This is a genomic window from Desulfosudis oleivorans Hxd3 (genome assembly GCF_000018405.1).
Taxonomy (GTDB): Bacteria; Desulfobacterota; Desulfobacteria; order Desulfobacterales; family Desulfosudaceae; genus Desulfosudis; species Desulfosudis oleivorans.
The window spans coordinates 2,413,141-2,528,483 of the sequence record NC_009943.1 but is presented as its reverse complement, the minus strand read 5'-3'; the positions used below and the strand labels follow the sequence as shown (position 1 = coordinate 2,528,483).

The window sequence follows — 115,343 nt, the reverse complement described above, 5'->3', positions numbered from 1 at the left end:
GTGCAAAAAACTCAAGATGGGCCACCTGTTGAACCTTGACTGCACGCCTTAAAGCGGTTTGCGTGTTGCAAAACAGGAGCAAAACCATTATAAAAATTGAAACATGCATCAACAGCCTGACGGTGGGAGGATAAAACACGCCGGCAGGATAAGGTAAAAGGAGAACAACAATGCCCAAACTGATGGAAGCGGGCCTTTCGGCCAAAGGCAAAACCTTTGCCCTGATTGCCAGCCGGTTTAATGATTTTATTACCGACCGGCTGGTCTCCGGGGCCGTGGACGCGCTGGTGCGCAACGGGGCGGCGGACAAGGACATTCACCTGGTCAAGGTGCCCGGCGCTTTTGAGATTCCCCTGCTGGCAAAGAAGATGGCGGAAAAAGGGGAGTACGACGCCATTGTCTGCCTGGGCGCGGTGATCCGGGGGTCGACACCCCATTTCGACTATGTGTGCGCCGAAGTATCCAAGGGCATCGCCCAGGTGAGCCTGGAGTTTTCCGTGCCGGTGATCTTCGGCATTGTCACCACCGACACCATCGAACAGGCCATTGAACGGGCCGGCACCAAGGCGGGCAACAAGGGATGGAACGCGGCCGTGTCGGCTGTTGAGATGGCCAACCTGATGGAAGTGGTGACGCGGGCGTAAGTTCTTATGGCAAGCAGGCGACGATCACGGGAACTTGCGTTGCAGTTTCTCTTTTCCTACGACTTGAACGCGGCCGGGGCCGGGGATTTTGACGCGTGGATGGAGGATTTCTGCGCGCGCTTCAACCTTTCGGAAAAGAATTTTCCCCATTTTTTTACCCTGGCCCAGGGCGTCAAGAACCGGTGGGAAAAGCTCAATGACCTGCTGGCCGAGAGTTCCGAGCACTGGAAGCTCAGCCGCATGTCCGGTGTGGACCGCAATGTCATGCGGATCGCCATTTTCGAGATGCTTTACTGTGACGACGTGCCGCCCCGTGTGGCCATCAACGAGGCCATAGAGATCGGCAAGAAATATGGCACCGATGAGTCCGGGGCCTTTATCAACGGTGTGCTGGATCGCATCAACAAGGAGCTGGGAGGATCGGAAGCGGACCTTCCCGAGAATATGAATACAACGAACAGCAAGGAGTAGCGTATGACTTCCCGGAAAATTTTTCTGACAGAAGATGAGATGCCGCGCCAGTGGTACAACATTCTGGCGGACATCAAGATGAATCCGCCGCTGGGACCCGACGGCAATCCCGTGGGACCCGATTCCCTGGCCCCTGTGTTCCCCATGAACCTTATCGAGCAGGAGGTCAGCACCGAGCGGTGGATCACCATTCCTGACGAGGTACTGGACATTCTGACGACGTGGCGGCCGTCCCCCCTGGTGCGGGCCCGCAATCTTGAAAAGGCGCTGGGAACGCCGGCCAAGATTTACTACAAGAACGAAAGCGTCAGCCCTGCCGGAAGCCATAAGCCCAACACCGCTGTCGCCCAAGCCTACTACAACAAGGAGTTCGGCATCAAGAAGCTCACCACCGAAACCGGGGCCGGCCAGTGGGGCAGCGCCCTCTCCTATGCCTGTTCCCAGTTCGGCCTGGAGTGCAAGATATTCATGGTACGGATCAGCTTCGACCAGAAGCCCTACCGCAAAAGCATGATGGGCGCCTGGGGTGGTAACTGTATTCCCAGCCCCAGCGACCAGACCCGTGCGGGCCGCGACGCCCTGGCCAAAGATCCCAACACCCCGGGCAGCCTGGGCATTGCCATCAGCGAAGCCATCGAATGTGCCGTCACCGACGAATCGGGAGAGACCCGTTATGCCCTGGGCAGCGTGCTCAACCACGTGATGCTGCACCAGACCATCATCGGGCTGGAAGCCAGGAAACAGTTTGAAAAAGTCGGCGACTATCCGGATGTCATCATCGGATGCGCCGGCGGCGGCAGCAACTTTGCCGGCATCGCTTTTCCCTTTGTCTACGACAAGATTCACGGCAAAGATATTGAGATTTACCCGGTGGAGCCCATGGGCTGCCCCACCATGACCAAGGCCCCCTTTGTTTACGACCACGGCGATACCGCCAAGTACACCCCCCTGCTGGCCATGCACAGCCTGGGTCATGCCTTTGTTCCGCCGCCTTTTCACGCGGGCGGGCTCCGTTACCACGGCATGGCGCCCACGGTCAGCCAGCTGGTCTGCGAAGGCATTGTTACCCCCCGGGCGGTTTCCCAGTTGAGCACCTTTGAGGCGGGCGTGCTGTTTGCCCGTTCCGAAGGTATCATTCCCGCGCCCGAGAGCAATCACGCCATCGCCTGTGTCATTGAAGAGGCCAACAAGGCAAAGGAAGAGGGCAAGGAAAAGGTGATCCTGTTCAACCTGAGCGGTCATGGCCTTCTGGACCTGGCCGGATACGACCGGTTCTTTGCCGGCGAGCTGTCCAACATTCTCATGAACGATGATGATCTGAAGGCGTCGGAAGCGGTGTTTGCCGATTATCCCAAGCCTGCGATCCTCAAGCACGATTAGACCGTGTCATTTCCCGGAAATCGGCCGGGGAATGATGTGCTGAATTTGCGGCCCGGCACGGCAAAGCGCGTGCCGGGCCTTTTTATTGCAACCGTGTTGCCGGTATCAATTCAACGGCGGTTGAAGGACGGAGAACGGAATCATGACGGAAGAGTGGCGGCGCCGGTGCCCCCGGTTGGGCCATGAAGTTCTTTTTTCTTACTGCCTGGGCTGCGGCATGAACGGCGAGCCGTGCCTGAAAACCGCTGACTGCTGGTGGGAACAGTTTGACGTGGTGGCCTACCTGAAAGCGCATTTTTCTCAAGAGACCGTGGCCCGTCTGCTCAATCCGCAACCCCAGCCCAAAATCACCGGCATTCTGGAGCTTATTGAACAGGCAAAACGCAACGCGGGAAAGTCATAACCCGTTGCCGGCAGCGACAAGACCAAGGAGGTGAATGTGATTCTTGAAAAACTGGAAGTGGGCATGATCATGGCCAACTGTTTTATCGTGGGATGTGACCAGACAAAACAGGCCGTGGTGATTGATCCCGGTGACGAGGCTGACCGGATTCTTTATCACCTGGCGGAAAACAAGCTCTCCGTAAAATATATCATCAACACCCACGGCCATTTTGATCACGTGGGCGCCAACAAGGAGTTAAAAAAAGCCACCGGCGCGGAACTGCTGATCCATGCCGCGGACGCGCCCATGCTCTCCGGCCTGTCCCAGATGGCGTCGGCTTTTGGTATTGCCGCGGAAAATTCACCACCGCCGGACCGCACCGTGAAAGAGGGGGATGTGATCTCCTTTGGCACCATTGAGATGAAGGTGCTTCACACGCCGGGTCACTCGCCGGGCGGCATTTCCCTGGTGACGGACAAGAAGGCCTTTGTGGGCGACACCCTGTTTGCCGGCTCCATCGGCCGGACCGACTTTCCAGGCGGTGATTTTGACACCCTGATTTCCGCCATTCAGACCAAGCTGTTTCCTCTGGGTGATGATGTGACGGTCTACTGCGGACACGGCCCGGAAACCACCATCGGTATGGAGCGGCGGACCAATCCCTTCTGCATGATGCGATAGCGCCTTTATTAAGCGCGGCGCAGCAATCCTGAACATTCAAGGTGTCATTGCGAGCCGCAGGCGAAGCAATCTTGTTCATATGCGAAGGAGATTGCTTCGTCGCTTTCGCTCCTCGCAATGACGTAGGTGACCGGTGGCACGGGCCAAGGCCGACAGGCCTTGCCCGTGGGTGTTTGTGTAAGACAGGCCTTGCCCGTGAAGACAACACAGGCCGGGTTTGCAAAAACCAGCCAAAGGGTCATGGCCCGGTCTGGATCGTGATCGCGGTTTCAAAAAATTCAGCAGCCGTTTTTTTCTCCCCGGCCGGCGCGGCGGATAGCTGAATGCCCCGGGTACGGGCCGCCACGGCATCCGGTTTTTCTTCCAGCAGGTAGACCGGCCCCCGGGTCTGTTGCGCCACCTCGCCCAGTGGCTGAGTGGCGGCGTAAACCGTTATTTTTTCAGTTCCAAAGGGAGGTACCACGGTCATGGTATACCGGTCGTTACCGGCCGGCAGCTGATAGACAGTGTCGCCCTGAAAATAGTTTTCCGTGCGATAGGGGTTGGGCAGAATCTGGGTCAGGGTGCCGGAGCAGTCTTCATAAACCACTCGGGCGAAAAAAGGCTTGTTGCCTTTCAGGAAAAGGGTCACCTGTTCGTCGGCCCTGTAATCCTTTTTGGGGCTGGTCAGGCTCACGGTCAGGGGCGCGGCCGGATCATCGGCCCACGGCCCGGCCGGCCGGACACCCTTCAGGTTCGGCGCCACCTCGGCCCGGATCACCACATGGAAGCTGTCGCCCATCTGAGGGTCTTTAATCCAGTCGCTTTCCAGTTTTTCCAGAACCGTCACCACGGCCTCGGCATAGGCCTTGACCAGGTCGGTTTTCAGGGCGAAGTTTTCCACTTCCGAGGCGCTCTGCACATGGGTGGCCGCCTTTTCCGCCGCGTCCCGTTTGGCCAGGGCCAAGGCCTCGCTTTCTGTCTGGTTGCGGCTCTTGTCATTGCCCAGGGCCGCCACACCGCTGCCGGTGGTGATGATGGAGTTGCCGGCCATGCCCGCCTGTGGCGCAAGCAGCACAAGTGTTGCCAGCAGGAAAATCCATATAAAAGCTGCCATAAACTGTTTTTGCGTGTGCGGCTGTTTTTCCATACCTGTTCTCCCTGAATGGTCCGGCCCTCTGTTTTGAATAATGAGGCGATTATGGCACACCCGGTGTGTGGATTCAAGCAAAGGAACGGTAACAGAGAGACGATGCCGGGCAATGACGGGCGCGAAAGCGACCACCAGGCCTTACCCGTGGAGAAAAGGCCGGCCGGGTTGGCAAAACCGGGCCGGTTTTTGTGCCACTCAAAGCCCTTGTTTTTGCCGATTCACCTCTTGACACCTTTGATATCAATGGTTAATAGTATTCGAAAACACAATGCGGCGGCTGTTTCCTGCCGGATTTCATGGAGCATTGATGATGATACAGGTAAACCAGCTGACACGGTATTACGGCGATCTGTGCGCGGTCAACGGCATTAGCCTGAAGATTGAAAAAGGCGAGATCGTGGGCCTGCTGGGGCCCAACGGGGCGGGCAAAACCACCACGCTGCGCATGCTCACCGGGTTTCTGCGGCCCACGTCGGGCGACATCACGGTCAACGGCCTTTCCATCCATAATGATATGCCGGCCATCAAGCGTCTCATGGGCTACCTGCCTGAGGCGGCCCCGGTTTACGACGACATGCTGGTGTATGATTACCTGGTCTACGTGGCCGATGTCCGGGGCATTCGCAGGGAGGAGCAGAGTGACCGCATTTCCCGGGTCGCGGGAATGTGCGGTCTCCAACCGGTGATGCACCAGCCGGTGGCCGAGCTCTCCAAGGGGTTCCGCCAGCGGGTGGGCCTGGCCCACGCCATGATCCACGATCCCGAGATCCTGGTGCTGGATGAACCCACTTCGGGCCTGGATCCCAACCAGATCGTGGAGATTCGCGACATCATCCGGCAGGCCGGAAAGGAAAAGACCATCATTTTTTCCACTCATATTCTAAGCGAGGCCGAAGCCACCTGCGACCGCATCGTGATTATCGACAAGGGGAGAATCGTGGCCGACCAGGCCACCGGGGAGTTGATCGCCGAAGCCGGCGGAGACCGGGCGCTTTTTCTCTCCCTGGCCGGGGCTGACCCGGAGACGGCAAAAGTCGGGCTGGCCGGCGTCAAAGGCGTTCAGGACGTTCAGGTCCAGCCGTCCGACCCGTCCGACCCGTCCGGGGTGGTGCGGCTGAAGCTGGTCTGCGCGCCCGACCCGGACCCGCGCCGGGTTATTTACGCCCATATCCGGCAGACCGATTGGGACCTGCTGGAGTTTTACGGCGAGACCCAGGGCCTTGAACACATTTTCCGGAAACTCACCACGGAGGCATGACATGGCAGAGGTGTGGCACATCTTCAGGCGCGAGTTTAAGGCCTATTTTGTTTCACCGGTGGCCTATATCGTGATCACGGTTTTCCTGCTGGTGACCGGGTGGTTTTTCTTTTCGCCCTTTTTTCTCCAGGGCCAGGCCACGCTGCGGGCCTTTTTCGGCATGCTGCCTTATGTCCTCTCTTTTGTGGTGCCCGCGGTCACCATGAAACTGTTTGCCGAAGAGCTCCATTCCGGCTCCTATGAGCTGCTCATGACCCTGCCGGTGAACCTGGGCCAGGTGCTGGCCGCCAAGCTGGCCGCGGCATCGGCCTTTGTGGCGATCATGCTGGCGCCCACGGTGATGTATGCCGTGTCGGTTTCCCTGGTGGGGGACCTGGACTGGGGGGCAGCGGCCGGCGGTTATATCGGGGCACTCCTGCTGGGCGCGGCCTATGCGGCGGTGGGGCTGTTTGCCTCGGCCCTGACAAAAAGCCAGATCGTGGCCTTTATCATTGCCGCGGCGGTCTGCTTTGTGCTGACCCTGCTGGACGCCATGCTTTTTTTCCTGCCCGACAGCGTGATGGGCGTGGCCGGTTATCTTTCCGCCGGGGCCCATTTTGACAACATCGCCAAGGGCGTGGTCGACAGCCGGGACATTCTTTATTTTTTAAGCGTGGCCTTTGTGTCGCTCTATGGCGCCTATCTTGTGCTGTGTGAAAAACAATAGGGGACTTTGCGGATGGAAAAAGCCAGACGGACGCAACGATACATAAAGTTCGGTCTTTACCTTGCGGTGGTAGTGCTGCTCAACATTGCCGGGGCCTCTTTCTTTTTTCGGGCCGACCTGACCGCGGACAACAAGTACTCCCTGTCAGACGCCTCGAAACAGGCCCTGGCCCGGGTCTCCGGCCCCCTGACCATCAAGGTCTTTTTCACGAAAAACCTGCCGCCGCCCCACAATGCCACGGAACGGTACCTGCACGACCTTCTGGGGTCCTACGCCCTTTACGCGGACCGGCATCTTTCCTACCAGTTTCATGATGTCACGCCCAAAGAGGGCCAGACCGGTGAACCGGTGGCGGAAAACCAGGCCCTGGCCAATGACTACGGCATTTACCCGGTGCAGGTGCGAAACGTGGAGGCCGACGAGGTCAAGTTCCAGAAGGCCTACATGGGAATGGTGATCATCTACGGCGACATGGTGGAAAAGATCGACCCGGTCTCCACCATCGACGGCCTGGAATACCGGATCACCACGGCCATCTCCAGGCTCACCCGCAAGGTGAGCGCTTTTGCCGACCTGGACGCGCCGGTAAACGCCACCCTGTATCTCTCATCCTCGCTGTACGCGGTGGCGCCCTACCTGGAGATCAACAACCTGCGGGAACTGCCCGGCACCATGAAGGAGATCACAGACCGCTTAAATGCCCGGCTGTTTGACGCCATCGCGTTTGAAACCGTTGACCTGTCCACTGAAACCGGCCGGGCCGACGGGATCGACGACCTGGACCTGATTCACCTGAAATGGCCCGAGATTCCCCAGCGCGCCGGGAAATCGATTCCCGAGGGGGAGGGGGCCATCGGCCTGGTACTGACCCAAAAACAGCGGCGGCTTTCCCTGCCGCTGCTCAACGTGGTGGAGCTGCCCATCTTCGGCACCCGGTATTCCATGCCCGATGCCGAAGAGACCGAGGATCTGCTGGACCGGTCCATTGAGTCCCTGGTGGGCATCAATGACGATATCGGGTTTCTGGCCGGTCACGGCACCCTTCAGGGGGTATCCCCGGACATGGCCAACCCCTTTCAGCCGGACAGCAGCACCTCATCGGCCAACTTTCGGGCCCAGGTTTCGGAAAACTACACCATCCGTTCTCTGGATCTTGCAACTGAAGGACTGGATGACGCCGCCTTTGCCTGCCTGGTGATCGCCGGACCCACCGAGCCTTTTTCCGACTATGAGCTGTTCCAGATCGACCAGTACCTGATGCGGGGACACAGCCTGGCGGTTTTTCTGGATCCCTTTAAGGAGGTCTATCCCCAGGGAAGGCCCTCTCCCTATGCCCAGCCGGCCTATGTGCCCCTGGAGACCGGGCTTGAACAACTTCTGGCCCATTACGGCGTGACCCTGGAACCCTCCGTGGTGATGGACGAATCCTGCTTTAAACAGCCCGTGGATCCGCGCATGGGCGGGGGCGAGCAGCCCATCTATTTCGCGCCGCTGATCAAAAATGAATACATCAACCATGAGCCCGGCTTCATGAAAAACATTCGGGGGCTGGTGGCCATGCAGAACGCGCCCCTGGTTCTGCAGGAAGAAAAACTGGAGCAAAACGGCATCGCGGCCACGCCCCTGTTCTCCTCCAGCGACCAGTCGTGGGAGCAGAAGGGCCGGATCAACTTAAACCCCATGTTTCTGAGGCCTCCGGGACCGGATGCCGAAAGAGAGAGCTTTCTGCTGGCCTGCCTGTTGAAAGGGGAGTTCCCCAGCTATTTTGCCGGAAAACCGGTGCCCGTAAAGCCGTCGGAGGATGAGCCGGAAGCAGAAGACGACACGGCCGCGCCGGCAGGCAAAGGGCCGGCTGTGGAGGCCATTGGCACGGTCATTGAAAAGGGGCGGCCCGGAAAAATTTTTGTGATGGGGTCTTCGCATCCGCTGCGGGACTACATGGTGGACCGGGAGGGCAGGGTGCCCAACGCCGTGTTTCTGGCCAACGTGATAGATGCCCTGAACGAGCGGGAAGCCGTGGCCCTGCTGCGAAGCAAGCAGCAGACTTACAACCCGTTAAACGACGTGTCCGCCACCATACGCACGGCCATCAAGGGGTTTAACATCATCGGGCTGCCCGTGCTGGTGGTGATTGCCGGCCTGGTGGTGCTGCTGGCCCGGTCGATCCGCAAAAAACGGATCGCCCGGCGGTTTGCGGCATAGCCACTTGCGGCAACACGGTAATTGCTGTTGCTGCCCGACGGATTGAACAATCCAGGCGGGCCTGTGCGGACGACATTGGCATAAAGGTGAGGCAGGATGAAAATCAAAACCGAATATCTGGTGCTGGTGGCCCTGATTGCGGGGCTCTCCCTGTTTCTCTGGTTTAGAAACAGCGATCGGGTGCTCTATGAGCTGCCCGACACCGGGGGCCTGAAAAAGGAGCAGATCGCGCGCATCGAAGTGCGGGCACCTGAACAGGCCCCCCTTGTTCTTGAAAAAAAGGGGAATGTCTGGTTCTTGCCCTCCGGGGCGCCTGCAAAACCGGCGGATACGGTCCGCATGGTGGAAGCCGTCTCTGATCTTGCCCTTACCACCCTGGTGTCGGAGCGGGACGATCTTGTCCGTTACGACCTGTCAGCGGACAAGGCCGTGACGGTGACCGCTTCGGCCCCGGACGGAAAACCGCTTCGCACCATTGCCGTGGGCAAAACCGCGCCTTCCCACAACCACACCTTTGTGCGAATTGATGAGGACCCCCGTATCTATCATGCCAGGGGCCGGCTTTCCGGTATTTTTGATAAAACCGCCGACGCACTGACCGACAGGCGGGTGCTGGATGTCGACAGGGCAACCCTTACCCGGATCACGGTGGAACAGGCGGGTGAAAGCCGGACCCTGGTAAAAAGCGCGGCCGAAGATACCCTGTGGATCACGGACGAAGGAGAGACGGTGGACCCGAGTGCCGTGTCGGGTTTTTTGGACGCGATTTTACGCCTGGAGTGCATCACATACCGGGAGACGGCCGGGCCGGAAAACCCGGGAGAACCGGTTCTTACCGTCACGCTGATGGATGAAAACGCCCATACACTGTCGGTGTTCCCGCCCAAAGCGGCCGACGGCAGCAATTATCCGGCCCGTTCCTCCAGAACCGACCTGGGTTTTCTTCTTTCCGCGGACACTGTTGAAAATCTTTTTAAAACCGTGTCCGGCCTGGCGCCCGGTGCCGAAGACACACCGGACGCAAAGGAGTAACCTGCTGTGGAAAAAGGGATTCTGCTGTTTAAAATGATCGTGGTGCTGGTCCTCTCCATTTCCCTGGGCAACTGGTTTCTGAAAAAAGCCAGGCAGGTCCGTGCCCAGGGCCGGCCCCTTTACCAGGCCTACCTGACTGCGCCGGGAATCATTATCCTGCTGGCAATCCTGGTGCCCGTGGTCCTGATGATGCTCGGTTATATTTAGCCCGAATATGGCAAGAACTATGCCGTGGCCGTGCCGGAAGCCGTTGACACACCGGCCCCTTCAAAGGAGGCCATCTGGGTCATGATCTTGCAGGCCGCTGCCACCGCATCCATGGCCATGACAGCGCCCGTGCCTTCGCCCAGCCGCATTTGAAGATCCAGCACCGGCTCAAGCCCGATAAAAGACAGGGCCGCCTTTTGCGCCGGTTCCACGGACCGGTGCCCCGCGATCAGAAACCCCTTGATCGACGGACAGATAACAAAGGCCGCCAGCCCGGCGGCCGTTGAAATCACGCCGTCCAGCACCACGGCGGTCTGTTTTGACGCCGCGGCCAGAATGGCCCCGGCCATGCCCGCAATTTCAAACCCGCCCAGGGTGCGCAGCACTTCAAAACCGTTTTTCGAATCCGGGCAATGAAGTTTCAGGGCCTGTTCAATCACGGCGGTCTTTCGTTTCAAACCGTCGTCGTCCACGCCGGTGCCCCGGCCTGTGGCCTCGGCCGGAGAGATGCCGGTAAGGGCGCAGATGATGGCCGTTGCCGGGGTGGTGTTGCCGATGCCCATTTCGCCCATACCCACAATGTCGATGGGCTTTCGGGCGTGGGCCTCCAGAAAAACAGCCATGCCGTTTTCCAGGGCCGTTTTTAATGCGTCGGCGCTCATAGCCACCTGCCGGGCCAGGTTTTCCGTGCCCGGCGCCACTTTCTTTTTGACCAGGTCCGGGTGGTCTTCAAACGCCCCTGCCACACCCATGTCCACCACCTTCATGTCAATGCCGTAGTGACGGCACAGCACATTGATGGCGGCCCCGCCGGCCAGAAAGTTTAGTACCATCTGGACCGTGACCTCTGAAGGAAAGGCGGACACCCCTTCCGCCGTGACCCCGTGGTCCCCGGCAAACACAAAAAGGTTTTTCTGTCCAATGGCCGGGTCCAGCCTGTTCTGGACCAGGCACATTTGAACGGCCAGGGTTTCCAGCCGGCCCAGGGAGCCGGCGGGTTTTGTCTTGTTGTCGATTTTTCGGCCGGCGTCGGCCAGCAGGGTTGTGTCCACCGAGGCAACAGCGTCAATGGTGGCGCGGCAGAGGGTGGCGGGAGCCAGAGCAGAAAGAATAAAAGGCGTGTCAGCGGATGGTGTTTTTTTTGGCATGGATACCTCCTGAATAAAATTTCAGAAGGATTTTGCCCAGCAAAAATCCGGTTTGGCAGCAGGCAGGCTTTCCGGCTGGCGGATCATTCGCGGGCCGCGCCTTCCCCCGATTTTTGTCGGAGTGGCATTGTGCGGCCGTTGTCCCCGGTCACGGCAACGGCTGGCATGCGATGGAGTTTCACCATCTTTCCTTTTACCCCGGCCCGAAAAAACAGGCCCGGCACCTTGCTGTCTTTAAAACGGGTATAGGCGGCCGGGAAAATGTTGTCAAGCAAAAACCCTATGTTTTTTGCTGTGGAAATTTATTCTGTACCTGCGCGCACATGTTGTAGAAAATTTACTCAACGTTATCCACCATACGGCAGGTCTTTTTGGGTAATCATAATATGTGAATGCAGTTCCTCATGCGTTTCGTTATTTTCTTTTTTGTGCTACGAAGCGGCCGGTTGTACGCCGATAGCATGGCGTAAAGCCGGCGGCAGGGGATCAACGCAAAAGTGAGCCGTTATCAGATAAGGCCTCGTTTGCGGGCCATGCCGACCATCTGGTCCATCATGGTGACCGGCGGCACCACCCGTTCCGGTTCCGGTTTGGCAACCAGGGTGATGGCTTGGGTGGGGCAGGTAGTCACGCACAGGCCGCAGCCGATGCACCGGTTCAGATCAACTTCAGCTACGTCATCCGCATTGAGGCGAATGGCGCCCATCTGGCACCGGTCCAGGCAGGCTTCGCATCCGGTGCATTCATCGGTATCAACTTGAGCGTAATGGTTGGCAAAGACAATCTCAGCCGGCCGGGGATGCTTTTTTAAGGCCACCAGGACCCCGCAGCAGTCTCCGCAGCAGTTGCACATGCCGGCCGGGTTCTGGGCCGTGGCCGGCTGGGTGACAAGACCCTCCTCCCGGCATTTGTCCAGAATGGCGATGGCCTCTTCCAGAGAGACCTCCCGGCCCATGTTCCGGTCCAGGTAATACTGGCCCATGGAACCGAACATGAAACAGGCTTCCAGCTGTTTGCCGCACCCTTTTTCCATAACCTGGGTACGCTTGCGGCAGATGCAGTCAGTAACGATAATTTTCGGCTTGTCCGCCAGAATTTTGACGGCGTCTTCATAGCTGGCCACGTTGTGGGCGACGTCAAGCGACTTTTGCACGGGAATGGGCCGCAGAAAATAGTCGGCCCCTTTCTGCATGGCCGCGTCAAAGGCCTCGTCAAAGTATATCTGGACCATCTCGGACAGCTCGCGGTCCAGAGTTTTGACCTGAAATTCAAACAGGCCGTGAACAAAGGGAATGGCCGCGTATCGGGAGCCGTTCTCTTTTTTCAGCCGGAACAGCAGCCCCCGCTCAGCCATGTCATCCAGCCGTGCGGCCAGCTCGTCCACGGGCCGGCCCAGCCGGGCGGCAACGGCCTCCGGGGTTTCCAGCTGGTGGGTCATGCCGGTAAACAGGCGGGCGTCGTCTTCGGAAAACAGGTATTTAAGGATCCTGATCTCAATACCGGAGTCTGTTGCCGGAAAACCCATGGAATAGGTTTCCAGCTGGCGTTGAAGGGCGCGGTAGATGTCGTCTGTCATGGTGTCTTCCTTTTCTATGCTCTCAAGCGTGGGGGCGGAACATAAACCCGTCTCATGCCCTCCTGAAGGGAGATGGCCCCTTCGGGGCAGAAACGGGCGCAGATGCCGCAGCCGATGCAGTATTTTTCCTCGCGAACCGCCGTGCCCTCACTGCCCAGCACAATGGCATCCACCGGGCAGCGTTCCACGCAGATGCCGCAGCCGGTGCACGTGTCCTCGTCAATGACGGACAGGTAGTTGGTGGAGTTGATCATGGGTGTGGCGCCGTTGCGCCAGAGGGTAAAGGTGTCGCAGCAGTCCTTGCAGCAGTTGCAGATGCTGTTTTCTTCCTTGCTGATATTCGAGCCGTTGTGAAAGGCTTTGTGGACCAGGCCGGCCTCTTCCGCCTGCTTCATGATGGCCAGGGCCTCCTCTTTTGACACCAGCCGGGCAAACCCCTGGGCCACGGTGTGGCGGGCGGACTTGCCGAAGGTAAAGCAGACCTCGGCGGGTGCATGAATTTCGCAGTCATGGCCCAGCACCTTGTTGTAGTTCCGGCAGAAACAGTGGCCCACGGCGATATCGTCAAACTTGTTGATGATTTCTTCAACGGTCTGGGCCGGCAGCACGGTGTCTTCGGCCCCAATGGCCCTGTTGATCTGAATGGTGTTGCCGGTTTCCGTGGTAAAAGTGGGAACGGTCCGGTCCACCGGGGGCTGCTGCTCAAAGATCGGCAGCAGGTTGTCGTAACCGCGCTGCATGTTATCCCGCAACTCCTGCAGCAGGGTGTGATAAAGCTTTGCGATCTTTTCAAGCGGCTCCCGCTCTTTTCCCTCGGGCAATTTGTTCATGAAGGTATATTCAAAGGCCCCCACCAGGATCAGGGGCAACAACCGGTAAACCATGACGCCCCGGCTGTTGGGCTGGTTGAACAGAATGCCTTTTTTGGCCAGCGAATCGGTTCTGGCTGTTATCTCCTCTTCCGAAAGACCGGTCTTCTCTTTGAGCTGGTCTATGGAGAGGGATTTGGCACCGTCAAAGGCGGCATTGATAAAGTCGGCATCCGCTTCATCCAGATAGAACCTGACGATCTCTAAAAGCGTATCGGTCACCGCAAAGGGAATCATGCCCGCGCTTGAGATCAGTCCCGCTGCCTTTTTGAATTTCTGTTCAACTGCTTCTTTGTCGCTCATTCATGACCTCCATGGAAAAGATAAGATGGTTTTCGTTTGGGCAGTGTTTTCAGTCGCAGGGCTTATTAAAAGCCAAACAGGCCGGTATGTCAATCCACATTAAGGGTTGTTTGTCGTACGCCGTAGTGACGAGTAATGCAGCGCAACGCAGAAATTGGGCTTTTTACGAAGTCGTTAATGAATGATTTTCAGGCGGTCCGGCACCGGGGTCACGCGGGGGAATTTGCCCAGGGGGTTTTCATCCACCAGCAGCACACAGCCGTAAGCCTCTTCCAATACCTGGTAGGTCAGGATTTCGCCGGGCGCGCCTTTGCCCACCACGCGGCCCTCTTTTAACAGCAGCAGGGTGTCGCCGTACATGGCGGCCAGGTTGATGTCGTGGGAGACCATGACAATGGTGACCCCTTTTTCATTTTTCAGCCGCTCCATCAGGTCCATGATCCGGGTCTGGTGGGCCAGGTCCAGGGAGGCGGTGGGCTCGTCCAGCATAATAAGGCGGGGCTCCTGGCACACGGCCTTGGCGATAAAGGCCCGCTGTCTTTCCCCGCCGCTGAGCTGGTCCAGCTTGCGGGAGGAAAGGTGCTCAATGCCGGTAAAGACCATGGCCTGGCGGGCGATTTCCGTATCCGCGGCGTCGGGAATGCCCAGAACGCCCTGGTAGGGCGAACGGCCGGCCAGTACGAATTCTTCCACGGTCAGGGGAAAGTCGATGCGGGTCTCCTGGGGCACAAAGGCCATGGTTTGGGCCAGGCTCCGGAAGGTGTAGTTTCCGGCCGGTCTGCCCAGAATGTCGAACCGCCTGGCGTCGGCGGCCAGAAGCCGGGCCATGGCCTTTAAAAGGGTGGTCTTGCCGCTGCCGTTGGGACCGATGATGACAAAAAAGGAGCCGGGATCAACGGAAAAGGATATCTCCTGAAGCACGGGCTGATCCGTGTAGCCGCAGAAGAGATGGTCGATGGCGATGGCGTGGATCATTTTTTGTCCGGCCGTTTCAAAAGATAGATAAACAGTGGCGCCCCGAGAATGGCGGTGATCACGCCCACCGGCATTTCGCCGTGGGCCGGCAGGGTCCGGGCCAGCATGTCGCACAGCACCATATAGGCGCCGCCGCCCAGCAGGCAGGCCGGCACCAGAAGACGGTGGTCTGCGCCGATCAGGCGCCGGAAGAAATGGGGCACCACCAGCCCCACAAATCCCAGCAGGCCGCACTGGCTTACCGTGGCGCTGACCATGAACGAGGTCACCACCAGCAGCACGGCCCCGGCCACGCGAATGTTGACCCCCATGGTCTGGGCCATCTCCCGGCCCAGCAGGATCAGGTTCAGAATGTTGGCATACCTGAACACAACGATAAAGCAGGGGATCACCAGCGCGGCCAGAATGGCCACCTGCTTCAGTCCCACCATGGAAAGGTCGCCCATGAGCCAGAACATGATGTTGTGAATTCTTGCGTCCTGGGTGATGGCGATCAGGAACATGATGATGGCGGAGCAGAAGGCGTTGATCATGACGCCGGAGAGCAGCAGGGACTCGTTTTTGAGAATGGTTCTGCCGGTGGCCATGAACAGGATCAGCAGCAGACAGGCCCCGCTGCCGATAAAGGCCGCGATGCTTACACCGGGAAACGGGGACAGCCCCAGCAGGATTCCGATAATCGCGCCCACGGCGGCCCCGCCGGAAATTCCCAGGATGTAAGGCTCAGCCAGGGGGTTGCGCAGCAGGGCCTGAAACACTAGGCCCCCGGCGGAAAGCGAGGCTCCCACCAGGGCCGCCAGCAGGACCCGGGGCAGGCGGATGCGCCAGATAATGGTGGTGAGCACCGGGTCGGCGGTATCCATGCGGATCAGGCTTTTGCAAATAGCGCCAATTTCCCATCCCGACGATCCCCTTGCAATGCCCAGAATGCCGACGCCCACCAGCAGACCGAACAGCAGCAGGGAGAGCAGGCAGATGCGGGAAATCAGAGAGGCCCCGGTGTTGTTCATGGTGTATCCTCTGAAGGGGTGCCGGAGAAAAGTTCCGGGTGAATCAGCCGGGCCAGGGTTTCCAGGCCCTCCACGATGCGGGGGGTGGGCCGGTCCACCAGGTTGGAGTCGATCAGGTGAATCCGGTTGCTTTTTATTGCGGGCAGGGTGTCCCATTTGCGCCACTGGGCCATGGCTCTGTCAAACTCGCCGTCCCGGGTCATGGAGGTGATGATCACCACGTCCGGGGCAAGGCCCACCAGTTCCTCCTCGGAGAATCGGGGATAGGGCGTTTGACCGGCGGCCAGGTTTTTTCCTCCGGCCCGGGTGATCAGCTCATTGATAAACGTGTCTGTGCCGGCTGATACAATGGGGGAGATGCCGATCTGGAAAAAGACCGCCGGCCGGTGCGGGATTGACGCCACCAGCCGGTCGATGCGGTTGATGCGGGCGCGCATGCTGTCGGCCAGTTGCCCGGCCTTTTTCGTTGCATTGAGCAGCGTGCCCATCTCCTCGACCGTCTGGATCACCGTGTTCAGGTCAAAGGGGTTGACGGCATAGACCGGAATGCCCAGCTCGGTGAGCCGGTCGGCCACCTGCTTGGGATTGCCGTCCTTGATGGCGATGCAGAGGTCCGGCGACAGGGCCACGATGCGTTCCAGGTCCAGGTGCACATAAGAACCCACCCTGGGCAGTTGCAGGGCTTCCGGCGGATAATCGCTGTACTGGGTGACGCCTTTTAAAACATCCTGGCGTTCCAAGGCGAATATGATTTCCGTGATGCTGGGTGCCAGGGACACCACGCGGCTCGGACTGTCCGGCACCTCAAGGGTGCGGCCGGTCGGGTCGGTCACTGTTTTCGCGTAGGCCACAGGCAGACACAAAAACGTTATAAGGGCTGTTACCACCGCCATGCGGCGGAACTGCATTGAGAAAAACTGTTTCATATCGCGTAAGATAAACCCTTATGAATGCACAGGCCGTTTTTTGTACAATGGTACTGTGGTCTTATCAGAAAAGAGCGGGAGGGGCAATCTTGTACATCCCGTCAAAATCAAAATCGGAATCGGGATCGAGCCAATCGATACCGATAGCGATACCGATCCCGATTTCGATTATATTAATGAACCGGGATATTTCCTTGAATAAAGCCTAAGAGTCTGGTATTTCTGAGCTTTAAAAAAGACCCCGTGGTTGATCAGGAAAGCTGGGCTGGCTGAATGGCATTTGATATAACCCGCAGAAAATCAAGACAGATTCACATCGGTTCCGTTGCCGTGGGCGGCGAGGCCCCGGTATCGGTCCAGTCCATGACCACCACCGACACAGCGGACGTGGAAGCCACGGTGGCCCAGATCGCAAGGCTTGAAGCGGCAGGGTGCGAGATTGTGCGGGTGGCGGTGCCCAACCCGGAGGCGGCAAAGGCCATCGGGCGGATTAAAAATGAGATCGCTATTCCTCTGATCGCCGACATTCATTTCAACTGGCGCCTGGCCGTGGCCGCCATGGAGGCCGGGGCCGACGGCCTGCGCATCAATCCCGGCAACATCGGGGGCCGGGAGAAAACCCTTAACGTCATCGACTGCGCCCGGCATCACAAGGTGGCCATTCGCATCGGCGTCAACTCCGGGTCTGTGGAAAAAGACCTGCTGAAAAAACACAGCGGGCCGACGCCCCGGGCCATGGTGGAAAGCGCCCTGCGCAACATCGCCATTTTCGAAGCGGCAAATTTTTTTGATATCAAGCTCTCCCTCAAAGCCTCGGATGTGGCCCGCACCGTGGAGAGCTACCGTCTGATCGCCGCCGCCTGCGATTACCCGCTTCATGTGGGGGTCACTGAAGCCGGGGGGCTGTTTCCCGGGCTGGTCAAGTCTTCTCTGGGCATCGGCATGCTGCTGGCCGAAGGCATCGGCGACACCATTCGCGTGTCGCTCACCCGGGATCCGGTGGAGGAAATCCGGGCCGGGTTTGAAATTCTCAAGGCTGTGAACAGGCGGCACGTGGGTCCGGACATTATATCGTGCCCCACCTGCGGCCGGTGCGGCATTGATCTTTTTGCCATCGTGGAACAGGTGGAACGCCATGCCCTGGCCATGCGGGCCCCGGTAAAAATCGCGGTGATGGGGTGCGTGGTCAATGGCCCGGGAGAAGCGGCCGAGGCGGATGTGGGCATTGCCGGCGGCAGGGGAGAGGGCGTGCTGTTTAAAAAAGGGAAAATTGTTAAGACCATTCCCGAAGCCAACCTGGTGAAAAATCTGCTGGCGGAAATGGATAAGCTTGAGACGAATTGGGGTAAAAAAGGAGCTGGAAAAAAATAATGGGAAAACAGGAACAGGCGGCGATTTCGCCCACCCGTGCGGAAAATTATTCGGAGTGGTATCAGCAGGTGGTCAAGGCGGCGGACCTGGCGGAAACATCGCCGGTGCGCGGGTGCATGGTGATCAAGCCCTGGGGCTATGCCATATGGGAAAACATCCGGCAGGCACTTGACGGCATGTTCAAGGCCGCGGGCGTGAAAAACGCCTACTTTCCCCTGTTTATTCCGCTGGAGTTTCTGGAGCGGGAAGCCGAGCACGTGGAGGGGTTTGCCAAGGAGTGCGCCGTGGTGACCCATCACCGGCTGGAGGCCAAAGACGGCCGCCTGGTGCCCGCCGGTGAGCTGACTGAGCCCCTGGTGGTGCGGCCCACATCAGAGACCATCATCGGCGAGTCCTTTTCCCGGTGGGTGAAAAGTTACCGGGACCTTCCCGTGCTGATCAACCAGTGGGCCAACGTGGTGCGGTGGGAGATGCGCACCCGCATTTTTCTGCGCACCAGCGAGTTCCTGTGGCAGGAGGGCCATACGGTTCACGCCGACGCCGCCGAAGCCATGGAACTGGCCCGCCACATGCTCAACCTGTATGAAAAACTGGCCACCGACTACCTGGCCATTCCGGTAATCAAAGGCAACAAGAGCGATTCCGAGCGGTTTCCCGGCGCCGTGGAAACCTTCTGCATTGAAGCCATGATGCAGGACAGAAAGGCCCTTCAGGCCGGCACCTCCCATTTTCTGGGCCAGAATTTTGCCCGGGCCTCAAAAATACTTTTTCAGTCCGAGCAGGGCAAAGAAGAGCTGGCCTGGACCACCTCCTGGGGGGTCTCCACCCGGCTGATCGGCGGGCTGATCATGTGTCATGCCGATGACGACGGCATGATCATGCCGCCGGCCATCGCCCCGGCCCACGTGGTGCTGCTGCCGATTTTCAAAAAGGATTCAGACAGGGAAACGGTGATGGCTTATACCGATACCCTGGCCGCACGGCTTCGTGAAAAACAGTACATGGGCCGGCCCGTGGGCGTGGAGATCGACACCCGGGACATCGGCGGGGCCCGAGGCTGGGAGTGGATCAAAAAGGGCATTCCGTTGCGCGTGGAGATCGGCCCCAAGGACATTGAAAAACAGTCGGTGTTCGTGGGCCGCAGGGACATGGGTCACCGGGAAAAGATGTCGGTTCCCACCGACCGTTTTGTTGAAGACATTGCCGATACCCTGGCCGCGGTGCAGCACACCCTTTACCAGCGGGCCCTTGAGTTCCGCGCGGCCCACACCGTGACCATTGATGACAAAAAAGCCTTTTACGATTTTTTCACTCCGCAAAACACGGACATGCCGGAGATTCACGGCGGGTTTGCCCTGTCCCCCTGGTGCAGGGACCCGGCCTGTGAGGCGGCTATCAAAGACGATCTGTCGGTTACCATCCGGTGCCTTCCCCATGATGAAGCGTTACGGGGTGCGGATGCCGGTTCCTGTGTCTGCTGCGGGAAAACGGCCAAAGGCCGGGCCGTGTTTGCAAAGGCGTATTGATTTGGACCCTTTGTTTCGGTTGTTTCGATACCGATAGCGATAGCGATTTGGAAAAGAGGTAGGAGCGACTTCCTGTCCCATGATACGCATCAACGACATTTTAGAGACCCTGCAGGATCACAATCCCGACGCGCCAACCGATATCGTGGAGCGGGCCTATATCTATTCGGCAAAGGTCCATGAAGGACAGATGCGGCTTTCCGGCGAGCCCTATCTTTCCCATCCCCTGGAGGTGGCCGGCATCCTGGCTTCCATGCGGCTGGACAGCGTTTGCGTGGCCGCCGGACTGCTGCACGATGTGCTGGAAGATACCCACGCCACGGAAAAGGACATTCAGGAAATGTTCGGCGACGAGGTGCTCCATATCGTTCAGGGGCTGACCAAGATCAGCACGCTGCCCTACAGCAGCGACCAGGACCGCCAGGCTGAAAGCATCCGCAAGATGATCCTGGCCATGGCCGACGATCTTCGCGTTATCCTGATCAAGCTGGTGGACCGGCTGCACAACATGCGGACCCTGAAATATCACAAGGATGCCAAGCAGAAAAAAATTGCCCGGGAAACCCTTGATATCTACGCGCCCATCGCCCTGCGCCTCGGGATTTACTGGATCAAGAACGAGTTGGAGGACATGGCTTTCCGAGTGCTCTATCCCGAAGAGAACGCGTTTCTGGCCAGCCGGATCCGTACCGATGACGTGGAACGGGAAAAATATATCGAGACCGTCCGGGACTACATCAAGGAAAAGCTGGCGGAAAATGGCCTTCAGGGAGAAGTGGTGGGCCGGCACAAGCACTTTTACAGCATCTTTCAGAAGATGAAAAAGCAGAACCTGGACCTGAATGAGGTCTACGACATCATCGCCTTCCGTATCATTCTGGATACCATGCCCCAGTGTTACGAGGCCCTGGGCATTATTCACTCCATGTGGAAACCCCTGGCCAAGAAGTTCAAGGACTATATCGCGGTTCCCAAACCCAACCTTTATCAGTCCTTGCATACAACGGTGTTTGGCCCCTTTGGCGAACGGGTTGAGATTCAGATTCGCACAAAAGAGATGGACCGGGTGGCCAAGTCCGGTGTGGCGGCCCATTGGGGGTACAAGGAGGGAAAGGATTCCACCGGCCGGGACGGCAAAACCTATGCGTGGATTCAGAATTTGGTGGAGACTCAGGAAGACGCGGAGACGTCCGGCGAATTTCTGGAAAATGTCCGGCTGGACCTTTTTTCCGACGAAGTTCACGTTTTTACGCCTGAAGGGGCCGTTCGTTCCCTGGCCCGGGGGGCCACGCCCGTTGACTTTGCCTACTTGATTCACACCGAGGTGGGCCATCAATGCACGGGCGCCAAGGTCAACGGCCGAATGGTGCCCCTCTCCCACGTGCTGAGCACCGGCGACATCGTGGAGATCATTACCTCTGCCAAGGGCCGGCCCAGCGCGGACTGGCTTAATTTTGTCAAAACCAGCAAGGCCCGTTCCCGGATTCGCCAGTGGATCAAAAACGAGGAAAAAGAGCGCAGCCTGCAACTGGGCAGGGAGATGTGCGAAAAGATGTTTCGCAAGTTCCGCCTCAACTTCAACGAAGTCCTTCGGTCCGAGGAGATGGAACAACTGCCGGCGGCTTTTGGGTTTAAAACCGTGGACAACCTGCTGGAGCATGTGGGCTACGGCAAGATCACGCCCCGGCAGGTGCTGCAGAAATACATGGCCCGGGGGGAGGAAGCCCTTCCCGGGGACAGCGCGTCGTTTTTCGATAAAATTATCAGCAAGGTGAGAAAGAAGCGACCGGCGGACGGCGTTATCGTTAACGGCATGGATGATGTGCTGGTCAAGTTTGCCAGGTGCTGCCAGCCCGTTCCCGGCGATTCCATCATCGGGTTTATCACCCGGGGTACCGGCGTGGCCGTCCATCGGGCCAATTGCGTGAACGTTCTCAAGGAGTCGCCCGAGCGCCGGATTGACGTGCAGTGGGCCGCTGACACGACAACCGCCTACCCGGTGGAGATTGCCATCCGTTCCCACGACCGGATCGGCCTGCTGGCCGAGATCGCGTCGGTGATCAGTAAAAACGGGGCCAATATCACCAGCGCCCATACCGAAACCAAGGACAGGGGGCTGGTGGAAACCCATTTTTCACTGCTGGTAAAAGGGGCGGCGCAGCTGGACAGCCTGATTGCCGCCATTAAAAAGCTCAAGGCCGTGTCTGATGTGAAGCGGCTGGGTATGTGAATGTGATCTTCAGGAGAAGAATAAAAAAACCGGCAGGCCCAGAGGGGAGGGGGAGGGGGAGGGGAGGGCCTGCCGGAAGCTAAAGACAAAAACAATTAAGCGGCTTTTACCACGAAGCCGGATTTAATGCAGTTGGTGCATACGTACAGGGTCTGGGGTTTGCCGTCACGCACGGCCCGGACCCGCTGCAGGTTGGGGTTGAAACGCCGCTTGGTTACATTGTGGGCATGACTCACATTGGCGCCCACCATGGGTTTTTTGCCACAGATTTCACACTGCCTGGCCATTGATTCATATCCTTTCGAAAAAACAGACTTTATATTCAACAAAAAAATAATATTACACTGCGATTTGATAAAAGTAAAGGCTTTTTTTAATCGTTTTTCGATTCTTCTTTTTCCATTTCGGCCAGCCCTTCTTCGCACAAAGGAATGTGGCGCCGGGCCGTTTCAATGTCACCAACGTCCGGGTATTTTTCAATAATTTGCTTAAAGCGGTAGAGGGCCGACCGGTAGCGTTTGGTTTTGAAATAGAATTTTGCCACGTACAGCTCATGGGCCGCCAGGCTTTCCCGGCATTGGTGAATGTAGTCCGTTGCCTGGGAGGCGTATTCACTGTCCGGGTATGCCCGCACCAGCCGGCTGAAGGCATCAATGGCCCGGTGGGCCGGGGTCTGGTCCCGGTCGATGGTGTCCAGCCGGTTGAAATGACACAGGCCGGTACGGAAAATAACAAACGGAACCGATTCGTGGCGCGGGTGAAGGCGTTCAAAGTTTTCATAGGCCGATACCGCGCTTTCATACTCTTCCATGTTGAAGTAGGCATCGGCAACCTTCAGGTCCGCCAGGGTGGTCAGCTTGCTGAAGGGATACCAGTCTCTCAGGTTCTCAAAGGCCTCAATCGATTTTTTATAGCGGCCCTTGTCAAAGTACCGCGTGCCTTCATCGGCCAGTTCCTGGGCGCTCTTTTCCTGGACCGGTTTGTGCGCGCATCCGGCCATGGCGCAGATCATCAGAAGGGCAGAGAGGATTACAGCCAGTTGTTTCATGTAAAATCGCCTTCGGTGGTTGTCGGTTGAGGTTGCAACATAAGACATGGCAGCCGGCATGTCAACAGGAATCCGGGGCGACACCATGATCATGAGCCATTGCCGGCCTTCTGTTTTTCTGCATCCAGGGAGGGTGGGGACGCCTTTTCTTCTACCAGCAGGGAGAGAATGCGGTTGGCCTCCATGCGCTTGATGGTGATAACAAAATTGTCGATGGTGATGATCTCGCCTTCCTCTGGTATCCTGCCGATTCGATACAGCAGGTAGCCGGAAAACGTGTCGTATTCCCCGGATTCCGGAATATGCATGGGAAGTTTTGCGTTGGTCTCTTCAATGTGGGTTTTGCCCAGTACCAGCCATGTCTGTTTTTTTACCTTGACAATATGGGGCTCATACCGGTCGGTCTCATCAATAATGTCGCCCACCAGCTCTTCTAACACATCCTCCAGGGTGATCAGCCCCAGGACCTCGCCGTGCTCGTTGATCACGATGGCCATGTGGTGCTTGCGCAGCTTGAACTGTTTGAGCAGGCTGTTGAGTTTTTTGGACTCCGGAATAAAATAGGGCTTGCTCATCAGGGAGCGGATGTTGGGCGGGCCCTTGGCCTGCACATAGTGCCGAAAAACATCTTTTACATTGAGAATGCCGATGATGTTGCCGATGTGGTGCTCATAAACCGGAATGCGGGTATAGCCTGTTTTTAATATGGCGCCCAGGGGCAGTTTTTTGTTCACGTCCACGGCAAACATGTCGGTGGTGGGGGTCATGCTTTCCGACGCGCTGGTGTCGTCCAGCTTGAAGATGTTGTGAATAAACTCCTTTTCCTCGTTGTCGATCTCCCCTTCCTCTTCGGTGACCTCGATAATGGCTTTGAGCTCCTCCTCGGTCATTACCGGGATCGGTTTCATTTTGCCGGTGAGCCTGGGAATGAAGTTTAAAAAAAGAATGATCGGCATAAACAGGACCGACAGCCAGTAAAGGGGATAGATGGTGATCCGGGCGATGGTGATATTGTTGGTGGTGGCGATGGACTTGGGCAGGATTTCACCGAAAATCAGAATAAAAAAGGTCATCACGCCGGTGGCGATGCCCACGGCATTGTTGGAAAAGACGTCAATGGCCAGGGCCGTGGCCAGGGCCGATGCCCCGATGTTGACCAGGTTGTTGCCGATGAGAATGGTGGACAGCAGCCGGTGGGGGTTGTCCTTCATCTTTTTGATCAACAGGTCGAACCGGTTTTTCTTTTTGGCCAGAAACCGGATGCGGGAACGGCTGATGGAAAACAGGGCGGTTTCCGAAGATGAAAAAAATCCGGACAGAAACAGCAGCAGAACCAGCACAATGATCCGCGAAAGCATCGTGTCAAGCTCCTGTATGAAAAATGGGGAGTAGTAATGGAGGATGGCAACTGATGTCAGTCAGGGGAAGGCCGCGTAAGGGGACATCGGCTGCTGTTTCCGGGTTGATGTGCTTCATTCGATTGCTATTAAACTTTCCTGTCAATCTGAAGTGTTATGAAACAGAATAATGGCGATAGCCCGGATTGTCAACTATTACAGGGAACCCTGTCCGGCGCATGACTGAAGACAGGCTCGGTTCGGATGGATGCGACCCTGAAGGCATGGATGGTCCTCCCTTGCCGGGGGTGACCGTCAGCCCGTGTTTTTTAGCCCGGACAGTCCACCCTTCGGGCGAGTCGCCTTGACCGCATCTCATGTGTTGCTCCGGCATTCGCGGATACGGTAGGGGCGAACCTTGTGTTCGCCTCTTGATGGGCAACTCCCTGTGGTTGCCCCTACATTATTGTTCCGCGCCTCGCATCTTTCGGCCAAATCAACTCATGAAATATCCGGGTCAGGCTACCGGGTTTTGACCTTCAGCAGGTTGATGCCGGAGGCGGTCAGCCGGTCTCCCCATCCCACCAGTTTGCCGTTGATAAATACAACCGGGGTGCACTCCTCTTTGGCGGACAGCACCGTGGTCTTCTTTTCTTCGGTGCGATAGTACAGTATGGAGACCATTTTGCCGTCAGCGGCCTCGTAAAGCTCACTTAACACAGGGACCCCCATGACGGCGGTGACGTCGTCCTGGGCCATGCCCGGCTTGAGGGTGATCAGGTTCGAGTTGGTCTTCACAAGAGCGGGGGTGCACGAACAGAGCAGAATGGCAATGGCTATGAGAATCAGGATTTTTTTCATCATTTTTATCCCCTCCTGCCGGGAACCGGGTTCCCGAGACTATGTGGTTTGATGTTTGTCATCCCATGCGGTAAAACTCAGGTAAAGGTTTTACGGCAGGGTGTTTCTGGTTATTTTCTATAACAAGGCCGCTATTGTGTGTCAACGACAAACTGGCCGGGAATAAAAGCAATTGAGGGCGGTTTGCCCGGACGCGCGAGGGTTTTCCGGTTCCCGATAAAAGTGCTTTCCGCTACAACACCGGACGGTTTTGTCAAAACAGACGGGAAAAGCGAATATGGTGTCCAGTCTGAAGATTCTCCACCTGATCAGCCAGCGGCCCGATGCCACGGGCAGCGGTGTCTATGTCCAGGCCATGCTGCGTCACGCCGCACAAAAAGGGCATTGCAACCACCTGGTGGCCGGCATTCAGGCGAATAATATACCCCAGGCCCCGGTTGTCAATCAATGTGAATGCGCTTTTGTCTGTTTCGAAGGGCCGGACACACCCCTCCCCATTGTGGGCATGAGCGATGTGATGCCTTATAAAAGCCGGCGGTTTTGCGACCTGTCCGATAACGCGGTGGATGAATATGAAACCTGCTTTGCCGAAAAACTGCGCCATGCCGTCAAACGTTTCGCTCCGGACCTGATCCACAGCCATCACCTGTGGCTGGTTACCTCCCTTGCCAGACGCATGTTTCCCGGCCTGCCCATGGTCACCACCTGTCACGGCACCGATCTGCGCCAGTTTCAGAACTGTCCTCACCTGCAGGCGCGAGTTCTGGAGGGATGCGCCGGGCTGGACGCGGTCATGGCGCTGAGCCGGGCGCAAAAGACTGAGATTGCCTCCCTGTACGGGCTGTCCGAAGAAAAGATTCACGTGGTGGGCGCCGGGTATGACGAGGCCCTGTTTTATCTTCAGGCCAAGCCCGTCCCGCATCCGGTGCAGGTGGTATATGCGGGCAAACTGTGCAACGCCAAGGGCACGCCCTGGCTGTTGAAAGCATTATCCGCCATCCATACCGTGCCGTGGCAGCTTCACCTGGTGGGCGGCGGTGCCGGCGAGGAGGCCGATCAGTGCTGGAAAATGGCCGGCGACCTGGGAGACCGGGTGTGCGTTTACGGTGCCGTGGACCAGTCCACGCTTGCGGCTTTGATGCGACAAAGCCATATTTTTGTGCTGCCCTCATTTTTTGAAGGCCTGCCCCTTGTGCTGCTGGAGGCCCTGGCCTGCGGATGCCGTGTTGTTGCCACCGACCTGCCCGGCGTGGCCGAGGTGCTGGACGGCATGGATGCCGATTATATCTCCCGGGTCCATCCGCCGGGATTGCACACGGTAGACAAACCCTTTACCCAGGATCTGGACCGGTTTGTCAAAGACCTCGCAAACGTTCTTACCACACAGATGGCCGCAGCGGTCCAACAGCCCGATATTGATCTTTCCCTTATTCAGGACCGGCTTTCCGGTTTTACCTGGGGCCGGGTTTTTGAACGGGTGGAACGGGTCTACAGGTCGGTTTGTCGTCTATCATAATCGTGACCTTCCCTTAACCCCTCAAACGACGATATCTCCGGGTGTTCTCCCCATGAAGGCTTGACACGGGCCGAATTGGGCCGATATAGTGGCCTCATGGCTTTATTACAAAGGTGTTGCAACCAGGACTTGTTTAACCACCGATATGCCGGGACATGGATGCTTCCCTGCCCATACCCGGGATACCTGCCTGTGCCCGAATATGCCGGTAACGATCCTCCTCGCGGTTATTTTTTTCGCTGAAGTCTCAGGCTGTCGTTCCCCCTCGTATTAGCTGAACGAAAAAATTTTTCCGGCGGCCGAATGCCGGCCCGGCCGGGTTTTACAGTTCTACTTCAAATAAAGGAGTCTGTCATGAGGTCCATAGTCGCATGGATTGTCTTTTTCATTCTGGTGGTTGCCGGTCCGGTTGCCGCCGACGATAATGCTGAAACACAAAAAACCTTCAGCGGCACCGGAGAGGTAGGTGTTTTGATGACTACGGGCAACTCGGAAACCGAGTCGGTCAATGCCCGGCTGGGTCTGAAATATGAAACCGGCCACCTGCTGGCTGAAGGAGCCGCGGCCGCTCTCTACCGGTCCGAGGAAACAGATGTCGGCGGACAGACAGTGGACAAAACCTCGGCGGAAAAATACACCTGTTCGGCCAAGCTTGGCTATAAATTCAACGCCGCCAACTATGTTTTTGTTCATGCCGCCTATGAAGACGACCGGTTCAGCGGGTATGACTACCAGAGTACCTACAGCGCCGGTTACGGCAGAAAGGTGATTGCCTCCGACGCCGTGCGGTTGGATATTGAGGCAGGCCCCGGTTACCGGTACGACAAACGGGAGGATGGAGAGACCGAAGAAGACGCGATTTTTCGCGGATATGCCGTGTTTGGTTACAATTTTTCAGACGGCGTGTCGTTTCAGCAGGAGGTCACCGTGGTTACCGGGTCCGACAACACCAACACCCGCGCGGTGTCGGCCCTGAAGTCCCGGATTGTGGGCGCCCTTTCAATGAAGGTCTCCTACACGGTGGACCACGATTCCGATGTGCCGCCGGGAACCGATAAAACCGATACCGAGACCGCCCTTACTCTGGTGTATGATTTTTAACCCGAAAATTCCATGAAACATCCGGGTGAAGAGTAAGCGTAAGAACAGGAACAAAAAAACGGATCCATTCAGGCCGGGCAGGTGGTGGTTACCATCTGCCCGGCCTGAATGGTTTTGATCAGATCATGTCGCCGAAAACGGTATTTTATTGTAAAACCGGGCATTTTTTAAACTCACCAAACATATTATTCAAACGGTTACGTATCATCATATTGTTGCGTTTAAAAAACGCATAAAAAACCTTGACATAAATATTAATTTACGGAACAGTGATTAGTCGTAATCCTTCGCAAGCCGATTTGGCCAAAAGATGTAAGGTACGGGAAAAAATATTGCAGGAAGCAACTCCCCGTTGTTAAACGTTATTCTGGCAGCCACAGGGGGGCTCTTCAGTGTCCCGCGAGCATTCCGCAACCAGAGCTGATATGGCCGAATCAACTTGTAAAATGTTCGGGTTGGTGGGGAGAAAACAAAATCATTGTCGCTTGGATTTAATTACATATTCATATATTTACACAGAGGGTGGCTCCGATGGGAAAACATAAAATACTATTCAAAGTTCATCTCGCCTGTATACTGGCCATGATTATTCACGCTGTTTTTGCTCCAAGTGTTTTTGCTGACTACACGGTATGCAAGGGGCCGGATTGCTGTCTGATTCCCGGCGATCCTGACGGTGTTGAGAATGATCTATATTATAAGATTCAAGGCGGGTTAAAGCAGTATCAGAGACTTGTCCCTTCCGGGCTTGGCGGTGTCGGTGCGACCGATTGCGGGTGGCCCGGGCAAAAGACATTTGCGGAGATTTTCAACAGCACGTTGGCAACTACTCAAGCCCAGGGCGATTGCGAGGAGTGTCTTACGCTGCCCTCGAAAGATGGCCATGGCTGGGGTCGCATCAAGGGTTCTACGGTTTACGGGTACAGTGAAAATTATTCATGCTTTCAATGGCCTGATGTCGATAACACGTGGCCAGGTACCCGCTCTGAGGTTTTCGGATATAATCTTATCAGCAAAAAAGTCGTATGCATCGACGCCTTAAGCGACATCGACGGAGACGGCGTGGGCGACTGTACCGACAACTGTCCATCGGTGCCCAATCCCGACCAGAGGGATTGCGATGACGACGGTAAGGGCGACCTCTGCGATTGCGATCTGCAGGCCAAGGCCACAAAGACACGCATCGCTCCAGAAGAGTATACGATTATTAAGGATCCGGGTTGCGCCAGCCAGGGGGACATCAGATGGGAGGTTGTCCCAGAAAAGGATGTGGTTGTAAATATTTCACCCGCCTCTGATGTGCCGGGTGCTCTGGTGGTCGACTCTGCCGCATCGATTACCGTATATGCGGTTTCGGGTGCCGGTCATGTTCTTGTCAAGGCCACATCAAATATAGTACCGGGCTGTACGGACACCATCAACATTACCGTGGGTTGTGATGATTCCTGCGGCAGTGGCGGCAGTTGTTCTTCAGGAGGCTCTTTTGGTGCTGAAAACGGGAGCATCAAGGCAAAGCTCAGCCTTGGCAGGGAAAAAGACGGAACTTCTGCAGGCGAGATCCTGTTACAGGCCGATACGGTATCGGCCGATTTGGTCACGCCCGACGCCCTTGATGTGTATTTAAACGGTGATTCCTGGAAAGCTTTGAATCCCGACGGCACTCTCGGGCAGGTTGTTTCACGGGAGGTTTGTGTCGACATTAATGTTATTGATGAGTATGAATATGAAGCCAGTATCTACCGGGTAGATCCCTATTCCAGTCGATGGCTGAACGCATTCACAATTAAAGGATTTTATCCTTATGATACCAATATTCAGCCCATTGCCGTCCTGATTGTTGAAAATCCGGACAAAGAGACCGCCGAGAACCGTCTGACAATGACCTACTGGAAAGACGGATCCCAGACCGTCTACGCCTATGAATGGGACGAGGTCGCTTCCACCTGGACCCTTTCAAATGGCGACGGCGCCACAGTGGCCCAGGTGATTGCCAAGTCCAAGGTAACGGATACCAACGGCAACCGGATTGAAACCGAGACCATTAAAAACGGCTCAGGCACGGCCTCTTCGGTTATCCGCACCACATATAAAGACATCACGTGTGGCGGCCATGCCCGGCCCCTTGAAATCGAAAAAGTGGTGGACCCGGACAACGCGGCCCTGACCACTGTCACCGACTATTATGAGGAAGGGGAGGCCGGCTGCACCACCGGCAACTGCGGGTGGATAGAAAGCAGAACCTATGCGGACGGCTCCTGGGTAAAATATGAGTATGACGGCCGGTCCCGCAAAATCAAAGAGGCGCGCTCCTGGCTGGACCAGCCCATCACTGCGGCAGAAATGGCCGTGCGGGTGATCACCTATGATTACACTCCCATCAGCGGGTCAGGCGATACCAATGACGTGGAGTACGAGCTGCGCCCCCGCACTGTCACAGAAACCACCGAAGGGCATGTGGTGTCTAAAGACTATTATGTCTATCAGAAAGACGACACAAACAACGTGGTCACCGAAATTCACGAAATTGCGGCCACGCCCGCGGCAGCCTACGGCAACACGGCCAACCGCCGTACCGTTACCGTCACTTATCTTCCCTGGGGAGGTGCTGGCGCTGGCGAAATCAAGGGGCAGATCCACCCGGACAACACAAAAGAGACCTATACCTATGAGTCCGGCATCTACACGCCCGCCGATCCAGGCCTGGGCACATTTATCACCGGCAGCGGCACCGATGTGCGCGTTACCGTTACCCACGGCACAGCTGCCGCGCCCAACGGCATTGCCAACAAAACCACCCGGGAGATCATTATCAGGGACGAAACCGGCAGGGAACTGGCCCGGCAGACCCTTGTTTATACCGGCACCGGATATGAGCCGGTCTCCTGGTCGGTCATGGCCTATGACGACGATCATCATCTTACCGATACCTGGTACTCGAACGGCACCCACACCGCAGCCACATGGGGATGCTGCAACAAGGAAAACGAAATCGATATCTATGGCATGGTCACCGACTATACCGGTTATGACCCGCTCGGCCGGCTCACCCAGGCCGTAAAGAACAACATCACCACCACCTGGACCTACGACGGCAGCGGCCGGCGCCTGACAGAAACCGTCACCGGCGGGGGCCTGACCCTTTCCAGCCAGAACATTTACGACCTGGCCGGCCGATTAATTACGTCCACGGACACTGCGGGCCTGACCACCGACTATGACTATCAGAACAGCGGTCGCACCACCACTGTCACCCGGCCGGGCGGGGCCACCGAGATCACCGACACTTACCTTGATGGCCGGATCAGAAGCATCACCGGCACCGGCGTTGTTTCTCAATACTATACCTATGGCGTCAATGCCGATGGTTCCCAATGGACCCGTGTCGATATCGGCAGCCCTGCGTCCGACCGTTACGAGATCACCACCTATGACATGGCCGGTAACATGATCCGCACGGAAAAACCCGGCTACACCGGCACGCAGGCAACTGAAAACACCTATGACGTTACCGGCCGCCTGATTGCCACATCCGCTCCGGGCCTGGCCGATACGCTTTATGAATATGACGAGTTGGGCAACATGGTCCGCTCCGGCCTGGATGTCAATGATAACGGCGTGCTGGATGACGGATCGTCAGACCGCATTCAGGAAAGTGTCACTCAATACTCCAACGACGGCACCGACTGGTGGCAGGAAACCACCGGCAAAATTTTTGCCGTCACCGGCAGCAGCACCCCCACCACCACGGGCATTCAAAAAACCAGGCTCACCGGCCTGGGCGCAAACGGCCTTGTCAATGAGACCGTTTCTACTGACATTAACGGCAACCAGACCGTTGCCCGGACCGTTATCGACCCTGCCACCCAAACTGTAACGCAGACAGTGGACTACCCGGATGCATCCTTTAACGAAGTTACTGTCACGACAAACGGACTGCTGCAATCCCGGCAGAGCAAAACCGGTGTGACCACCACCTTTTCCTGCGATGGACTGGGCCGCCGGACCGGGGCCACCGATTCCCGCACCGGCACCACTGTTACCCATTACAACAGCCTGGGCCAGGTGGATTATGTGGAAGATGCCGCAGGCAACCGGACTACATTCATTTATGATGCAGCCGGCCGCCGTGAAACAGAGACCAATGTCCGGGGCAAAACCATCCGCTACGCCTACAACAGCCTCGGACAACTGACGTATAAATGGGGCAGCGCGGCCGAACCGGTAAAGTTTGTGTATGACGCTTACGGCCAGATGATCCAGATGCACATGTTCCGCAACGGCTCTGGTTGGGACGGGACAGAGTGGCCATCAGGTTCCACCGGAGATCCAGATATCACCACCTGGACCTATCAGCCGTCCACCGGCCTGCTCACTGCCAAGACCGATGATGAGGCCAAATCCACGGCCTACACCTACACCGCCGCCAACCGGCTGGCTACCCGCACCTGGGCACGGGATAACGGCACCCTTGTCACCACCTACACCTATGATCTGAATACCGGGGAACTCACTGGCATTGATTATTCTGGCACCACGCCGGATGTGGCCTATGCCTACACACGGGCCGGGCAGATGTATACCGTGGACGATGTTGTGGGCACGCGCACCTTTGCCTATAACAGTGCCCTGCAACCCGTCACAGAAACCATCGACGGCGCTTCCGGCGGGCTGTACAGCAAAACCATCACCCGCACATACGAGACCTCCGGCGTGGTGGGCCGGCCCACCGGGTTGAGCCTTACAGGCTACAGCGTGGCCTATGGGTATGAGCCTTCCACCGGCCGGTTTGCAGGCGTCACCTGGAACACCGGGGCCGGAGAAAAGACGGCCACCTATGCGTATGTGGCCGACTCTGATTTTGTCGACACCCTGACCATGGAGAATCTGGTCACGGATTTTGTCTATGAGCCGAACCGGGACCTCAAAACCCAGGTCAGGCACACGTTTGGTGGGGCCGATATTGCCCAATATGATTATACCTACACCGCCCTTGGCCAGCGCAAGACCATGGACCTGACCCCGGACCTGCCGGATACCCTGGTCGAGGCTACCACCACCTATACGCCCGATAATTTAAACCAGTACGATGCCATTGAAACTGGCGGCGTAACAGATAACCCGGTCTATGATGATGACGGCAACCTTACCCACCAGCAGGGCATGGTTTATACCTGGAACGCGGAAAACCGCCTCATCTCCGTGGAACCCGAGACCCCGACCGAAGGAAATACCAAACTGGCCTTTGTGTACGACTACATGGGCCGAAGGGTGAAAAAGGCCGTCTATACATTCAGCGCCGGCAGCTACCAGCTGTCAGCTGCCAGCTTATTTGTCTATGACGGGTGGAACCTGATCCAGGAGCTGGATGGAACCGGTGCGGTGCAAAAGTCCTATGTGTGGGGCCTTGACCTCTCCCAGAGCCTGCAAGGAGCCGGTGGCGTGGGCGGCCTGCTGGCCATGACCGACGGGGTGAATACTTACCTCTACTGCCATGATGCCAACGGCAACGTGGGCCGCATGGTGAGCGCGGCAGATGGAACGGTTGCGGCAGCTTATGAATATGCCCCGTTTGGCGGGCTGATTCATAAAAGCGGGGTTATGGCGGATGAGAATGTGTTTCGGTTCTCGACGAAGTATTGGGATGGGGAGAGTGGGCTCTATGAATACGGCTTGAGGTACTACGATCCTGAAACCGGACGGTGGATCAGCAGAGACCCGGTCGGAGAAAGTGGTGGGCTGAATCTTTATTCTTTTGTAATGAATGACCCTACTAATTTCTTTGATCTGCTTGGACTTGTTCAGGTTGGAGGGTCTGAAGGCTATAGCTCTGATTCTATGTATATCGACATAACATGGTACAAGCCGAAATCATTGTATTTATTATTTAAATGTAAAGGATGCCCTGATGTGAATGAGGCTCCTGTAGCCGGCAGAACAGTTGATATTGACTATGATAAATCCAATTTTAAAGTAGAGACAATCATAAAGTATGTATTGAAAATCGTATCAGGTGGCGAAGATGCTGATTTATTTTGGACCTACAATAGAGAAAAACGTTATTATTCTTCGCTTCCCGGCGAAGCCAAGAAAGATATCGAAATAGGAAGACCCTGTTGGGTTAAAATCTCCTGTGAGGTGAATTGTGAATGTTCATGCGGTGGCGATGCCTGCCATTCATGGAAAACCCGATGGGGAGATAAATGGATTTCTGGAAGAGTTACTACTTCTATGAATTGGGGATTAGGACCGAAAGTCTGTGAAGTTTCTGATTTTAGGCTTGATGCAAAGAAGAGGCAGTGTAGGCAGGAAGCGAAGGGGAAATGTAAATCGTGTTTATAGGAAAGATTAGATGAATGACTGAAAAGAAAGCATTAAAACTCGGTCTGTCTTTTGGAATTATTATTGGAGTGATCGCTTTAGTTTTCGTATTGAAATTTTGTATAAGTATAGAAAAGACAGTTTCTTATGAAGAGTATCCTTCTTTACTTGAGGCAATAGAATCAAATGCATCGACAGAGGAAATTCTGAAAATTTTGAAAAAAAATCCAGAGGCAATTAACCGTCTTCAGCAACAAGATGGAGAATCTTTTGTCTTTGATGATCCCATTGGTACTGCTGCATTATTGAATCGCAAAGATATTATTCTTCTTTTAATAGAACATGGAGGTGACCCGTTAAAGGCTACTGACTATATTATGAATCAGTATGGGAGCAGTAATAAAGAAGCAATAGGCTTAATAAGGGAATGCATAAAAGAAAGTTCTTCAGAGGATAAGGAAAGGGAAGTGCCGTAGTGCCGGGGTCGCGGGTGGCACCGGCAGCTTGCCTAGCGGGTGTTGTGCGGGTGGCACCGGCAGCTCGTCTGCCGGTGTGCGAAGCACTGGAGGGGATAAGAAGTAAGGGTTTATCCGGAACAGCCGGACATGTTTGTCATTCCGGGCTTGACCCGGAGTCCAGTGCGGCCGGTCGGGAAGGCAGGAAGGGCGATTGAGAATGGCAGAAAAATCATTGTCCCTGTCGAAATCGCTATCGCTATCGAAATCGGTATCGATACGTTTTTGTTCTGACGGCAATTCGATCCCGATCCCGATCCCGATTTCGATTTGGATTATAAGGCGGAGTCTGTAAACGTCATGCGGATGGATGCGGCATATAACACCATTGCCGGATTTGTGCGGGGGATGCCCTTTCTATCTTCTGCGGACGGCCGCCTGATTGCCACATCCGCTCCGGGCCTGGCCGATACGCTTTATGAATATGACGAATTGGGCAACATGGTCCGCTCCGGTCTGGATGTCAATGCCAACGGCGTTCTGGATGACGGGTCGTCAGACCGTATTCAGGAAAGCACCACCCAGTACACCAGTGACGGCGCCGACTGGTGGCAGGAAACCACCGGCAAAATTTTTGCCGTCACCGGCAGCAGTACCCCCACCACCACGGGCATTCAAAAAACCCGGCTCACCGGCCTGGGCACAAACGGCCTTGTCAATGAGACCGTTTCTACTGACATTAACGGCAACCAGACGACAGCCCGGACCGTTATCGACCCTGCCACCAAAACTGTAACGCAGACCGTGGACTACCCGGATGCATCCTTTAACGAAATTACTGTCACGACAAACGGGTTGTTGCAATCCCGGCAGAGCAAAACCGGGGTGACCACCACCTTCTCGTATGACGGCCTGGGCCGACGTACAGGGGCCACCGATTCCCGCACCGGCACCACTGTTACCCATTACAACAGCCTGGGCCAGGTGGATTATGTGGAAGATGCCGCAGGCAGTCGGACTACTTTTACCTATGATGCAGCCGGCCGCCGGACAACAGAGACCAATGCTCTTGGCAAAACCATCCGCTACGCCTACAACAGCCTCGGGCAACTGGCGTATAAATGGGGCAGCGCGGTCGAGCCGGTAAAGTTTGTGTATGACGCTTACGGCCAGATGACCCAGATGCACATGTACCGCAACGGCTCTGGCTGGGACGGGGCAGAGTGGCCATCAGGTTCCACCGGAGATCCAGATATCACCACCTGGACCTATCAGCCGTCCACCGGCCTGCTCACCGCCAAGACCGATGATGAGGCCAAATCCACGGCCTACACCTATACTGCTGCCAACCGGCTGGCTACCCGCACCTGGGCACGGGATAACGGCACCCTTGTCACCACCTACACCTATGATCTGAATACCGGGGAACTCACGGGTATTGATTATTCTGACACCACCCCGGATGTGGCCTATGCCTACACCCGGGCCGGGCAGGTGTATACCGTGGACGATGTTGTGGGCACGCGCACCTTTGCCTATAATAGTGCCCTGCAACCTGTCACAGAAACCATCGACGGCGCTTCCGGCGGGCTGTACAGCAAAACCATCACCCGCACATACGAGACCTCCGGCGTGGTGGGCCGGCCCACCGGGTTGAGCCTTACAGGCTACAGCGTGGCCTATGGGTATGAGCCTTCCACCGGCCGGTTTGCAGGCGTCACCTGGAACACCGGGGCCGGAGAAAAGACGGCCACCTATGCGTATGTGGCCGACTCTGATTTTGTCGACACCCTGACCATGGAGAATCTGGTCACGGATTTTGTCTATGAGCCGAACCGGGACCTCAAAACCCAGGTCAGGCACACGTTTGGTGGGGCCGATATTGCCCAATATGATTATACCTACACCGCCCTTGGCCAGCGCAAGACCATGGACCTGACCCCGGACCTGCCGGATACCCTGGTCGAGGCTACCACCACCTATACGCCCGATAATTTAAACCAGTACGATGCCATTGAAACTGGCGGCGTAACAGATAACCCGGTCTATGATGATGACGGCAACCTTACCCACCAGCAGGGCATGGTTTATGCCTGGAACGGGGAAAATCGCCTCATCTCCGTGGAACCCGAGACCCCGACCGAAGGAAATACCAAACTGGCCTTTGTGTACGACTACATGGGCCGAAGGGTGAAGAAGTCTGTCTATACATTCAGCGCCGGCAGCTACCAGCTGTCAGCTGCCAGCTTATTTGTCTATGACGGGTGGAACCTGATCCAGGAGCTGGATGGAACCGGTGCGGTGCAAAAGTCCTATGTGTGGGGCCTTGACCTCTCCCAGAGCCTGCAAGGAGCCGGTGGCGTGGGCGGCCTGCTGGCCATGACCGACGGGGTGAATACTTACCTCTACTGCCATGATGCCAACGGCAACGTGGGCCGCATGGTGAGCGCGGCAGATGGAACGGTTGCGGCAGCTTATGAATATGCCCCGTTTGGCGGGCTGATTCATAAGAGCGGGGCCATGGCGGATGAAAATGTGTTTCGGTTCTCGACGAAGTATTTTGATGGGGAGAGTGGGCTGTATTATTACGGATACCGGTATTATGAGCCGGAGATGGGGAGGTGGATGTCGAGGGATCCGTTGGGGGAAGAGGGCGGATATAATTTGTATGGGTTTGTGGGGAATGATGCTGTTAATGATTATGATCCCTATGGGCTTCGTAGCATAAATTCATACAAAGAAGAGTTTATGAGTATGTTACTACTAGACATGAAACGTAAGTATTATAATACATATATCGGTCCTGGTTTTTCCGATTCCTTAAAAAGTAGGGCGATCCTCTTTTGTGCTGCTGGCATTGATTTTGATGATACGATATGGGGATTTGCAAAAATGGGAGTTAAAGCCGTAGTTAATGCTATTAGCTCTACTACTAAACCATTTGTAGAATACACCCTTAAAAAAGCAAGAGGTATATTGCAAAAACAGACCGCGAATAAAGCGAGGGGTTTTATCTATAATACTGTAATAATAAAGAAATATACGAAAAGTGAATCTGATTGCAAATGCAATATGACTGTAAAATACTATTCAGATTGGGATGTATTTACTGTGAATATAAAAGGGAAGGTTGGAAAAACTGTTTACGAGTATGGGGAAACTGAATGTGATTGTTCAGAAGAATTTGACTATAATTTTGATGGGATAACTACATGGGAAGAGGGATTTTTTAATACAGAATATATTAACAATGTTAATATATCAATAGGAGCGAAATAATAATGATATTTATACGAAGAGGGATTTGTTATTTAAGCTGTTTTATAATATTAGGTCATGGTCTGAATGGATGCAATAGCTCTTCTCAAAATAAGTTTGATCAAGTTCAAGAGCTATATGAAAAACCACAACTAGTTAAATCGAATAAAAATAACTTTTTATTTTCTGAGAACTTTATAATAATGAATGACTTAAAAGTATTATTACCTGTTGGTTATTCCCTATATAAGCCAGTAAGTAGGAATAATGATTGTAATAATTCAATATCAAATATTTGGTATACTGAAATAATTAGCCCAGAGAAAAAAATTATAATTTGTGAGTATAATAAGGATATCGTTAAGAATTATAAAAGTCATTTAGCCCAACGTTTAAATTTTGGCGGTACATCTGAGTTTGAGGAATTTCATCTTAAATTCGGGAGTGACTTTGAGTTGTTTAATACTATATTTAATCTTACTCCTAGAGATTTACAAAATAGTAACAGTAAAGATAAATTAAAAGTTTATGAGATATTTTTGCAAGAGAAGGAAGCGTATATAATACCTTATAATATTAATGAATTATTAACAACATATATTAGAAGTTTTGTTTTCACTTTAAGGAGAATGAACGGACCTTTTACACAGGCTTTTATTTTTGATTTAAATGGTACATTTAAAGGTAAGCTCACTGTTAAAGGAGAAAATGCAGAAAATTATGAATACCATTATTGGGAAGAAACATTATACAAACTTTTAATGGGAATACAGGTTAAAAGTTGAGGGTGCGCCGCGGGTGGCACCGGCAGCTCGTCTGCCGGTGTGCGAAGCACTGGAGGGGATAAGAAGTAAGGGTTTATCCGGAACAGCCGGACATGTTTGTCATTCCGGGCTTGACCCGGAGTCCAGTGCGGCCGGTCGGGAAGGCAGGAAGGGCGATTGAGAATGGCAGAAAAATCATTGTCCCTGTCGAAATCGCTATCGCTATCGAAATCGGTATCGATACGTTTTTGTTCTGACGGCAATTCGATCCCGATCCCGATCCCGATTTCGATTTGGATTATAAGGCGGAGTCTGTAAACGTCATGCGGATGGATGCGGCATATAACACCATTGCCGGATTTGTGCGGGGGATGCCCTTTCTATCTTCTGCGGACGGCCGCCTGATCGCCACATCCGCTCCGGGCCTGGCCGATACGCTTTATGAATATGACGAGTTGGGCAACATGGTCCGCTCCGGTCTGGATGTTAATGATAACGGCGTGCTGGATGACGGATCGTCAGACCGCATTCAGGAAAGTGTCACTCAATACTCCAACGACGGCACCGACTGGTGGCAGGAAACCACCGGCAAAATTTTTGCCGTCACCGGCAGCAGCACCCCCACCACCACGGGCATTCAAAAAACCAGGCTCACCGGCCTGGGCGCAAACGGCCTTGTCAATGAGACCGTTTCTACTGACATTAACGGCAACCAGACCGTTGCCCGGACCGTTATCGACCCTGCCACCCAAACTGTAACGCAGACAGTGGACTACCCGGATGCATCCTTTAACGAAGTTACTGTCACGACAAACGGACTGCTGCAATCCCGGCAGAGCAAAACCGGTGTGACCACCACCTTTTCCTGCGATGGACTGGGCCGCCGGACCGGGGCCACCGATTCCCGCACCGGCACCACTGTTACCCATTACAACAGCCTGGGCCAGGTGGATTATGTGGAAGATGCCGCAGGCAACCGGACTACATTCATTTATGATGCAGCCGGCCGCCGTGAAACAGAGACCAATGTCCGGGGCAAAACCATCCGCTACGCCTACAACAGCCTCGGACAACTGACGTATAAATGGGGCAGCGCGGCCGAACCGGTAAAGTTTGTGTATGACGCTTACGGCCAGATGATCCAGATGCACATGTTCCGCAACGGCTCTGGTTGGGACGGGACAGAGTGGCCATCAGGTTCCACCGGAGATCCAGATATCACCACCTGGACCTATCAGCCGTCCACCGGCCTGCTCACTGCCAAGACCGATGATGAGGCCAAATCCACGGCCTACACCTACACCGCCGCCAACCGGCTGGCTACCCGCACCTGGGCACGGGATAACGGCACCCTTGTCACCACCTACACCTATGATCTGAATACCGGGGAACTCACGGGCATTGATTATTCTGACACCACCCCGGACGTGGCCTATGCCTACACCCGGGCCGGGCAGGTGTATACCGTGGACGATGTTGTGGGCACGCGCACCTTTGCCTATAATAGTGCCCTGCAACCCGTCACAGAAACCATAGACGGCGCTTCCGGCGGGCTTTACAGCAAAACCATTACCCGCACCTACGAGACCTCCGGCGTGGTTGGCCGGCCCACCGGGTTGAGCCTTACAGGCTACAGCGTGGCCTATGGGTATGAACCTTCCACGGGCCGGTTTAGCGGCGTTGCCTGGAACACCGGGGCCGGAGAAAAGACGGCCACCTATGCGTATGTTGCAGACTCTGACCTTGTCGACACCCTGACAATGGAGAATCTGGTCACGGATTTTGCCCATGAGCCGAACCGGGACCTCAAAACCCAGGTTAAGCATACCCACAACGGCACAGGAGTGGTGCAGTATGATTATACTCACGACAGCCTTGGCCGGCGCAAGACCATGGACCTGACCCCGGACCTGCCGGATACCCTGGTCGAGGCAAATACCACCTACACGCCAAATAATTTAAACCAGTATGATGCCATTGAAAAAGGCGGCGTCACCGACAACCCGGTCTATGACGATGACGGCAACCTTACCCACCAGCAGGGCATGGTTTATGCCTGGAACGGAGAAAACCGCCTCATCTCCGTGACGCCCGCCACTCCGGTGGACGGAGATAAAAAAGTGGAGTTTGTCTACGACTACATGGGCCGAAGAGTGAAAAAGACTGTCTATACATTCAGCGCCGGCAGCTACCAGCTGTCAGCTGCCAGCTTATTTGTCTATGACGGGTGGAACCTGATCCAGGAGCTGGATGGCGCCGGAGCTGTGACAAAGTCCTATGTGTGGGGACTTGACCTTTCTCAGAGCGTGCAGGGTGCAGGAGGGGTAGGGGGCCTGCTGGCCATGACCGACGGGGTGAATACATATCTGTATTGCTTTGATGCCAACGGCAATGTGGGGCGCATGGTCAATGCCGCGGACGGCACCGTGGCAGCGGCTTATGAATACTCGCCGTTTGGCGGGCTGATTCATAAAAGCGGGGTTATGGCGGATGAGAATGTGTTTCGGTTCAGCACAAAATATTGGGATGGGGAGAGTGGGCTGTATTACTACGGATACCGGTATTATGAGCCGGAGATGGGGAGGTGGGTGAGTAGGGATCCGTTGGAGGAGGAGGGCGGATTTAATTTGTATGGGTTTGTGGGGAATGATCCTATTAATATAATCGATCCCAAAGGACTGGTGGGCATAGGTGGTGGTGCCTATTATGGGGTTGGTGCAGAGGCATCTTATAGCAGTACAACGTGTTGCCAGAGGAATATATTATTCAAAGTTAAAGTGCTAACTATCTGTGGAGGAGGAGGGATTGGCCTTAAAGGAACACCTCCTGTTGGCGTTACGGGTGGTGGTATTTCATCTAGATCTGGATGTCCGCGAACTCGATACTATTTCAAACATGAAAATACTCTTATTGCACGTTCGGTAAATGTCCAAGGTGATAGTAAAGGACCATCTGCTGGGATCGATGTTGGTGTTTATGGTGTATCCACCACTTGGGTTTTTTGTTCGGATACGGTTGTATCCAAAAAGAAAATAGGATGTTGTAATGATTGAAAACTGATTTTATTTACTTATAGTGTTTTGATAGGAGACCTATGAAAAGAAAAATTAAAATTATTTTTGCCTGTTGGGGAACAGTCGTTGGTATCGCAATAGTTAGTAGCATGCTTCTAATATTATTTGGAATGGAAGAAAAAATTGAAGTATTCTTTTATTTGCATTTTTCTGTTGGTGCTGTAATTGTATTTATTCTTTTTTGGCCTTTCTACTCGAAAAGAATGAAGTGATTACGGGCGTCGGTTCGGCGCCTGGGTCGGACCACGGTAACAAATTGAAATATCAATAATTTTTCAACAAAAAGCGGGGTAAAAACAGGCTTAAAAGGGCCTTTTCGGGGGTAAAAAGGCGGTTGTAAGATTCAGCAAAGCACTTTTTAAAATAAGGAATAAATTTTTCTATGTACTTTTCTTTGGCGCAAAGAGAAGTACCAAAAGAATCATTGCCCGGCAGCTTGGATTTTGGTTGCGCTGCAACGGGCAGGGGCAACCGTGGTTGTCCGGTTGAATGAAGCACCGGTATGTGAATCTTGCTCTTGCTCGTAATCGTCTTTTTGTTCCGATCAAGAGCACGAGTAAGAGCAAGAGTAAGAAACCGCAGGGAGGGAGCCTGTAAGCGGCATGCAGATGAATGCGGCATATAGCGACATTGTCGGTAATTTGGCCTTCGGCCAGATGACCCAGATGCACATGTTCCGCAACGGCTCTGGCTGGGATGGGACAGAGTGGCCATCAGGTTCCACCGGCGATCCAGATATCACCACATGGACCTATCAGCCGTCCACCGGCCTGCTCACTGCCAAGACCGATGATGAGGCCAAATCCACGGCCTACACCTACACCGCTGCCAACCGGCTGGCTACCCGCACCTGGGCACGGGATAACAGCACCCTTGTCACCACCTATGCCTATGATCTGAATACCGGGGAACTCACTGGCATTGATTATTCTGGCACCACGCCGGATGTGGCCTATGCCTACACCCGGGCCGGGCAGATGTATACCGTGGACGATGTTGTGGGCACGCGCACCTTTGCCTATAACAGTGCCCTGCAACCCGTCACAGAAACCATCGACGGCGCTTCCGGCGGGCTGTACAGCAAAACCATCACCCGCACATACGAGACCTCCGGCGTGGTGGGCCGGCCCACCGGGTTGAGCCTTACAGGCTACAGCGTGGCCTATGGGTATGAGCCTTCCACCGGCCGGTTTGCAGGCGTCACCTGGAACACCGGGGCCGGAGAAAAGACGGCCACCTATGCGTATGTGGCCGACTCTGATTTTGTCGACACCCTGACCATGGAGAATCTGGTCACGGATTTTGTCTATGAGCCGAACCGGGACCTCAAAACCCAGGTCAGGCACACGTTTGGTGGGGCCGATATTGCCCAATATGATTATACCTACACCGCCCTTGGCCAGCGCAAGACCATGGACCTGACCCCGGACCTGCCGGATACCCTGGTCGAGGCTACCACCACCTATACGCCCGATAATTTAAACCAGTACGATGCCATTGAAACTGGCGGCGTAACAGATAACCCGGTCTATGATGATGACGGCAACCTTACCCACCAGCAGGGCATGGTTTATACCTGGAACGCGGAAAACCGCCTCATCTCCGTGGAACCCAAAACCCCGGCGGAAGGGGATAAAAAAGTTGAGTTTGCCTACGACTACATGGGCCGAAGGGTGAAGAAGTTCGTCTATACATTCAGCGCCGGCAGCTACCAGCTGTCAGCTGCCAGCTTATTTGTCTATGACGGGTGGAACCTGATCCAGGAACTGGACGGCGCCGGAGCTGTGACAAAGTCCTATGTGTGGGGACTTGACCTCTCCCAATCCCTGCAAGAGGCTGGCGGCGTGGGCGGCCTGCTTTCCATGACCGACGGGGTGAATACTTACCTCTACTGCCATGATGCCAACGGCAATGTGGGGCGCATGGTCAATGCAGCGGACGGCACCGTGGCAGCGGCTTATGAATACTCGCCGTTTGGCGGGCTGATTCATAAGAGCGGGACTATGGCGGAGGAGAATGTGTTCCGGTTTAGCACAAAATATTATGATACCGAGACCGGGCTGTATTACTACGGATACCGGTATTATGAGCCGGAGATGGGGAGGTGGGTGAGTAGGGATCCGATTCAGGAAAATGGTGGCCATAATCTTTATGCCTTTGTCTGGAATAACAGTATAGATTTTATTGATTTGTTGGGCAGACAAGGACGTTATAGTGGACCAGACGGTTATTTGAATCAGTATTCCAGAGATTTAAGTGTAAACGGAGGAATTCCCAAAGGTATCGATAAGCCCAGTTCCATTTTTTATGGATTATCAGTAGAAATACCATCAATATCGTCGTCTGTAAAAATGTCATATGTAATTGCAAAAGGACCGACGCCTGCTGCCCTTTTTTGGTGGAAATTGACTGCAAACTGTTCAGGTGAAACTTTCTGTTGTAAAAACCAAAAAACTGGGAACACTGAACAATGGGGAAAAGTATCTGTATCCTTGGATCTTTCTGTTGGTGTCGAAGCAAGTATGCCAACTTCAGGTTTTAAAGCAGATGGTGGGATAAAGATATCTGGAATGTCCACTTGCCCTGCAGAAGGCGTAGGTGCTAAAGCAACTGTTGTAGGGTATTTTATTGGTGGCGCAGGTATTTATTGGTCGAGCAGTCAGTTACAACTTACTTTTCCAATTTATCCAGAATTTAAAGAGCCTCAATTTGATTGGAGTTTGAGTACCAACGCAGGGAATAATATCGAATTAATTCTTAAAGCGGGGGTAAAGGGAAGCCTGGAAGTCTATGGGCCTGTTGGTAATATGTATAAAGTTATTTAATGAAACAGTATTGAAAGACACAATTAAGATGAAGAAAACATTAATAATTGCAGTTTTAATCGGACTAATTCTATTTTTGTCGTGTCTCAACAAAAATAGGCATAACAATAATCATAATTATGCTTTGTTCATAGGAACAAACCCAAATAATTTTGAGGATGATTCTTCAGCAGCTGCATCAGGAAAAAACATTAAAGGTGGTTTAATGCTATATATAAATAAAAATCCGATTCATTATTATACAGGGTACGGGGAGGTAATCTCTATTAATGAATGGATAAAACCAAAGAATAATAGTTATTCTATAAAAGGTTTTTCCTCAGAAAATATATATCTTAAAATTGCAAAAATTAATCATAATAATCAAAAAATCAGTGTTATAGATAAAAAGTATATAGGCTCTGGTGATATTGAAGAAACAGGATTTTTTTCATCTGACATTAACTATCTACTACCCTTTTTTATGGCAACAATTAATGATAATGAAAAAACAAAGAACGATATAAAAGAAATACTTTTTAATTTAAAAATGATTCTTGAGACAAAAAAATCACGCGAATTATATGATCTATTGTTAGCAGGCCCTGATTTATGGCAGCCTATGGCATATAATAATAATTGGTTCGAATTAAAAAATAATTATATAAAACGAATTCATACTCAATATTATTTGCAGGGAAAACAAAAAATCGAATTTGATATAAATAATTTAAAAATGATTTTAGGAGAAAATGTTGTTTATGTATATTCTGGAAGCTATAAAAATGAAATATTCAAAAGTCATTATTTATTCAAGGTTAAAGGCGAGAAAGAGGTTATATATACACCGGTTATAAAATTTGTGAGATACAAAAGTAAGTGGATTGTATGGGAAGGAACCTGATTGAAATATTCGCGGGTGGTACTGGCAACTCTTCTACTAGTGTGCGAAACAAAAAGAGAATATAGAAAAACAAAGTAATATTTTTTTAATTCTATGTACTTTTCTTTGACGCAAAGAAAAGTACCAAAAGAAACATTGCCCGGCAGCTTGGATTTTGGTTGCACTGCAACGGGCAGGGGCAACCGTGGTTGTCCGGTTGAATGAAGCGCCGGTATGTGAATCGTGCTCTTGCTCGTACGTGTGCTCGTAATCGTCTTTTTGTTTCGATCAAGAGCACGAGTAAGAGCAAGATTAAGAAACCGCAGGGAGGGAGCCTGTCGAGCGGCAGTGATGAAGGGGGATTGCCTCGTTGTCACGCTGCCGCGTGACGCCTCGCAATGACGAAGGGTGCGGCAGGGCGTGACGAGTAAGAGTAAGGCAGGGAATTGGTCAGTACGTGTTTTTAAAAATAAAGGGGTTGGACAGAACATAATTTACAGCGCAGGCTCCTTCCGAAAATTATCGCTATTTCTGAAAGGAGACTGTACGGGGGAATCCGGTGCGAAATACGACATCCAGAACAATCGGCGTGGTTTTCTTTCTGCTGGTCCTGTTGCTGGGGACCACATTCTCTTTTGCGGGCGTAACCTATTATACTTATGACGACCGGGGACGGGTGGTAAAAGCAGAGTATGACGAGGGGTTTGCCGTCTATTATGCCTATGACGCCGCCGGCAACCGCCTGTTGATGGAAAATTTTTTCGACGCCGACCTGGACGGTCTGTCCGACTCCCTGGAGAGTGCCGGCTGCACCGATCCCAATGACGCGGACACCGATGATGACGGCATTGTCGATGGTATTGAAGACGCCAACCGAAACGGCGTGGTGGACCCCGGAGAAACCGATCCCTGCAACCCGGACACCGACGGCGACGGCATACAGGACGGCTCTGAACAGGGCTACACCCTGGATGACATTCATCCGGACACTGACACCAATGTATTTCAACCCGATCTGGATTCTTCCACTACCACCGATCCGCTGAACAGCGACACGGACAATGACAGGATTTCGGACGGAAACGAGGACGCCAACCACAACGGCAGAATCGATGCCGGCGAATTGGACCCCAACAACCCGTGCACCACCGTTTCTTCTGACGACTCGCTTCAGGACAAAATCAATGCCGCATCGGACGGCGATGAGCTGGTTGTGGCCGATGGCACTTATGGGAGTGTCAGCTTCAACGGTAAAAAAATCGTGGTCCGGTCGTTGAACGGCCCTGAAAACTGCTTCATCGACGGGCAGGAGACCACCCGGGCCGTTGTGTTCAACTCCGGCGAGGATGAGCAGACCATTCTTTCAGGCTTTACCATTACCGGCGGTCTGGCAGCTGGAGAGGGGGGCGGTATCCTGTGCGACGGGGCGTCACCGATTATTTACAACTGTATCATTCAGGATTGCCAGGCGACTAACGGCGGCGGCATGGCCGCGATCAACGGGGCCGCACCAACGGTGATCGAGTGCCGGATCGAAAGCAACACGGCGTCGGGTTATGGCGGCGGCATCTACTGCGCCGACGCGTCGGGCCCGGGCATGGCCTTGGATGGATGTACCCTGATGGACAACTTCGCGGCAAAGGGTGGCGGCGTATACCATACCGCGGCCGCGGCCGGTACGCTGCTTCTGTCCAACTGTGTGATCGCCAAAAACAGCAGCACGTATGCCGTGGCCGACACCGCCTATGCGGGATCCGGCGTGCATGACGACGTTGCCGCGGCCCTGACCACAATTATCAACTGCACCATTGCCGACAACACCGGCGCCAGGGGAACGGCATACGATTACGCGGCGTATCTGAACGGCGGCACCGATATTCTCAGGAACACCATCCTGTGGAGCGGTGTTTCAACGACGCATCACCTGTACGGCCCTGCGGCGGCCAATGTTTCCTATTGTCTTATCCAGGGTGGCGGATATGCCGCCAGCCCGGCGGTATTGAACACGGATCCGCTGTTTGTGAACGCGGCCGAAGACGATTACCATCTGCAGGAGACATCTCCGTGCATCGACGCGGGCACGGCCACAAGCGCGCCTCTTTTTGATATAGACGGTGATGACCGGCCCATGGGCTGGTACGACATGGGCGCGGATGAAAGCCCCGTGACAAGGGGCACGGTGATTCAGCAGCTTATCGATCAGGCGGCGCCGGGAAGCACGGTGGTTGTCCCCGATGGGACCTATGTTCTGAACGGGGCCGGCAACATCGAACTGAGGGGCAAAAACATCACGTTGCGGTCCGAAAGCAACGATCCGTCGCGGTGCATTATTGACCTGGGCGAGTTGACCGGCGGGTTCTACATTCACCAGGGTGAGGGCCATGATACGGTAATTTCCGGCTTTACCATTCAAAACGGGGCCACCGGCGGCAGCGGCGGCGGGATCCTGTGCGACGGCGCCTCGCCGACCATCACGAACTGTGTTATCAGGGACTGCGACGCAGTCTACGGCGGGGCCATTGCGACAATCAACGGTGCGGCACCGGTGGTCACCGATTGTGACCTTCTTGACAACACCGCGACCGGCACCGGCAGCGGCGGCGGCATTCACTGCATCAACGCCTCAGGAACGGGAATGAGGGTCGAGACATGCGTCATCAGGGGCAACAGCGGCTATTACGGCGGTGGCGTTACCCATGCGGGAACCAGTAAGCTCTCTTTGATCAACTGTCTGATCGCGGAAAACGTCAGTCGGTACAGCGCCGGCAACACCACGCGCATCGGCTCCGGCGTGTATGACCCCAACGAGGATGCTTTAACCTCCCTTCTCAACTGCACGGTCACGGCCAATCACGGCAGCAGGACCGGGTCTTACGCCAAATATGATTATGGCGTATGTTGTAAGAATGATTCTGCTGGAATTGATACCATCAAGAACAGCATTATCTGTGGCAACACCACAACACAGGTGTATGCTCTTCCCTATACCATGGCCAGTTACAGCCTGATTCAGATGCAGGACGGTTACAAAGGTTTTGGCAATATAAATGCCGACCCGGTGTTTGTGGATGCGGCCAACGGTGATTATCACCTGGACGATACATCGCCATGCATCGACGCAGCCATGGCCACCGGCGCGCCATTGACCGACCTGGACGGTGAGGCCCGGCCCGTTGGTCTTTATGATATCGGCGCCTATGAGTCCGGCGTGGACCGGGATTCCATTCAGCGGGCCATTGCCGAGGCCATAGACGGTGATGTCGTCATTATCCCGGACGACACGTATACGCTGGGCGGCAACATGAACATCGACCTGATGGGCAAGGCCATCACTCTGCGGTCCGCAAGCAACGATCCGGCTCAGTGTATTCTTGACCTGGGAGGCCTGGGCAACGGTTTTTATATTTTCCAGGGCGAAGGCAGCGGTACGGTGATTTCCGGCTTTACCATCAGAAACGGATATACCAGTGGCAACGGCGGTGGAATCCTTTGTAACGGTGCTTCGCCGATCATTGAAAACTGTATTATCGAAAATTGTACCGCAGGCGCTAACGGCGGCGGTATTGCAGCGGTGAATGGTGCCCACCCCATGATTGTCAATTGTACAATAGTTGATAATAAGGCAAAAGAGAGTGTCGATTACGGGGGCGGAGGTATCTACTGTTCCGGCGCTGTAGACCCGGGCATGAAGGTTGACGGATGCACCCTTTTGTACAACAGGGCCTATGACGGCGGCGGCGTGTTTCATACCGGCACCAGCAAACTGTTTTTAACCAACTGCGTGATCGCACGAAATAGAAGCACTCATAGTGCCGCCAGCTACCGATCCGGTTCCGGCGTACATGACCGGCTGGGCAGTAGGAATGCCAAGACCAGCATTATCAACTGCACCATCAGCCATAATACCGGAAGCAGGGGACCGACATCCACGAGAGATTATGGTGTTCATCTTTATTCCAGCGGAGCTGTTGTCAAAAACAGCATCATCTGGGGGAACAGCACCGACCAGTTGTATAACCCCGAGGCCAATGATGTTTCGTACTGCCTGATCGAGGGCGGCTACAGCACCAGCACCGGCATTCTGGATGCGGACCCGTTGTTTGTGGACGGCCCCGGGGATAATTATCATCTGCAGGCCACATCGCCGTGTATCGATTCGGGTACAGCCACCGACGCGCCTTCTTTTGACATTGACGGCGATGTAAGGCCCCTGGGCCTGGGATTTGATATCGGCGCGGATGAGGTTGTTCCAACCTGCACGGTTTACGAGGATGCGGAAGACGTGGAGACCTCAGGCTGGGAGATTTATGATAACGACCCGACCGGCGCCACGGTCGCCAACGTGGATGAAGGCGAGACCCGGGCTATTGGTCTTTCCGGCGACGGCACGGCCAACGGGTATCGCCTGCGCCTGGCTGACGGCAGTAAATGGAACAACACAGGGCAGTTTCTTGCCCGGTGGCGCATGAACTACAACGAATGGTTCACCGTCTATTTTGACTGCGACACCACCGAAGGCCACCGCTATCTGGCCTACAGCCCGGCCAATCAGGACAACCTTGGTACCGGAGAATACGTGCACCACGGCCTGGGCTCGTCTGCCCGCGGCGGTACATGGCAGACCTTTAGCCGTAACCTGGCCGCTGACCTTAAGGATGCCCAGCCGGGCAACACCCTGCTGGCGGTCAATGGCTTTTTGATCCGGGGCAGTGGCAGGGTAGACGACATCACCCTGTGGCTGGACACGGATGAAGACCACTTGAGCGACTGGGAAGAAACAACCGCCTGCGGCACCGACCCGGCGGCCCCCGATTCTGACGGTGACGGCCTCATGGATGGTGAGGAAGTCTATTTCTGGATGACCGACCCCACCAACAGTGATTCTGACGGAGACGGCAATGATGACGGGGTAGAGGTGCTTTTGGGCTTTGATCCGGCAAATCCAGATTCCAATCCTGCTTTCACGGTTTACGAAGATGCGGAAGACGGGGAGACCTCAGGATGGGGTGTTTACGATAACGACCCAACCGGCGCCACGGTCGCCAACGTGGATGAAGGCGAGACCCGGGCCATTGATCTTTCCGGCGACGGCACGGCCAACGGGTATCGTCTGCGCCTGGCCGACGGCAGTAAATGGAACAACACAGGACAATTCCTTGCCCGGTGGCGAATAAACTACAACGAGTGGTTCACTGTCTATTTTGACTGCGACACCACCGATGGCCACCGCTATCTGACTTACAACCCGGCCAACCAGGACAACCTGGGCGACGGAGAATACGTGCACCACGGCCTGGGCTCGTCTGCCCGCGGCGGCACATGGCAGACCTTTAGCCGCAACCTGGCCGCTGACCTTAAGGACGCCCAGCCGGGCAGCACCTTGCTGGCGGTCAACGGCTTTTTGATCCGGGGCAGCGGCAGGGTAGACGACATCACCCTGTGGCTGGACACGGATGAAGATCACTTAAGCGACTGGGAAGAAACAACCGCCTGCGGCACCGACCCGGCGGCTCCCGATTCTGACGGTGACGGCCTCATGGATGGTGAGGAAGTGTATGACTGGATGACAGACCCCGCCAACAGCGATTCTGACGGAGACGGCACTGATGACGGGGTAGAGGTGCTTTTGGGCTTTGATCCGGCAAATCCAGATTCCAATCCTGTTTTCACGGTTTATGAAGATGCGGAAGACGGGGAGACCTCAGGCTGGGGTGTTTACGATAACGACCCAACCGGCGCCACGGTCGCCAACGTGGATGAAGGCGAGACCCGGGCTATTGATCTTTTCGGAGACGGCACGGCCAACGGGTATCGCCTGCGCCTGGCCGACGGCAGTAAATGGAACAACCAGACCCAGTTCGTGGCCCAGTGGAACATGTGCTACAGTGAATGGTTTACTGTCTATTTTGACTGCGAAACCGACTGGGGCCATCGTTATATTTATTACAATCCTTCCAGTAACGATCTGCTGGGAATCGGAGAATATGTCCACTTCGGCCTGGGTCCGGAGGCAAACACCGGCAACTGGTATACTTTTACGCGAAGCCTGGCTGCCGATCTGCATAAGGCCCAGCCCGGCAACACTCTGCTGGAAGTCAACGGCTTCCTGATCCGGGGCAGCGGCAGGGTAGATAATATCAGGCTGCTGGCAGAGGTGCCGGACCGGATCGTTTACGAAGACGCCGAAGACGGTGCAACTCCTGGCTGGGCCGTTTATGACAACGATCCCGCCGGCGCCGCTATCCTGAATGTTGACGACAACGGTGATCGGGTCATTCAGTTTGCCGGAGACGGCACAGCCAACGGGTATCGTCTGCGAACGCTGGGTGGTGGTACCAAATGGCAAAACACCACCCATTTTATCGCCCGGTGGGACATGAACTACAATGAATGGTTTACCGTCTATTTTGACTGTGAAACCACCGGCGGGCACCGGTATCTTACCTACAACCCGGCCAGCAATGATAACCTGGGCACCGGAGAATATGTGTACCACGGCCTGGGATCGTCTGCCTGTGACGGCACATGGCAAACCTTTATGCGGGACCTGGAGGCGGATCTTAATGAGGCCCAGCCGGATAACAGCCTGCTGGAGGTCAATGGCTTCCTGATCCGGGGCAGCGGGATGGTGGATGATATTTCATTGAACCGGTAACCTGCGAACCGGAGGCGCATAAAAGCCCGGCCCGCCCTGGTAAGTGGGCGGGCCGGGCTTTTAACCATGGCCATGGGATTGCGTTAATCCTGTTTACGGAGTTTCTTCTTGAAAACCAGACACACCGTCATCCTGCTGGCGCTGATTTTGCTGTCAGTCATTGCCCTTTTTTTTCTTACCACCGGCAGAAACGAAACACCTCCATCGGTCTCTTATTCTCAAACAGAACCCGGACCCATGCAGCTCCAAAACATCCCCAATTCTGAGTTCCGGCCGGCCCGGACACCTGTGCCGGTGACAGAAGACGAAGGGCCGGAAGAGATCGTCATCTGTAACCCGGGAGACACACAAATCTGTCAGTGCAGAGACGGGCAACCCGGCAAACAGACCTGTAACGCAACCGGCACTGTCTGGTCCGCCTGTCGATGCGACCCCTCGGCCGAACCCGCAGAAAAATTCCCCGGCGCCGGTTTGGACTGCACCCCCGGCGACATCCGTCCCTGTTACTGCAATAGCGGCTTCCCCGGCACCCGGATGTGCATGCCCGATGGGACCACCTGGACAGACTGTGAATGCCAAAACCTGGAAGACGGGCCCCTCAAAGACCAGGGCCCTATGGAAGATTGACAGGCCGGGCAGGTGGTGGTTACCATCTGCCCGGCCGGAACTGTTTTGATCAGATCATGCCGTCGGCGACAGGATGGCGCTTGAGATAGGCCAGGCGGTTTAATCCGTTGATGTAGGCCTTGACGCTGGCAATGATGATATCCGGGTCCGCGCCCCGGCCCAGGGCCACCAGGCCCTGCTCCTTCAGGCGCACGGTCACCTCGCCCTGGGCGTCGGTGCCGCCGGTAAGGGCGCTGATGGTAAACCGCAGCATCTCGGATTCGGTTTTGGTGAGCTTGGCAATGGCCCGGTATGCCGCGTCAATGGGACCGTTGCCCGAGCTTTCGCCCTTCACCGATTTTCCATTGATAACCATTTTCACGCTGGCCACGGGCGACACCGTGGTGCCGCTGGTCACGTGCAGGTATTCCAGCTGGAACAGGTCGGCGGTGTCCATGATGTTTTCAGAGACCAGGATTTCCAGGTCCTCTTCCACGATGTTTTTCTTTCGGTCGGCCAGTTCCTTGAATTTGACAAAAACCGTGTCGATCTCCGGGGGGGAAAGGTTGTAACCGATCTCTTTCAGGCGGTCGTACAGGGCCTTTCTGCCCGAGTGCTTGCCCAGCACCAGAGTACTGCTGCTCACGCCTACGTCTTCGGGCCGCATGATCTCGTAGGTCATGGGGTTTTTCAGCATGCCGTCCTGGTGAATGCCCGCCTCGTGGGCAAAGGCGTTGGCCCCCACGATGGCCTTGTTGGGCTGGACGATCATGCCGGTGAGCATGCTCACCAGCTTGCTGGTGGGGTAGATCTTGGCGGTGTCGATGGTGGAGATCAGCGGAAAAGAGCTGGCCCGGGTGCGGATGGCCATCACTACCTCCTCCATGGAGGTGTTGCCGGCCCTTTCGCCGATGCCGTTGATGGTCACCTCGGCCTGCCGGGCGCCCGCGGCCAGGGCCGCCAGGGTGTTGGCCGTGGCCAGCCCCAGATCGTTGTGGCAATGGACACTGATAACGGCCTTGTGAATATTGGGGGTGTGCTGCCTCACGTATTTGACCAGGTCGGCGAACTCGCTGGGAATGGCGTATCCAACGGTATCGGGAATATTGATGGTGGTGGCGCCGGCGGAGATGGCGGCTTCAAACAGCTTGCACAGAAAGACCCTGTCGCTGCGGGAGGCGTCTTCGGCGGAAAACTCCACGTCATCGGTAAAGGTCCTGGCATAACGGACCCCGGCAATGGCGTGCTCCACAACGGTGTCCCTGGGCATGCGCAGCTTGTGCTCCATGTGAATGTCCGAGCTGGCGATAAACACGTGAATCCGGGGGTGCCTGGCACCGGAGACCGCGGCCCATGCCTTGTCGATATCATCCTTGTTGGTGCGGGCAAGACCGGCCACCGCACTTCGTGACAGCTTCTGGGCCACCTGGGAGACCGCTTCCATGTCCCCCTTGGAGGCGGCCGGAAACCCCGCCTCAATCACGTCCACCCCCAGCTCTTCCAGCCGGGAGGCAATGCGCAGCTTTTCCGCCACGTTCATGCTGGCGCCGGGCGACTGTTCGCCGTCTCTCAAGGTCGTGTCGAATATGATCAGTTTTTCCGTCATGGCGATCTCTAGTCCTGTTTTTTCTTTTTCTTGTTCAGTTCCTTGGAAAGTTTGTACTGGCAGCTGTCGGCAAGGGCCTCCCAGCTGGCCTCGATGATGTCTTCCGACACGCCGATGGTGCCCCACACCTCGTCTTCGTCCCTGGAGTCGATCAGCACCCGGACCTTGGCCGATGTGCCGTCCCGTCCGTCCAGGACCCGCACCTTGAAGTCCACCAGCTGCATGGCGTCCAGGCCCAAAGAATCGGGATAGAACTCGGCGATGGCCATTCGCAGGGCCGTGTCCAGGGCGCTCACCGGGCCGTCTCCCTCTGCGGCGGTGGTGGTCTCCAACTCTCCCACCCCCAGCCGTATGGTCGCGTGGGCCGTGCAGGGCCGGTCTTTCTCTTTTTCCACTGTCACCCGGAAGGAGAGCAGATCAAAAAGGGGGGTATACAGGCCGGAAATCTTTTCCATCACGATCTTGAAGGAGCCGTCCGCCGCGTCGAACTGGAATCCTTCTAACTCCAGCATCTTGACTTCGGACAGGATGCGGTCCACGTCAAAATGTTCGGTGTCGGTATTGATGCCCAGTTCCCTGGCCTTGTAGGTGACGTTGCTTCGGCCCGACAGGTCGGATATCAGGACCCGCCGCTTGTTGCCCACCAGTTCCGGGTCCATGTGCTCGTAGGCCCGGGGGTTTTTCATGATGGCGCTGACATGAAGGCCGCCCTTGTGGGAGAAGGCGCTTTTGCCCACAAAGGGCCGGCTGTTGACCGGTGTCATGTTGGCGGTTTCGCTGACAAACCGGGACACCTTCCGCAGTTTTTTAAGATTTTCCGGTGTGATGCAGTCATATTCCATTTTTGCGGCAAGAATCGGGATAATGGAGGTGAGGTCGGCGTTGCCGCACCGCTCCCCATAGCCGTTGATGGTGCCCTGGACGATTCGTGCCCCGGCCCGTATTGCGGCAATGCTGTTGGCCACGGCCAGGTTACTGTCATTATGAGTGTGAATGCCGACTTGCACGGTGGAGCCGCCGTCCGGACCGGGAAACCGGTCCGCCAGTGTGGTGCATACCTCGGCGGTGATGGCCTCCACGTCGTGGGGCAGGGCGCCGCCGTTGGTGTCGCACAGGATCACGGCGTCGGCCCCTGCCTGGGCCGCGGTCAGAATCGCTTTGAAGGTGTACTCCCTGTTGTGGGTACAGCCGTCGAAAAAGTGCTCGGCGTCAAAGAACACCTCACGGCCGTGGGACTTGACGTAGGCCACCGAGTCGTGAATCATCTCCAGGTTGCTTTCAAGTGTGTTGCTCATCACTTCGGTGATATGCAGATCCCATGTCTTTCCCACCAGGGCCACGGCAGGCGCCCCGCATTCCAGCAGCAGCCGAATGTTATCGTCTTTTTCCACGGCCAGGCCGGCCCGCCGGGTGGATCCAAAGGCGGTGAGCCGGGCGTTTTTGAAGTCGATCTTCGCGGCCTTTTCAAAAAACTGGACATCCCTGGGATTGGATCCCGGCCATCCGCCCTCGATGTAATGAACACCAAGGTCGTCCAGTTGACGGGCGACGCGGATCTTTTCATCCACCGTAAAGTTGATGGTGTCGCCCTGCATACCGTCCCGCAGGGTTGTGTCGTATATGCGTACCTGTTCCATGACTCATTCCCACCTTCCATGGTACGTCGATGCCGAATGCCGCTACCCGACGAACGGGCGGCACGCAGCGTCGATCACGGGGACATCACCCGCCAAAAGAGGCCAATAGCCGATTTTAGCGGGTCTGTCCCCGTTATCGTCCATTTTTTTGCGACAGACCGGACGGGTGGCTGTTTGCGGGAAATTATTTTTTCTTTTTCCGGTTTTCCGGACGCAGGGCCCGCACCGCGGCCCCGGCCTGCCACATTTCCGAGTTTTTGATGGTGTCCAGTTCCTTGCGCAGCTTTTCCAAATAGTTGGGCGCGCTGTTGACCTTGAGCACCCGCCGGGTCTCGGCGCCGTTTTTCACGCGCCGGTAAAGCGAATCAAATACCGGGGCCACCGCGTCGCGGAACTTGGGTGCCCAGTCCAGGGCGCCGCGCTGGGCCGTGGTGCTGCAGTTGGCAAACATCCAGTCCATGCCGTTTTCCGCCACCAGCCGGATCAGGCTCTGGGTCAGTTCTTCCACGGTCTCGTTGAATGCTTCGCTGGGGGAGTGGCCGTGTTTGCGCAGCACGTTGTATTGGGCCTCCATGGTGCCGGCCAGGCAGCCCATGAGCACGCCGCGCTCGCCGGTCAGGTCGCTGAACACCTCTTTTTCAAACGTGGTGGGGAAAAGGTAGCCCGATCCGATGGCAATGCCCAGGGCGATGGTGCGCTCCTCGGCCCGGCCGGTGGCGTCCTGGAACACGGCATAGCTGGAGTTGATGCCGCTGCCGTCCTTGAAGTTCCGCCGCACATTGGTGCCCGATCCCTTGGGCGCCACCAGGATGACATCCACGTTTTTGGGCGGAACAATGCCGGTCTGGTCCTTGTAGACAATGCCGAAACCGTGGGAGAAATAGAGGGCGTCGCCTTTTTTCAGGCACTTTTTCACCTTGGGCCACACCGCCACCTGGCCGGCGTCGGACAGCAGCATCTTGATGATGGTGCCTTTTTTCGCCGCCTCTTCAATGGGAAAGAGGGTCTTGCCCGGCACAAACCCGTCGGCTATGGCTTTTTCCCAGTAGGCGTCGCCTTCCAGCTGGCCGATGATCACCTCAAATCCGTTGTCCTTCAGGTTCAGGGCCTGGGCCGGGCCCTGGACCCCGTATCCCAGGACGGTGATCACTTCGTTTTTCAGCACCTCCCGTGCCTTTTTCAGGGTAAACTCCTCGGAGGTGACCACGTTTTCCTCTACTCCGCCAAAATTGATTGTCGGCATTTTACCTCTCCTTTACGATTGTTGAGTTGATGTATATGCTATTTACCTTTGCTGTTGGCGTCCCGCTGCAGGGCGATGGGGCCGGTGCGGGCGATCTCCTTGATGCCCAGGGGTTTTAACAGCATCAGAAAGGCCGCAAGCTTCTCCTCGCTGCCGGTGGCCTCGATCATGTAGTTCTCGGCCCCCACATCCACCACCTTGCCCCGGAAGATGTCCACGATGCGCAGGATCTCGGCCCGGTTTTCCGGCTTGGCCCGCACCTGGATCAGGATCAGCTCCCGCTGCACGTACTGGGTGCCGGTGAGATCAATCACCTTGATCACGTTGATCAGCTTGTTGAGCTGCTTCTGAATCTGCTCCACAATGGCCTCGTCGCCGATGGTGACCATGGTCAGCCGGGAGATCCCCGGATCGGTAGTGGTCGCCACGCAGAGGCTTTCGATGTTGTAGCCCCGGCCGCTGAACAGGCCGGCAATGCGCGACAGCACGCCGGGCTGGTTGTCCACGAGAATGGAAAGAATGTGTTTGGTTCCGTTCATGAGCGTGTCCTTTGGTTATACAAGGATCATGTTGGTAATGGGAGAGCCGGCCGGCACCATGGGATAGACGTTTTCTTCTTTTTCCACCACAAAGTCCATGATCACCGGTTTGGGCGTTGCCAGGGCCTTTTTAATCACCTTCGCCACCTCGCTGGGTTTGGTGGCCCGTAGGCCCACCGCACCGTAGGCCTCGGCCAGCTTGACAAAGTCCGGGGCCGCGGCCATGTCGGTCCAGGCATAGCGCCGGTCGTAGAACAGCTCCTGCCACTGGCGCACCATGCCGAGGAATCCGTTGTTGAGAATGGCGATTTTCACCGGCAGGTTGTGGCTCACCGCTGTCATCATCTCCTGAATGTTCATCTGAATGCTGCCGTCGCCGGCAATATCAATGACCACTTTGTCCGGGGCCGCCACCTGGGCGCCCACGGCCGCGGGCAGGCCGAACCCCATCACGCCCAGTCCGCCGGAGGTGATGAACTGGCCGGGCCAGGTATAATGGTAATACTGGGCCGCCCACATCTGGTTCTGGCCCACCTCGGTGGTGATGATGGCCTGGCCCTTTGTCAGTTCATAAAGCTGTTCCACCACGTACTGGGGTTTGATCACATCCGTCTGGGTGTAGGCCAGGGGCTTGGTTTTTTTCCAGTCCGCAATCTGTTTGGCCCAGGCGGTCCGCTCTTTTTTGACCTTGTCGCTCAGCAGGTCTTTGTCCTCATCAGCCATTTTATTGAGCCGGGCCATGGCCGCTTTGCAGTCGCCCACGATGGGAATGGCCACCCTCACGTTTTTCTGAATGGAGGTGGGGTCGATGTCGATATGCACAATGGTGGCGTTGGCCGCAAACTCGCTGGTCTTGCCGGTAACCCGGTCATCAAACCGCACCCCCACCGCGATGAGAAGGTCGCATGAGGAAAGGGACAGGTTGGCCCGGTAGGTGCCGTGCATGCCCGGCATGCCCAGCCACAGGTCGTCGGTGGCCGGAAAGGCGCCCAGACCCATCAGCGTCGAGGTGACCGGAATGCGGGCTTTTTTTGCAAACCGGGTCAGTTCTTTGGCCGCGCCGGAAAAGATGATGCCCCCGCCGGAAAAGATCACCGGCTTTTTGGCGGTTTTCACCAGGTCGATCACCTTTTTCAGCTGTTTGACGTTGGGCTCGTAGGTCGGGTTGTAAGACTTGAGCGCCATCGGCTTCGGCGGCTCATAGGTGGTCTTTGCGTTGATCACGTCCTTGGGCATGTCGATCAGCACCGGTCCCGGCCGGCCGGAACGGGCGATGTAAAAGGCCTCCCGAATGACCCCGGCCAGGTCTTTGACATCCTTGACCAGGTAGTTGTGCTTGGTGCAGGGCCGGGAGATGCCCACGATATCCACCTCCTGAAAGGCGTCGTTGCCGATCAGGGGCGTTGGCACCTGGCCGGTGAAAATCACCACCGGAATGGAGTCGCAGTAGGCAGAAGCAATGCCGGTGATGGTGTTGGTGGCACCGGGGCCGGAGGTGACCAGGCAGACCCCGGTTTTGCCGGAGACCCGGGCATAGGCGTCGGCCGCGTGAACGGCCCCCTGTTCCTGGCGGACCAGGATATGTGCAAAATCGGTGTTGAGCAGCTCGTTATAAACATCCAGCACCGCGCCGCCGGGATAGCCGAAGATGGTCTCCACCTTCTCTTCCTTGAGCACCTTCATCATGATCTGCGCGCCTGTGAATTGCATACCAGGTCTTCCTTTCTATTTTTTAAAGATGGCGCCGGTATTGGCCGACGACACCTGGTCGGCGTATCGCGCCATGTAGCCCCGCGTAATTTTGGGAGCGGGCCGGTTCCATCCGGATAGCCGGTTCTGAATCTCGCCGGCGTCCAGTTTCAGACCGATCTTCTTTTTGGGAATGTCGATGGTGATCGTGTCCCCTTCCTTTACAACGGCAATGGGACCGCCCTCCATGGCCTCGGGCGACACATGACCGATGGCCGCGCCCCGGCTGCCGCCGGAAAACCGGCCGTCGGTGATCAGGGCCACGGTGCTGTCCAGTCCCATGCCGGCCAGGGCCGACGTGGGGGTGAGCATCTCCCGCATGCCCGGACCGCCCTTGGGGCCCTCGTAGCGGATGACCAGCACGTCTCCCTTCTTGATTCTGCCGTCCATGATGGCGGTGGTGGCATCTTCCTCGGAATCAAACACCCGGGCAGGGCCTTCGTGGACCAGCATCTTATCGACAACCGCAGACTGCTTGACCACGCATCCATCCGGCGCAAGGTTGCCGAAAAGGACGGCCAGGCCGCCCTGGGCATGGTGGGGGGTTTCCAGGGTGCGGATCACCTGGCCGTCCGCGTCCCTGGCCGACGCGATATTTTCGCCGACGGTTCTGCCGGTGACGGTCAGGCAGTCAGGATCAATCAGCCCGCTTTTCCGGGCAAGCTCTTTTAAAACAGCCTGAATGCCACCGGCCATGTTCAGGTCTTCGATATGGTTGGGCCCCGCCGGGCTCAGGGAGCAGAGGTGGGGGGCGATGCCGCTGATCTCATTGATCAGGTCCAGGCTGATGGAGACCCCGGCTTCGTGGGCAATGGCCGGCAGGTGCAACACGGTGTTGGTGGAACATCCCAGGGCCATGTCCACGGCCAGTGCGTTGCGGAACGCTTTGGCCGTCATGATTTTGTCCGGGGTGACGCCGTTTTTAAGAAGGTCGAGAATCCGCATGCCGGCCTGCTTGGCCATGCGCACCCGTTCGGACATCACCGCCGGCACCGTGCCGTTGCCCGGCAGGCCCATGCCGATGGCCTCGGTCAGGCAGTTCATGGAGTTGGCCGTGAACATGCCGGAACACGATCCGCAGGTGGGACAGGCCGCGTCTTCGATGATGGCAAGTTCTTCAGGGGCCATTCTGCCGGATTTGACGGCGCCCACGGCTTCGAACACGGTGATCAGGTCCACTTTTTTTTCGGGCTTGCCGGGATACCGGCCCGCCAGCATGGGGCCGCCGCTGATGAAGATGGTGGGCAGGTTGAGCCGGGCCGCGGCCATGAGCATGCCCGGAACGATCTTGTCGCAGTTGGGAATCATCACCAGTGCGTCAAAGGCGTGGGCCGTGGCCATGATCTCCACGGAGTCGGCGATCAGCTCCCGGCTGCCCAGAGAGTATTTCATGCCGATATGGTTCATGGCAATGCCGTCGCACACGCCGATGGTGGAAAACTCCACCGGCGTGCCCCCGGCCATGTAAACCCCGTCCTTGACGGCCCGGGCGATTTTGTTCAAGTCCGCGTGGCCGGGTACGATCTCGTTGGCCGAATTGACGATGCCGATAATGGGCCGTCCGATTTCCTCATCCGTATAGCCGATGGACTTGAGCAGAGAGCGATGGGGCGCCCGTGCCAGTCCCTCTTTCATTGAATCGCTTTTCATAAAGCATCTCCTTTTTCGGGTAAAAAAAAACCGTTATCAGAGGGCTGATAACGGTTTTTTTAAGGTGTATCGTGTTGCTAAGCCATTATCAGCCTATTTGCCCGCCCGGAGCAGAATAGCGCCTACCAGGAGGCTAATGAGTCCAATGTTTACACCGAAGACTGCGCTGATAATGGTTTGCTGTTTCATCTAAATTAGACCTTCTTTCATATGAATGAACCTATTATCATCAACATTTTTCGGATGTCAAGGCTATTTTTGCGGTTTTGCAATTAAATTTGCTATAAAATCGGCATCCTTGTTTCAGTAGAGTTCATACCGTACCAGGCGCCCGTCCAGGCCACCGGCCCGCAGGGGCAGTTTCCATGCGGTCTTGAGCCCCAGGTTCTTGATGTAGTCCCTGTCACCGAAGTATATCCAGGCGGTGGACCCCCGGCATTTCTGTTTGAGAAAGTCCCCAAGGCATTTATAAAAAAACCGCAGGTCCCGGTCTCTGCCCATGCGAATGCCATAAGGCGGATTGGTTATAATGAGCCGGTTTTCCAGTTCCGGAATATCGAGAAACGCCTGCTGGGTAATGGAAACCCGTCCTCCGTAATGGAGTCCCATGAGGTTGGTTTTCGCGGCAGTGACCGCGGCCGGGTTGACGTCGCTGCCCGCGATCAGGCCCTCGGGAATCTCCGTGATTTCTGCATCCGCTTCCTTCCGGACCTGCTGCCAGAGCACCGGGTCAAAGTCGGGCAGTATCTGGAAGCCAAAGGCACCGCGCAGAATGCCGGCCGGAATGTTGCAGGCCGCCATCAGGGCTTCACACAGGAGCGTGCCGGACCCGCACATGGGGTCGTAAAGGGGGGTCTTTTTGTCCCACCTGGAAAAATGGAGAATGGCGGCGGCCACGGTCTCCTGCATGGGCGCGGAGACACTGAGCTCGCGGTAGCCCCGCTTGTGAAGCGCCTCTCCCGAGGTGTCCAGTGAGATGATGGCCCGGTTGTCCAGAATCGTGACATCCACGCGAACATCCGGATTGCGGGTGTCCACATCAGGTCGCTGCCGGCCGGTGTTTTCAGTAAAATAGTCGGCAATGGCATCCTTGAGGCGAAGGGTTGTATAGCGGGCGTCGGTGATATCGCTGTTCACAACGTCCGCGGTAATGGCAAAGGTCCGGCCCTTTATAAAGAAATCTTTCCATGGCAGGGCTTTGCCGGCGCTGTAAAGATCGTCGGTGTGCCGGCAGGGGAAAACCGCCAGAGGGGCAAGGCATCGGGAGAGCAGGCGGGAGGTGTAGTTGATTTTATACAGGGTGGCCCTGTCCGCTGAAAAGCGGATGCCCCGCGGGGTCGGTTCAATATCAGCGGCGCTCAGGTCGGCCAGTTCCTGAATGCCCGCCGCCTTGAAGGACTCCTCCACCCGGGCCACATACCAGTTCTCCTGCTGATAAACATAGGCCGACGGCTGGTGACCGGGGGCCTGTTTTCTGAGTCGTGTCTTCATTTTATATCTTTGTTTTGTTTCTCGTCATTATTGTCCCAAAACAGTTTTAATCATGGCGGGACATATCCCCGGTTGTTTATCGAAATCGCTATCGGTATCGGTATCGAAATCGAATTGTCTTTACAGCGGCGCTATCAAAGATTATTTCCCTTATCCTGTTTATCCGTGTACTTTTCTTGGCGGCAAGAAAAGTACCAAAAGAACCGGCCCGTGCAGCTTGGCCTTCGGCTTCCCTCGCACAAACGCTTTTTTCGGCGCGGGCAGGAACTCGCCCGCTTCGCGGTGCTCAAACAGCTTGCCCGCTTTTTCCGAAAAAAGCATTTGCGCTCGGCTGCGCTGCAATGGGCGGGGCCTGCCATTGATGCCCCGACGTGGTGTATAAAAGATTTGCTTCTCCAGAGATAACTTAGTTTTCAGCCTTATCCCCGCAATTTTTAAATTCAGATGGTTATAAAGCGTAAAAGTCCTTTTGGGAACTATTTTGGACACCATGCCCTTGTCTTAGCGCCGCCACCGGCCCGGAATTCACCTTTTTCAGGCGCCGCACACGCGGACTGTGCCGGCCGGTTCTCTTTTCGCACACCTTGCGCGCTAAATCCACCTTTTTCACTGTTTCAGCGCACTTTGAGAAGGATTAACGGAAAACCGGCGCTTTTTCCAGCCGTCGCTCGAACGATACCGCGGGCCGGAAACAGGGCCGGTGAAAAAGTGTTGCCATTCAGGCCAAATAGTGCAATTATTCGCAAATTATGCATATGTATCATTGTTTCTTTATCATTTTAAATAGTTACTGAGGCAGCGCATCATGTTAAAAAGTGGAAGCATTCGGGCCGCGGTGGTAGGGGCCACGGGATATGCCGGGGCCGAGCTGGTGCGACTGCTGGCCGGGCATTCGGATGTCACGATCACCGCCATTACGTCCCGCCAGTATGCCGGCGTCCCTTTTAACCAGGTCTATCCGGCGGTGGGAACAGCCGTTTCTCTGGTGTGCGAGACGTTTGCGCCGGAACCCATCTGTGAGCGGGCCGATATCGTTTTTACCGCGCTTCCCCACAAACTGCCCATGAGCATTGTGCCGGAACTGCTGGATCGGGGCGTGCGGGTGGTGGACCTGTCCGCCGACTTCCGGTTTTCCGATGTGGCGGCCTATGAACGCCATTACCAGGCCCACACCGCGAAGGAACTCTGCAAAAAGAGCGTTTACGGGCTCTGCGAGGTCTATGGGGAAAAGATAAAAAAGGCCGATCTGGTGGGCAATCCGGGCTGTTATCCCACCAGCGTTCTGCTGCCGCTGATTCCGCTGGCCAGGGCCGGGCTGGTCGATACGAAGATGATCATCGTGGATGCCAAGTCCGGTGTCAGCGGCGCGGGCCGGTCCCCGTCATTGGGGGTCCACTTCTGCGAGGTGAACGAATCCTTCAAGGCCTATAAAGTGGCGGCTCACCGCCACGCACCGGAGATGGAGGAGATTCTGGGCGAAGCGGCCGGGACACCGGTCTGCCTGACCTTTGTGCCCCACCTGGTGCCCATGACGCGCGGTATGCTGTCCACCATTTACGTGAACCCGGAACAGGCGGTGTCCGAGCAGGATGTTCGTCAGTGCCTGGCCGATTATTACAAGGGACGGCCTTTTGTCCGCCTGTGCGGGGAGGGGGCCTTTCCGGAAACCCGTTTCGTGCGGGGCACCAATTTCTGCGACATCGGCGTTCGCCTGGATACCCATGCCAACCGCCTGATCCTGGTCTCCGCCATCGACAACCTGGTCAAGGGGGCCGCCGGCCAGGCGGTTCAGAACATGAACCTCATGTTTGGTGTTGACGAGGGCCGGGGGCTTGATATGATACCGTTTCCGGTGTGACGCCGGTCAACGCGCCGGGTGTGTTCAGATTTCGATTTGACGGTTGGAGCGTGTGATATAAATAAACGATGGATGAAAGGAGTGTAGTCATGTCTGCAAAACTGATTAAGGGAACCGAGATTCGGGAAGAGATTTTAAAGGAGATTGAGGCCGAGGTAAAGGAGATCAAGGAAAAACACGGCAAGGTGCCGGGGCTGGTGACCATCCTGGTGGGTGAGAGCCCGGCGTCCATTTCCTACGTAACCCTGAAGATCCAGACGGCCCACCGGGTGGGGTTCAAGGAGGTCCAGGACTCCCAGCCCGTGGATATTTCCGAAGCCGACCTGCTGGCCCTGATCGACAAGTACAACAAGGATGATTCCATTCACGGTATTCTGGTGCAGCTGCCCCTGCCCAAACATATTGATGAGAAGAAGGTGCTCAACGCCATTGATCCGGACAAGGACGTGGACGGCTTCCATCCGGTGAACGTGGGCCGGCTGATGATCGGCGGCAGCGAAGTCAAGTTCCCGCCCTGCACCCCGGCCGGTATTCAGGAGATGATCGTCCGGGCCGGCGTGGAGACCAGCGGCGCGGAAGTGGTGGTGGTGGGCCGCTCCAACATCGTGGGCAAGCCCATTGCGAACATGATGCTGCAGAAGGGCCCCGGCGCAAACGCCACGGTGACCGTGGTCCACACCCGGACCAAGAACATGGATGAACACTGCAAGCGGGCCGATATTCTGATCGTTGCCGCCGGTGTGCCGGGCCTGGTCAAACCGGAGTGGATCAAGCCGGGTGCCTGCGTTATTGATGTGGGCGTAAACCGGGTGGGAGAAAAACCCAGCGCCAAGGACCCGAACAAAATGGTTGCCATTCTGTCGGGGGATGTGGATTTTGACGCGGCCAAGGAGATTGCCGGTTCCATCACACCGGTTCCCGGTGGCGTGGGCCCCATGACCATTACCATGCTCATGCTCAACACCTTGAAGTCCCTCAAGTTCAAGCTGGGCCTGATCTAATATCCACCGACCGGCGCAAAGGAACCGCAAATCCTTTGCGCCGGTTATTTTTTCGGTTGACAAGAACCGGATAAGAAGGTAAAAGACGGTTTTATCTTTGCTGAGCGGGAATAACTCAGTGGTAGAGTGCGACCTTGCCAAGGTCGAAGTCGCGGGTTCAAATCCCGTTTCCCGCTCCATTTTTTTTGGCGGCATAGCCAAGTGGTAAGGCATCGGTCTGCAAAACCGACACTCTCCGGTTCAAATCCGGATGCCGCCTCCATCAACTTCCTTCGCTTCGCGCCGTCACCGTCAAAGGCAGGAGCGGGCTTCTCACATTTTCCGATGATAAACGAATCCTGGATTTCCATAGTACTGGGCGCCTGCGTGGATGCCGGCCGGGCCATCCTGAAGGTCTACGACTCAGACTTTGCCGTGACGCACAAGGCCGATGATTCGCCCCTGACCCTGGCGGACCAGGAGGCCCACCGTATCATCGCCGATCGTCTGCGAAAAACCCGTGTGCCGGTGTTAAGCGAGGAAGGCCGGAGCATCCCTTTTGCCGAGCGTTCGTGTTGGGAACAGATGTGGCTGGTGGATCCGCTGGACGGCACCAAGGAGTTTGTCAAACGCAACGGCGAATTCACGGTGAACATCGCGCTGGTGGAAGCGGGCCGCCCGGTGTTCGGCGCCATCTTCGTCCCTGTCCGGCAGGTGCTGTACGTGGGAGGGCAGGGTGCCGGTTCCTTCCGGCTGGACGATGCCGGTGCCATTGCAGCCGCCGGTTCCGGCGAGCTGGAGCAGTGGCAGGACCTGGCGGATTGCGGCAAAAAGCTTCCCTTTCATGCCGGGCCCGCCTCTCCTTTGACCGTGGTGGGCAGCCGGTCCCATCTGACGCCGGAGGTTGAGTCCTTTGTGGAAAAGTTGAAGACTTCCCACGGTGAGGTGCTCTTTGTGCCGGCGGGCAGCTCATTGAAGCTGTGCCTGGTGGCTGAAGGCCGGGCCCATCTCTATCCCCGCCTCGGTCCCACCATGGAGTGGGACATCGCCGCCGGTCATGCGATTGCCGAAAATGCGGGGGCCCGTGTTTATTGCCACGACACCGGCGGCCCCATGGTATACAACAAGGAAAACCTGTTAAACCCATGGTTTATAGTGGAAGGCGCCGGGTTCCGGTCCGGCGAAAAAGGCAAATGATCATTCCCGTTGTTCTTGCCGGCGGCTCAGGCACCCGCCTGTGGCCCCTTTCAAGGGAACTTTATCCCAAACAGCTCATGGCCCTTGTGGGGGACCGGACCATGCTGCAAAGCACCCTGGAACGTCTGTCCGGCGTGAATGACATGGGAGCGCCCATCGTCATCTGCAACGGGAATCACCGGTTCATGGTGGCCGAGCAGCTTCGTCTTTCCGGCATCACGCCCCGGTCCATCATGCTGGAACCGGTGGGCCGGAACACGGCCCCGGCCATTGCCGTTGCCGCCCTCACGGCCGTGGCCGATCATTCCAACCCAATCCTGCTGGTGTTGCCGGCCGACCACTTTATCGTGGGCATTCCCCGGTTTCACGACGCCCTGAATGCCGGGCAGCGCCACGCGGACGAGGGGGCGCTGGTCACTTTCGGCGTGGCGCCCACAACACCGGAAACCGGTTATGGCTACATTAAAAAAGGCGACCCGGTCTCCGCCGGTCAAGACCATTCTCCTGAGACTGAGGGTGCGGCCCGTATTGAGGCGTTTGTTGAAAAACCGGATGCCGAAACGGCCCGGGCCTATCTTCGATCCGGCCGGTACTTCTGGAACAGCGGCATGTTCATGTTCCGGGCCGCGGACATTCTTGACGAGATGCGGCAGCAGGTGCCGGAGATTGTCGCTGCCTGTGAGCAGGCACTCTCCTCGGGATGCCGGGACCTTGATTTTTTCAGGCTCGATGCTGATGCCTTTGCCCGTTGCCCCTCTGATTCCATTGACTACGCGGTGATGGAAAAAACCGATCGGGGGGTCATGGTGCCCCTGGATGCCGGTTGGAACGACCTGGGATCCTGGGAGGCTCTGTGGCATACGGGCGAAAAGGACAAAAGCGCCAATGTGATATCCGGGGATGTGGTGGTCCATGATGTTTCCGACTCTTATCTTCGGTCCACATCACGGCTTTTGGCCGCCGTAGGGCTTTCCGGCCACGTGGTGGTGGAAACCCCGGACGCGGTGCTGATCTGTCCCCGGAACCGGACCCAGGACCTGAAGCTTATCGTCGACACGTTGAAGGCCGGGAGCCGGGCCGAGGCCATGGTCCACAAGACCGATTATCGGCCCTGGGGAACCTGCGAAACCCTTGTGGTGGGCGAGCGTTTTCACGTGAACCGGCTCACTGTAAAACCCGGCCAGCAGCTTGCTCTTCAGCGGCACACTCTCCGGGCGGAGCACTGGGTGATCCTCTCCGGCACCGCCCGCGTGACCAAAGGGAGGGATGCTTTCACCGTGACCGCTGATCAGTCGGTCTATATTCCCGAAGGCGTGGCCCATCGGCTTGAAAACGCTGGGGACGGGCCCCTGGAAGTGATCGAGGTGCAGACCGGAACCGCCATCCAGGATACCGACATCGAGCGGCTGGAAGATGTGTACGGCAGAAAGTGATCAGAGACCACATATATTATATGGAACTGGCGCTGGTGGAGGCCGGAAAAGCCCGGGACATGGATGAGGTGCCGGTGGGGGCGGTGCTGGTTTCTCCTGACGGGAAAGTGCTTTCGGCGGACCACAACCGGCCCATTGCTGAATGCGATCCGTCGGCTCATGCCGAAATGCTGGTCATCCGCCGGGCCGCCCGGCAGGCGGCAAATTACAGATTGCCAAACACCACCCTCTATGTTACGGTTGAGCCCTGTGTCATGTGCATGGGTGCTGTTATTCACGCGCGAATCGGAACCGTGGTGTTTGGGGTTCATGACCCGAAATGGGGCGCGGCCGGGTCGCTGTATGACTTTACGAAACATTCAGCACTGAACCACAGCCCCGCCGTTGTTGCGGGGGTGTGCGAAGATGCCTGCCGGTCTATCCTGCAGGCTTTTTTTGAGCAAAGACGCGCTAAACATTGATACTGAAGCTAAGTTGAAGGAGTTGAACGTGGCCAATATCGTTGTGGTGGGAACCCAGTGGGGAGATGAGGGAAAGGGCAAGATCGTTGACCTGCTGGCGGCGTTTGCCGATCTGGTGGTGCGGTTTCAGGGCGGTAATAATGCCGGCCACACCCTGGTGGTCAACGGGGAATCATTTATCAGCCACCTGGTGCCCTCGGGCATTTTGCAGGGCAAGATGTGTCTGATCGGCAACGGCGTGGTGGTGGACCCGGCCGTGCTCACTGAGGAGATGGCGGCCCTTCGCAGCCGGGGGGTGGCCGTGATCCCGGAAAAATTCAAAGTCAGCGCCAGTGCCCATATTATCATGCCTTACCACAAAACCATCGATCTGGTCCGGGAAGAGGCCAAGGGACATGAGAAGATCGGCACCACCGGCCGCGGCATCGGCCCCTGTTACGAAGACAAGGTGGGCAGAAACGGGCTTCGGTTTGTGGATATGCTGGACCTGCCGGCCTTCAGGGAGAAGATGGCCCGGCAGGTCAAGGAAAAAAATCTTTACCTTGAAAGAATGTTCGGCGCCGCCCCCCTGGACGTGGACGGGGCCGTTGCCGAGTACGTGGGATACGCCGAGACCCTGGCACCTTATATCGCCGATGTGTCACGGATTCTTGCCGACGCCTCGGACGAGGGTCGACAGGTGCTCTTTGAAGGGGCCCAGGGCACCTACCTGGATATCGATCACGGCACCTATCCCTATGTCACCTCTTCCAACACGGTGGCCGGTAACGCCTGCTGCGGTTCCGGCATCGGCCCCCGGGACCTTTCCGGCGTGCTGGGCATTGTCAAGGCTTACACCACCCGAGTGGGGGAAGGCCCTTTTCCCACCGAGCTGTTTGACGATGTCGGTGACTTCATGCAGCGTACCGGCAGCGAGTTCGGCGCCACCACCGGCCGAAAGCGCCGTTGCGGCTGGCTGGACGCCGTTATGCTCAAAAGCGCGGCCCGGCTGAACGGCCTGACCGGCCTGGCCATCACCAAGCTGGATGTGCTGACCGGTCTTGACACCCTGGAAATATGCACCGCCTACCGATATCAGGGCAAAACCCTTTCCGATTTTCCCGCAGATGTAAAAACCCTTTCCCAGTGCGAACCGGTCTACGAAGCAGTGCAAGGGTGGCAGGAAGATATCTCCGGCGTCCGGTCCGCAGCCGATCTGCCCGATGCGGCCCGGCGTTATCTGGACCGTATCACGGAACTGGTAGGCGTGCGGGTGGATATTGTTTCCGTGGGTGCGGGCCGTGACCAGACCGTGGTTATCAATAACCCTTTTGCTTGATGTTGCCGCCGCTTCCGGCAATGGACCGGATGAGCCGGACCGGCATGGCGCATGCCGTTGTGGCTCACGGAAAAGGGGGCCGGTTCCAGACAATTTTCATTGACAATCCGTTCAAGGTTATTTAAAACTTCAGGCACAAACGACAAGTCGGGACGTGGCTCAGTCTGGTAGAGCACAGCGTTCGGGACGCTGGGGCCGCTGGTTCAAATCCAGCCGTCCCGACCAATTCAATCAAGTCGTTGTGGCCAGCCAGCCGAATGGATGGTTGCGTCTGGTGGGGGAACAAAATCGGGGGATATGCGGGCCTTTGCCCGGAACGACACCATGGGTACCGGGTGTCGACGACATCGGTGCCCCTGTTCCCTGATCACTTATCAGTGGAGGACTATTGCATGAACCAGACCGAGGACGCCTATCCCATTGAATATGAATTTATGTTCGAAGACGGCAGCAGCAAGAGTTTTACCATTCGTCTGGACCCCGAAACCATCTCCATCCTACATCCCCGGCCCGAGGCGCCTCCCCCCTGGACCCGGCTCGAAAATGAACAGTGCCCCATCTGCCCGTTAGATTCACAGGAGCACCCCTATTGTCCCATTGCGGTAAACATCGCTGAACTGGTGGACGCCTTCAAAGAGTCCTTCTCCTATGATAACTGTGTGGTGTGCTGTAACACCCCGGAACGCTCCTGCAGCAAGGAGACATCCGTGCAGGAAGGGCTTTTTTCCCTTCTTGGCATTATTATGGCCACCAGTGACTGTCCCGTCATGGGGCTCTTCAAGCCCATGGCCCGTTTCCACCTGCCTTTTGCCACCATTCAGGAGTCCATGGTGCGTACTACCGCATTCTATCTGCTGCGCCAGTATTTCGCATACAAGCGCGGCACCCCCCCCGACCTGGAGATGAAAGAGCTGGATGCCCATTACGGGCGGGTCCAGAAGGTCAACCGCGGCATTCTCGACCGCATCGGCAGCGTGTCGGCAAAAGATGCCGACAGAAACGCCATCATTATTCTTAACTCCCTGGCACAGCTCTTTAACGTGGAATTTGAGGACAACCTGACCTCGGTGGAGTACCTCTTTACACAGGACGCAATGGACCGGGGCTGATCCCCCGTCTGGCAGCAGCCGGCATGCCCGTTCACCCCGGTGGAACTTGTGCCGCATGCGGACCGGCTGTCGTTCAAGCCAACCGGTTTTACCGTTGATACCCGGATTCTCCTCCCTTTTTTACGTTCATGACAGCAGTTTGTTTTACCCCTGTGATTGCCCGCGATTTAAAAAAGGGTGGCGTTGTTTTTTCCCTCGTTGTAAAATACCTGTTTACTGATAGGCAAAAGACCGCAGAACCAAATGATTGGCCGATTATGTGCGCATTTTAACCGGAGAACCACGGAGGTGGGCAATTGCACATAAGAAAACGGAGCATGATAATTTGCGCCGCTGTTATCGCAGTGGCGGTTGTTGTGTCGGCGCAAACGATTACTGTTGAAGCCGCCGGCGTCGCCCAGCGAAACCTGATTCAGGTGGCGCTTGGCCAGCAGTACCCCATTACAAAAATTGCCGCCGTCAAATCGGGCAAGCACAGCAGTGCCTATTATGTCGGCGCTATGTTTCGTGTGGCCGGTGTCGGTGATGTTCAAGGGGTCTGGCTGGTGGGGGGGGCCAAAGAACAGCCGGGAACACTTCTCTCCATCAATGAGCCGGCCCATCAGTATTCCGGCATGCGGTTGGCCAAAGAGACAAAAGCGGCCGCCTCCATGGAGGACCCGGAAGCAAAAGCCCTGCTGATCGCCCTGGACCGATAGAGAGGGTTCAGGACAAAAACTTTCACTACCAGGTGGCCGGAAAAACAAGCCTGACGTGACAGGTGCCGGATTATGCAGTGGAGAGCTGCTCCGGTGTAAGTTCTTTGTCCGCGTATGCCTGGTAAACTTTTTGTTTGATAAACATCCTGACGATATCCCCGTCGATGTGGCCGGCCGCCGCCATCTCCTGAAGAATTTTCAATGCCTGTGAAATGTGCATGGGCCGTTTGTAGGGCCGGTCCGGCGCGGTCAGGGCCTCGAAGACATCCGCAATGGCGATGATCCTGGCCTGCAGGGGAATCTGGTCACCGGTAAGTCCCAGAGGATATCCGGAACCGTCCAGCTTTTCGTGATGGGCCCCGGCATATTCGGGAACGTGGGAAAAACGGTCCGGAAAGGGGAGTTCCCTGGTGATGTTGATGGTCATCTCCGCATGCTGCTCCACCAGCCGCCGTTCCTCGTCCAGCAGGTTGCCCTTGAGAATGCTCAGGCAGGCAGCCTCGTTCTCAGACAACCAGGGGTAGGCGTTGCCGCCGATATGGTAGGTGCGGGCCGCAATCTCTCGGACCTGCTTTACCGCACGTTCATCCACCATGCCTTTGTTCGTGTTTACGGCCTTTAAAAGTTCCAGGCTTTCCAGTATCTCCGCTTTCCGGGCCTGGAGTTCGCGGTCCATGGCCTCCATTTTTTTAAGGGCCGCCGGACTGTTGTCGGTTTTGAGGAGGTCGATCTTGACACGCAGGTGGCGGTTTTCCATCAGCTGAAGGATCAGCAGAAACCGTGTTTCGATCAGGTGAATCCGATCAAAGACGCCTTCGAGTTTGTTGGTCTTGCTGACAATATGCTCCGGCGTGGTGATTTTGCCCACGTCATGCATCCACGCGGCAATGCGCAGTTCTTCCATTTCGTCATCGGTGAAGCGCATCTCTCCAAAAGGACCGGTGTTGGTGCCGTGAATCGCTTCGGCAACATCCATGGTCAGGCTTACCACCCGGTTGATGTGCCCCCCGGTAAAAGGGGATTTGGCATCAATGGCCGTGGCAATGCTTTTGATAAATGCGTAGAAAAGAGCTTTGAGATCTTCGATCAACTGGGTGTTGGTCAGCGCGATGGCCGCCTGGGAGGCCAGGGAAGCGACCAGCCCCACGATGTCCGCATGGAACTTCATGATTTCCCCGGTCTGGGGGTCCTTGGCGTTTAACAGCTGCAACACGCCGATAATCTTGTCCTCGTGGTTTTTTAACGGCATGACCAGCATGGATTTGCAGCGGTAGCCGGTGGCGGCGTCATACCGCTTGGTGCCGGAAAAATCGAACGCCCCGGCTTCATACACATCTTCGATGTTGACGCTTTCCCCGGTCAGGGCCACATAGGAGGAAACATTGGCATGGTTGGGGTTGCCCTGTTCGTCGGCCAGGGGAACGTTGGGCATTTCATCGGAAAGGTCGCCGCCTGCGCCGCCCTTTCGAATGTTCATGGAGTCGTTTTGAAGAATGGCAAACCGGAGGGACCGGCTTTTCTGCTCCACGATGTACAGGGTGCCGGCATCGGCGCTGGAAAGTTTCCGGGCCTCGTCCACGATCATCTCGAGCAGGGTGTTGAGATTTTTCTGGCCGGACAGGGCCAGGCCGATCTGGGCCAGTTTCTGAATGTGTTCAATCTGCCCTTCGGCATAAAGTTTCACTTCACGGACGACACTCTCCAGCAGGTGGCCGAGCTTTTTGTCTGCGGACAGTCGACTGACGTCAAGGTCTTCCGTTGAATTTTTTTGGGTCATGGCGCTTTCCGAAGTTAGGGTTGATTTACGGTAAAGGCGACAAAACCGGTGATAAACAACGATACGGTTGATTAATCACGGTAAATACCCTATTATCACGAACATGCTGCTTCGGCAACATCAAAGCCGAGACAAACCGTAATTTAATTTCATGCGAGGAAAAACATGGACCTCCAGGATCAGACCATCAAGGCGCTTTTGGACAGGGGGGTTGCCATTCCTGCACCGCACAGCATTGAAATCGACCCGGAGATTGACATTGAAAACATTTCTGCCTCCGGAGTGGTGATTCATGCCGGGTGTAAGATATTCGGCCGGTCGACTTTTATCGGGAAGAATGCGGTAATCGGGTACCAGGGGCCCGTGACCATTGACAGCTGCCAGGTGGGGCCCGGGGTTCGTCTTGAATCGGGTTTTTTCAGTAAGGCCGTTTTTCTCAATCACGCAAAAGCCGGGGCCAACAGTCATTTCCGGGAGGGGACCATTCTCGAGGAGCATGCCGTTACCGGGCACGGTGTGGGGCTCAAGCAGACTATCCTGTTCCCTTTTGTCGCCCTGGGCAGCCTGATCAATTTTTGCGACTGTCTCATGGCCGGCGGCACCGGCCCGAAGGACCACAGCGAGGTGGGCAGCGGATTTATTCATTTTAACTATTCCCCCAATCAGGACAAGGCCACACCGTCGCTCTTCGGTGACGTTCCCCGGGGCGTGATGCTGCGGGAAAAGCCCGTATTCCTGGGAGGGCAGGGCGGGGCCGTGGGGCCGCTGAGCGTGACCTTCGGCAATGTCACGGCCGCCGGCACCATCTGCCGGAAGGATGAAACCGGTACCGGCAAGCTGATCGTAGAGCAGGCGCTCAAAGGCGGCAGCATGCCCTACACGTCCGGGGTGTATCTGAACATCCGGCGGATTGTGGCCAACAATATCAATTACATCGCCAATCTCATCGCCTTGATGCGCTGGTATGAGTATGTGCGGGTCATGTTCACCGATCCGGTGAATTTCCCCGAGGCCCTGGTGAGTGGCGCCATGGAAAAACTGGAAGCCGGGGTGACGGAGCGAATCCGGCAGTTTGAAAGACTGTGTGACAACATGCCCCGGTCCATTGCCATTTACAAGAACAAGAAGGGGGACAGTGCCCTGGCATCTCTTGTGTACCAGAAAGAGGAGTTCTACGAGAAAAAAGATGTCCTGGTGGAACTGCTGCACTACCTGTTGAAGAACGAGGGAGGAGATGAGAGTATTCGGGACGATTTTCTAAGGAGCATGGAACCGGTGCTCTACGATCACGACAGGGAATACATCAAGGTGATGCAGGCCATAGACTATCATGATGCCGCCAACGGCACTGTATGGCTGCGGTCTGTGGTGGACAACGTGGTGGACCGGGCCGGAGACGTGCTGCCCTCTTTTGAGCTCATGGGCAGGTCCGGGGAGCCGGAAGCGTGACGGCGCGGCTTTTTGGCACCGACGGCATTCGAGGCGCTGCCAACTCCTGGCCCATGACACCGGAAACAGCCATGGCCGTGGGCAGGGCCGTGGCCCGGTTCATGACGGCAGACGGTCAATCCCCCCCCCGGATTCTGGTGGGTAAAGACACCCGGCTTTCCGGCGACATGCTGGAAAGCGCCCTGTGCGCTGGTATCTGCGCTTCAGGCGTGGACGCAATCCGCGTGGATGTGCTTCCCACCCCGGCGGTGGCCTACCTTACCGCCATGCTGAAAGCCGGCGCCGGCATCATGGTGTCGGCCTCTCACAACCCCTGGACCGACAACGGCATCAAGATTTTTTCCCACAAAGGGCATAAGCTTTCCCCGGTTCAGGAGGCCGAGCTGGAGGCGTTGATTCTCTCCCCGGAGCCGATGGCGGCCGCCAATCCACCGGTGCCCGGCCGGGTCTTTCATCTCATGGATGCCGAAGAACCTTATGTCGAATGCCTGAGCAACATCACCGCGGTCGGCTCCCTCTCCCTGGTATTAGACTGCGCCAATGGCGCCGCTGCTCGTGTGGCCCCCCGTCTTTTTCCCGATGCCCGCCTGTTGTCTGCTGATCCCGACGGGCGGAACATTAACGAAAACTGCGGTTCCGAGCACACAGAAGCGCTTCGGGCCGAGGTGGTGAAATACCGTGCCGATGCCGGATTTGCCTTTGACGGTGACGCCGACCGGCTGATCGCCGTGGATGAAACCGGGGCGCCGGTCACCGGGGACCGGATTATCGCCATCTGCGCCGGTTTCATGAAATCCGAGAACCTGCTGAAAAACAATACCGTGGTCAGCACCGTCATGAGCAACATCGGCCTGAACCGCGCGCTTCGGGATATGGGGATTTATCACGTGGTCACCGATGTGGGGGACCGCCATGTGACGGCGGCCATGCTGGAAAAGGGCGCCTCCCTGGGTGGCGAGGACTCGGGCCACATCGTTTTTTCTGATTACCAGACAACAGGTGACGGCCTGCTCACGGCCCTGATGCTCTGCCGGATCATGAACCATACCGGCAAGCCCCTGTCGGAGCTGGCCGCGTGCATGGATGTTTTTCCCCAGGTGCTGATCAACGTGAAAGTGGCCCGTAAACCGGACCTCGCCTCGGTGCCTGAGGTATGGCAGGTCGTCAGGGATGTTGAGGCCCGTCTTGGCCGGGAGGGGCGGGTACTGGTCCGTTATTCCGGCACCCAGCCCATGTGCCGGGTCATGGTGGAAGGCCCTTCGGAAGACGAAACCCGGCAATGCGCCGGGCAGATTGCCAAAGCAGTTGTGCAGGCCCTGGGATAAGGGAGGAACCTCTGGTTTTCTGTTGACACGCTTTTTTTGCTGGGATAAGTTGTCGTAACAATGCAGGCTGAAGCCCGCGATCAAATTGCAGCCATAAAACAATTTTCTAACCATTCGCCACGAAGGCATGTGTATCTGAAGATACACGGTTCGTGGCTTTTTTGTTTTCAAAGGAGCGTATCATGAGAAAAAGCGTTACTGCCGTCTGCCTGTCCCTGTTCCTGGTCTCTTTGATCTCAACCCGCGCCGGGGCCCATTTCGGTATGGTGATCCCGTCCGACTCCATGGTGATGCAGGCGGACTCAAGAACCGTCAATCTTGCACTTTCGTTTTCCCACCCCTTTGAGATGATCGGCATGCCTCTGGACAAACCGGCAACGTTTTTCGTGGTGGCCGGCGGCAAGCAGACGGACCTGAAGGAGACCCTCAAAGAGATGAACGTCATGGACCATGCCGCGTGGCAGACTTCCTACGCGGTCAAGTTCCCGGGCCTTTACACCTTCTGCATGGAGCCTGTGCCATACTGGGAGCCCGCTGAAGACTGTTTTATCATCCATTACACCAAAACGGTGGTGGCCGCCTTCGGAGATGATGAGGGGTGGGACGAACCGGTGGGCCTGAAAACAGAGATTGTGCCCCTCTCAAAACCCTTTGGTCTCTATGCAGGCAATGTGTTTCAGGGTATTGTGCAATTGGACGGCAAGCCGGTTCCCTATGCCGAGGTGGAGGTGGAGTATTACAACCGGGATAAAAAGGCCCATGCGCCATCCGACTACATGATTACCCAGACCATCAAGGCCGATGGCGCCGGTATTTTTACCTATGCTGCACCGGCTGCCGGTTGGTGGGGGTTTGCCGCGTTGAACAGCGCCGATTATCAGATGGAACACAAAGGCGAGAAAAAGGATGTGGAGCTGGGCGCGGTACTCTGGGTGGAATTTTCTTCCTGGCAGTAAGCCTGATTTAAAGGAAAGCGGTCGTGCATATTTCTGAAGGTATTTTATCGTGGCCGGTGCTGGCCGGGTGCGGGGCCGTGGCCCTGGCCGGCACTGCCGTGGGAATCCGGAAACTGGACCCTGAAAAGATTCCCCGCACCGGCATGCTGTCGGCGGCCTTTTTCGTGGCATCGCTGATCCATGTGCCGCTGGGGCCTTCCAGTGTTCACCTGATATTAAATGGCATGGTCGGTCTGATCCTGGGGTGGAGTGCCTTTCCCGCCATCTTTGTCGCCATTCTGCTGCAGGCGGTGCTGTTTCAGTACGGGGGCATCACCACGCTGGGGGTCAACACGATGATCATGGCGGTTCCGGCGCTGTTGAGCTATTATCTTTTCCGTCCCTTTGCCGGAAGAGGAGATTCTCTGGTGTTTGCCGGCGCCTTTTTGTGCGGCATGGTTGCGGTGCTGACCGGCGGGTTTCTGGCCGCGGTGGTGCTGATCTGGTCCGAGGAGCGGTTCCTTGAAGTGGCCCTGCTGATTGTTACCGCTCATCTGCCGGTTATGGTGGCGGAAGGCCTGATCACAGGGTTTGCGGTTCTTTTTTTGAAAAAGGTCAAGCCGGACCTGCTTGAATAAAAACAATTCATATCGGAGTCGTTATGAAAAGCGTGATCGGTTTTACGGTTGGAAGGCATGCCGTTTTCGGCATCGTGGCCGGCCTGGTCCTTTGCCTGCTGGGGATGGGGCCGGACCGGGCCCACGCCCATCGTGTGATGGTATTTGCCTGGATCGACGGCAACACCGTCCTGACCCAGAGCAAGTTCCCGGGTGACAGGCCGGTTTCCGTCGGCGACATTATCGTGTCGGACGCCGACGGGAAGCAGTTATTGAAGGGGACAACAGATGAACAGGGTCTGTTTTCCTTCGGCCTGGAGCAGATTCCCGCTCCGGGTCCGGTTACGATTTCACTTGTCGCGGGAATGGGACATCAGGCATCATGGACCCTGACAGAACCAGAAGTAGCACGGGCCATGGGCGCCGAAAAGCCGGAGCCGGATGATTCCCTACCGGTGAAGGAGAAAGCCGACGCCGAATCTGCCGGCACCGTTTCGCCGGCGGCCGCGGCAACCGGTACCCCGGAATCGGTGGTGTCTTCTTCTTCCTGCCTGACCGAAGCCCAGGTGGAGGGGATTGTTGAAAGGTCTCTTGAGCGGAAGCTGTCACCGGCAATGAACATGCTGGTGACCATTCAGGAGTCCATGGCCGTGGGCGTGGACGACGTGGTGGCCGGCATCGGGTATATCCTCGGCCTGGCGGGCATTGCCGCCTATGCCTACAGCCGGGGCAGAAAAGGATAAGAAACGGATGATCAGCGAACCCTTTGCCGCCGGCACCTCCTTTTTCCACCGCATGGAGCCCCGAATCCGCATTGTGTGCGCCCTGGTCTATTCTGTTGCCGTGGCGGTGTGTGTCTCTTTTCCTCCCGTTGTTTTCGCTCTGCTGTTTTCGGCCCTCATGACGGGGGCGGCCCGGCTTAACCCCGGCCTGCTGATTCGACGCGTCGCGGTGGTGAATATTTTTATCCTTTTTTTCTGGCTGGTACTGCCCTTTACCCATGACGGTGATCCGCTTTTTCATGTGGCCGGCCTGGCCGTCACCCGCCAGGGGGTGGCGTTTGCCGCCCTGCTGACCCTCAAATCCAATGCCATCATTCTTGGCATGGTGGCCCTGGTTGCCACCATGTCCTTTGTCACCATGGGCCATGCCCTGGGCCGGCTGGGGCTGCCGGACAAACTGGTGAACCTGCTGCTGATGACCTACCGCTATATATTTGTTATTGAAACGGAGTACGGGCGGATCATTCGGGCCGTTAAAATAAGGGGTTTTATGCCGCGCACCTCCCTGCATGCTTACAAGACCTACGCATATATTGTGGGAATGCTCTTTGTTAAAGCATCGGAAAGGGCCGAGCGGGTGTACGGGGCCATGCAATGCCGGGGGTTTAAGGGGAAATTCTATACACTCAGCCGCCTGCCGTTTTCCCGGGGAAGCTGGGTGTTTGCCGGAGTGATGGGGGGAATAATCGTCTGTATTGCGCTTCTGGAGATCTACGGAAATGGATGAGCATGAGCCACTGATTGAATTTTCAGGTGTCTGTTTTGCCTACCCTGACGGCCACCCGGTTCTCAAGGAGGTGGACTTCACCTTTTCAGCCCGGGACCGCATCGGTTTGCTGGCGCCCAACGGCAGTGGAAAGACCACCCTTTTTCACCTGATCATGGGCCTGATCAAACCCCAGGCCGGCACCATTCGGATTTTCGGCAAACCGGTTCAAAAGGAGCGGGATTTTGTGGCGGTCCGCCGCAGAATCGGGCTGCTGTTTCAGGATTCGGACGATCAGCTCTTCTGCCCCACCGTGCTGGAGGATGTGGCTTTCGGCCCCTTGAACATGGGCCGCTCACGCCGGGAGGCCGCTCAAATTTCCCGTGACATGCTTTTATCCCTGGGACTTGACGGATATGAGGACCGGATCACCTATCAATTGTCCGGCGGCGAGAAACGCCTGGTGGCCCTGGCTGCCGTGCTGGCCATGGAACCCCGCGTATTGCTTCTGGACGAACCCCTTACCGGGCTTGACGAAAAAACACGAGCCGTTATTTATCGTTATCTTCCGGCCTGTGGCCTGCCCTACATGATCATCTCGCACGATCTTGATTTTCTGCTCTCCGCCACAACCACCCTTTATACCCTGGAGTCGGGAAGATTGCTTCCCGATACCCGCATTCATATTCATCGTCATGAACATGCCCATGTGCTGGGGGACCGGCCCCACAAACACACTTAACGGAACCGTACACCATGTTCACTGGTATCACCATCATCAAATGTTGTAAAAAGTGTTGATTTTTGGTTTTTCATATTATATAGCAATCCCTATATATATACTGCCGATGCAATCGGCGGTGGCGTGGGGGGCGCCAAGACAGGAATGTGCTGGCGCAAACAGGAATTTTTTTGTGTAAGGAGGTCGGTTTGGCTGACGGTATTGTAAAGTGGTTTAATGAGAAAAAGGGGTTTGGTTTTATCGAAGTGGACGAAAGCAACGATGTGTTTGTTCACTATTCCGCAATCACAATGCCCGGATTCAAAACGCTTTCTGAAGGGGACAGGGTCTCGTTTGAGATTGAAGACACGGACCGGGGGCCTGCCGCAAAGAACGTTGTAAGGGCTTAAGGGTTTCATGGTATTCACTGAAACGGGTAAAGGGCGTTTCATTTTTCAGTAAATGGGATGCCCTTTTCTGTTTCAGGCAAAAGAGATATCCTTATCGCTACCGATTTCTATTACTGGTGACCGCGTTAAACAGACACCAGGGTGGGGTGGTGGCGTGTATCTATTTCTCCTAGAACAGGGGGGCCGATGAAAAAATGTATCGTAGCGCTGCTGGTCATTGCCCTGGCGGTGGTTATCTGTGCTTGCGCGGCCAGGGAACCGGCGCCGGCGCCTGTCAGCACCAACCATTTGAAGATGGCGTTCGTCTATGTTCCACCGGGCAGCTTTGTCATGGGCAGCCCGGCAAAGGAACCCGGTCGCTTTAAGGACGAGACCCTTCACAAGGTGGTGCTGACCCAGGGATTTTACATCCAGACCACGGAGGTGACCCAGGGCCAGTGGGAGGCGGTGATGCAGAGCAACCCTTCCGGCTTTAAAGCATGCGGCTATGACTGCCCGGTGGAAAACGTATCGTGGAACGATGTACAGGAGTTTATTCGCCGGCTGAACAAAATAGAGGGGGCGGATCGCTACCGGCTGCCGACGGAGGCGGAGTGGGAGTATGTCGTCCGCCTGGGCACCGAAGAGAACATTATCAAGGGCGTGGTAAAAGGGGTGGTCAATATTGTCGGTTCGATTCTTTTCTCCTCCGGCGAGTGCCTCTCAACGGAGGAGGCCAACTATAACGGGAATTTTCCCCTTGACAACTGTCCCACCGGAGAGTTCCGTAACACCACCCTGCCGGTGGCCAGCTTTTCGCCCAACAAGCTGGGTATTCACGACCTGCATGGAAACGTATATGAGTGGTGCCAGGATCTGTACGGCCCCTATCCGGACTACAAGGTGATTGATCCTCAGGGACCGGCCACCGTCAAAACAGATGCTTACAGGGTCTATCGCGGAGGCAGCTGGTATTCCAGCGCCCGTTACTGCCGGGCCGCCTACCGGGGAAAAGAGGCCCCTGATTTTAAATATTCCAATATCGGGTTTCGGCTGGTAAAAAATCCTTGACCCGTCTCTTGATGCGTGGAAACATCAAATCCTTACATACAACAAGGAGAATGACATGCCTTTAAAACATTCCGCTTTTGTCAGGGGAGCGGCGGTTGTTTTCGCAACCGTGCTGGCGGTATGGCTGCTGGCTGCCTGTGCCCCGTGGTATCGCGCGTATGACATTGCGTCGGACGAGGATTTGACAAAGATTTCCGCCATTCCAGAGCTTCAAAAAGCGTTGAAGGACAGCAAGCCCGATGTTCGGGTCATGGCGGCACAGACCCTCGGAAGAATCGGTCCCAATGCCAGGAGCGCGCTTCCCGACCTGGTGGATGTGCTGGATGATGACAGGTATGAGGTCCGGGCCGCAGGGGCCGATGCCATTGAGAAAATTATCGGTCCTGATCCGGGAGAGGAAGACAGGGACCTGATGGTGCGGGTCCATATCAATCGCCTGGAGTCAAAAGACTGGATAGCCCGCCTGAATGCCGCCAATCATCTGGCGGAAATGGGACCGGAAGGGGCCGATGCAGTGCCGGCCCTGGTCTCCGCCCTGCTGGATAAGTCGGACTGGAACTCCCGTTACAATGAAGTGCGGCGGGCCGCCGCCCATGCCCTTGGCGAAATGCGGTTTGCGGCCAGGGCCGCCAATCCAGCCCTTATTGAGGCTTCCCGGTTCCATGACTATGATGTCCGCCTGGAGGCGGTAAAGGCCCTGGGGAAGATCGGTCCCAAGAACGATACCTCGGTGATTGAGGCATTGAAAGCTTCCCTGAAGGACCCCGATTTTGACGTGCGGCGTGAGGCGGCCAACTCCCTGGGCGGGTTCGAAGTTTACGCGGACAGCACCGTCCCCAACCTGGTCAAGGCCCTTTCCGACCGGGATTTTGATGTTCGGCGTGAGGCGGCCCATTCTCTGGGCCGCATCGGCCCCAAGACCGACGGGACAGTGGATGCCCTTGTGATACTTCTGGATGATGAATACGCCGATGTGCGCAAGGCGGCAACAGAGGCCCTGGGCAATGTTTCCCCCGACTACCGGGAAAAGGTGCTGCCCGGGATTCTTTCGCGGCTGGACGATATAAACGAGGAGGTTCGCCTGGCGGCGGTGAATACCATTGCCAAGTTTCGCATCGGCAACGAGCCGGTGTTCCAGGCCCTGGAACGGTCAGCCCACGAGGACCAGTCTTTTAAAGTAAAAAAATCAGCCCTTGAGACACTTTACGTATTAAAGGGCCTGGACGCCGGTACTGCAGTGGCCGGACTTCGGACCCGTCCGGCAGGTCCTGCTTCGGTGGCGGTTGAAGCCCCGGTTATCCTGCAAAAGACACCGGCAAAAATCCGATCCACCGTGGATGTGCTTAACATCCGGTCCATGCCCAGCGTTAACAGCCAGCGGATTGGCAAGCTTTATCCCAACGAAACCCCGCTCTTGCTTGAAACCATGCCCGACTGGCTCAAGATCAAAAAGCCGGACGGCACCACCGGGTATGTTTTCAGGGAGTACGCCGAGGTGGTGTCGATGGCGGGAGCTGCGCCGGCTACAATGGAGACCGGCACTATGAAGACCGCAGCCGCGGCTGCGGCTGGTGCCGCTGTGACGGTGCCGGCAGCAGTAACGCCCCCGTCTGCGATGATGATCCGTTCCACCGCGGATGTCCTTAACATTCGGTCTGTTCCGGACCTGAAGGGCCGTCGCGTTGGAAAGCTTGTGTTAAATGAAGAGGCCAAAGTCCTGGAATCGGACGGCGACTGGCTGAAGATCAGAAAACCGGACGGCACCACCGGTTATGTGTTCAGGGAGTACACCGAGGTGGTGGCAAAGGCCGGAGATGCGCCGGCGGCAATGAAGGCCGCAGCCGCAGCCGCTGCCGGTACCGCTATGACGGCGCCGGCAACGATGATCCGTTCCACCGCGGATGTCCTTAACATTCGGTCTGTTCCGGACCTGAAGGGCCGTCGTGTTGGAAAGCTTTTCTTAAATGAAGAGGCCGATGTCCTGGAATCGGACGGCGACTGGCTCAAGATCAGAAAACCGGACGGCACCACCGGTTATGTGTTCAGGGAGTACACCGAGGTGGTGTCCGGTACAACGGCAGCCCCAGAACCTTCGCCGGTAACAGTGGTAAAGCCTCAGGCTCCGGAAACCCTTCCGGCTGTAACGCCGCCGGCGCCGGTGGAAACGGCGGCCGTGCCGTCGGTGCCAAAGGTCCGTTCAATCGTGGAGTCCCTGGATATCCGGTCCGAGCCCTATGGTGATGAGCAGGTGGGCCAGCTGGCGCAGGGAGAAGAAGTGGAGGTGCTCGACACCCTTGCCGAGTGGGTTAAAATCAAAAAAGCAGACGGCACCACTGGGTATGTGTTCAAGGAATACACCTCGCTTGTCAATAATTAGTCCTGCTTCACAGGCATCGGCGCCCGGCCCGTACCATCGGCCGGGCGCCGTCTTTCACCAGCTTTCACAGGTTTGTTTTGTCCGTCCGGCTGTCCGGCGTTCCCATACCTTAATTTTCGCCGGTGCCCATGCGTGACGGCCTTTATCCAAATGAGGATGCATGGGTAACATCAAGCTGCTGGAAAACACCGTGCAGACCTATGCGTGGGGCTCCCGCACCGCCATTGCCGATCTGCTTGGCAAACCCTCCCCGTCAGCCCGTCCATGGGCCGAGTTGTGGATGGGGGCGCATCCCAGTGCCCCGTCCAAAGTTCAGGAGAAGGAGGGGGGCGTTACCCTGATTGATTTTATCGCCCGGCATCCTGAACAAACGCTTGGTCCGGATGCCGCCCGGATGTTCGGCAACCAACTGCCCTTTCTGTTCAAGGTGCTGGCCGCGGAAACCCCGCTTTCCATTCAGGCCCATCCCGACAAGGTTCAGGCCGAACAGGGGTTTGAACGGGAAAACCAGGCCGGCATTCCCCTGAATACCCCCCATCGAAACTATCGGGATGCCAACCACAAGCCCGAGTGTCTCTGCGCGCTTGCCCCTTTTACCGCATTGTGCGGTTTTCGACCTGTTTCCGATATTCTAGAGCTTTTTTTTCTGCTGCTGCCGGAAAACGAAATCGTCCGGCTGACCCCGGACCTTGCCAACCGGTCGGCACCTGAAGGGTTACGGTTGTTCTTCACTCAACTGCTTGAACTGCCCGCGGACCGGAAAGCGGCAGTACTGGGCTGTGCCGTGAATCACGCGGAAAACCTTCTTGACCGGGATCCCGCGTTCCAGTGGATCGTGCGTTTAAACCGGATATATCCAGGTGATATCGGCGTCCTTGCTCCCGCGCTGCTGAACCTGGTGACCCTGGAGCCGGGTCAGGCTCTCTTTCTCCCGGCAAAAACCCTTCATGCCTACCTTCATGGAACCGGCCTGGAGGTGATGGCCAGTTCGGATAATGTCCTGCGGGGCGGGTTGACCGCCAAGCATGTGGACAGTGCTGAGCTGGTCCGGATTCTCTCTTTTGAACCGATGACCCCGCAGGGGGTGATACCTGTTGCGGTCAGCGATTGTGAGGTTTTGTATCCTGTGCCGTCCCGTGAATTCGGCCTGTCCGTGATCGATGCCGGGAAAGGTCCCTGCCTGGCTGAAAGTCATGGCAGTGCGGAAATCATACTGTGTGTCGGTGGAACAGCGGTCGTTACAGAAGAAAGAACCGGTGACGTCATCACCCTGCAAAGCGGTGCCTCCGCCTTTGTGCCCGCTTGTACCGGCCGGTATAAAATCACCGGCGACAGCCGGATTTTCAGGGCCTTTATCCCGGCCTGACACGGCCGATGTCATATGCAGCCGGCTGTAATTAAACGACTATCACATGAATCTCCCGCTTTCTTGTTGACACCGCCGCGCGCGTTCCTTACAGTGCAGGTCTTGTGTGTCGCTGTATGGACGCTTTAAGTTCCCGGAGTGGTAATGAAAAAAACAGGTTTTCGGCAGTTGGTTTTCGGGCTGGTTCTGAGTTTTTGGCTTCTGGGACCGGCCCATGCCGGGTGGATTGCCGCGGGCAGCCACAAGGCCGGGCCACCGGCCCTTGAAACTGTCCGGTCAGATTCTTCCGGAATGGTGATCGATCTTGATATTCCCGGTCTCCATATAACGGAAACCCTGCGCGACGGCATGGTGTACCACGGCATATCAGTGCCGGGCGGGGGCCGTCTTTCCGGTATCGGCAAACCGTCCCTGCCTTTTGTCAGCCGGTATGTGGCGGTGCCGCAAGGCGCAACCGCTTCTGTCAGGGTGATGGATGCCCGGTTTGAGGAGATGACCGGGTATAACGTGGTTCCGGCCCAGGCCCCACTGCCGGAAAGCAACACCGCAAAGGGCCCCCCTTTTGAAAAGGACCGGGTCGCCTACGGAGAAAACGGGTTTTTCCCACGGCAGGTGGCTCAACTGGAGGGGCCTGTCTCCATTCGGGGGTGTGAAACATCCCTGCTGCAGCTCTTCCCTGTGCAGTTCAATCCGGTCTCCCAAACCCTGAGGGTCTATTCCCGCATCACCGTTCAGTTGACTTTTGACGGGGGAACCCGTCGCTTTATCGACCGGCGGAAGCACTCCCGGTCCCTGGCCCCGGTTTTTGAGGGCCTGTTTTTAAATGCCCCCCTGGAGATGGACAGCCCACCCCTCACAAAAGCCGATGACCGGTCAGTAACCGCCAAAAGCGCCACCGACGATGCCGCGCTTCTGTTGATTATCTCTCCGCCGGAACTGGTCGCCGCAGCCGACCGGCTGGCCAACTGGAAACGGGCCCAGGGTATTTTGACCGAGGTGCGGACCACCGGCCAGACCGGGACCACCGCAGCAGAAATACAGGCGTTTATTCAGGATGCCTACGATACATGGTCCATACCCCCCTCTTATGTGCTGCTGGTCGGGGATGTGGAGTTCATTCCCACTCACCGGGGGGATGGGTGCGGCACCGATCTGTATTATGCCACGGTGGACGGGGACGACTATTTTCCGGATTTGAGCCTGGGCCGGCTCTCCGTGGACACACTGGATCAGGCCATCAAGCGGGTTGAGGATATTATCCGGTATGAACTTTCTCCGCCTGCCGGGGAGGGGTTTTATCAGAACGCGGCCATTGTGGCCTATTTCCAGGATACCAGCCCTCCTTACAATTATGCGGACCGCCGGTTTCTCCAGTCCGCCGAGGATATGGCCCTCTTTTTTTCTGACCCGGCCTACCTGAACGCCTACGATGTGGATCGGATTTACTATACCGGATACCGATCTCCCCAGAACTGGAATAACGATTCCTGGAATTTCGGCACTACGGGCGTGCTTTCCGGCGGCCCCGGCGATTCGATACCGTTCTATCTGTTGGAGAGCAACGGCTTTGCCTGGGACGGCGATGCCGTTGACATATCAACGGCCGTAAACGCGGGCCGTTTTCTGGTAACCTACAGGGGTCATGGCCAGACCAGCCGGTGGGACAGTGTCACCTATACCACCTCCGATGTTTCCGGCCTGCTAAATCAGGACCTGCTGCCCGTGGTATTCAGCGTCACCTGCCTGTCCGGCAAGTTTGACATGGAAAGTGTGGGTAACAACACCCCCTGTTTTTCCGAATCATGGGAGCGCAACCCGGACGGCGGGGCCGTCGGTGTTGTGGCCGCCTCTGAAACCACCTACAGCGGCCACAACGACCGCCTGTTCTGGGGGTGGATGGAGGCACTGTGGCCCAACTTTCCGGAGGACTACCATCCTTCAGACACGCCGTTTGACCAGCCTGCATGGGAAATGGGCCCGGTGTTCAACTACGGCAAATACTACTATGCCACCTGGTATGAAGAAGAACGTTACCGAAAACTGGAGTTTGAGCGCTTTCACTGGTTCGGCGACCCCACCATGCGGCTCTGGACAGGGGTTCCTCAGGATTTGACGGTTTCCGATTATGCCATTGACGCCGGGTCTGGGGGCCTGGAGATCACCCTGGGCCAGGCCGGAGCCGTGATCTGCGTTTCGCGGGACGGCGTTATCCTGGGCAAGGGCGTCTCTTCCGGCGGCACTGATCTTGTGGCCTGTGCCCCGCCCCTGGCAGCCGATGATGCCATCCTTGTGGTTGTTACCAAACCGAATTTCCGGCCCTTTGTGGCTGTGACCGAAGAAGACGCGGATGCGCTGCCCACGCTGCTGGAAATCCTCACCGGCACCAGCCCCCATGACGGAGACACCGATGACGATGGCATTGCCGACGATGTGGAGGATGGCAATTTAAACGGCCTGGTGGATGAAGATGAGACCGACCCCCGGAACATCGACACCGACGGCGACGGGATCCAGGACGGCACGGAGAAGGGGAAAACCTTGGCTAATATTCCCGATGATACAAACAGGGATGTATTTGTGCCTGACCTTGACGACACCACCACCACCGATCCGCTCAATTCTGACACCGACGGAGACTGCGCGTTCGACGGCCAGGAAGATGCCAACGCCAACGGCCGGTTGGACGATGATGAAACCGATCCGAATGTTTACGATAACCTGGCTCCGCCGGTGGCCAATGCCGGTGCCGCTCAGTCCGTTCGGGAGGGGACAACCGTCCGGCTGGACGGGGCCGGCTCATACGATGCCTGTCAGACGCTGCTCTCTTTTTTCTGGGAGCAGGTGTCCGGGCCGTCAGTAACCCTTTCCGACTCCGCAACGTCCCGTCCCACCTTTACCGCGCCGACGGTTGGTTCAGCCGGGACTGCGCTGGTGTTCCGTCTGACCGTGGATGATGGTGATTTTTTCGATACCGATACCTGCCAGGTAACGGTTACCGACACACCGCCGCCGTCTGAGGATGATGACGACAGCGATGACGATGATGATAATGATGATAGCGATCCGCCCCCCGCGGAGGGCGGTGGGGGTGGTGGCTGTTTTGTCGAAACCGTGCTGTCGTTGAAGTAAAAAGAGCGTCATTGCCAGCGAAACGAAGCAATCCTGTCCATATGCGAAGGAGATTGCTTTGCCGCTTCCACCGTCGCCAAAGGCCATGGCGGACAGGTTGCTCCTTGCAGTCACGAATGAGACAAACCGGCCAATAACGGGCAGGGTGAACCCTGCGCACTCATTAAATTGGAGAAGATCCTAATATGTGAACTTACCGTTTTCGTAAATCGTTGTTTTCTCCCCGTTTTCAAGCACGGCAGTCACCCGCTTTTTTTCCGTGTTCACGATGTCCCAGTGAATGGCCGAATCATTGAACCCCAGTTGTTGCTTCATTGTTTTGGTCAGGGCCGCCGGGTTGCCGGCAAAGGTGTCGGCATAGGAGGCTCCCAGGGCCACGTGGCAGTTGCCGTTGGCCCCGCCGAAGTTTTCGTCAAACAGGGTGTTGGCCATAAACTTATCGATTCGCGAGAACCGTTTGTCCGTGAGGGAAAACTCGCCCAGCCGGGCCGCGCCCGGGTCCGTGGAAAGGTACTTGCGCGCAAATGCCTGGCCCGCCCTGGCCGTCACCTTGACGGCCTTCCCATCCTTGAACTCCACCCGCATGTCGCGCACCGGGTTGCCGTTGCGAAAAGAGGGCATGTCCGCGAAATAGACCCCCCGGGAGCCCCGCCAGTCCGGCGACAGGAAAATTTCAAAGCTGGGAATGTTGTGGCCGGAGATGCCCACCCACTTTCTTTTTTTGCCGGGCGTGATCTCCAGGTCGGTGTGTTCGGACGCGATGTGCAGCACCTTTATTTCCATGCTGTTGAGCCATTTTTTAATGGCCGCTGCTTTTTGAAAGATCGTCTCCCAGTGGGCCGTGGGGTCTTTTTTGTCCAGAAAACAGGCCTTCACGATCTGCCGGGTATAGTCCTCCAGTGAAAGGCCGGCATGCCGGGCCAGTTCTGCAGTCGGGCAGAGGCAGAGGGTCCACGCAAAATCGCCGTTGCTTTCCCGTTTGTCGAGAATGTCGCGAAGGGGTTTGCGGGCCGCGGCCGCCTTGCCGATCTTCATCGGGTCGATTGTGCTCAGATGGGTCAGGGAGTCAGGCGCAAGCAGGCTGATGTTGCCGTTGACGTTTTTTATCAGCTCCCGGTCCCCGGGGGCCAGGAAGACCAGTTGCTCGGCGTCGGCGCACCGGTAGAAGGTCTCTTCCATCACCGCGGTCTGGCCGGCCCGCAATACCACCTGCCGGCCCGCTGCCAGCAGTTTTTCATAGAGGACTTCAGCCAGGGCCGTGGCCGGCATGTCGTATCGGATCACCACGATATCATGCTTTTTAAAAGGAACGGACCGTGCCTTTGACATTCCCCAGACCAGCACGTCCGCGTATCTTGAAAGCTGTTTTTTCGTCAGCATGGCGTCGGCCTCCTTTTTTCTGTCACTTCCCACGAGTTGACAACCCGTGGATAAATTTATATAGTCCGATCAATACAGCCGCCGGGCGGCTGCTGCTTTATACCAGAAAACAGGGCCAGCGGCAAACACCGATGACGACCGTCATTGGAAAAAACAAACAGCGGCTGTCACCGTGAATGGAAAACCAATTGACCAAGGAGGGGAGCATGACCGGCACTCTCAACAACAACGGCAGGACCATTCTTTTTGTGACCGCGGCATGCGCGGTTTTTATTATTGTCGTCCTCGTTATCCTGTCGGTGGCCGGGCGTTCGTCCGTGTCTACCCAGGAATTTGCCGCGATGCAGCAGCGCGTCCAGGCCCTGGAAGCGGAAACCAACCGCCTGGCCATTGCCCTGGAGACAATGGATGCGCTTGCCCGGCAGGTCGATGCGTTTGATCAGATTATCAAGGAATCGGCAAAGCGGGAAACCGATCTGCTGTTCAGAGTCAGCGACCTTGAGGCAAAGGCGGGCATTTCAAGAGCACCGGCAACCGAGACCCCGGAGGAGGCTCCCGTTCCTCAAGCCGCTCCTCAGGCCGATCCTGAGACCGCCCCCCCGGCCACCGTATCCGACATGCCGGCCAAACCCGAATCACCTGCCGTCCAGCCGGCTTCAGCAACCCCCGATGGATATTACACAGTGGTCAAGGGCGATACCACCTACAGCATCAGCCGTAAGTTTGGTCTCACCGTGGACCAGCTCCTGGAGATGAACAACCTGAAATCCACAGACATCTTTCCGGGCCAGACGCTTAAAGTGAAGCCGTAGAGGGACAATCCTGTTATCCTGAAACAACAAAGGGCACGAAGCCGGTCTTGGGAGCCGTTCTTTGTGCCCTACCTATTTCTGGGGGCCTGATAACTCAAGGCGCCATGTTACTGCTGCCGCAACCATTCCGCCAGGCGTTCCAGCCCCTCTTCAACAGTGATCCCTGGACTGTACCCCAGGTCTTTTTTGGCAGCGCGAATGTCAAACCAGTGGGCCGTGGCCAGTTCCTTTGCCACAAACCGGGTCATGGGTGGTTCCGCCTGAATGTCCAGCGTTTTATAACCCGCTTCCAGCAGTGCGCCTACGCACCATACCACGCCAGCCGGCAGGGTTTTTGTCACCGGCGGCAGGCCGGCGGCCGCAAGTATGCCGTTGAGCATCTCGTACATGGGGATGGGCTGGTCCTGGCTGATAAAATAGACCCTTCCCGACAGGCCGGGGTTTTCAGCCAGACGGTCCGCGGCCAGCACATGGGCGTTGGCCGCGTCATCAATATAGATCGTGTCCACCAGGTTGTCCCGGCTCCCCACTTTGACCAGTTTTTTGGCCCGGGCAATGACCCGGGGTACCAAATGGGGGTCACCCGGCCCCCAGATCAGGTGGGGCCGCAGCACCACGGCACAAATGGCGCCGGCCTTGGCCTCGGCCCGGACCAGCTGCTCGGCTTCGGCCTTGGTCTTTGTGTAGTGGGTGGCAAACCTTGATGGATAGGGGTACGACTCATTGATGCCTTCCATGTCGGTGCCGTCAAAAATCACGCTGGGCGAGCTGGTGTGCACCAGCACCGGCACCTGGTGTTTTTTGCAGGCCGCCACCACGTTTTTCGTGCCCAGTACATTGGGCCGGTAGTAGTCGTCAAATTTTCCCCAGACGCCGGGCTTGGCCGCGGTGTGAATCACCACGTCCATGCCGTTGCAGGCGGCTTCAACCGGCCCGGGTGTTGAAAGGTCGGCCTGAATCTGCTTTACGCCCAGGGCCGACAGCTCCGGATAGAGAGACCGGGAGATCGTGGTCACCCGGTCCCCCCGGGCGGTCAGCTGCCGCACAATGGCTGATCCCAGAAAACCGCCGCCGCCGGTTACAAGAATATTTTTTGCCATTTTCATCCCCGCTTTTTTGGAGAAGGACGCGGTTTTGTTTTTATCTTTTTCGCGGCCCACACCGCCAGCTTTTCCCTGAAGATTTTCGAGTTGTGCCGGATATCCACGGGAAAGTTGTCGTGAAACAGGACGGTCTTGATGGACTTTGTCAGTTCATGGGTCCGGGCAAGGTCTAACAGTTCAGATGCCAGCTCTTTTTTTCGAATCCGTTTTTCCTTGATCACCTCGATACAGATCACCGGTGTCTGACCTCCCGCCGGGCCCACACCCACCAGGGCGCTTCTGGCCACATGGGGATGGTTGTTGAAGATGGCCTCGCAGGGGACGGTGAACAGGGTCCGGTCCGCACACTCCACCCGGTGGCTCTTCCTGCCGCAGAACCAGAACCGGCCGTGGTTGTCCATCCATGCCAGGTCTCCCATGCGGTGCCAGAAACCGTCCCCGTCGGGTATCTTGGCCCCTGCCGTGTCTTTCGGCCGGTTGTAGTAAGAACGGGTGACCAGGTCTGCCTTGACCACAAACTCTCCCACATCACCGGGGGCCACCAGCAGGTCGTCGGACCACGCCTCAATGGGCCTGTCTGAAATAGTGATCAGCTCTACCTCAATGCCTTCCAGGGGCCGGCCCACGCAGTTGCCGAACCCCTGCTCGCTCATCTGCTTGGTCTCGGTCAGGATCTCCCGGCTGCCGATGGAGATGATGGGCACCGCCTCGGACGCGCCGTAGGGCGTGTGCACTTCGGCCTCATCGGTCAGGGCCGACGCGAACTGCTCGATGTTGGACGGGTGAACCGGGGCGCCGGCCGACACCACCCGCCGCAGCGACGGCAGGACAATGTTGCGTTTCTTGCAGTAACCGCCCACCCGGTTGAGCAGGGCAGGGGAGGCAAACATGTTGGTCACCCCGTGGTTGGCAATGCCCTCGAGAATGCGTTCCGGGTTGACAAAGGCCGGCTTGGTGGGATCCATGTCCGGAATCACGGCGGTCATGCCCAGGGCCGGGTCAAACAGGGCAAACAGCGGGAATGTGGGCAGGTCGGTCTCGTCGGAACCGATTTGGAAATGGTCCTGAATATGCTGAATCTGGGCGTCAAAATTGCCGTGGGTGTAGACCACGCCCTTGGCCGGGCCGGTGCTGCCCGTTGTAAACAGAATGGCCGCGGTTTCATCTGACAGGGTTTCGGCTGTTTTATAATCCTCTGTGCCCGATGCGCGGATTCGGTCCAGGGTGTGGCCGCCCCAGAACCAGCGATTTCCCACGGTGACCCATGTTTCAACGGTTTTGAAGAATTTCGGGTAGATTTTTCTCACCACATGGGCCAGGGGAATGCCGATAAAGGCCTGGGGATCGGTTTCAGCAAAACAGCTCACCATGCGCTTTACCCCCATGCCCGGGTCCACCACCACCGGCACGATGCCGGCCTTGAACAGGGCAAAGACCAGGGAAAAAAAGTCCAGGCTGGGCCGTACCATGAGAATGGTGCGGGTGCCCCGGCGAATACCGGCCTTTTCCAGGCCCGAGGCCAGGCGGCTGGAGTCGGCGTCCAACTGGGCAAAGGTGAAGTGGGCATAGGTGACCCGTCCGGCCCGGTCCCGTCCCTGGGGCGCGATCACCGCTTTTTTGTAGGGATGCTGCCGGGCCATTTGCGTCATGCGGGCCGCAATATTGATCACCGGGTTGTGGTTTTCTGGTGCCATGGTTTTTATTTTTGTCCGCCTGTTTTTGTCACGGATGTTTTTTCAAAAAGGCTTTGATCCGGTCGCCTACTTGCTCAGGTTCATCTTCCAGCAGGTAGTGGCCCGCTGTTTCAAACCCATGGCTTTCGGCATGGGGAAAGCGGCGCTGCCACTCGGCAAAATAGTCGGTGTCAAACACAAAATCGTGCAGGCCCCAGCAGATCAGCATGGGAAAGCCGGAGAGCTTGTAGAGGTTGTCGTCCAGAAACCGGCCCATTTCATAGCTGGGGTCTTTTTCGGACAGGGCGATGTCCTGAACAAATTTCAGCGTGGCGATCCGGTTGGCCCAGCTGTTGTAAGGGGCGATCAGCCCGGCCTTTACGTCCGGGGGCAGCTTTTTTTTCGGCGCCATGTAAAGGGCGGCCCGGGCAAAGAGGTTTGCGCCCAGCACCGCGGGAACGGCAAACGGCGCGATGTGTCGCAGGACGCGCAGCCGGGCCGGAATGGGTTTCCCCGAAATTTTTAAAAACGCCGCCGTGTTGGTGATCACCACCCGCTTGATCTTTTCAAGGTTTCGAAGGGCAAAGGCGCACCCGATAAACCCGCCCCAGTCGTGCACGATCAGGGTGATGCCGTCAAGGTTCAGGTGGTTGACAAGGGTTTCAATGTCGTTTACCCGGTCTTTGAGCCGGTATCCGTATTGGTCGGCCGGCGGCTTGTCCGACAGGCCGCACCCGATATGGTCCGGGCACACCACCCGGAAATCCGGGGAAAAGCGTTTGACCAGTTCCCGGTAATAAAAGGACCAGGTGGGGTTGCCGTGAAGCATGAGCAGGGGTTCTCCCGCGCCTTCGTCCAGGTAGTGACAGTTCCATCCGTTGATCTCCACAAAGTGGGAATCAAAGGGATAGAGATGGGCAAAGGGAGTTTTGTCTACAGGCGTCGCCATTACCATTCCACCCCCAGCATGAGGCAGTTCAGGCCGCTGCCGATGCCCAGAAAGCCCACCAGGTCGCCGGACTCCAGAAACCCCCGCTCGTCGGCAATGGCCGCGGTCATGGGCAGAGAGACCGTGCCCATGTTGGCCAGGTAGGGATAGGTGGGAAAATCCTTTTCCGGCGCCACACCGATGGCCTTTAAAATGGACCGCTGGTTGGCCTCGCCCACCTGGTGGCAGATCACCTTGTCCGGCTTGTCGTCTGAAAACCCGAGTTCCTGCCGGAAGGCCGCAAAGGTTTCGGTGCCAAGGACCACGCCGTTTTTCAGCACGCCCACGGCATCGGTTTCCATTTTATAAAACTGGCTGGCGGCCCCGGTGTCCGGCCCCCAGATGCAGAGGCGGTGATGCTGGGATGCGTTGCGCACCACCCCGCCCAGCAGGCGGTGGCGCCGGTATTCGGCCGCCGGGGCCTGGCTGCCGGTCATGGTCAGGGCCACGGCACCGGACCCGCCGGTGAGCACGGCCATGGATCGTTTGAAGGATTCCATGTCGCACTCCTGGTTCATCCGGTCGATGGTCAGGTCCACGATCTGGCGGGCCGACTCGCAGGAGACCACCATGCCGGCCCGAATCTGGCCCAGCTCAATAGCATTGGCCACTTCAAGCATACCGGTCATTACGCCCAGGCAGGCATTGGAGATGTCGTAGATAATGGTACGGCTGTCCAAACCCAGACCGTCTGCCACGGCGCAGGCCGTGGCCGGCTCCAGGTTATCCCGGCACACCCCGCAGTAGACGATCATGCCGATATCCGAAGGCGAAAGGCAGGAGGCGGCCAGGGCTTTTTTACCGGCCTTGAGGGCCCCGGTGTACATGGGTTCACCCGAATCCCAGAACCGGCGTTCCCGAATCCCGGTCAGGGCCTGAAGCTGGCCTTTGCGCAGGTTGAGCCGGGTATAAAGCGGGGCCAGCCGCTCTTCCAGCTCTTCTGAGGTGATCACGTTGGGCGCCAGTTCGTAACCAAAGGCGTCGATATGGACAGTCTGGTAGCGCATCGTGTGGTCACGTCTCCTTTGTATGCGTCGGTTCCGGGTAAAAACAAGCGCAGGCCGCCTTTACGAAAGGCGGCCGTCTGGAAAACCTATAATTTATCGGGCATGGTTGTCAAGGGAAGTGTCAGCCGGCAGTGCCTGTTGTTTCTCCCTGGAAAGGCGCTCCAGCACCACCACCAGGGCAAAACCGGTTGCGGCCAGCAGCAGGGCCACGGCCAGGTCCCGGTCGGCCTGGGGCAGCACGTTTATTTCCCGCAGCACGTGAACCTTGTCCCGCAGCACCATCACCTCCAGGGGCTCTTTCCAGGGCCATATTTTTTTCATGGAACCGGCCATCAGGCCGGTGAGAAAGGCCATGGTGACATTGTGCCACCGGGTCAGCAGAAAGTTGAGTACCCGGGAAAAAGAGAGAATGCCGGCCACGCACCCCGCGCAGAACACCGTGATGATCAGCATGTTTTCCGGCAGCACCGGGTTTTTGAGGGCCCCGGTGATAAAGGCGTATTTTCCCAGGATCAGTAGGATAAAGGCGCCGCTGATGCCCGGCAGAATCATGGCGCAGATGGCGATAAACCCGGAAAGAAAAATAAACCACAACGCCTCGGGTGTGGAGACCGGCACCAGGCTGACAATGATCCAGGCGGCGGCAACGCCCATGGCGCAGGCAACCCCTTCGCCGGCCCGCCATTGGGGGACCTTCCTGCCCACCACCAGGATGGAGGCGGCGATCAGGCCGAAAAACAGGCTCCAGGTAAATACCGGCTGGTGTACCAGCAGATAGTGCATCAGCCGTGCGATGCTTACAATAGCCGTGGCAATGCCGGCCAGCAACACCACCAGGAACCGGGCGTGCATGCCGGACAGGGCGTCTTTCAGGTCAAGGGCCAGCAGGCGCCGGGCCGCGCGCACATCGATGGATTTTATGGCGGCCAGCAGTTTTTCGTAGATGCCGGTGATCAGGGCAATGGTGCCGCCGGACACGCCCGGCACCACGTCGGCCGCGCCCATGCACAGGCCTTTTAAATAGAGAACAGCCGCCTGGCGGGGGGTGTCCGGGCCGGGGCTGCTGAAGAATGCCGCCTTCCATGTGGGGATCGTTTTACGCTGCATCAGGATTCTACCTTTTTGGGTGGCGGGTTGTTGTATGTGTGGTGAAAACCGGGGTCATGCCGGGTGTGGTTCTTCGGTTGCGGGCGGGTTCTTTTCTTTCATGTACCGGAACCACGTTTTTAACACGGCATGAACAAGGGTGGCCAGGGGAATGGCAAAGAACAGGCCCCACATGCCCCAGATGCCGCCGAATACCAGCAGGGCCACGATAATGGCCACCGGGTGCAGGTCCACCACCTCGGAGAGCAGGAGCGGGGCCAGCAGGTTGCCGTCCAGGGCCTGAAGGATGAGATAGCCCACCACGATCCAGGTAAAGCTGGGGGAAAGCCCCCACTGGAAAAAGGCCACCAGGGCCACGGGAAAGAACATCAGGGTGGCGCCGATGTAGGGCGCCAGAACGGAAAGGCCCACGGCCAGAGAGATCAGAACGGCAAACTTCAGCCCCAGGGCCGCGAACAGGGCATAAGCGGCGGTCCAGACAATCAGGATCTCCCATATCTTGCCGCGCACGTAATTGGCGATCTGCTGGTTGACTTCGTGCCACACTTCGGCGGCCAGGCGGGTGTTTTTCGGCAGAAACAGCTTGAGCCAGCCCAGGATTTTGGTTTTATCTTTTAAAAAAAAGAAGATCAGCAGCGGCACCAGGATCAGGTAAACCACCACCGTGATAAGCCCTCGAACCGACGCGATGGAGATGGAGACCAGGTGCTGACCCCACTGGGTGATCTCGAATTTTAAGAAACTGATAAACTGGGAGATCTGCTCCTGGGCGATGAGTTCCGGATACCGCTCCGGAAGCCGCATGAGCTGCTTCTGGCCGTTGGCCATAAGGGCCGGCAGTTCCTGGAACATCTCGGCGATCTGCCGGGAGAGCAGGGGCAGAAAAAAGACGATCACCGCCACCATGCCGGCCAGAAAAAGGGTAAAAACCGTTACCAGGGCGATCATTCGGGAGACCTTCAGCCGCTCCAGCACGTTGATCAGGCCTTCGAGCAGGTAGGCAATGACAATTGCCGCAATCACCGGGGCCAGCATATCGCCCATGGTGAGCACAAGTACAAACCCCACCACAAGAATGGCAAACAGGATGATGATCTGGGGATCATTGGCATACCGCCGGTACCACTCTTTTAACATTCCAATCATGCTTTATGCTCCTGCTTCGGCAACCCGCCTGGCACACTTTTACCCCGTTGCTTCATGAATATTAAGGTATATGGCAGATTTTCCCTCTTTTTTCCAGTGCTTTTTAAGTTTGTACAAAGTGTGAAATATTCGGGCCAGACAACCTTTGCTTGACACCAGTATCCCCCTGTCATTATATAGTTCTGTATCCAAGATAAATCACCAGCGGGATCAAAACAGAAGCAGTGTGCAACCTGACAAACAAGGTGTCTTTTGAATACGCTGCCAAAAAAAGTGCAGTGTCCCAGAATACAAGCCTGCCGTAATTTCGAGATTATGGAGAACCAGGCGCCTTATGGCGATCTTTTCAGGGCCGAAAAGGGGGTTTTAAGGCTGGAAAACCGCTATTTTTTGGATTCTTGATTTGTAAAAACAAACTATTATCGTGGTCCGCCCCCAAACCAACAAACCAAGGCTAATATTATAGCACATTATCCGAAAGTAGGGGGCTTTTTTTATAGAAAATAGCTCAATTTAGGTATAAAATTTATGCCAAGAACGTAAAAGAGAGGTAAGCTATGTCTGCAATCTTAAATTCGATTTGTCCAGGGTTGGAAAACAGGCTTTAAAATAGCGAAAAATATGTGCTGAATGTAACTTTAATATTGATTAGACAATGAAAAAATTGTTTTTTGTTTCTTTATTACTTACTGTAATAATCATGCTGTATGCGGTGGCGTTAGCGGGTGACTGTGTGGATGTCTCTGAAACGCACTGGGCCTATCCGGCGATTAAAAAAGCGTTGCCCATTATGCAGCTTTGCACTGCTGCCAATGAATACAAATTCAACGGCGATGAGCTGGTTAACCGGTACGATATCGCCCGCTTCAGTACACGTATATTAGAACGATGGGGCTTCAGCCCCGGGGGTGCTGAGGTTCCCAATGATGTCCCCGCCTCACACCCGGACTATGAAGCCGTTCAGAAGGCTATCAGCGCAGATATTCTGTCAGCATATGACGGCAAGTTTTACGGTGACAAACTGATCAATCGCCAACAGATGGCATTCGTTCTGAGCAGGCTGCTCAACAAAAAAGGAATCCGCGCTTCATCCGCCCAAGAAAAGCATTCTTTTCAGGATCTCTCTGAAAACCACTGGGCTTTCGAAGCGGTTCAGCATACGGTTAGCGCGGGTATCCTCAAAGGATATAGCAACAAATTCTACGGCAACAGGTTAATTAACCGATATCAAATGGCCGTGATCATCGCCAGATTGGGTGATTTGGTTCCCGAAACATTTCGCACCACCGATACCCTTGTAGAAAGGAACAAATACCAGCAACCGTTTCTGAATGCTGCAGGCCCGGAAGGAACGATCCGAGAAAAAACCGCGCCCCTCGACTTTGGTTCGTACAACGCTCTTGTTATAGGCAACAACGACTATCGGCAACTGCCCAAGCTCCGCACAGCAGTAAACGACGCACAAGCCATAGCCTTGTTGCTCAAGGATAAATACGGATTCAAGGTGCAACTTCTCACCAACGCGACCAGGGCGGATATTCTCACGGCTATCAACGCCTATCGCCGAAAATTGAACAGCCAGGACAACCTGTTGATCTACTACGCCGGGCATGGATGGCTCGACAAGGATGCAGACCAAGGCTATTGGCTTCCGGTTGATGCGACCAGAGAAAACCCGATACTGTGGGTTTCTAATAGTGCTGTCACAGCCGAAATCCGTGCTATTCAAGCCAAACATATTCTGGTTGTAGCAGACAGTTGCTACTCGGGAAAGCTCACCAGAGGTTTGCACATTACCCAGAAAACCCCCGATTATATAGCCCGCATCGTTCAAAAAAAGGCACGGGTAGTACTTTCTTCAGGCGGGCTCGAGCCTGTATTAGACAGCGGTGGCCAGGAGAATCATTCTGTTTTCGCTTCAGCCTTTATCGAAACGCTTTGGCAGAACAAAGAGGTTTTGGACGGTACGACGCTATTTACGAAAATTCGGGAACAGGTTGGCTGGAACGCGGATCAGATTCCAGAATATGCCAATATCCATAAAGCAGGGCATGCCGGAGGCGATTTTATTTTTTTGCCTCATGAGTAGAGACCAACCCCGGCTCTTTATGGGCCGGGGTGGTGTTTCATTCTCGGCGGAAACTGTCCGGGAATATCTTAACTTTTACATGTTATGACAGACCAGATGAAGTCGGTTGATTATAAGTCCCGAAACGCCAAGTTTATCGAGAAAGCTCCTGGAGATATTTTGAATGAGGTTCTCGCTATTCTTGACGCGATTCTTTATGATTAATTTTCCGCCGGCCGCTTTCCTTTCAGTGCCCGGCTTCTCAGGCTCCGTGGAAAAAGAGGATGAATTCGGTTCCGCCTGATTCATGGCAGGGGCGGGTTACGGTGGCGGAAGGGCACGCAGATATCCGGCCCGGGCATTCCTGGCGGGGCGCATCCAGCACAGCACACCGGGTAGACGCCATGTCCAGGGTGAAACCGCAGGTTTCGGAAAAAATCTTCATACGGAGCAGATCGGCGCCTTTGCCGCCGGCGTTGAAATCAAAAGGCTTCCGGGTGCTGTAAGCCAGAATGTCCTGGGTAGGGAAAAAGCCTTCGAAAATTCTGGCCTGATGGTCTTTTCGAATGCCCACCCCATAATCCTTCACCGAGACCTGAACCAACCCTCCTTTTTCAAAGACGGCCACATCCACACGGCCTTCATCAGGTGTGTTTTCGATTGCGTTTCGGATCAGGCCGTCCATGACTTTTTCAAAAATCACCTCTGGAATCTGAATGGGCCGGGTGGGCTCTAAAAGAACACGCACATCCACCTGCCGGTGGGCAAAGCCGGGTTCAAGCGCCCGGAGACGGCCCTGGATAAACGTTCCGGGATCAATGGTGGCGGCCACCATGGTTTTCGGTGAAAACAGTTCCCGAATATGGGTGGTAATCTGGTCCACCATGTCTTTTTTGCCCTGATGTTTCAAGGCCAGAACGGAAAGCAGGTCGGCACATTGAAGGACCATGCCGTTGTAAAGCCCCGCAACTTTGTATTCTTTGTCCGTAATGATGTCCGACACCTCGCTTTCGATTGCGACGATGCGGTTAAGCTGGCGCTCGATAATTTCCACATAGGGTTTCCAGTTATCCTCGGGCACAACCGCAAGCTCGTCTTCGAGCAGGGGCAGGGCCTGGGACAGAATGGCCACCGGGGTTTTCAATTCATGGGACAAGTGGTTGATCGTCTTGCCCTTGGCCGTGTTCAGGGATTGCACCTCACGATAAAAGGCCCGGAGCCCCTCTTGATGCCGGGTGTTCTCAATGGCCAGGGCCACGGTACCGGCCAGCGCGGCAAGGGCATCCATATCCTGCCCGGAGAAGCGCCCCTCTTTTTTGTTGATACCGGCAAGCACACCGATGGTGCGGTCCTCGACCACGAGGGGCACTTCCAGGAGACTCCGGGTGGTGTATCCGATTTTTCTGTCCCGCTCCGCGTATTGGGGCAGAGCCTCGGCATCATGCATCACCACCGGCTCGCCGGTTCGAATCACCTGCCCGGCCAACACCTCATCCAGGGAAAAGCGGACTTCTTTCATCCGTTTTTCACGGTCCGGGTCATCATAGGCCAGTCCCGAGGTGTACAACTCGTTGGTTTCGGCGTCCAGTAAAAGCACCAGTGCCCCTTCCGCCCCCAGCAGTTTTTTGATTTCCTGGCTGATAAAGGACAACAGGTCATCCAGATACGAATACCGGTGCAGGGCCTTGCTGACCCGGAGCATGGACCGGTTCAGGTGGGACACCCGCTTCTCCTGGGTGATGTCCTGAAGGGTCTCTATGGCGCCGATAACATCTCCGTCCGCGTTTCGGATGGGGGCTGCCGTAAAAAACAACCATTTCCCGTCCTCGCCCAGGGCCGGGAAAAAATCCCTGGCCTCAAAGGCCCCGGACCTGACCGACGAGGCCCGGAACTTCCCCTGGTAATGGGTTTCAAGCATCCCCGCGATATCTTCGATGGCGGCATCGAGAACAATATCCGCCATCACCGGGCGCTTTTCCGCATAAAAGGCCCGCCACTGGCCGTCGGTTCCAATGATCTCTTCCGCCTTTCTCCCGGTAAGCACTTCGCAGGCCTTGTTGAAGTGGGTCACCCGGTGATTCCGGTCGATCACAAAAGTGGGAATCGGACTGCCCGAAACGATCTGGGAAAGCAGATCCTGATGGTCATGGTTGAAATCGTCGTTCAAAAAGGACTCCTTTAATTCAAGTTGCTTTCCAGGGGCACTGGCAAATTTTTCAGCGTGTACCGTTTGAAGTTCTGAATGCCCTTCATTATTATCATAAATCTCGAAGATTTCCAGACTTCTTTGATTTACAACACCTGACTGCACTGGGTGGGGAATTTCAGAACAGCATATCTATTTCTTTATTGGTTTCATGCAGGGCGTTTGTGGTGCCGGTTTTTTCCCGGCGTTGGCGCCAGTTGCTCCTGAGCGGATGAGATAAGGGAAAAGGCGACCAAACGAGCTGATTTTCACCTGCGAATGCTTATTTTTCTTGATTTTTCCGGGTATCTCATGGGATATGAAGGGCACGGGCAGGCCGGTTGACAGGCGGGGTTGCTGTTGGCCGGCTTTCCATTATCATGACATCTTAGAAAAAAGGGGGTAAGGCATGAAAAAATGGACATATGGTCTTTTGATTATGGTGCTGGGGATGGTTCTTTTATGCGCCTGCGGCCAGGGGCAGGATCAGGCAGCGGCACCCCAGGCGCCGGAACAGGTCGCGGCGCCGGAGGCACCCGAAAAGGCCATCGAACTGTCTTACAGCATCTTTTTCCCGCCCACCCATGAGCAGTGCAAGGCCGGTGAGGCATGGGCAAAGGAGGTTGAAACCAGGACCGGCGGCGCGGTCAAGATCAATATTTTCCCCGGCGGCACCCTGACCAAGGCCGATGCCTGCTATGACGGCGTGGTCAGCGGTATATCCGACCTGGGCATGTCCTGTTTTGCCTACACCCGTGGCCGGTTTCCGGTGATGGAGGCGGTTGACCTGCCCCTGGGCTATGCCAGCGGCACGGTGGCCACCCGGGCCGCGGACGCCTTTTACAGAAAGATGCAGCCCGAAGAGCTGAACGATGTCAAGGTGCTGTACATTCATGCCCATGGCCCCGGCCTGCTGCATGCAAAAAAACCGGTGACCTCCTTAGAAGAGATGAAGGGTCTCAAGGTCCGCTCCACCGGCCTGAGCGCCAAGGTGGTGGAGGCCCTTGGCGGCGTGCCTGTGGCCATGTCCCAGGGCGCCACCTACGAGGCCCTGCAGAAGGGCGTGGTGGAGGGCACCTTTGCTCCCATTGAGACCCTTAAAGGGTGGCGCCAGGCCGAGGTGATCAAACACACCACCGACTGCCGGGACATCGGCTATACCACGGCCATGTTCGTGGTGATGAACAAGGATAAATGGAACGCGCTTCCAGAACATATCAAGCAGGTGTTTGACGCGGTCAGCGCCCAATGGGTCGGCGTCCACGGCAAGGTATGGGACGATGTGGATGTGGAAGGCCGCAACTACACCCTGGAGCTGGGCAACACGATTACGCCGCTGAGCGACGAGGAAAACACCCGATGGGTTCAGGCGGTGGAACCGGTGATTCACGATTATATTACTCAGGTTAACCAGAAGGGAGTGGACGGTGCTGCCGCGGTGGACCAGCTTCGCGCCCTGATCGCCGGTTTTAACGAGTAGGATTCGCGTCCGGCGCCTGGACGCTGAAGGAACAACATACGATGGGACATTTTGTCAAAGCCCTGATCAGCCAGCTGGCCGACAAGGCCAACTGGCTGGCCGGGGCATCCATTGTGGCCATGATGATGGTCACCGTGATCGACGTGGTGCTCCGGTTTTTCCGGTGCCCCATACCCGGCACCTACGACGTGGTGGGCCTGCTGGGGGCACTGGCCATTTCGCTTTCCCTGGGCTACACATCGGCCCAGAAAGGCCACATTGCCGTTGATTTTCTGGTTTCCCGGTTTTCCGAAAAAGTGGCGCGCGGTATTCACCTGTTCAACAACCTGGTGGCCACGGTTTTTTTTGCCGCCGTCTCCTGGCAGTGTCTTCTCTACGCGGCCAGCCTGAAGCGGGCCGGTGAGGTCTCGCCCACCCTGAAGCTGCCGACCTATCCGTTTCTTATCGGCATAGCGGCGGGGTTTATTCTGCTCTGTTGCGTGCTGCTGGCAGAGAGCGTGCAGTCTTCACCGGCAAAGGGGGGGAAATGACCCCCACACTGATCGGCGTTATCGGCATTTTCGCCCTGTTTACCCTGATCTTTTCCCGTATGCCCATCGGCTTTCTCATGGCCATGATCGGTTTTGTGGGATTCGGCGTCATCGTCTCTTTTGACGCCTCCATGAATCTGGTGGTCAAGGATCTGTTTGCCGTTTTCGGTTCCTATGATCTGACCGTGATTCCCCTGTTTGTGCTGATGGGGCAGGTGGCCTTTCACGCGGGCATCAGTTCCCGGCTGTTTGACGCCGCCTACAAAAATATCGGGCACCTGCCCGGGGGGCTGGCCATTGCCACCATCGGAGCCTGCGCCGCCTTTGCCGCCATCTGCGGTTCCACCAACGCCACTGCCGCCACCATGGCCGCCGCCACCCTGCCGGAGATGAAACGCTACAACTACCGGATTACCCTGGCCACCGGGGCCGTGGCCGCCGGCGGCAGCCTGGGCATCCTGATCCCACCCAGCGTTATTTTTATTGTGTACGGCATTCTCACCGAACAGTCCATCGGTGAGCTTTTCCTGGCCGGCATTCTGCCCGGCCTGTTGCTGACCGGGCTGTTTGTGGTCACCATCCTGGTGTGGGCCACGATTCAGCCGGACCTGGGCCCCCCCGGCCCCCGGACCACGATTCGGGAAAAGGTCGCCTCCTTTTCCGGCGTGTTTGAAACGATCCTGATCTTTTTTCTGGTGATGGGAGGTCTGTTTGCCGGCATCTTCACGCCCACCGAGGCCGGCGCCATCGGCGCCTTCGGCACCATCGTCCTGGCAGTGGCCCGGCGAAACCTCTCTTGGAAGGGGTTTGTGGCGTCCCTGTTCGAGACCACCCGGATCAGCTGCATGATCCTGGTGATCGTGGCCGGCGCAACGATTTTCGGCCATTTTCTGGCCATTTCCCGCATTCCGTTTGATATTGCCAGCTGGATATCCGGGTTTGCACTGCCCCCTGCGGTGATCATTCTGCTGATCATTCTGGTTTACCTGATCGGCGGCTGCTTTATCGATTCTCTGGCCCTGATCATGCTGACCATTCCGATTTTTTATCCGGTTATTGTTCAGTTCGGCCTGGATCCGGTCTGGTTCGGGGTTATCATCGTGCTGGTGACCCAGATCGGGGTGATCACGCCGCCGGTGGGCATCAATGTTTACGTGGTCAGCGGCGTGGCCAGGGACGTACCCCTGGAGCTGATCTTTCGCGGCGCGTTTCCCTTTCTGCTGGCCATGGTGGCCGGCACCCTGCTGCTGATCGCTTTTCCGCAGATCGCGCTTTTTCTACCCGGCCTGATACGGTAATTGCAAGGCCTGTCCGAACACTTCACCTTTTGCAAAAAACCGTCCTGCCACAAAAAAACCGGGGCGCGGCATGCCGCACCCCGGCCAGTGGAGTGCCGTTCGACACCCCTTTATAAAAACCCCGGCAAAACAGGCCCGGGGCATGAAACTTCAGAACCGTTCAAACTCGCTGTCCGTGGTGTCCGTTGAGCCCATTTCCAGGGCGACCGGGCGGTGGACCGTTGCCGGTTGCTTGATTTGCGGCTTCCGGACTGTCTCCACTTTTTCCGGTGGCCCGGCTGAGGGGGTTTCGGTGCCGTCGGTCCATCCCTTTCCCCCAGCCTCTGTTTTGAAAAAACTGATGCTTTCCTGAAGCTGGGCCGCCTGTCCGGCCAGTGCCTGGGCCGTGGAAGAGACCTCTTCCGCGGAAGAGGCGTTCTGCTGCACCACCTGGTCCAGCTGGCCGATGGCCTGGTTGATCTGGGCCGCGCCGGCGGTCTGCTCCCTGGAGGCGGCGGAGATCTCCTGCACCAGTTCCGCGGTCTTGCGAATGTCGGGAACGATCTTTTCCAGCATCTCCCCGGCCTTTTCCGCGATGTCCAGGCTGCCGGCGGACCGTTCACCAATCTCCTTGGCGGCCTGGCCGCTGCGTTCGGCCAGCTTTCGCACCTCAGCCGCCACCACGGCAAACCCCCGTCCCGCATCACCGGCCCGGGCCGCCTCAATGGCGGCGTTCAGGGCCAGCAGGTTGGTCTGCCGGGCGATCTCTTCAATAATGGAGATTTTACCGGCAATGTCCTGCATGGCCCGCACCGTCTCATGGACCTGGCTGCCGCCGGCTTCCGCGTCCTGGGCCACCTGGCGGGCGATTTTTTCAGTTTCCGAGGCGTTGTCCGCGTTCTGGTTGATGTTGGAGACCATCTGCTCCATGCTGGAGCTGATCTCTTCCAGGTGGGAGGCCTGTTCCGTGGCGCCCTGGGACAGTTCCTCGGAAGAGGAACTGATCTCTTCGCTGCCCGAGGCCACGTTAACAGAGGCGTTCTGGACCTGGCCCACCACCGCTTCCAGTTTTTTAACCATGGTGTTCATGGACCGGGTCAGCAGGCCGATTTCGTCGTGGCCCGCCCGCCGCACGTCAATCGCCACCGACAGGTTGCCGGTGGCGATATCCTGGACCATGGCAACCGCGTTCTGCAGGGGCAGCACAATGGACCGTCTTACCATGAAACGGATCAGAAGACCTGAGAGGACCACGATACCGATAAACAGAAACAGGTTGCCGAACCGCAACTGCTGGCTGAAGGAGATGATGGCGGACAGGTCGGTTTCAAGCTGGGCGTTGTAGTCGTTTTTCAGCGTGGTCAGCTGTTCACCTATGTCCGTGGCCGTTTGAGCCAGGGCAAAGATTCGCTGTTGGTTGTCCAGGGTGCCTGTCGCGTCCGATGCCTGGATCAGGACCGCCGCATAAACAGTGCCGGCCTCCTCACTGAATGCTTTCAGCGCGTCGAGCAGCTCCATGGCCTTGTCCGCTTTTACCTGCTTTCGGTCGGCAAGGCGGATGATCTCCTGCAGAGCGAGGTACGCTTTTTCTGCTTCCATTTCCGCCTTTTCAAGAAGCTCGGTGTCGCCGGTGAGATAGGCGTCTTCGTAAAATTTGAGCTGGCTCTCAAAGGAGGTGAGGGCGGTCTGGCTTTTGTGGGACGCCGGAAAGAGATAGGCGTACACGGAAGAGAGCCGTGTCTCAGTGTTGATGCCGGTAAAAAAGCCAAAGGCCATGGACAGAAAATAACCGGCCAGCAGAATGCTGAGGCTGATCCAGATTTTGTTTGCGATACTGGTTGACCGCCGCATTTGAAAATTCCTAACGTTTTTGGGCCATTTAACAATGTGTATCGTCAACCGGTGCGTCCGGAGACGGTCTGTTTTCCCCGGCGCCTGGGTGCCGGCGCCGGGGAAAACAGATGGTTATGATTATGCGTGGCTAAAAGCTGTAAGTCAACTTGGCCGCGTAAAGCTCCCAGTTTTTGGCGTCCGCGCCGGAGGCCATGAAACCGCCGTCCATGAGGTGGGCCTCGATCTTGGCGCACCAGTTGGCTGAAAAATCATAGCGGGCCGACAGACAGGTGTCCTTGAGCCATGCGTTGTGCTTGGCAACGCCAAACTTGGCGGCGTAAGTGTCGCCGTCATGGTCTGACTTGTCATAATATAGTTCAGAGTAGTAGGCGCCGATTTCCATCTGGTCCAGCACGCGGTAGGAAGCACCGCCATAATATCCCTGTGTGGTGGTCTTGTCTCCCAGCCGCGACGGAATACCCATGGCCGCACTGACAACCGGGTCGAGGTTGGTGGTGAGGTTGCCGGTAAATTCCATGTCGTTTTCTACATACTCGGCCATCACGGTGAGACGGTCGATCATATACTCCGCGGACAGAACATAGCTTTCAATGGGTTCAAAATCAAGCGCAAGGTTCGTGGAGAGAGGCAGCCCAACGGGAAGCGGCGGTGCCGGCATGTAAGTGGTGCTGTTCATATCCATTTTCAGGCCGTGCAGGGCATAAAGGCTGGCCCCCAGTTTCAGGCCGAACGCTGAGTCCCACTGGATCTTTCCGGCATAGGCATAATCGGTGTCCGTACTGTCGGTGTTCATCATGCCCAGTGCCGACCCATTCAGGGTTTCCATGCCCTCGGCCAGGCCCCCGTCCGCCTGAATATCCACAGTACCATACATGGCCTGGTAGGAGATATTGCCGGGCAGGGTGCCGTAAAGACCGACGCCTTTCATTCGGGCAAAGGATTCCCGGAACCATTCCGGGTAGACGCTGTTGGGCAGCAGAATGCTGGTGCGCACCATGTCGATTTTGCGTACATCATTGTAAAGGCCAAAGGGGATTTTCATGATGCCGGCCCTCAGCCCAAGGTAGTCCCTGAACGAATAGTCGCCAAAAGCCCAGTCCACCATAACCTCGTCATTACCGATCGTGCCCAGGTCAAAAGCGGCCAGCTGCACGCCCACCGACAGGTCATCGGTGGGGGTGGCGGAAAAGTTGATGGCCATTTCATTGAACTCAAAAGTTCCCTCGTGGGAGTCTTCTGCCAGAAAGTCCACGTCATCCGTTGAGTAGAGGAACCCCTGGCTGATGAAACCATGGATCTGAAGGTCCTCCAGTGTCATGCCGCCGGCGCTGGCCGGCAGCAGAAGAAAAACGGCCATGGCGGAAATCAAAAGGGTTTTTATGCTGTGTTTCATTTATTGTCTCCTGTGTTTTTGTTCTGTTCGATTCATAAATAGGCCAGTTAAATGATGCGCTGCGCCGAAGCCCGGTTAATTGATGGTAAGGGTTTTGACTTTCCCGGTGTCCGGCTGCGTACAGGAATAGCCGATGGCGCCGCTGGTCCGGGAGACATAGTCGATCAGCTCCGCGTCGGAGGCAAAGCTTTTGGGTGGCTGGCCCTGGCCGGTGAAAATCTGTTTTTTCCAGTAGTTCTGGAACTGAAAATCGCTCCGGCCCACATACTGTTTGAGAAATACCTCGTGGCACGGGCCGTCTGCCAGGGCCGTAAAATTGACCTTCTGGTTGTCGTTCCACTTGTCCTTTTTACCCAGGTAAATATTCTGTATCTCGGTCTGGGTCAGGCTGGTGTCGGCAACGTTGATGTTTGCAATCACATAAACGGTTTCCGATTGGGCCGGGGCCGGCTGAAACATGATACAGACAGCAACCGCGACAAGTAGAAATGCGGGGAAAGCAAGTCGTTTCATCATGAGTTTTCTCCTTTTGTGTTCAACGTCCAATTAGTATTCAACACTGTAAGCTTTATTGCTTAAGACGAGTGGCTAGAAGCTGTAAGTCAGCTTGGCCGCGTAAAGTTCCCAGGAATCGACGCCGGCAGGGGCGCCCAGGGCCAGGTAAGTGCCGTCCATGAGGTGGCCTTCGATCTTGGCACACCAGTTGGGTGAAATATCATAACGGGCCGACAGGCAGGTGTCCTTGAGCCATGAATTGTATTTCGGTAAACCGTATTTGGCGGCATATTTGCCGCCGTCATGGTCATCCTTGTCATAATAAAACTCGGAATAATAGGTGCCGACCTCCAGGTTGTCGAGCACGCGGTAGGAAGCACTGCCATAATAGCCCTGCATGGTGGTTTTGTCCCCCACCCGGGGAGGAATGCCCATGAACGCGCTGAACGCCGGATCCAGGTTAGTCGTGATGTCGACGTTAAACTCAAGGTCATATTCGGCGTACTCAGCGGCCAGGGTGAGCCGGTCGGTTATGTATTCGGCGGACAGCACCCAGGTGGTGATCGGTTCAAAACGCATGTAGGCGTCCATGGCAACGGGCAGATATACAGGAAGCGGCAGCCCCAATGGAGCCGGATCGATATAATTGATGCTGTTCATGTTTGTCTCTAAACCATCCAGCGTATATACGCTGGCGGCCAGCTTGAGACCCACGGGCGCGTCCCACTGGAGTTTGCCGGCATAGGCACAGTTTGTATCCGTATAGTTGGTGTCCATGCCCCCTAAACCCTCCATCAGGGACTCCAGACCGTCGGACAGGCCCCCGTCCGTCTGGATATCCACAGTGCCATACAACGCCTGATAGGAGATGTTGCCGGGCAGGGTGCCATAAAGCCCCACCCCCTTAATCCGGGCAAAGGCCTCCCGGAACCATTCCGGATAGACACTTGTTGGCAGCAGAATGCTGGTGCGCACCATGTCGATCTTGCGCACATCATTATAGAGGCCAAGGGGAATTTTAATAATGCCGGCCCTTAGCCCCAGGTAGTCACGGAACGAATAGTCGCCAAAGGCCCAGTCCACCATCACCTCGTCGTTACCGATCGTGCCCAGGTCAAAGGCGGCCAGTTGCATCCCCACGGAAAGATCATCGGTGGGAGTGGCGGAAAAGTTGATGGCCATTTCATTGAATTCCAGTGTCCCCTTGTGGGAGTCTTTTGCCAGAAAGTCCGCGTCGTCTGTTGAATAGAGGAACCCCTGGCTGATAAAACCATGGATCTGGAGGTCTTCCAGTGTCATGCCAACGGCGCCGGCCGGGCATACCAAAAGCGCAACCAGGGCCACAACCCAAAATCTTCTTCTGTAAAGTCCCATTGATGTCTCCTGATTATTTGACTGGTTAATAGTTCAAGGCTATCAATTGTTGGTGTCAGCGGTCACTTAACAGTCACGGTTTTTATCTTTTCGGTATCCGGCGGGGCGCAGGTGTAGCCGATGGCGCCGCTGGTTTTAGAAACATAGTCAATCAGCTCCGCGTCAGACGCAAAGCTTTTGGGCGGCTGGCCCTGGCCGGTGAAAATCTGTTTTTTCCAGTAGTTTTGAAACTGAAAATCGCTTCGGCCCACATGCTGCTTTAGAAATGTTTCGTGACACGGGCCGCCTGCCAAAGCCGTAAAATTGATCTTCTGGTTGTCGTTCCACTTGTCCTTTTTGCCCAGGTAGATGTTCTGTATCTCGGTTTGTGTCAGGGAGCTGTCAGAAACGTTTATGTTTGCAACTACATAAACGGTTTCCGCTTGCGCCGGTACCGGGCAAAAGACAGCAAAACCAACGATTGCCGCCAGCAAGGCTGGCAGAAGCAAGGTGCGATGGGGCATTTGACTCTCCTCCTGTTTGAATACCGGTTGTCTCTCTACAGTCATCCGGTTGTCGGGTAATTCGGTCCGGTTGACTGGTTTGTCCCCAAGGTGCATCCGGGAGCCGTCTCATTTACAAGTTTGAAGAGACTGTATGCGAATAATGTGCCGGAGTCCTGAGATGGGCGGGGGAAATAATTTATTGTTTTTAATTTCAATATTTTGTTAAAGATGAAAGGCTGTCGGCGGAGTCGGACGTTACATTTTTAAGGACGGAAATGTCCTGAAAAATTGGACGGTGTCCTGAAAAGTTGGTGTTCCTGCTTTGTGGAAAAGAGAAGGAGAAAAAAATTTGCGGCATAGAAAACGGCATCTTTCGCCAAAACGAAAGATGCCGTTTTCTATGGTGCTATGAAGTGAATCAGTCGATGGGGTTGAGTTCCACCCGGCGATTTTCGGCCCGGCCCTCGGCCGTGTCATTGTCTGCTATGGGCTGGGAGGGACCAAACCCCTTGGAAACCAGGCGGTCTGCGGCAATTCCCCTGGAGACAAAATAACGGACCACGGCGCCGGCCCGTTGCTCGGAGAGAACCTGGTTAAAACCGGGGTTGCCTCGGCTGTCGGTATGGCCCTGGACCTCCAGGCGCAGCTCCGGGTTATTCTTGAGCACAGTCACCACCTCGTCCAGCTTGGCAAAGGAGTCGGCCATGATGTCAGCCCTGGCTCGTTCAAAATTAAGGCCCTCAATAACCCAGCAGCCGCGGGCGTTCACCTTGGCGCCGATGGGTGTGCCGGGGCACTGGTCCTGATCGTTGGGAACACCGTCTCTGTCATCATCGGCAATGGCGGGAGCTGCTTCGACGACAGGCTGAGGAGCCGGGGCGGGCCTTGGTTTTTCCACGACCGCAGGGGCGGCCTGTTCCGGGGCAGGTTTCATCTTTACCACCTGGGTGCCGTTGTCACCGCCGCCCAGGAGCCATGTGAGCCCAAGGGTGTAAAGCAGGTGGTTCTGGGTTTCATCAAAGGAGATGCCGTGGCGCACATCGGCCCGCAGGGCAAGGCTGTCAGTGAAAAAATAGTGGCATCCCAGGCCGTAGTTGGCCATCCAGTCCATGTCGTTTTCCACGCCGGTAATGTCGTAATCGAAATTGACGGCCCCCAGGCCGATGGCAAAGTAGGGCACAAAGTCGCCGGTCATCAGGTTGTAGAAAGCATCCAGGCGGCCGGTGGCCACGTTTGTGTCCAGGGCGCCGACGGTGGTCTCGGTCATGGTATAGCCCAGAACCGCTTCCAGGCCGCATCTGTCCGTGGCCATGTAGCCCAGGCCCAAAGCGCCCATGAGGCCATCCTCAATGCCCATGGTGCCTTCAAACATGTGGCCGCCCACCATGGGGGAGATGAAGATATCCCCCTTTTGCGGTCCGCATTCCCCGGTTGTTGTCATGCCTGTCAGAACCAGGCTCAAACATACAGCCAGCACAACAGTTTTAATTTTCATGTCGCCCTCTTTCTTTTTGGATGTTTTCCGATGTTTTATCTTTTGTAAGGTTCTACCGCGCAGGAATTGTTGATGTTGCATAAACAGCATATATAGCACAGAGAAATGAAAATGCAAGCCACCATAAAAGAGCAGGATGGCAAGTGCCGTTTTTTTGTATAACGCAATGACAAAAATCGGCAAAATCCGGTTCGGTTTTTAGAAAAGAGAACGGTGTTTCGTCGATTTATGGTCCTTTAATATTATAAAATAAAAGGGTTGACTGTTGAGTTGCCAATGACGAGTTTTCCGGTGCAAAAATTGCATAAAAATCTTCAAAGGTTTAACGGCTGCTTAAATTAAAATATATATTAAGGAGGCGCCATGCCCGCCAGAACGTTTACTCCCACGCGTCAGGTCTCCCGATGGATGAAAACTTTTTATGCACGAACTGCTTTGGCCCTGTGCGCGGCGATGCTCTGCCTGTTTGCCATGAGCGGCATGGCACAGGCTGTTGTGGTGACGCCACCCGATCTGCCCCCATGCTGGGACAGCCTGGCCGGCGTATATGAGGGCAACCTGGAAGGCACTGCCTCTGCAGGAGGCGAAAGCGACGGCATGTCCGCGTCCGGCCAGGACCTGGGGGTGGAGGGAACCTGGCGTTTTGATGTGGGAGCAGACGGAAACCTTGATGTTACACTGGGCGGCGGGTTGAGTGCCAATATCCCCGTGATCAGGGGAACCGGCACCGTGGATGTGAATGGCAACGCCACGATGTATTTTTTTGTTCCCCTGATTGAGACCGTTCTGGGAGATGCCGCGCCGGACCTGGGCTTTACAGGTGAAGGCACCTTTGACTGCGATACTAACAGTTTTTCATTTTCATTTTCCATTTCACCCGCGGATCTGCTTCCTGTTCCGGACATTCCCGCGATTGAGCTTTCGTTTTCCATGAGCGGCACCCTGAATGACAGCGGTGTTGCTTCCGGCACCTGGAATTTTGATTTTCCCACCCTGACGGTGGACCCCGCCACCCTGCTGCCGGAACTGACCGTTTCTCCGGTGACGGTGTGGTTTGATGCCAACGGCACCTTTACCGGCGCAAGCGTCGAAGACCCGGTGATAACATCTCCGGCAATCACGGCCACTGCCGTGGGCTCCGGCACCATCTCCCCATCCGGTGTGGTGGAGGTGGCATCCGGCGCCAGCCAGGAATTTACGTTTACCCCTGAAGGCGGGTGCGACGTTTTTGCCGTTATTGTTAATGGCGTGCCGCTGTCAGCCCCTCTGGAGAGTTCTTACACGTTTGAAAATATCACTGAAAACCAGACCATTGAGGTCCGGTTCGGCTCCGACACGCTTTGGGACGGGGTGGCCGGTCTCTATGCCGGAACCCTGGACGGCAACCTGACCATGCCCGGCCGCTTCATGGTCAACGACGTGGAAATGCCGTTTGCCCCGGCCCTTCAGGGCACCTGGGAGTTTGATTTAAGGGACGCGGAGAACATCAGCATCACCATCAGCGGCGGTCCCCCGATATTTTTCCCGGGTCTTGCGACCCCGCTGTTTGACGATCTTGTGGGTACCGGAACGGTGGACACTGAAACCGGCGTGGCCGACATGATCTTTACAATTCCCACGTTCGGGGAATTTGCCGGCACCGGCCAGTTCACCTGTGACCGGACCTTTTCCTTTGAGATTCCGGATCTGGGCTACACCCTGAGCGGCACCCTGAATGAGGACGGCTCTGTAGCAGGGTTGTGGGCCTTTGATTCATCGCTCTTTTTTGTGAGTTTTAACGCCGGCGGATCATTTTCCGGCGGTGTGGTGGCTTACGCGGATGAGTTTGTCATCACCACATCGGTTCAGGGAAGTGGCGCCGTCTCCCCGTCCGGCGCCGTGGCGGTTGCAGCAGGCGGCACCCCGGAATTTACGTTCACTCCGGCCGACGGATGGAGGGTTGTGGATGTGATTGTCGATGGGGAATCTCAGGAACCGGGAGGTAGCTATACTTTTGACGCAGTTGGCCAGGATCACACCCTTGAGGTCTGGTTCGGCTCAGACACCCTGTGGGAAACGGTTCCCGGCACCTATATCGGCAGCTTTGACGGCGAGGTCTCCGACCCCCTGCTGTTGCCGGCCGAAGGCTTCTGGAGCGTGGTGGTGGGGAGAGATGACTACAGTGTCGCGGTGACCGTGCAAGGGCCCTCCATCATGGGCCCCTTTGGCACGATCACGGGTCTTGGCGTGGTGAATCCCGCCACCGGCGCGGCTGATCTTGTTTTCCAGATACCGGTGCTGGGAGAATTCCCGGGCACGGCCCGGTTTGACGGGGCCGGCGGGTTCTCCTTTGACGTGCCGGTTTTCGGGTTTTCCATGAGTGGCCAGACCGCTGAAGACAAAACCATCTCCGGCACCTGGGAGATGGACGGCACCATGGTCTTTTTCAAAATCGCCGCTTCCGGCGACCTGACCGAGAGTGCCAAGTATATCGACCCCAAGGTCATCACCATCACAGCCTTTGGCCCTGGACAGGTGTCTCCTTTTGGAACACAAAATGAGATTGAGGCGGTGATGGTGGAGGGAGGCGAGAGCCCGGAACTTTCGTTTGTTCCCGATACCAGTGGTGGATGCGGTGTTCTGGAAGTGTTTGTCGATGGTGTTTCGCAAGACGCGCCGGAAAATTATACGTTTGCCAATATTGAGGCCAACCACACGGTAACCGTTCTGTTCGGCTCAGATACCCTGTGGGACAACGTAGCCGGTGCCTATACCGGCGATATGACCGGTGCGGTTAATTACAATCTTATTAATACCGGTGATCAGTATAAGGCGATAAACGGTTCATGGACCTTTAACGTGGGGGAGGACGGGGGGCTGAGTCTCCTTGTCCAGGGCCTGCCCGTTATCGGTGACATCACCGGTACCGGCACGGTTGTTGATCTGCGTACCGGTTATGTGCCCATCGATTTTTCCGTCCCCGGGTTCGACGATCTGCTGGGCATGCTGCCGGGCGGCCTGGAGGGTATGGTGCCGGACAGCATTGCCGGATATGGCCAGTTCTACTGTGACCGCACATTCGAGTTTCACATGTCCTATTTCGGTCTGACCATGACCCTGCAAGGGGTTCTGGGTGATGATGGCTGGGCCTACGGCACATGGGAGGCCGGTTCCGAGAGCCTGTTTC

General features: G+C 56.2%; 87 protein-coding genes, 3 tRNA genes and 1 riboswitch (2 of these 91 only partly in view). Of the genes, 55 read left to right on the top strand and 35 right to left on the bottom strand.

Annotation, left to right across the window (positions count from 1 at the left end):
* From DOLE_RS10680 to DOLE_RS10655, 6 genes are all read left to right on the top strand, one after another.
* Positions 1–52 carry the end of a bifunctional 3,4-dihydroxy-2-butanone-4-phosphate synthase/GTP cyclohydrolase II gene (locus DOLE_RS10680; RefSeq protein ID WP_012175493.1) on the top strand. Its footprint begins 1,163 nt before the window's first position, so only the last 52 of its 1,215 coding nucleotides appear in the window; its start codon lies off the left edge, out of view; it ends in the stop codon at positions 50–52.
* Between the two features lie 118 nt (positions 53–170).
* Positions 171–644 carry a 6,7-dimethyl-8-ribityllumazine synthase gene (gene ribH / locus DOLE_RS10675; RefSeq protein WP_012175492.1) on the top strand — a complete coding sequence of 158 codons (474 nt, stop codon included), beginning with the start codon at positions 171–173 and terminating at the stop codon, positions 642–644.
* Between the two features lie 6 nt (positions 645–650).
* On the top strand, positions 651–1,115 hold the full coding sequence (gene nusB / locus DOLE_RS10670) for a transcription antitermination factor NusB (protein WP_012175491.1): 465 nt from the start codon (positions 651–653) through the stop codon (positions 1,113–1,115).
* Positions 1,116–1,118: 3 nt separating this feature from the next.
* Positions 1,119–2,495, top strand: a complete 1,377-nt coding sequence (locus DOLE_RS10665; protein WP_012175490.1) for a TrpB-like pyridoxal phosphate-dependent enzyme — start codon at positions 1,119–1,121, stop codon at positions 2,493–2,495.
* A 142-nt stretch (positions 2,496–2,637) separates the two neighbouring features.
* Complete coding sequence (locus DOLE_RS10660; RefSeq protein ID WP_012175489.1) at positions 2,638–2,898, top strand: hypothetical protein; 261 nt, start codon at positions 2,638–2,640, stop codon at positions 2,896–2,898.
* A 36-nt stretch (positions 2,899–2,934) separates the two neighbouring features.
* Positions 2,935–3,561 carry an MBL fold metallo-hydrolase gene (locus DOLE_RS10655; protein ID WP_041280509.1) on the top strand — a complete coding sequence of 209 codons (627 nt, stop codon included), beginning with the start codon at positions 2,935–2,937 and terminating at the stop codon, positions 3,559–3,561.
* 238 nt (positions 3,562–3,799) lie between these two features.
* Here DOLE_RS10655 and DOLE_RS10650 read toward each other — a convergent pair whose 3' ends face one another.
* Positions 3,800–4,690, bottom strand: a complete 891-nt coding sequence (locus tag DOLE_RS10650) for a DUF4384 domain-containing protein (RefSeq protein WP_012175487.1) — start codon at positions 4,688–4,690, stop codon at positions 3,800–3,802.
* A gap of 310 nt (positions 4,691–5,000) precedes the next feature.
* Here DOLE_RS10650 and DOLE_RS10645 point away from each other — a divergent pair, with 310 nt between their 5' ends.
* The 5 genes from DOLE_RS10645 to DOLE_RS10625 all read left to right on the top strand — a co-directional run bounded on the left by DOLE_RS10645 (position 5,001) and on the right by DOLE_RS10625 (position 10,098).
* Positions 5,001–5,951: an ABC transporter ATP-binding protein gene (locus tag DOLE_RS10645; RefSeq protein ID WP_012175486.1), complete on the top strand. Its 951-nt coding sequence runs from the start codon at positions 5,001–5,003 to the stop codon at positions 5,949–5,951.
* Between the two features lies 1 nt (position 5,952).
* Positions 5,953–6,657, top strand: a complete 705-nt coding sequence (locus tag DOLE_RS10640; RefSeq protein WP_012175485.1) for an ABC transporter permease — start codon at positions 5,953–5,955, stop codon at positions 6,655–6,657.
* Between the two features lie 12 nt (positions 6,658–6,669).
* Positions 6,670–8,859 (top strand): GldG family protein, encoded by a 2,190-nt coding sequence (locus tag DOLE_RS10635; RefSeq protein ID WP_012175484.1) that lies wholly within the window; start codon positions 6,670–6,672, stop codon positions 8,857–8,859.
* Between the two features lie 96 nt (positions 8,860–8,955).
* Positions 8,956–9,891, top strand: coding sequence for a DUF4340 domain-containing protein (locus DOLE_RS10630; protein WP_012175483.1), 936 nt, complete (start codon positions 8,956–8,958; stop codon positions 9,889–9,891).
* A 6-nt stretch (positions 9,892–9,897) separates the two neighbouring features.
* The gene (locus tag DOLE_RS10625) at positions 9,898–10,098 is read left to right on the top strand and encodes a hypothetical protein (protein WP_012175482.1); all 201 of its coding nucleotides are present in this window, start codon (positions 9,898–9,900) and stop codon (positions 10,096–10,098) included.
* A gap of 17 nt (positions 10,099–10,115) precedes the next feature.
* Here the strand turns inward: DOLE_RS10625 and cobT are convergent, their stop codons facing one another.
* The 6 genes from cobT to DOLE_RS10590 all read right to left on the bottom strand — a co-directional run bounded on the left by cobT (position 10,116) and on the right by DOLE_RS10590 (position 16,905).
* Complete coding sequence (gene cobT, locus DOLE_RS10620; RefSeq protein ID WP_012175481.1) at positions 10,116–11,246, bottom strand: nicotinate-nucleotide--dimethylbenzimidazole phosphoribosyltransferase; 1,131 nt, start codon at positions 11,244–11,246, stop codon at positions 10,116–10,118.
* Positions 11,247–11,291: 45 nt separating this feature from the next.
* A riboswitch (cobalamin riboswitch) is annotated at positions 11,292–11,489 on the bottom strand.
* Positions 11,490–11,754: 265 nt separating this feature from the next.
* Positions 11,755–12,822: a 4Fe-4S dicluster domain-containing protein gene (locus DOLE_RS10610; protein WP_012175480.1), complete on the bottom strand. Its 1,068-nt coding sequence runs from the start codon at positions 12,820–12,822 to the stop codon at positions 11,755–11,757.
* Between the two features lie 14 nt (positions 12,823–12,836).
* On the bottom strand, positions 12,837–13,994 hold the full coding sequence (locus DOLE_RS17465; RefSeq protein WP_012175479.1) for a 4Fe-4S binding protein: 1,158 nt from the start codon (positions 13,992–13,994) through the stop codon (positions 12,837–12,839).
* Between the two features lie 174 nt (positions 13,995–14,168).
* Positions 14,169–14,969, bottom strand: a complete 801-nt coding sequence (locus DOLE_RS10600) for an ABC transporter ATP-binding protein (protein ID WP_012175478.1) — start codon at positions 14,967–14,969, stop codon at positions 14,169–14,171.
* Positions 14,966–15,979, bottom strand: a complete 1,014-nt coding sequence (locus DOLE_RS10595) for a FecCD family ABC transporter permease (protein WP_012175477.1) — start codon at positions 15,977–15,979, stop codon at positions 14,966–14,968. Before DOLE_RS10595 ends, DOLE_RS10600 begins: the two co-directional genes overlap by 4 nt.
* Positions 15,976–16,905, bottom strand: coding sequence for an ABC transporter substrate-binding protein (locus DOLE_RS10590; RefSeq protein WP_012175476.1), 930 nt, complete (start codon positions 16,903–16,905; stop codon positions 15,976–15,978). The genes DOLE_RS10595 and DOLE_RS10590 overlap by 4 nt, the downstream gene beginning before the upstream one ends.
* 273 nt (positions 16,906–17,178) lie before the next feature.
* Here DOLE_RS10590 and ispG point away from each other — a divergent pair, with 273 nt between their 5' ends.
* From ispG to DOLE_RS10575, 3 genes are all read left to right on the top strand, one after another.
* Entirely contained in the window at positions 17,179–18,276 is a 1,098-nt protein-coding gene (gene ispG / locus DOLE_RS10585; protein WP_012175475.1) for a flavodoxin-dependent (E)-4-hydroxy-3-methylbut-2-enyl-diphosphate synthase, read from the top strand.
* The gene (proS, locus tag DOLE_RS10580; RefSeq protein ID WP_012175474.1) at positions 18,276–19,802 is read left to right on the top strand and encodes a proline--tRNA ligase; all 1,527 of its coding nucleotides are present in this window, start codon (positions 18,276–18,278) and stop codon (positions 19,800–19,802) included. Before ispG ends, proS begins: the two co-directional genes overlap by 1 nt.
* A gap of 79 nt (positions 19,803–19,881) precedes the next feature.
* Positions 19,882–22,032, top strand: coding sequence for a RelA/SpoT family protein (locus DOLE_RS10575; protein WP_012175473.1), 2,151 nt, complete (start codon positions 19,882–19,884; stop codon positions 22,030–22,032).
* Positions 22,033–22,127: 95 nt separating this feature from the next.
* Here the strand turns inward: DOLE_RS10575 and rpmB are convergent, their stop codons facing one another.
* The 4 genes from rpmB to DOLE_RS17460 all read right to left on the bottom strand — a co-directional run bounded on the left by rpmB (position 22,128) and on the right by DOLE_RS17460 (position 25,281).
* On the bottom strand, positions 22,128–22,319 hold the full coding sequence (gene rpmB / locus DOLE_RS10570) for a 50S ribosomal protein L28 (protein ID WP_012175472.1): 192 nt from the start codon (positions 22,317–22,319) through the stop codon (positions 22,128–22,130).
* An 86-nt stretch (positions 22,320–22,405) separates the two neighbouring features.
* Positions 22,406–23,080, bottom strand: coding sequence for an outer membrane protein assembly factor BamD (locus tag DOLE_RS10565; RefSeq protein ID WP_041281075.1), 675 nt, complete (start codon positions 23,078–23,080; stop codon positions 22,406–22,408).
* A gap of 89 nt (positions 23,081–23,169) precedes the next feature.
* Positions 23,170–24,438: a hemolysin family protein gene (locus tag DOLE_RS10560; RefSeq protein WP_012175470.1), complete on the bottom strand. Its 1,269-nt coding sequence runs from the start codon at positions 24,436–24,438 to the stop codon at positions 23,170–23,172.
* A 501-nt stretch (positions 24,439–24,939) separates the two neighbouring features.
* A complete protein-coding gene (locus tag DOLE_RS17460) occupies positions 24,940–25,281 on the bottom strand; it encodes a DUF3192 domain-containing protein (protein ID WP_012175469.1) in 342 nt (113 codons plus the stop codon).
* 274 nt (positions 25,282–25,555) lie between these two features.
* Between DOLE_RS17460 and DOLE_RS10550 the strand changes: the two genes are divergently transcribed.
* The 8 genes from DOLE_RS10550 (at position 25,556) to DOLE_RS10515 (ending at position 41,976) form a co-directional block, all read left to right on the top strand.
* Complete coding sequence (locus tag DOLE_RS10550; RefSeq protein WP_012175468.1) at positions 25,556–26,794, top strand: glycosyltransferase family 4 protein; 1,239 nt, start codon at positions 25,556–25,558, stop codon at positions 26,792–26,794.
* Positions 26,795–27,148: 354 nt separating this feature from the next.
* The gene (locus tag DOLE_RS10545; RefSeq protein ID WP_012175467.1) at positions 27,149–27,895 is read left to right on the top strand and encodes a DUF481 domain-containing protein; all 747 of its coding nucleotides are present in this window, start codon (positions 27,149–27,151) and stop codon (positions 27,893–27,895) included.
* Positions 27,896–28,957: 1,062 nt separating this feature from the next.
* A complete protein-coding gene (locus tag DOLE_RS10540) occupies positions 28,958–34,234 on the top strand; it encodes an RHS repeat-associated core domain-containing protein (RefSeq protein WP_041280505.1) in 5,277 nt (1,758 codons plus the stop codon).
* A gap of 14 nt (positions 34,235–34,248) precedes the next feature.
* Positions 34,249–34,689 carry a hypothetical protein gene (locus tag DOLE_RS10535; protein WP_012175465.1) on the top strand — a complete coding sequence of 147 codons (441 nt, stop codon included), beginning with the start codon at positions 34,249–34,251 and terminating at the stop codon, positions 34,687–34,689.
* A 339-nt stretch (positions 34,690–35,028) separates the two neighbouring features.
* The gene (locus DOLE_RS10530) at positions 35,029–37,947 is read left to right on the top strand and encodes an RHS repeat-associated core domain-containing protein (RefSeq protein ID WP_012175464.1); all 2,919 of its coding nucleotides are present in this window, start codon (positions 35,029–35,031) and stop codon (positions 37,945–37,947) included.
* 2 nt (positions 37,948–37,949) lie between these two features.
* Positions 37,950–38,711: a hypothetical protein gene (locus tag DOLE_RS10525; RefSeq protein ID WP_012175463.1), complete on the top strand. Its 762-nt coding sequence runs from the start codon at positions 37,950–37,952 to the stop codon at positions 38,709–38,711.
* A gap of 302 nt (positions 38,712–39,013) precedes the next feature.
* Positions 39,014–41,743, top strand: a complete 2,730-nt coding sequence (locus tag DOLE_RS10520; protein ID WP_012175462.1) for an RHS repeat-associated core domain-containing protein — start codon at positions 39,014–39,016, stop codon at positions 41,741–41,743.
* A gap of 41 nt (positions 41,744–41,784) precedes the next feature.
* Positions 41,785–41,976 (top strand): hypothetical protein, encoded by a 192-nt coding sequence (locus tag DOLE_RS10515; protein ID WP_041280503.1) that lies wholly within the window; start codon positions 41,785–41,787, stop codon positions 41,974–41,976.
* A 52-nt stretch (positions 41,977–42,028) separates the two neighbouring features.
* Here the strand turns inward: DOLE_RS10515 and DOLE_RS10510 are convergent, their stop codons facing one another.
* Positions 42,029–42,235: a hypothetical protein gene (locus tag DOLE_RS10510; RefSeq protein ID WP_041280502.1), complete on the bottom strand. Its 207-nt coding sequence runs from the start codon at positions 42,233–42,235 to the stop codon at positions 42,029–42,031.
* A gap of 131 nt (positions 42,236–42,366) precedes the next feature.
* Here DOLE_RS10510 and DOLE_RS10505 point away from each other — a divergent pair, with 131 nt between their 5' ends.
* The 4 genes from DOLE_RS10505 to DOLE_RS10490 all read left to right on the top strand — a co-directional run bounded on the left by DOLE_RS10505 (position 42,367) and on the right by DOLE_RS10490 (position 52,733).
* The gene (locus tag DOLE_RS10505; protein WP_012175461.1) at positions 42,367–44,589 is read left to right on the top strand and encodes an RHS repeat domain-containing protein; all 2,223 of its coding nucleotides are present in this window, start codon (positions 42,367–42,369) and stop codon (positions 44,587–44,589) included.
* A gap of 10 nt (positions 44,590–44,599) precedes the next feature.
* Positions 44,600–45,472, top strand: a complete 873-nt coding sequence (locus DOLE_RS10500; RefSeq protein ID WP_153304411.1) for a hypothetical protein — start codon at positions 44,600–44,602, stop codon at positions 45,470–45,472.
* Between the two features lie 538 nt (positions 45,473–46,010).
* Positions 46,011–52,106, top strand: a complete 6,096-nt coding sequence (locus DOLE_RS10495) for a choice-of-anchor Q domain-containing protein (RefSeq protein ID WP_012175459.1) — start codon at positions 46,011–46,013, stop codon at positions 52,104–52,106.
* A 108-nt stretch (positions 52,107–52,214) separates the two neighbouring features.
* Positions 52,215–52,733, top strand: a complete 519-nt coding sequence (locus DOLE_RS10490; protein ID WP_012175458.1) for a hypothetical protein — start codon at positions 52,215–52,217, stop codon at positions 52,731–52,733.
* 49 nt (positions 52,734–52,782) lie between these two features.
* On the opposite strand, the gene DOLE_RS10485 is transcribed toward DOLE_RS10490, so the two are convergent.
* The 8 genes from DOLE_RS10485 to DOLE_RS10450 form a co-directional block, all read right to left on the bottom strand.
* On the bottom strand, positions 52,783–54,318 hold the full coding sequence (locus DOLE_RS10485) for a 2-isopropylmalate synthase (protein ID WP_012175457.1): 1,536 nt from the start codon (positions 54,316–54,318) through the stop codon (positions 52,783–52,785).
* An 8-nt stretch (positions 54,319–54,326) separates the two neighbouring features.
* Positions 54,327–55,955 (bottom strand): citramalate synthase, encoded by a 1,629-nt coding sequence (gene cimA / locus DOLE_RS10480; RefSeq protein ID WP_012175456.1) that lies wholly within the window; start codon positions 55,953–55,955, stop codon positions 54,327–54,329.
* A 184-nt stretch (positions 55,956–56,139) separates the two neighbouring features.
* Complete coding sequence (gene ilvC / locus DOLE_RS10475) at positions 56,140–57,198, bottom strand: ketol-acid reductoisomerase (protein ID WP_012175455.1); 1,059 nt, start codon at positions 57,196–57,198, stop codon at positions 56,140–56,142.
* Between the two features lie 38 nt (positions 57,199–57,236).
* Positions 57,237–57,737 (bottom strand): acetolactate synthase small subunit, encoded by a 501-nt coding sequence (gene ilvN / locus DOLE_RS10470; RefSeq protein WP_012175454.1) that lies wholly within the window; start codon positions 57,735–57,737, stop codon positions 57,237–57,239.
* A gap of 15 nt (positions 57,738–57,752) precedes the next feature.
* Positions 57,753–59,447, bottom strand: coding sequence for a biosynthetic-type acetolactate synthase large subunit (gene ilvB / locus DOLE_RS10465; RefSeq protein ID WP_012175453.1), 1,695 nt, complete (start codon positions 59,445–59,447; stop codon positions 57,753–57,755).
* A 15-nt stretch (positions 59,448–59,462) separates the two neighbouring features.
* Positions 59,463–61,136, bottom strand: coding sequence for a dihydroxy-acid dehydratase (gene ilvD, locus DOLE_RS10460; protein WP_012175452.1), 1,674 nt, complete (start codon positions 61,134–61,136; stop codon positions 59,463–59,465).
* A 303-nt stretch (positions 61,137–61,439) separates the two neighbouring features.
* Positions 61,440–62,627 (bottom strand): THUMP domain-containing class I SAM-dependent RNA methyltransferase, encoded by a 1,188-nt coding sequence (locus tag DOLE_RS10455; protein WP_012175451.1) that lies wholly within the window; start codon positions 62,625–62,627, stop codon positions 61,440–61,442.
* Between the two features lie 159 nt (positions 62,628–62,786).
* A complete protein-coding gene (locus tag DOLE_RS10450) occupies positions 62,787–63,119 on the bottom strand; it encodes a hypothetical protein (RefSeq protein WP_041280500.1) in 333 nt (110 codons plus the stop codon).
* A gap of 313 nt (positions 63,120–63,432) precedes the next feature.
* On the opposite strand from DOLE_RS10450, the gene argC reads away from it, so the two are divergent.
* The 11 genes from argC to DOLE_RS10395 all read left to right on the top strand — a co-directional run bounded on the left by argC (position 63,433) and on the right by DOLE_RS10395 (position 71,681).
* Entirely contained in the window at positions 63,433–64,485 is a 1,053-nt protein-coding gene (gene argC / locus DOLE_RS10445) for an N-acetyl-gamma-glutamyl-phosphate reductase (RefSeq protein WP_012175450.1), read from the top strand.
* Positions 64,486–64,574: 89 nt separating this feature from the next.
* Positions 64,575–65,486, top strand: coding sequence for a bifunctional methylenetetrahydrofolate dehydrogenase/methenyltetrahydrofolate cyclohydrolase FolD (gene folD / locus DOLE_RS10440; protein ID WP_012175449.1), 912 nt, complete (start codon positions 64,575–64,577; stop codon positions 65,484–65,486).
* Between the two features lie 104 nt (positions 65,487–65,590).
* Positions 65,591–65,665, top strand: a tRNA-Gly gene (locus tag DOLE_RS10435).
* Between the two features lie 8 nt (positions 65,666–65,673).
* Positions 65,674–65,748, top strand: a tRNA-Cys gene (locus DOLE_RS10430).
* A 62-nt stretch (positions 65,749–65,810) separates the two neighbouring features.
* A complete protein-coding gene (gene cysQ, locus DOLE_RS10425; RefSeq protein WP_012175448.1) occupies positions 65,811–66,662 on the top strand; it encodes a 3'(2'),5'-bisphosphate nucleotidase CysQ in 852 nt (283 codons plus the stop codon).
* Complete coding sequence (locus DOLE_RS10420) at positions 66,659–68,095, top strand: mannose-1-phosphate guanylyltransferase/mannose-6-phosphate isomerase (RefSeq protein WP_012175447.1); 1,437 nt, start codon at positions 66,659–66,661, stop codon at positions 68,093–68,095. Before cysQ ends, DOLE_RS10420 begins: the two co-directional genes overlap by 4 nt.
* The gene (gene tadA / locus DOLE_RS10415; protein WP_332306746.1) at positions 68,092–68,556 is read left to right on the top strand and encodes a tRNA adenosine(34) deaminase TadA; all 465 of its coding nucleotides are present in this window, start codon (positions 68,092–68,094) and stop codon (positions 68,554–68,556) included. The genes DOLE_RS10420 and tadA overlap by 4 nt, the downstream gene beginning before the upstream one ends.
* Before the next feature lie 28 nt (positions 68,557–68,584).
* Positions 68,585–69,874, top strand: coding sequence for an adenylosuccinate synthase (locus DOLE_RS10410; protein ID WP_012175445.1), 1,290 nt, complete (start codon positions 68,585–68,587; stop codon positions 69,872–69,874).
* A gap of 148 nt (positions 69,875–70,022) precedes the next feature.
* Positions 70,023–70,099 (top strand) — tRNA-Pro (locus DOLE_RS10405).
* A 167-nt stretch (positions 70,100–70,266) separates the two neighbouring features.
* Positions 70,267–70,983 (top strand): DUF6901 family protein, encoded by a 717-nt coding sequence (locus DOLE_RS10400; RefSeq protein ID WP_052294292.1) that lies wholly within the window; start codon positions 70,267–70,269, stop codon positions 70,981–70,983.
* A gap of 317 nt (positions 70,984–71,300) precedes the next feature.
* The gene (locus DOLE_RS10395; protein WP_041280499.1) at positions 71,301–71,681 is read left to right on the top strand and encodes a hypothetical protein; all 381 of its coding nucleotides are present in this window, start codon (positions 71,301–71,303) and stop codon (positions 71,679–71,681) included.
* A gap of 70 nt (positions 71,682–71,751) precedes the next feature.
* Here DOLE_RS10395 and DOLE_RS10390 read toward each other — a convergent pair whose 3' ends face one another.
* On the bottom strand, positions 71,752–73,458 hold the full coding sequence (locus DOLE_RS10390) for an HD family phosphohydrolase (protein WP_012175442.1): 1,707 nt from the start codon (positions 73,456–73,458) through the stop codon (positions 71,752–71,754).
* A 165-nt stretch (positions 73,459–73,623) separates the two neighbouring features.
* Here DOLE_RS10390 and DOLE_RS10385 point away from each other — a divergent pair, with 165 nt between their 5' ends.
* The 12 genes from DOLE_RS10385 to DOLE_RS10330 all read left to right on the top strand — a co-directional run bounded on the left by DOLE_RS10385 (position 73,624) and on the right by DOLE_RS10330 (position 88,325).
* A complete protein-coding gene (locus tag DOLE_RS10385) occupies positions 73,624–74,907 on the top strand; it encodes a UDP-N-acetylglucosamine pyrophosphorylase (RefSeq protein WP_012175441.1) in 1,284 nt (427 codons plus the stop codon).
* Positions 74,904–76,232 carry a phosphoglucosamine mutase gene (glmM, locus tag DOLE_RS10380; protein WP_012175440.1) on the top strand — a complete coding sequence of 443 codons (1,329 nt, stop codon included), beginning with the start codon at positions 74,904–74,906 and terminating at the stop codon, positions 76,230–76,232. The genes DOLE_RS10385 and glmM overlap by 4 nt, the downstream gene beginning before the upstream one ends.
* Positions 76,233–76,414: 182 nt before the next feature.
* Positions 76,415–77,188 (top strand): DUF4198 domain-containing protein, encoded by a 774-nt coding sequence (locus tag DOLE_RS10375; RefSeq protein ID WP_012175439.1) that lies wholly within the window; start codon positions 76,415–76,417, stop codon positions 77,186–77,188.
* Positions 77,189–77,211: 23 nt separating this feature from the next.
* Positions 77,212–77,805 carry a cobalt transporter CbiM gene (gene cbiM / locus DOLE_RS10370; RefSeq protein ID WP_012175438.1) on the top strand — a complete coding sequence of 198 codons (594 nt, stop codon included), beginning with the start codon at positions 77,212–77,214 and terminating at the stop codon, positions 77,803–77,805.
* A 23-nt stretch (positions 77,806–77,828) separates the two neighbouring features.
* A complete protein-coding gene (locus DOLE_RS10365) occupies positions 77,829–78,527 on the top strand; it encodes a hypothetical protein (protein WP_012175437.1) in 699 nt (232 codons plus the stop codon).
* 7 nt (positions 78,528–78,534) lie between these two features.
* Entirely contained in the window at positions 78,535–79,293 is a 759-nt protein-coding gene (cbiQ, locus tag DOLE_RS10360) for a cobalt ECF transporter T component CbiQ (RefSeq protein ID WP_012175436.1), read from the top strand.
* Positions 79,286–80,014, top strand: coding sequence for an energy-coupling factor ABC transporter ATP-binding protein (locus DOLE_RS10355; protein WP_012175435.1), 729 nt, complete (start codon positions 79,286–79,288; stop codon positions 80,012–80,014). The genes cbiQ and DOLE_RS10355 overlap by 8 nt, the downstream gene beginning before the upstream one ends.
* 188 nt (positions 80,015–80,202) lie before the next feature.
* Positions 80,203–80,403 (top strand): cold-shock protein, encoded by a 201-nt coding sequence (locus DOLE_RS10350; RefSeq protein WP_012175434.1) that lies wholly within the window; start codon positions 80,203–80,205, stop codon positions 80,401–80,403.
* Positions 80,404–80,589: 186 nt separating this feature from the next.
* A complete protein-coding gene (locus tag DOLE_RS10345; RefSeq protein WP_012175433.1) occupies positions 80,590–81,453 on the top strand; it encodes a formylglycine-generating enzyme family protein in 864 nt (287 codons plus the stop codon).
* Positions 81,454–81,508: 55 nt separating this feature from the next.
* The gene (locus tag DOLE_RS10340) at positions 81,509–83,830 is read left to right on the top strand and encodes an SH3 domain-containing protein (RefSeq protein ID WP_012175432.1); all 2,322 of its coding nucleotides are present in this window, start codon (positions 81,509–81,511) and stop codon (positions 83,828–83,830) included.
* Positions 83,831–83,990: 160 nt separating this feature from the next.
* On the top strand, positions 83,991–85,196 hold the full coding sequence (gene manA / locus DOLE_RS10335; RefSeq protein ID WP_012175431.1) for a mannose-6-phosphate isomerase, class I: 1,206 nt from the start codon (positions 83,991–83,993) through the stop codon (positions 85,194–85,196).
* A gap of 144 nt (positions 85,197–85,340) precedes the next feature.
* The gene (locus tag DOLE_RS10330; RefSeq protein ID WP_012175430.1) at positions 85,341–88,325 is read left to right on the top strand and encodes a C25 family cysteine peptidase; all 2,985 of its coding nucleotides are present in this window, start codon (positions 85,341–85,343) and stop codon (positions 88,323–88,325) included.
* Positions 88,326–88,505: 180 nt separating this feature from the next.
* Here the strand turns inward: DOLE_RS10330 and DOLE_RS10325 are convergent, their stop codons facing one another.
* Positions 88,506–89,705 (bottom strand): aminopeptidase, encoded by a 1,200-nt coding sequence (locus DOLE_RS10325; RefSeq protein WP_041280496.1) that lies wholly within the window; start codon positions 89,703–89,705, stop codon positions 88,506–88,508.
* Positions 89,706–89,911: 206 nt separating this feature from the next.
* Here DOLE_RS10325 and DOLE_RS18680 point away from each other — a divergent pair, with 206 nt between their 5' ends.
* Positions 89,912–90,517, top strand: coding sequence for a LysM peptidoglycan-binding domain-containing protein (locus DOLE_RS18680; RefSeq protein ID WP_012175428.1), 606 nt, complete (start codon positions 89,912–89,914; stop codon positions 90,515–90,517).
* Positions 90,518–90,624: 107 nt separating this feature from the next.
* Here DOLE_RS18680 and DOLE_RS10315 read toward each other — a convergent pair whose 3' ends face one another.
* The 6 genes from DOLE_RS10315 to DOLE_RS10290 form a co-directional block, all read right to left on the bottom strand.
* Positions 90,625–91,617, bottom strand: coding sequence for an NAD-dependent epimerase/dehydratase family protein (locus DOLE_RS10315; RefSeq protein WP_012175427.1), 993 nt, complete (start codon positions 91,615–91,617; stop codon positions 90,625–90,627).
* Between the two features lie 2 nt (positions 91,618–91,619).
* Positions 91,620–93,314 carry a fatty acid CoA ligase family protein gene (locus DOLE_RS10310; RefSeq protein WP_012175426.1) on the bottom strand — a complete coding sequence of 565 codons (1,695 nt, stop codon included), beginning with the start codon at positions 93,312–93,314 and terminating at the stop codon, positions 91,620–91,622.
* Positions 93,315–93,342: 28 nt separating this feature from the next.
* Positions 93,343–94,242: an alpha/beta fold hydrolase gene (locus DOLE_RS10305; protein WP_012175425.1), complete on the bottom strand. Its 900-nt coding sequence runs from the start codon at positions 94,240–94,242 to the stop codon at positions 93,343–93,345.
* Positions 94,242–95,288, bottom strand: coding sequence for a 3-oxoacyl-ACP synthase III (locus tag DOLE_RS10300; protein WP_012175424.1), 1,047 nt, complete (start codon positions 95,286–95,288; stop codon positions 94,242–94,244). The genes DOLE_RS10305 and DOLE_RS10300 overlap by 1 nt, the downstream gene beginning before the upstream one ends.
* 93 nt (positions 95,289–95,381) lie before the next feature.
* On the bottom strand, positions 95,382–96,395 hold the full coding sequence (locus tag DOLE_RS10295; protein WP_012175423.1) for a DUF368 domain-containing protein: 1,014 nt from the start codon (positions 96,393–96,395) through the stop codon (positions 95,382–95,384).
* A 54-nt stretch (positions 96,396–96,449) separates the two neighbouring features.
* Complete coding sequence (locus DOLE_RS10290; protein WP_012175422.1) at positions 96,450–97,541, bottom strand: AI-2E family transporter; 1,092 nt, start codon at positions 97,539–97,541, stop codon at positions 96,450–96,452.
* A gap of 655 nt (positions 97,542–98,196) precedes the next feature.
* Here DOLE_RS10290 and DOLE_RS17455 point away from each other — a divergent pair.
* On the top strand, positions 98,197–99,630 hold the full coding sequence (locus DOLE_RS17455; RefSeq protein WP_012175421.1) for a caspase family protein: 1,434 nt from the start codon (positions 98,197–98,199) through the stop codon (positions 99,628–99,630).
* Between the two features lie 241 nt (positions 99,631–99,871).
* On the opposite strand, the gene DOLE_RS10275 is transcribed toward DOLE_RS17455, so the two are convergent.
* Positions 99,872–101,776 (bottom strand): GAF domain-containing protein, encoded by a 1,905-nt coding sequence (locus DOLE_RS10275; RefSeq protein ID WP_012175420.1) that lies wholly within the window; start codon positions 101,774–101,776, stop codon positions 99,872–99,874.
* A 427-nt stretch (positions 101,777–102,203) separates the two neighbouring features.
* Here DOLE_RS10275 and DOLE_RS10270 point away from each other — a divergent pair, with 427 nt between their 5' ends.
* The 3 genes from DOLE_RS10270 to DOLE_RS10260 are packed head-to-tail and all read left to right on the top strand — an operon-like array spanning position 102,204 to position 105,102.
* Positions 102,204–103,274 carry a TRAP transporter substrate-binding protein gene (locus DOLE_RS10270; RefSeq protein ID WP_012175419.1) on the top strand — a complete coding sequence of 357 codons (1,071 nt, stop codon included), beginning with the start codon at positions 102,204–102,206 and terminating at the stop codon, positions 103,272–103,274.
* A 41-nt stretch (positions 103,275–103,315) separates the two neighbouring features.
* Positions 103,316–103,804, top strand: coding sequence for a TRAP transporter small permease (locus DOLE_RS10265; protein ID WP_012175418.1), 489 nt, complete (start codon positions 103,316–103,318; stop codon positions 103,802–103,804).
* Positions 103,801–105,102 carry a TRAP transporter large permease gene (locus DOLE_RS10260; protein WP_012175417.1) on the top strand — a complete coding sequence of 434 codons (1,302 nt, stop codon included), beginning with the start codon at positions 103,801–103,803 and terminating at the stop codon, positions 105,100–105,102. The genes DOLE_RS10265 and DOLE_RS10260 overlap by 4 nt, the downstream gene beginning before the upstream one ends.
* A 150-nt stretch (positions 105,103–105,252) precedes the next feature.
* Here the strand turns inward: DOLE_RS10260 and DOLE_RS17450 are convergent, their stop codons facing one another.
* From DOLE_RS17450 to DOLE_RS17445, 6 genes are all read right to left on the bottom strand, one after another.
* Positions 105,253–106,932 carry a methyl-accepting chemotaxis protein gene (locus DOLE_RS17450; protein ID WP_012175416.1) on the bottom strand — a complete coding sequence of 560 codons (1,680 nt, stop codon included), beginning with the start codon at positions 106,930–106,932 and terminating at the stop codon, positions 105,253–105,255.
* 130 nt (positions 106,933–107,062) lie between these two features.
* Entirely contained in the window at positions 107,063–108,328 is a 1,266-nt protein-coding gene (locus DOLE_RS10250) for a hypothetical protein (RefSeq protein WP_012175415.1), read from the bottom strand.
* A gap of 75 nt (positions 108,329–108,403) precedes the next feature.
* The gene (locus tag DOLE_RS10245; RefSeq protein ID WP_012175414.1) at positions 108,404–108,844 is read right to left on the bottom strand and encodes a hypothetical protein; all 441 of its coding nucleotides are present in this window, start codon (positions 108,842–108,844) and stop codon (positions 108,404–108,406) included.
* Between the two features lie 72 nt (positions 108,845–108,916).
* Positions 108,917–110,197, bottom strand: a complete 1,281-nt coding sequence (locus DOLE_RS10240; protein ID WP_012175413.1) for a hypothetical protein — start codon at positions 110,195–110,197, stop codon at positions 108,917–108,919.
* Positions 110,198–110,259: 62 nt separating this feature from the next.
* A complete protein-coding gene (locus tag DOLE_RS10235) occupies positions 110,260–110,700 on the bottom strand; it encodes a hypothetical protein (protein WP_012175412.1) in 441 nt (146 codons plus the stop codon).
* Between the two features lie 400 nt (positions 110,701–111,100).
* On the bottom strand, positions 111,101–112,177 hold the full coding sequence (locus DOLE_RS17445; protein ID WP_052294289.1) for an OmpA family protein: 1,077 nt from the start codon (positions 112,175–112,177) through the stop codon (positions 111,101–111,103).
* 363 nt (positions 112,178–112,540) lie between these two features.
* Here DOLE_RS17445 and DOLE_RS10225 point away from each other — a divergent pair, with 363 nt between their 5' ends.
* A protein-coding gene (locus DOLE_RS10225) for a thrombospondin type 3 repeat-containing protein (protein WP_012175410.1) crosses the window boundary here: on the top strand, positions 112,541–115,343 show its 5' portion. Its footprint extends 1,163 nt past the window's final position; the window shows 2,803 of its 3,966 coding nt (coding positions 1–2,803); the start codon lies at positions 112,541–112,543; its stop codon lies off the right edge, out of view.

Coding starts and splice junctions, on each gene's coding strand:
- ribH (WP_012175492.1), top strand. CDS start 171: ATGCCCAAACTGATGGAAGCGGGCCTTTCGGCCAAAGGCAAAACCTTT.
- nusB (WP_012175491.1), top strand. CDS start 651: ATGGCAAGCAGGCGACGATCACGGGAACTTGCGTTGCAGTTTCTCTTT.
- DOLE_RS10665 (WP_012175490.1), top strand. CDS start 1,119: ATGACTTCCCGGAAAATTTTTCTGACAGAAGATGAGATGCCGCGCCAG.
- DOLE_RS10660 (WP_012175489.1), top strand. CDS start 2,638: ATGACGGAAGAGTGGCGGCGCCGGTGCCCCCGGTTGGGCCATGAAGTT.
- DOLE_RS10650 (WP_012175487.1), bottom strand. CDS start 4,690: ATGGAAAAACAGCCGCACACGCAAAAACAGTTTATGGCAGCTTTTATA.
- DOLE_RS10645 (WP_012175486.1), top strand. CDS start 5,001: ATGATGATACAGGTAAACCAGCTGACACGGTATTACGGCGATCTGTGC.
- DOLE_RS10640 (WP_012175485.1), top strand. CDS start 5,953: ATGGCAGAGGTGTGGCACATCTTCAGGCGCGAGTTTAAGGCCTATTTT.
- DOLE_RS10635 (WP_012175484.1), top strand. CDS start 6,670: ATGGAAAAAGCCAGACGGACGCAACGATACATAAAGTTCGGTCTTTAC.
- DOLE_RS10630 (WP_012175483.1), top strand. CDS start 8,956: ATGAAAATCAAAACCGAATATCTGGTGCTGGTGGCCCTGATTGCGGGG.
- cobT (WP_012175481.1), bottom strand. CDS start 11,246: ATGCCAAAAAAAACACCATCCGCTGACACGCCTTTTATTCTTTCTGCT.
- DOLE_RS10610 (WP_012175480.1), bottom strand. CDS start 12,822: ATGACAGACGACATCTACCGCGCCCTTCAACGCCAGCTGGAAACCTAT.
- DOLE_RS17465 (WP_012175479.1), bottom strand. CDS start 13,994: ATGAGCGACAAAGAAGCAGTTGAACAGAAATTCAAAAAGGCAGCGGGA.
- DOLE_RS10600 (WP_012175478.1), bottom strand. CDS start 14,969: ATGATCCACGCCATCGCCATCGACCATCTCTTCTGCGGCTACACGGAT.
- DOLE_RS10595 (WP_012175477.1), bottom strand. CDS start 15,979: ATGAACAACACCGGGGCCTCTCTGATTTCCCGCATCTGCCTGCTCTCC.
- DOLE_RS10590 (WP_012175476.1), bottom strand. CDS start 16,905: ATGAAACAGTTTTTCTCAATGCAGTTCCGCCGCATGGCGGTGGTAACA.
- ispG (WP_012175475.1), top strand. CDS start 17,179: ATGGCATTTGATATAACCCGCAGAAAATCAAGACAGATTCACATCGGT.
- proS (WP_012175474.1), top strand. CDS start 18,276: ATGGGAAAACAGGAACAGGCGGCGATTTCGCCCACCCGTGCGGAAAAT.
- DOLE_RS10575 (WP_012175473.1), top strand. CDS start 19,882: ATGATACGCATCAACGACATTTTAGAGACCCTGCAGGATCACAATCCC.
- rpmB (WP_012175472.1), bottom strand. CDS start 22,319: ATGGCCAGGCAGTGTGAAATCTGTGGCAAAAAACCCATGGTGGGCGCC.
- DOLE_RS10565 (WP_041281075.1), bottom strand. CDS start 23,080: ATGAAACAACTGGCTGTAATCCTCTCTGCCCTTCTGATGATCTGCGCC.
- DOLE_RS10560 (WP_012175470.1), bottom strand. CDS start 24,438: ATGCTTTCGCGGATCATTGTGCTGGTTCTGCTGCTGTTTCTGTCCGGA.
- DOLE_RS17460 (WP_012175469.1), bottom strand. CDS start 25,281: ATGATGAAAAAAATCCTGATTCTCATAGCCATTGCCATTCTGCTCTGT.
- DOLE_RS10550 (WP_012175468.1), top strand. CDS start 25,556: ATGGTGTCCAGTCTGAAGATTCTCCACCTGATCAGCCAGCGGCCCGAT.
- DOLE_RS10545 (WP_012175467.1), top strand. CDS start 27,149: ATGAGGTCCATAGTCGCATGGATTGTCTTTTTCATTCTGGTGGTTGCC.
- DOLE_RS10535 (WP_012175465.1), top strand. CDS start 34,249: ATGACTGAAAAGAAAGCATTAAAACTCGGTCTGTCTTTTGGAATTATT.
- DOLE_RS10530 (WP_012175464.1), top strand. CDS start 35,029: ATGCGGATGGATGCGGCATATAACACCATTGCCGGATTTGTGCGGGGG.
- DOLE_RS10525 (WP_012175463.1), top strand. CDS start 37,950: ATGATATTTATACGAAGAGGGATTTGTTATTTAAGCTGTTTTATAATA.
- DOLE_RS10520 (WP_012175462.1), top strand. CDS start 39,014: ATGCGGATGGATGCGGCATATAACACCATTGCCGGATTTGTGCGGGGG.
- DOLE_RS10515 (WP_041280503.1), top strand. CDS start 41,785: ATGAAAAGAAAAATTAAAATTATTTTTGCCTGTTGGGGAACAGTCGTT.
- DOLE_RS10505 (WP_012175461.1), top strand. CDS start 42,367: ATGCAGATGAATGCGGCATATAGCGACATTGTCGGTAATTTGGCCTTC.
- DOLE_RS10485 (WP_012175457.1), bottom strand. CDS start 54,318: ATGACGGAAAAACTGATCATATTCGACACGACCTTGAGAGACGGCGAA.
- cimA (WP_012175456.1), bottom strand. CDS start 55,955: ATGGAACAGGTACGCATATACGACACAACCCTGCGGGACGGTATGCAG.
- ilvC (WP_012175455.1), bottom strand. CDS start 57,198: ATGCCGACAATCAATTTTGGCGGAGTAGAGGAAAACGTGGTCACCTCC.
- ilvN (WP_012175454.1), bottom strand. CDS start 57,737: ATGAACGGAACCAAACACATTCTTTCCATTCTCGTGGACAACCAGCCC.
- ilvB (WP_012175453.1), bottom strand. CDS start 59,447: ATGCAATTCACAGGCGCGCAGATCATGATGAAGGTGCTCAAGGAAGAG.
- ilvD (WP_012175452.1), bottom strand. CDS start 61,136: ATGAAAAGCGATTCAATGAAAGAGGGACTGGCACGGGCGCCCCATCGC.
- DOLE_RS10455 (WP_012175451.1), bottom strand. CDS start 62,627: ATGAAGACACGACTCAGAAAACAGGCCCCCGGTCACCAGCCGTCGGCC.
- DOLE_RS10450 (WP_041280500.1), bottom strand. CDS start 63,119: ATGGTGTCCAAAATAGTTCCCAAAAGGACTTTTACGCTTTATAACCAT.
- argC (WP_012175450.1), top strand. CDS start 63,433: ATGTTAAAAAGTGGAAGCATTCGGGCCGCGGTGGTAGGGGCCACGGGA.
- folD (WP_012175449.1), top strand. CDS start 64,575: ATGTCTGCAAAACTGATTAAGGGAACCGAGATTCGGGAAGAGATTTTA.
- cysQ (WP_012175448.1), top strand. CDS start 65,811: ATGATAAACGAATCCTGGATTTCCATAGTACTGGGCGCCTGCGTGGAT.
- DOLE_RS10420 (WP_012175447.1), top strand. CDS start 66,659: ATGATCATTCCCGTTGTTCTTGCCGGCGGCTCAGGCACCCGCCTGTGG.
- DOLE_RS10400 (WP_052294292.1), top strand. CDS start 70,267: ATGAACCAGACCGAGGACGCCTATCCCATTGAATATGAATTTATGTTC.
- DOLE_RS10395 (WP_041280499.1), top strand. CDS start 71,301: ATGATAATTTGCGCCGCTGTTATCGCAGTGGCGGTTGTTGTGTCGGCG.
- DOLE_RS10390 (WP_012175442.1), bottom strand. CDS start 73,458: ATGACCCAAAAAAATTCAACGGAAGACCTTGACGTCAGTCGACTGTCC.
- DOLE_RS10385 (WP_012175441.1), top strand. CDS start 73,624: ATGGACCTCCAGGATCAGACCATCAAGGCGCTTTTGGACAGGGGGGTT.
- DOLE_RS10375 (WP_012175439.1), top strand. CDS start 76,415: ATGAGAAAAAGCGTTACTGCCGTCTGCCTGTCCCTGTTCCTGGTCTCT.
- DOLE_RS10365 (WP_012175437.1), top strand. CDS start 77,829: ATGAAAAGCGTGATCGGTTTTACGGTTGGAAGGCATGCCGTTTTCGGC.
- cbiQ (WP_012175436.1), top strand. CDS start 78,535: ATGATCAGCGAACCCTTTGCCGCCGGCACCTCCTTTTTCCACCGCATG.
- DOLE_RS10355 (WP_012175435.1), top strand. CDS start 79,286: ATGGATGAGCATGAGCCACTGATTGAATTTTCAGGTGTCTGTTTTGCC.
- DOLE_RS10345 (WP_012175433.1), top strand. CDS start 80,590: ATGAAAAAATGTATCGTAGCGCTGCTGGTCATTGCCCTGGCGGTGGTT.
- DOLE_RS10340 (WP_012175432.1), top strand. CDS start 81,509: ATGCCTTTAAAACATTCCGCTTTTGTCAGGGGAGCGGCGGTTGTTTTC.
- manA (WP_012175431.1), top strand. CDS start 83,991: ATGGGTAACATCAAGCTGCTGGAAAACACCGTGCAGACCTATGCGTGG.
- DOLE_RS10330 (WP_012175430.1), top strand. CDS start 85,341: ATGAAAAAAACAGGTTTTCGGCAGTTGGTTTTCGGGCTGGTTCTGAGT.
- DOLE_RS10325 (WP_041280496.1), bottom strand. CDS start 89,705: ATGCTGACGAAAAAACAGCTTTCAAGATACGCGGACGTGCTGGTCTGG.
- DOLE_RS18680 (WP_012175428.1), top strand. CDS start 89,912: ATGACCGGCACTCTCAACAACAACGGCAGGACCATTCTTTTTGTGACC.
- DOLE_RS10315 (WP_012175427.1), bottom strand. CDS start 91,617: ATGGCAAAAAATATTCTTGTAACCGGCGGCGGCGGTTTTCTGGGATCA.
- DOLE_RS10310 (WP_012175426.1), bottom strand. CDS start 93,314: ATGGCACCAGAAAACCACAACCCGGTGATCAATATTGCGGCCCGCATG.
- DOLE_RS10305 (WP_012175425.1), bottom strand. CDS start 94,242: ATGGCGACGCCTGTAGACAAAACTCCCTTTGCCCATCTCTATCCCTTT.
- DOLE_RS10300 (WP_012175424.1), bottom strand. CDS start 95,288: ATGCGCTACCAGACTGTCCATATCGACGCCTTTGGTTACGAACTGGCG.
- DOLE_RS10295 (WP_012175423.1), bottom strand. CDS start 96,395: ATGCAGCGTAAAACGATCCCCACATGGAAGGCGGCATTCTTCAGCAGC.
- DOLE_RS10290 (WP_012175422.1), bottom strand. CDS start 97,541: ATGATTGGAATGTTAAAAGAGTGGTACCGGCGGTATGCCAATGATCCC.
- DOLE_RS17455 (WP_012175421.1), top strand. CDS start 98,197: ATGAAAAAATTGTTTTTTGTTTCTTTATTACTTACTGTAATAATCATG.
- DOLE_RS10270 (WP_012175419.1), top strand. CDS start 102,204: ATGAAAAAATGGACATATGGTCTTTTGATTATGGTGCTGGGGATGGTT.
- DOLE_RS10265 (WP_012175418.1), top strand. CDS start 103,316: ATGGGACATTTTGTCAAAGCCCTGATCAGCCAGCTGGCCGACAAGGCC.
- DOLE_RS10260 (WP_012175417.1), top strand. CDS start 103,801: ATGACCCCCACACTGATCGGCGTTATCGGCATTTTCGCCCTGTTTACC.
- DOLE_RS17450 (WP_012175416.1), bottom strand. CDS start 106,932: ATGCGGCGGTCAACCAGTATCGCAAACAAAATCTGGATCAGCCTCAGC.
- DOLE_RS10250 (WP_012175415.1), bottom strand. CDS start 108,328: ATGAAACACAGCATAAAAACCCTTTTGATTTCCGCCATGGCCGTTTTT.
- DOLE_RS10245 (WP_012175414.1), bottom strand. CDS start 108,844: ATGATGAAACGACTTGCTTTCCCCGCATTTCTACTTGTCGCGGTTGCT.
- DOLE_RS10240 (WP_012175413.1), bottom strand. CDS start 110,197: ATGGGACTTTACAGAAGAAGATTTTGGGTTGTGGCCCTGGTTGCGCTT.
- DOLE_RS10235 (WP_012175412.1), bottom strand. CDS start 110,700: ATGCCCCATCGCACCTTGCTTCTGCCAGCCTTGCTGGCGGCAATCGTT.
- DOLE_RS17445 (WP_052294289.1), bottom strand. CDS start 112,177: ATGAAAATTAAAACTGTTGTGCTGGCTGTATGTTTGAGCCTGGTTCTG.